This is a genomic window from Burkholderia sp. GW821-FHT14F03, from assembly GCF_058803765.1.
The window spans coordinates 1-112,546 of the sequence record NZ_JBXAPG010000022.1; the positions used below are offsets into that span (position 1 = coordinate 1).

Genomic DNA, 112,546 nt, shown 5'->3' on the forward strand with positions numbered 1-112,546 from the left:
TCGTTTTTTCGGCATCGGCATATCCATGACTTTTACCTCTCATGATATGCCCCGCCCACAAAATCCCGGACAGGTCCGCGCCGACCGGGAGACTCGCTTCTCCTTATGTATGCAGCAAGTTCTACGGTCGGTTCAATTAAAAGCCAAGTCAAGCACGCGCAACCAGCGCAAGCACCTCAGCGCCCCATTGATTGACGTGCTTGCCCGAGGCTCGCACCACGCTACCAACATCCGCATGAGCCTCCAGGCAAATTCCGCAGCATCAGTTTGCCCGGAGCGATTTTCCCGGCGTCACGCCACGCTCGGCGCTGTCGGCCAGGAAATCATCGCCCGCGACCTCGAACGCGCGCCGAAGCGCCCCCATCGTCTCGCCATGAAAGCCGATGATCGGGGTCACGCCCAGCACTCGCCCAACAAAGATATTGTCCCGATCGTCGAATTCGATGTGAGCCGTGCAGCCTTTGTATTGCATGGTATTCACGGATTCCCTCCTGCCCACTCCAAGAACTCACGGGCCGCTTCCCCCTGGTAACGGCGCGCCTCCTTGCCCGGATACGAAAAATGGCGGCGCTGACGATGCCGTCGAGGACCCGCTTCACACGCGCGCCCTCTTACTCCAACACCTCACCACCCAACGACTGCATTAGCGCGCCGATACAGGCAAGCGCCAAGTTGCCCGAAACGGGCTCCGCGAAAATCCCCCCGGCGTTTTACGATGTTTGAAACGCATGCGCAAATGACCGCGCATTCTGCCATCACGCCATGATGGAACGGCCCACCGACCGGGTACCGCGTTCCTCCCGGCTCCCCGCTTCACGTCCAACCTGAATCGAGACGCTGCTCGCGCGGCCGGATCTCCATCACAGCAATGTAGACAATTCTTTCTAGACAAATTATTCTACATCGCATCGCACCACCCGCTCCGACTCCAAGATGGCCAAGACTCCCCCACCCACCAAACCGACCGCCGCCGAACTCGATCTCCTGCGCGTGCTGTGGCCGCTCGGCCCCGCCACCGTGAAGCAGGTCCATCAGACCATGCAGGCGGAGCGCCCCGACGTCACCTACGCCACCGTCCTGCGCCAGATGCAGATCATGCATGCCAAGGGGCTACTGACGCGTGACGAAAGTGAACGCTCGCACGTATACGCACCCGCGCACAGCCAGAACGCCCTGCAAACCCGCCTCCTGAAGGAACTAATCCACAAGGCGTTCTCCGGCTCGGGCAAGGCGCTCGTGCTGGCCGCGTTGCGCGGGCACGTCACGAAGAAAGAACGCGACGAGATCCAGCAATTCCTGCACGGAGAGGATCGGTGAGCGCTGCGTCCCCGGTGTTCGTCCAGGCCGTGGGCTGGGCGCTCCTGCATTTCGTCTGGAAAGGCGCGTTGATCGGCATCGCTGCGGCGCTGTCGCTCAGGCTGCTTCGCGAAGCCGATCCGCGCGCCCGTTATGCGCTGCTGACCAGCGTCGAAGGCGAAACCAACGACTACGCGCTCGTGCGTCCGCCCGGCCGCGCGCCCCTGCTCGCCGCGGCCTATTACGACGCCCCCGGCTTCAGCTGGGAAGCCCGCGAAGCCGTGCTGCGCGAAGCGGGCGCGGCCTTCGTGACATGGGCGACGGAGGCCGCGTGAACACGAGCGCCGCGCCCCGGAATCATCGGATCGACGTGCTGCGCGGCATCTCGATCCTGCTCGTCCTGTTTCATCACTTCAACATCGCCTACCGCCTGGATGACACCACGCTCGCGCACCTGTTCGGCCGGGAGGCGGTGCGCGCGGTCGCGCGCAACGGCAACTACGGCGTGACGATGTTCTTCGTCATCTCGGGCTACCTGATCACCGCGAATACGGCGCGGCGCTGGTCCGGACTCGGCAACGTCCCGATCCGCGCGTTCTACGCCTTGCGGATCGCGCGCATCCTGCCCTGCCTGCTGTTGCTGCTGGTCGTCGTCAACGTGCTCGCCGCCGTCGGCGTCGCAATCTTCCAGAATCACGCCGAAACCGGCTCACCGGTGTCCTTCTGGCTCGTGAACCTCGCCTCGCTGACGTTCTGGATGAACGTGCTGATCGGCACACACGGCTGGATCAACTACCCGCTCGGCGTGCTGTGGTCACTGTCGGTCGAAGAGGTGTTCTACCTGTCGTTCCCGCTGCTGTGCGTCGCCTTGAGGCGCGAGTCGCGGCTCGTCGCCTTCTGGATCGCGATCATCCTCGTCGGCCCCGTGTATCGATACACGCATCAAGGCGATGCAGAGAATTTCCTCTACGCCTACTTCGCCTGCTTCGATGCGATCGCGATCGGGTGCTGCACGGCCCTGCTCGCCCGACGCGTCGCGCTGCGCGAGCAGGCCCGCGCGTGGCTGCACTGGCTCGCCGCCGCGGCGATGGTCGTCCTGTACCTGTCCTGGCCGATCAGCGAAGCCAACGTGCCCGGAATCACGGCGATGGCGCTCGGCACCGCCGCGCTGCTGCTCACCGGACAGGAAAACCCTGCCGAAGCGACGCGTCGGCGCGCACGCGCATCCGCGTGGCTCGAATGGTTCGGCCGCCTCAGCTACGAGTTGTATCTGTTCCATCTGATCGTGCTCGGCCTGCTGAAAGCACGCTTTCCCCGGCCGGACGTGACGGGCGACGACAAGCTGGCGCTGCTGGCCGTCTATCTGCTGCTGTCGGCCGCATCGAGCGCGTTGATCGCGCGGTGCTACGCGGAGCCGCTGAATCGCGGCATACGGCGACGGCTGACGCCGGGGCTGTCGTCGCCGGCGCGGCGCGGCGCGACGTCCGGCGCGCTCGATCCCGACGCCTGAACGCGACGCATGCACGACCTGAGCGCGCCGATGCGCGCGCTCAGGTCGCCGGGCATCCCGGCGCGCGCCGCGCGAAGCCGGCCGGAAACGGCACGAGCGAGACGCGGGCGAGACGTGACGGACCGAGCATCCCTCGGGTCACGCTCGCAACCTGCGCGTCGCGGCATCGCAATCGACGCGCCACCCGCCGCGCACGGCAGCGCACGGCGCGCCCGGCCGGCCGCGCTCACTCGCGCCCACCCGCCCCCGCGAGCCCGTCCACCCCGCGCGCGCCACGCGCCGCTCGCGCCAGCCAGTAGCGCGAAAACGCCCACGCCCCGAACGCGGCCAGCGTCAGCAGCACCGACGCGAGCGGCAGCCCCCACACGCCCCAGTGGTCGGCCACCCGCCCGCCGATGCTCGCGCCCAGCGAAATCCCCGCGAAGATGCCCGACGAATTGAGCGCGAGCACCATGCCGCGACAGCCCGGTTCGAGCGCCACCACGCGCCGCAGCTGCGACGGATAAAACAGGTCCTGCATCAGCGCCCACACCATCAGCAGACCCAGCGCGCCGACGAAACGCACGCTGTCGGGCAGCCCGCCCTCGAAGACGAGCAAGCCGCAGAACACCGGCAGCATCGCGCCCATCGCGATCCCGAGCAGCCGATCGGCCGACGCGCGTCGCGCCGCCCGTTGCGCGACGAGATTGCCAAGCACGCCCGTCACGCCGAACACGAGCAGCGCGAACGCGCCCGCCTCGGCGCTCGCGCCGAAGCGGGCGGTCAAGAACGGCAGGATCAGCGTGTAGGTCGCGAAGAATGCGGCGGTCTGCAACACCACCACGGCGAGCCCGGCCCCGGTCGCGGGCCGCGCAAGCAGGCGCGCGAGCCCCGCCGGGCGCATCCGTTCGCCGCGCGTCGCATCGTGCACGCGCGCCGCGATCCAGGCCGCGCTGCCCAGCGCGAGCGCGGCGAGCAGGCCGTACACCGCGCGCCAGCCCAGCATCTGCGCGACCCACGCCGCGAGCGGCGCGCTGATCACGCTCGACAGCGTCACGCCGACGAACACGATCGCGAGCGCACGCCCCTGCCGTTCGCCGGGCACGAGCCCCGCGCCGATCGCCGTCGCGACCGGGCTCACCGCCCCCGCGCCGACGCCGGCCGCGACGCGCGTCGCCATCAGCCAGCCGAAGCTCGGCGCGAACGCGCCGGCCAGCGTGCCCAGCGCCATCGTCAGCAAGCCGCCCAGCAACAGGCCGCGACGGCGCCGATGCCCCGCGACGATCTGGATCAGCGGCGCGCCCACCGCGAACGTCACCGAAAACGCCGCCATCAGCAAGGCTGCGCGCCCCGGCGCGATCCCCCAGTCCGCCGCGAGCCCCGGCAATGCGCCGACCGTCCCATACGACATGCTGCCCATCGCGAAATTGGCGCTGGCGAGCGCGAACAGTGCACGCCGTTCCTGCCGTTCCATCGTCATCGCATCCTCCCGTCCGTCATGCGCGGCCCCGACGGCCACGCCCGGCGCCAGTGTGCGCAAATCCTTGGTATATTTGAAATCGATTATAGATATGAAAGCCATCCATATGCCCGATATGTCTGCCCCGCTGCGCAGCGCCGATCTCGGCCTGCTCGTCGCGCTCGACGTGCTGCTCGACGAGGCCAACGTGACGCGCGCGGCCGCCCGGCTGCATCTGAGCCAGCCGGCCCTGTCCGCGCAGCTCGCGCGGCTGCGCGCCTTGCTCGGCGACCCGCTGCTGGTGCCCGCGCAGAACGGCCGCGGCATGACGCCGACCGCGCGGGCGCTGGCGATCCGCGCGCCGTTGCGCGCCGCGCTGCACGGGCTGCACGCGGCGCTGCGGCAAGGCGAGGCGTTCGATCCCGCCGACGCGACGCGCACTTTCCAGGTCATCGCGAGCGACAACGGCGTGGTGATGGTCGGGCTCGATCTGCTGAGACGCGTCGAAGCGGACGCGCCGGGGCTGCGCATCGGCTTTCGCAACGCGAGCGCGGACACCTACGGCGCGCTGCTCGAACGCGGCGACGCCGATCTGCTGATCGCCGCCGGTTTCGCGGTGCCGCGCGGCATGCAGGCGCAGCCGCTGCTGCGCGAGCGCTACGTGATGGCGCAGCGCAAGGGGCATCCGCGCGGGCTCGCGCCGCCCGATCTCGACGCGTACTGCGCACTGCGCCATGTGATCGTGTCGGGCGACGGCGGCGGCTTCCACGGCTTCATGGACGATCTGCTGCACGCGCGCGGCCTGACGCGCCAGGTCGCGGTATCGGTCCACCAGTACCACCTGGCGCCGCTCGTGCTGGAGGCGACCGACTGCGTATGCGCGTTGCCCGAGCGCTTCCTGATGCGCTTCGCCGACCGGCTCGACCTGCTGCCGCTGCCGCTCGACACCGAGGGCTTCACGCTGCACGCCGCATGGCACCCGCGCTGGCAGGCCGATCCCGCGCATCGGTGGCTGCGTGAGCAGTTGTATGCGCTGAGCGCGGCGCAGCAGATCGAGGCGTCGGCCTAGCCCCGGCGGGATGACGACGCGACGCGCTGCCGAAGCCGGTGCGCGCGGGTCGAGCCGCCGAGGTCGCGGCCCATCGGCCATGCCCCCGGTCGGGCAGGCTGATCGCCGCCGAACCCGCGCCCCCGCGCGATCTCCGCAAAAACCCGCCCCTGCCCACCCCGCCGTCAATCCCTTATGATGACCCGGCGTTGCCCGGCCGCTCATCCGGGCAACGCCGCCGCGCCCGCTGCAAGACCGCCCCAGGAATCGAGGATGAACCACCCGTCTCAAGCCGCCGTGCTCGAACAACACGCGCAGGCCGCCGCCCGCGCCGGACGCGCCGACGAAGCGCTCGCACACTGGCGTGACGCGCTCGCGCTCGACCCGTCGCGCCTGCCCGCCTCGCTCGACCTCACGTATCTGCTCGCCGAGTCCGGCGCGACCCGCGCGGCGATCGACTGGTGCGCGCAGTGGGCGGCGCGCGCGCCCGGCTCGCCGCTGCCCTGGCTGCAGGCCGGCATCCTGGCGTCGAACTACCTGACCGACGGCCAGGAGGCCATCGAACACTTCCACCGCGCGCTGCGCATTGCGCCGCGCGACAGCCGCGCGCACGCGGCGCTCGCCCAGCTCTACCTGTTCTCGCACGATCCCGCGCTGATGCGCTTTCACGCGGCGCGCGCGCTCGACGAGGCCGATCCGGCCGACGCCTTGCGGATCCGCTGCCGCTACCTGTCCGACTACGGTCGCGCGGCGGCGGACGGCGAGGCCTGGCTCGCCGCGCACCCGGACGACGTCGACGCGCTGCTGACCGTCGGCAAGGCGCACTACATGCAGCGCGCGTTCGACGCCGCGCGGCCGTGCTTCGAGCGTGCGGTCGCGCTCGCGCCGACCCGCATCGACGCGATCGGCGCGCTCGGCGAGCTGGAGATCCTGCTCGGCGACACGGCGGGCGGCTGGCGTCGCCTCGACGGCCTCGCGAACGCGGCGCATCTCGACGCCCGCTATCCCGGCCTCACCCCGTTCCACGATCGTCGCTGGCGCGGCGAGCCGCTCGCGGGCAAGCGCATCCTGGTCGCGTACTACGCGGGCATCGGCGACAACCTGATGATGGCGCGCTACGCGCGCGACCTGAAGGCGGCCGGCGCGCACGTGACCTTCGCCTGCCGCCCGGAACTGCTGCGGCTGATGCAGGATCTCGACGGCGCCGACGAAGTCGCCCCGACCTGGCTCATCGAGCGCTGGCCCAGCTTCGACTACTGGGTGTTCGACTACCTGCTGCCCGCCCACCTCGGCATGCCCGACGGCGCGCGGCGCGCGTATCTGCACGCGCCCGCGGCCGCGCGGCAACGCTGGGCCGCCGAACTCGCGCGCTACCCCGCGCCGCTCAAGGTCGGCCTCTGCTGGTACAGCAACCCGCACAATTTCAGCGGCATCGACCGCTTCGTGCCCCCCGCCGCGCTCGCGCCGCTCGCGCGCATTCCCGGCATCGACTGGTTCGTGCTGCAAAAGAACGGCGCGAACGACGCCCTCGCCGAACAGGCGGGCCTCATCGCGCACGATCTGTCGAACCGCTGGGCGGACTTCGCGGACACGGCCGGCTTCATCGACGCGCTCGACCTCGTGATCTCGATCGATTCGTCGCCGCTGCATCTCGCGGGCGCGCTCGGCAAGCCCGCATGGGGCCTGCTGCCCGCCGCGCCGGAATGGCGCTGGGGCCTCGCGGGCGAGCATTCGGCGTGGTATCCGTCGCTGCGGCTGTTCCGCCAGCACACGCTGCACGACTGGGACGACGTCGTCGCGCAGGTCGACGCGGCGCTGCGCGCGCGCGTGGCCGACGCGCGCACGGTGCGCTGAGTCCGGCCGGTTTTCGCGCCGCATGCGCGGGCGCGCCGCCCCCCGCCCGGCATCGACCGCGCACGGCCTTTGCGCGGCGGCCCCGCGTCACAGGTTAAACTCTCCCCTCGCGCGCCGCCCCGCCGGGCGGTCGCGGTCAATGGCAGCCGCGCCCCCGCGCGGCCTGCACCGACCCATGGAGCATGTCTTGATGCGCGGCGGCCTCTCGCGACCCATCCTTCGTTTGCCGAATCCCGTCGTCACCGCGACTCCGATCCTCCTCGCCGCGTTCGCGCTGTCGGGCTGCGCGCTGCTGCGCGCGCCGCAGGCGCCCGCGCCGATCACCGACGCGCTCGTGATGCCCGTCGAGCCGGCCAGCGAGCCGGTCGCGACGCCCGAGCCCGCGTCCGAGCCGGAGGCGTCCAGCGCCGGCCAGAAAAAGCCGCGCAGGGAGCCTCCGCACCCGCCCAGGATCGCCCGGCCCGCGCCGCCGCCGCCTCCCCCGCCGCCGCCGCCGCCCGCGCCGCTCGTGACGATGCGCGCGATCGATCGCGGCCAGGTGCACTCGTTGCTCGACAGCGAGGTGCAAAAGCGCGGCGGCAAGGTGATCGGCCGCGCGGTCGACATGGTCGCCGACGCGGCGGGCAAGCCGCGCGAGATGATCGTCAACCTGCAGGGCTTCATGGGGGTCGGCGATCGCAAGATGAGCTTCCCGTGGAGCCTGTTCCGCTTCACGCCGGGCGGCCGCAACGAGCCGATCGTGCTCGACCTGCCGGCCGGCCAGCTGTCCGCCGGCGCGCGCCCGCACATCGTGCCGCGCGACGGCCCGGTGAGCGACAGCGCCGCGGCAAGCCGCATGCCGGTGCTCGACAGCGACGTCGAACGCCCGAACGGCGCGAAGGTCGGCCGCGTGGTCGACGTGCTGATCGACCGCGCCGCGCAGCCGCAGGCCGTCGTGCTCGACGTGAGCGGCCTCGTGAGCCCGGACCGGCGCACGATTGCCGCGAACTGGTCGGCGCTGCGCTTCGCGCCGAAGGACAAGTCGCTGCGCGCGCTGCTCGATCTCAGCGAGGCGCAGATCAAGGCCTCGCCGCCGTACGCGCACGACAAGCCGATCCTCGCGGTCTCGCCCGCCGCCGCCGGCACGCCGGCCTCCGCTCCGGGTGCAAGCCGATGACGGTCCACGCGGTAAGCGCACGCAGCCTGCGCGCCCTCGACTGGCTGAATTTTTTCGTGGCGAACGTGCAAACCGGTTTCGGGCCGTTCATCGCGTCCTATCTCGCCTCGCACAAATGGACCCAGGGCGAGATCGGGATGGTGCTGTCGATCGGCACGATCAGCGCGATGGTGAGCCAGGTGCCGGGCGGCGCCGCGGTCGACGCGCTGAGGAACAAGAAAGGCGCGGCGGCCTGGGCGATCGGCGCGATCATCCTGAGCGCGGTGCTGCTCGCGTCGAGCCCGACCATCGTGCCGGTGATCGCGGCCGAGGTGTTCCACGGCTTCGCGAGCTGCATGCTGGTGCCGGCGATGGCCGCGATCTCGTTCGCGCTGGTCGGGCGCGCGAACCTCGGCGACCGGCTCGGCCGCAACGCGCGCTGGGCGTCGATCGGCAGCGCCGTCGCCGCCGGGCTGATGGGCCTGACGGGCGAGTATTTCTCCGCGCGCGCGGTGTTCTGGCTGACCGCCGCGCTCGCGCTGCCCGCGCTGGTCGCGCTCGCGATGATCCAGCCGACCCACGCGGTCGCGACGCCCGCCGCGCCGCGGCCCCGCGACGACAACGCACTCGGCGAGCGCGAGACCCTGCGCGAGCTGCTGCGCGACCGCCGCATGCTGACCTTCGCCGCCTGCGTCGTGCTGTTCCATCTGTCGAACGCGGCGATGCTGAACCTCGCCGCGGGCGAGGTGACGGCCGGCATGGGCGACAACGTGCAGCTCGTGATCGCGGCGTGCATCATCGTGCCGCAGGCGATCGTCGCGATGCTGTCGCCGTGGGTCGGGCGCTCGGCGCAGCGCTGGGGCCGGCGGCCGATCCTGCTGCTCGGCTTCTCCGCGCTGCCGATCCGCGCACTGCTGTTCGCGGGCGTGGGCAGCCCCTACCTGCTGGTGCCGGTGCAGATGCTCGACGGCCTGAGCGCCGCGGTGTTCGGCGTGATGCTGCCGCTGATCGCGGCCGATGTCGCGGGCGGCAAGGGGCGCTACAACCTCTGCATCGGGCTGTTCGGTCTCGCGGCCGGCATCGGCGCGACGCTGAGCACCGCGCTCGCCGGCTTCGCCGCCGACCATTTCGGCAATGCGGTCAGCTTCTTCGGCCTCGCCGCCGCGGGCGCGCTCGCGGTGCTGCTGGTGTGGCTCGCGATGCCCGAGACGCGCGATGCCTCGCCCCTGGACAACCCGGTGGAACCCTCCGCCGACGCGGCGCGCTGACGCGCCGACCGGAACGCCCATGGACCCTCAAACCACCTTCACCGAGGCCCGCCGCCAGATTCAGCAGTCGGTGCTGTCGCTGTTCAAGGGGCTGTCGCTGCGCGAGCGGGTGGTGCAGGGCGCGCTGATGGCGCTGCAGGCGGTGATCGGCGCGAGCCTCGCCTACGGGATCGGCCGCGCGCTGCACACCGAGCAGGCGGTGTGGGCGGCCGTCACCGCGATCGCGGTGACCCAGCACAACTACGCGGACACGATGAGCCTGTCGCGCGACCAGTTCATCGGCGCGATGGTGGGCGGGGTGCTCGGCTTCGCGGGCGCCGCGTTCGGCGGCGGCCACTACCTTGCCTATGCGATCACGATCGTGGTCGTGATCATCTGCTGCTGGTGTCTCAATGTCGGCAGCGCCGCGCGGCTCGGCGGGGTGACGGCGACCATCGTGCTGCTGTTCCCGGGCAACGGCCCGCTGTGGGACATCCCGCTCGTCCGGCTCGGCGAGGTGACGCTCGGCACGCTCTGCGCGCTCGTGGTGTGCTGGACGTTGTCGCTGTTCGAACGGCGCGTGCTCGCGAAGCGCCGGGACGCCGACGCCCCGCGCATGTGAAAAACGGGCGCTGCTGCGCCCGTTTCCGTGTCGTGCCCGATCGATTCCGCGTGCTTACGGCCCGATCCGCAGCACGACGCCCGTCGAGATCTGCACCAGCAGATAATCGCCGCCGACGCCGACCCAGTGATAGCCGCGCGGCGGCGGCGTCAGGCGATAGGCGCGCCAGTCGTCGATCACGTACTGGCGATCCCAATACTCGCGCGGCAGGCGATCGCCGCGCCGCCAGTCGCGGTGGGTTTCCTCGACGCGCGGCGGCGGGCCGTCCGGACGATGCTCGGGCGCCATCTCGTGCCGCTCCGGGCCGCCGGGACCGGAGCCGGGACCGCCGTAGCCCTGCGCATGCGCGAGCGGCGCGACCAGCGCGCCCGCCACCACTGAAGCCAGCAACACACGATGCATTCTCATCGAGGATCTCCCGTGTCGAGCCCGCCGCCCAATGCGGCGTGGCAGCAGCGAGCCTAGCATAGTCGCCCCGCGCCTTGCAGGTCGGCCGCTCAGGCCGCCTGCTGCTGGTACTGGATCCGGTGCAGGTGCGCGTAGAGCCCGTTCTGCTTCAGCAGTTCGTCGTGGCTGCCCGCTTCCGCGATCCGGCCCGACTCCAGCACGAGGATCCGGTCCGCGCGCTCGATGGTCGACAGCCGGTGCGCGATCACGAGCGTGGTGCGCCCTTCCATCAGGCGTTCCAGCGCGGCCTGCACATGGCGCTCGGACTCCGAGTCGAGCGCGGAGGTCGCCTCGTCGAGGATCAGGATCGGCGCGTTCTTGTAGATCGCGCGCGCGATCGCGAGCCGCTGCCGCTGGCCGCCCGACAGGCGCATCCCGTTGCCGCCGACCAGCGTGTCGAGGCCGTCCGGCATCGCCGCCACCGCGTCGGCCAGGTTCGCGGCCTCGAGCGCCGCCTGCACGCGCGCGCGATCGGGCGTCTGGCCGTAGGCGACGTTCGCCGCGATCGTGTCGTTGAACAGCACGACGTCCTGGCTGACCATCGCCATCTGGCCGCGCAGCGCATGCACGTCGAAGTCCTGGATCGGCACGCCGTCGACCAGGATCGTGCCGCCCGTCGGATCGAAAAAGCGCGGCAGCAGGTTGACGAGGGTCGTCTTGCCGCTGCCCGACGGCCCGGCCAGCGCGATCATCTCGCCCGGCGCGACCTTGAACGAGATGCGGTCGAGCGTCGGCCGGCCGGTCGCGCCGTAGTCGAACATCACGTCGCGGAACTCCAGCTCGCCGCGCGCGTGCGGCAAGGCCCGGCCGCCGCCCTTCGGCTCGGCCGGCTCGTCGATCAGCCCGAAGATCAGCTCGGCCGCCGTCATGCCGCGCTGCAGCGGCTGGTTGACGTCGATCAGGTGCTTGAGCGGCGAGATCACGAGCAGCATCGCGGACACGAACGCGACGAAGCCGCCGACCGTGGTCTGGTTGCTCGACGACTGCACCACCGCGATCGTGATCACGACCGCGAGCGCGATCGAGGCGAGGAACTGCGTGAGCGGCTGCGCGAGCCCGCCCGACACCGCCATCCGCATCGCATAGCCGCGCAGGCGCTTGCTCATCTCGGCGAAGCGGCTCGATTCGTACGGCTCGCCGTTGTGGACCTTCACGACCTTGTAGCCGGCCACCGTCTCCTCGACGATGTAGGACAGCTCGTTGGTGAGCGTCTGGTGCTCGCGGTTCAGGCGGCGCAGCCGGCGGTTGATCTTGCTGACGAGCCAGCCGATCCCGGGCAGGATCACCGCGACGATCAGCGTCAGGCGCCAGTTCAGGTAGAACAGGTAGCCGAGCAGGAACACCACGGTCAGCGAATCGCGCACGAGCGTGATCATCACGCCCGTCAGCACCGCGAGGATCTGGTTGACCTCGAACACGATCGCGTTGATCACCGTGCTGGCCGTCTCGCGCTGGAAGAACGACGCGCTCGTGTGGAGCATGCGCTCGAACATCTTGAGCCGCAGCTGCAGCAGGATCCGGTTCGATACGTAGTTGAGCAGGTAGCTCGACGCGTACTGCGCGACGCCGCGCACGAGCGCGAGGCCGATCACGGCCGCGGGCACGAACCACTTCGCGTTCTCGCTGCTGTGCGCGCCGAAGCCATGGTCGAGCAGCGGCTTGAGCAGCGCGGGAATCCCGGCCTCGGTCGCCGCGACCACGCCCATGGTGGTGACCGCGAGCACGATCGCGCCGAGCAGCGGCTTGATGTACGGCCACAGGCGGCGCAGCACGGACTTCGGCGAGGTGCCGTCGGCGTCCATCGGTTTGCGTAGAGTGTTCTGGGTTTCCAAGACGATCCTTCTGAGGCCGGCGTCGCGTGCGACGGGCGGTGGCACGCTTGCCGAAAAATGGCGAAACATTATAGCTGGAGCGCCCCGACCACGCGGCCCGGCGCGCCGTCGCGGGTATACTCGCGCTCTATTCCATTGCGCCCTCTTTCGACCTCATGGCAGAACCCACTCTCGGCGTCGCGCTGATCGCGCACAACGCCGGCCGCCGGCTGGCCGAGTGCCTCGACGCGCTGTCGTTCGCGGACGCGATCGTCGTCGTCGATGGCGGCAGCACCGACGACACCGTCGCGATCGCGCAGGCGCGCGGCGCGCGCGTGATCGTCGCGCCGGACTGGCCGGGCTTCGGCCCACAGAAGAACCGCGCGCTCGCCGCGCTCGACACCGACTGGATCCTGTCGATCGACACCGACGAGATCGTGACGCCCGACCTGGCCGCGTCGATTGGCGCGGCGCTGCGCGCGCCGCGGGCCGAGGTGTACGCGCTCGACCGGCTGTCGAGCTTCTGCGGCCACTGGATCCGCCACGGCGGCTGGTATCCCGACTGGCTGCCGCGGCTGTTCCGGCGCGGCGCGGCGCGCTTCTCGGACGATCTCGTGCACGAGCGCCTGGTGTTCGAGGGCCCCGCGCGGCGGCTCGACGGCAAGCTGCTCCACTATTCCTACGAGGATGTCGACGCGGTGCTGCGCAAGCTCGACGCCTATTCGAGCGCGGGCGCGCGCCAGCGCCGCGCGGCCGGCCAGCGCGGCGGCTTCGGCAAGGCGCTCGGCCGCGGCGCCTGGGCGTTCGTGCGCACCTACCTGCTGCGGCGCGGCTTCCTCGACGGCCGCGCGGGCTTCATGATCGCCGTGTTCAACGCCGAGACCGTCTACTACCGTTTCCTGAAGCTCGGCGAGCCGCGCGACGGCGCGTGACGCCCGCGACGGTACAATGCGGACCACGCGCCGCCCGGCCGGCCCCCGCCCTCCCCCAGACCCCACCCAGAGCGCCATGTTCTCCATCATCATCCCGACCTGGAACAATCTCCCGTACCTGCGGCTCGTCATCGAGAGCCTGCGCACCCATTCGCGCCACCCGCACCAGATCATCGTGCACGTGAACGACGGCTCGGACGGCACGCTGGACTGGGTGCGCAGCGAAGGCCTCGACTACACCGCGTCGCCGACCAACATCGGCATCTGCCACGCCGTGAACCTCGCCGCCGCGCGCGCCACGCAGGACTACATCGTCTACATGAACGACGACATGTACTGCTGCCCGGGCTGGGACGCCGCGCTCGCGACGCGCCTCGCGCACATGCCGGACACGCGCTTCATGCTGTCGGGCACGATGATCGAGCCGGTGGACACGGGCAACCCGTGCGTGGTGGTGCGCGACTTCGGCCGCGACGCGGACCGCTTCGACGCGGCGGGCCTCGCCGAGGCGACTGCCTCGCTCGCGCGCGGCGACTGGCTCGGCGCGACCTGGCCGCCGACCCTGGTCCACCGCGACTGGTGGCACCGGGTGGGCGGCTACAGCAGCGAGCTGAGCCCCGGCATGAGCAGCGACAACGATTTCTCGATGAAGATGTGGGACGCGGGCTGCCGGATCTTCCTCGGCGTCGGAGACAGTCTCGTCTATCACTTCCAGCAGAAAAGCACCGGCAAGGTCATCAAGAACAACGGCCGCAAGCAGTTCCTCGCCAAGTGGGGCATGACGCAGGCCACCTTCGACCGCTTCTACCTGCGGCGCGGCGAACCGGCCGGCGCGACGCTCGCGCTCGCCGATCCGCCCGTCGACGGCAGCCTCAAGCGCGCCCTGCTGCGCTCGCGCATCAAGCGCGCATTCGGCTGAACGCGCCGCGCCAAACAGGCGCGCGCGCCGATCCGCATCACGTATACTGCGCTGCTGTCCGTCGTGGCTCCGCCGCGCGCCGACGCGGCCCGAGCGCCGCGCCTTTTCACCTCTGGCCCGTTCCGATGCAATCTGTTCCAACCCCCATTTCACGGCGCCTGATCGCCGCCCGCGTCTTCGCCCTCATCGCGCTGTGCATGGTGCCCGTCTCGACGGCGCTCACCAACGTGTTCTGCGCGCTGTTCGCCGTCGCCGCGCTGAGCGCGCCGGAATTCTGGCGCAACCTCCCCTCGCTGGTGCGGCAACGCGCCTCGCTCGCCGCGCTGCTGCTGCTCGGCGCGCTCGCGCTGAGCGTCTCGTACACGGTCATGACGCCGACCTCGGTGGCCTGGGAATGGGTCGCGAAATACAACAAGCTGCTGCTGCTGCCGTTCGCGGTGCTCGTCTTCAAGGACGCGCACCCGTCGTGGGCGACGGCCACGCGCTGGAGCTGGTTCCTCACGCTGTGCGTGATCCTGCTGCTGTCGACGACCAACTACCTCGGCCTCACCCACCTGGGCCCGGCCTATCACACCGAGCTGCCGCTGTCGCGCGCCTGGGTGTTCAAGAACCACATCGCGGCAGGCATGTTCGGCGCGCTGCTGTTCTACCAGGCCTTCGACTTCGCGCTGTCCACCCGGTCGTGCCGCGCGCGGCTCGCGTTCGCCGCGGTCGGCGTGCTCGCGCTGCTGAACGTGTTCGTGATGCTGCAGGGCCGCACCGGCCAGCTGATCGCGGTGCTGCTCGCGTTCGTGGTCGCGCTGCGCTTCATCCTGATCCAGCGCCGCAAGGCGCCGCTGCGCGCCGCGCTCGCGGCGGGCCTGCTGCTCGCCGGCGTGGCGGCGCTGGTGGTGGCCGCCTGCACGATGCAGGGCGGCCGGCTGACGAAGGTCACGACGGAAATCCGCGACTACCAGCAGCACGACGCGATCACCTCGACCGGCCTGCGGCTCGAGTGGTATCGCAAGGGGTTCGACCTGTACGTGCAGCGGCCCGTGCTCGGCTATGGCGCGGGCGGTCTGCAGTATGAGTTCGCGAAGCTGGCGGAAGGCCGCACGAAGGCCGAGGGCATCCTCACCTCGAACCCGCACAACGAGTACCTGCTGATGGCGGTTCAGCTCGGCGCGGTCGGCCTGCTGCTGTTCCTCAACCTGCTCGTGCAGATCTTCCGGACGGGCTGCGCGCTCGATCCGCGCGCGCGGCAGCTGCTGTACGCGTGGCTCGCGATCTTCGCGATCGGCAGCCTCGCCAACTCGCTGCTGCTCGACTTCGCGGAAGGCCACCTGCTGGTGCTGCTCGCCGGCATCCTGCTCGGCTGCGGCCACCGCGCCGCGCCCGGCTACCGGGTCGCGCCCGCCGTCTGAGCGGCCGTCAGCCCGCGCGCGGCGGCCGCGTCAGCGCCGACACATCGATCGGCGCAACCTCTGGAGCCGCCGGCGCCTCGGCCGGCAGGCCCAGCATCTCGAGCGCCGCGCCGGTCACGCGCGCCACGCTCAGATTCACGAGGCAATCGCTGCGGCTGTCGACATGGCGCTCGCAGCCTTCGTGCCGGCACGGCACGCAGTCGCCCTCTCCCTGCATCAGATAGACATTGGCCAGGCGGCCGGAGCCGCGCAGCGGCCACGGATTGCGGTCGGCCGGCCAACCTTGCGGCCAGGGGCCCCAGCGCACCGGATCGGACGGCCCGAACAGCGCGACGGTCGGCGTGCCGGTGGCCGCCGCGACATGGGTCGCGCCGGTATCGGGGCCGATGAACAGGCGCGCGCGCCGCACCAGCTCGGCGCTCTCGGCGAAGCTCAGCTCGCCGACCAGGTTCAGCAGGTCGCCGCCCGCCCGCGCCGCGATCTCGTCCGCATACGCGCGCTCGTTCGCGGCCGGGCCGCCGCTCAGCGCCACGGCATAGCCGCGCGCGCGCAGCCAGCCGACGAGCGCGACCCAGCCGTCGGCGCGCCATTGCTTGTAGGCATACATCGGATACGGATGCAGCACGACGAGCGGCCGCCCCGCCGCGACCGCCGCCGACGCCGCGAGCCGCGCGTCGAAGCGCGCGCGCGCCGCCGGGTCCGCGCCGATGCCCGGCGCGACCACCTGCGGGACCGGCTCGATGCCGAGCGCGGACGCCAGCGCGAGCGTGCTCACCACGGTATGCGCGGACGCATGATGATTGATCGCGATACGGTTCAGCATCAGGCGGGTCCACCAGCTGACCCGTTCCGGATCGACGAGGCCGGCCCGCTGCCTGCCGCCGAACCACGCGTAGAAGCGCGGCCGGTCCGAGCTGAGCGCCGCGCACGCGAGGTCGTAGCGCCGCCACAGCGCGGCCGCGTCGCGCAGCCGTTCGCCGAACTTCGCGCGCGGCTTGACGAGGATCACCCGGCGCAGGTCGGGATTGCCCTCGAGCACGCCCTCGGTGCCGCGAAACACCAGCATGTCGATCTGCGCCTCGGGCCAGCGCGCCTTCAGCGAGCGGACGAGCGGCGTCGTCAGCAGCACGTCGCCGATGCGGCGGGTGGCGACGACGAGGATGCTGCGCGGCGGGCGCGAGTCGGAAAAGAGAGCGGCCAAGGCGGTTGCTTCCGTGGAGCGGGCTGATGAGGCTGGCAATGTACGCGATTCCCGCGCGGCGCGCCGCGCAGGGCGGCCGCGCCGGTCCGGTCAGTAGGCGATTTCGACGATGCTGCCGGCGAACGCCGCGCGCAATTCCGCGAGCAGCGTGTCGCTCGGCTTCACGCGCCACGCCTCGCCGAGCTGCATCTCGCCCTGCGCGCGCGCGTTGCGGTACGCGATCCGCACCTGGAGGCCGTTCGGCAGCGGCGGCGCCGCGCGACGGCCGCCGTCGCGGTCGCGTCCGCCGCGCGGCGCGGGCGCCTCGACGGGCGGCGCAGCGTCGGCCTTCGCCGCGTGCGCGTCGAGCACGCGGCGCAGCGCGTCCGCGTCGGCATTGCCGTTGACCGTCAGGCGCACGGCCTGCGCGTAGCGGCTGCGCGCGCGCTCGAGGTCCATCACCGCATCCGCGGTGAAGCGGATGCCGCCCGTGAACGCGTCGTTGCGCGCCTGGCCCTGCACGATCAGCAGTTCATCTTCCTTGAACAGCGTGCGGTTCGCGTCGAACTGCTCGTTGAAGATCGTGATCTCGCACTGGCCGGTGCCGTCGTCGAGCAGCGCGATCAGCATCTTGCCGCGCTGGGTCATCTGGGTGCGCAGCGACGCGATCACGCCGGCCACCAGCCGGTCGCGGCCTTCCTTCAGCTCGCCGAGCTTCTGGCGCGCGAAACGGCGCACCTCGTCGCGGTAGGAATCGAACAGGTGCCCCGACAGGTAGAAGCCGAGCGCGCCCTTCTCCTCCTGCAGCCGGCGCTTGTCGTCCCAGGCCGGTTCGTCGACCAGCTCGTGCTCGTGCGTCGATTCCCCGCCGATGTCGAACAGGCCCGCCTGCAGCGCGTTCGCGGCCGCCTGCTCGGCGGCTTCCATCGCGAGCGGCACCGACGCGAGCAGCCGCGCGCGATTCTCGTGCAGCGAATCGAACGCGCCCGCGCGGATCAGCGCCTCGACCGTGCGGCGGTTCACGATGCGCCGGTCGATCCGATCGCAGAAGTCGAACAGGTCGGTGAAGCGCTTTTCCTCGCGGGCGCGCAGGATCTCCTCGATCGCGTTCTGGCCGCTGCCCTTCACCGCGCCCAGGCCGTAGCGGATGGTGCGCGAACGCCTGCCGTCGGCCTCGGCGACCGGCTCGAAGCGATAGTGCGACTGGTTGATGTCGGGCGGCAGCACGGCGAGGTTGTTCACGGCGCAATCGTCGAACAGGATCTTCACCTTGTCGGTGTCGTCCATCGCGAGCGTCATGTTGGCCGCCATGAATTCGGCCGGATGGTGCGCCTTCAGCCACGCGGTGTAGTACGCGAGCAGCGCGTAGGCGGCCGCGTGCGACTTGTTGAAGCCGTAGCCCGCGAACTTCTCCATCAAGTCGAAGATCTCGTCGGACTTCTCGCGCGTGAGGCCGTTGGTCGCCGCGCCCTCCGCGAAGATCTCGCGGTGCTTGGCCATCTCCTCGGGCTTCTTCTTGCCCATCGCGCGGCGCAGCAAGTCGGCGCCGCCGAGCGAGTAGCCGCCGATGATCTGCGCCATCTGCATCACCTGCTCCTGATAGACCATGATGCCGTAGGTCTCTTTCAGGACGGGCTCGACGCGCGGATCCGGATAATCCACCTTCTCGCGGCCGTGCTTGCGCGCGCAGAAGCTCGGGATCAGGTCCATCGGGCCCGGGCGGTACAAGGACACGAGCGCGATGATGTCCTCGAAGCGGTCGGGCTGCGCATCCTTCAACATGCCCTGCATGCCGCGGCTTTCCAGCTGGAACACGGCGACCGTGTTGGCCTTCTTGAGGATCTGGAACGAGGTCGGATCGTCGAGCGGCACCTGCGCGAGCGACCAGTCGGCCTTCGACGGGTCGAGCCGGCGGATGTAGCGCTCGGCCCAGTCGAGGATGGTCAGCGTGGTCAGGCCCAGAAAGTCGAACTTCACGAGGCCGACCGCCTCGACGTCGTCCTTGTCGTACTGGCTCACCACGCCGCCTTCGTCGCCCTGCGTGTACAGCGGGCAGAAGTCGGTCAGCTTGCCGGGCGCGATCAGCACGCCGCCCGCGTGCATCCCGACGTTGCGGGTCAGCCCCTCGACGCGCTGCGCGAGGTCGAGCAGCTGGTGCACCTCGTCCTCGTTGTCGTAGCGCTCCTGGAGCAGCGGCTCCTCCTTCATCGCGTCCGCGATCGTCACGTGCTTGCCCGGCTTGAACGGGATCAGCTTCGCGACGCCGTCGGTGAACATGTAGCCGAGATCGAGCACGCGCCCGATGTCGCGCACCGCCGCCTTCGCGGCCATCGTGCCGAAGGTCGCGATCTGCGACACCGCGTCCGCGCCGTACTTCTCCTTCACGTACTGGATCACGCGATCGCGGCCGTGCTGGCAGAAGTCGATGTCGAAGTCGGGCATCGACACCCGCTCCGGATTCAGGAAGCGCTCGAACAGCAAGTTGTAGCGCAGCGGGTCGAGGTCGGTGATGCCGAGCGCGTAGGCGACCAGCGAACCCGCGCCCGAGCCCCGCCCCGGCCCGACCGGCACGCCGTTGTTCTTGGCCCAGTTGATGAAGTCCGCGACGATCAGGAAGTAGCCCGGAAAGCCCATCTTCGTGATCGTGCCGCACTCGAAGTCGAGGCGCTGGTAGTAGGTGTCGCGCTGGCGGTCGCGTTCCGCCGCGTCCGGGTACAGCTGCGCGAGGCGCTTTTCCAGGCCCTCCTTCGACAGCTGCACGAGGTAGTCGTCGAGCGACATGCCGTCGGGCGTCGGGAACAGCGGCAGCTTCGGCTTGCCGAGCTCGAGCGTCAGGTTGCAGCGCTTCGCGATCTCGACCGAGTTCGCGATCGCCGACGGCAGGTCGGCGAACAGCGCGAGCATTTCGTCCTGCGACATGAATCGCTGCGCGGTGGTGAAGCGCTTCTGGCGGCGCGGATTCGCGAGCATGTCGCCTTCCGAGATGCACACGCGCGCCTCGTGCGCGGTGAAATCGTCGTCGGACATGAACTGCAGCGGATGGGTGGCGACCACCGGCAGCTTCAGCTCGGCGGCGATCGTCGCGGCCTGCTGGATGTAGGCCTCGGCGCCCGGCTGCCCGTAGCGCTGCAGTTCGACGTAGAAGCCGCCCGGGAACACCTTCGACCAGCGCGCCGCGTGACGGCGGGCCGCCTCCTCGTTGCCCGCCGCGAGCGCGAGGCCGATGTCGCCCTGCTGGGCGCCCGACAGCGCGAGCAGGCCCTGCGACAGCTCGCCGTCGAGCCAGGCCGCGTCGAGCTCCGCGCGGCCGCGGTGCTGGTTCGTGAGCCACGCCTTCGACAGCAGCTCGCAGAGATTCAGGTAGCCGCGCTTGTCCTTGACGAGCAGCAAGAGGCGCGCGGGCTTGTCCCGATCATCGGGATTGGCGATCCAGACATCGCAGCCGGCGATCGGCTTGATGCCCTTGCCACGGGCTTCCGTGTAGAAACGGACGAGGCCGAATGCGTTGCCGAGGTCGGTGAGCGCGAGCGCGCCCTGGCCGTCCGCGGCGGCTGCCTTGACGATGTCGTCAATGCGCACGATGCCGTCGGCAATCGAGAATTCGGAGTGAACGCGGAGATGGACGAAGCGGGGATCTGACATGGGCGCTATTGTAGCCGCGTCGTCGCCGGGCCATGATCCGGCCCGGCCAAAAAAATCGCGGCCCGCGGGGCGGGCGGCCCGCGCGCCGCGGCAACCGGACGCGGCCGCCGCGCGCGGGCCGGGTACGCCGCGGCCCGCGTTTGCGGGATAATGGCGGTTTCCGTTTCCACCGATTCGGCCCCATCCGGCCCCGCTTCGCGCCCTGATTTCGCGAACGCGCCGGCGGCGGCCGTCGCTTCGTCGCCCGATCACCATGTCCACCGTCAATCTCGCCGCCTACCACTTCGTGTCGATCGACTCGATCGAAACCTGGCGGCCGCTCGTCCTCGCGCGCTGCCAGGCGCTCGACCTGCGCGGCACCATCCTGCTCGCCCCCGAAGGCATCAACCTGTTCATCGCCGGCTCGCGCGAGGCGACCGACGCCTTCGTCGACTACCTGCGCCACGATCCCCTGTTCGAGGGCAGGTTCCAGACCCTGCAGTTCAAGGAAAGCCTGTCCGACGCGCAGCCGTTCCGGCGCATGCTGGTGCGCCAGAAGCGCGAGATCATCACGATGAAGAAGCCGGCGATCAAGCCCGAGCTGGGCCGCGCGCCCGCCGTCGACGCCCGCACGCTGAAGGTCTGGCTCGACCGGGGCCACGACGACGCGGGCCGGCCGGTCGTGATGCTCGACACGCGCAACGCGTTCGAGGTCGACGTCGGCACCTTCGACCACGCGCTCGACTACCGGATCGACAAGTTCAGCGAATTCCCCGAGGTGATCGACGCGAACCGCGCGGACCTCGAAGGCAAGACCGTGGTGTCGTTCTGCACGGGCGGGATCCGCTGCGAGAAGGCGGCGATCCACATGAAGGAAATCGGCATCGACCACGTCTACCAGCTCGAAGGCGGCATCCTCAAGTACTTCGAGGAAGTCGGCGGCGCGCACTATCACGGCGACTGCTTCGTGTTCGACTACCGCACCGCGCTGAATCCGCAGCTGGCGCCCACCGCGGACGCCACCTGCTTCGCGTGCCGCGCGGTGGTGCCGGCCGCCGACCAGCAATCGCCGCTGTACGTGCATGGGGCATCCTGCCCCGCCTGCCACCCGGCTTCGCGCGCGAACGACGCGGCGGCCTGACGCGCCGGCGCGCATGAGCGGCTATCGCGGACGCTTCGCGCCCTCGCCGACCGGGCCGCTGCACTTCGGCTCGCTGGTCGGCGCGCTCGCGAGCTGGCTCGACGCGCGCGCGCACGACGGCGCGTGGCTCGTGCGGATCGAGGACATCGACGGTCCGCGCACGGTGCCCGGCGCCGCCGACGCGATCCTCGCGACACTCGCGCGCTTCGGGCTCGCCGCAGACGAACCGGTCGTCCGGCAAAGCACGCGCGGCGCGTCCTACACGGCCGCGCTCGAGCGGCTGCTCGCGGCCGGCCGCGCGTATCCGTGCGGCTGCACCCGCAAGGAAATCACCGATTCGCTGCGCAACGCGCACGCGCGCCACACCACCCTCGCCTATCCCGGCACCTGCCGCGACGGCCTGCACGGCCGGCCCGCGCGCGCCTGGCGGCTGCGGGTGCCCGACGGCGCCGCCGCGCGCGTCGGCTATGACGATCGTTGGCAAGGCCCGCAATCGCAGGATCTCGCGACCGAGGTCGGCGACTTCGTGCTGAAACGCGCGGACGGCCTGTGGGCCTACCAGCTCGCGGTCGTCGTCGACGACGGCGACGCGCGCATCACGCACGTGGTGCGCGGCGCCGACCTGCTCGACTCCACGCCGCGCCAGATCTACCTGCAGCAGTGCCTCGACCTGCCCGTGCCGGCCTACCTGCACGTGCCGGTGGTGGTCGACGCGCACGGCGACAAGCTCAGCAAGCAGACCGGCGCGGCGGCGCTCGACGACGGCCCGCCGCTGCCCGCGCTCGCGGCCGCGGCCGCGCACCTCGGCCTCGCGCCCTCGGTCGCGCCCGACGCCGCGCTCGACAGCTGGCTCGCCGCCGCGACGGCCGCCTGGGCCGCGCGCTTCGGCCCGGACGCACGCTGACGCCGCGCCTTCATCCCGCCCCGAAATGAACACGGCCCGGCCGGCTTGCGCCGGTCGGGCCGTGGCAGGGACGGTCGCGCGACCGTCGCCGCTCAGGACGACGAGGTCTTGCGCGGCATGCCGAAGCCGCCGAGCAGCGCCGCGAGGGGCTGCTTCGAGGCCTTCTTCTCAGGCTGCGATGCGTCCGGCTCGTCCGCCGGACGGCTGGCCGCCTGCGACGGCTCGTACGGCTTCAGGAAGAATTCGTCGACGGGCGCCTCGCGGCGCGCGTGGTACGAGCGCTCGCCGCCGGCGCGGCGCACGCCCGGGCCGCGATGCTCGTCGCGCTCGCGGCGGCCGCCGCGTTCGCTCCGCTCCCCACGCTCACCACGCTCGCTCCGCTCGTCGCGGCGATGCCGCGCGGGCGCCTCGATCGCGAGCGTTTCGAGCGGCAGCGTGCGCTTGATCAGCTTCTCGATGTCCGCGAGCTGCTTGCGTTCGTTGGGACTGCACAGCGACAGCGCGTCGCCCGACGCGCCCGCGCGGCCGGTACGGCCGATCCGGTGCACGTAGTCTTCCGCGTTGAACGGCAGGTCGAAGTTGATCACGGCCGGCAGCTCGGCGATGTCGAGGCCGCGCGCGGCGACGTCGGTCGCGACGAGCGCCTCGATCTCGCCGCGCTTGAACGCGTCGAGCGCCTGCATCCGCTCGCTCTGCGAACGGTCGCCGTGGATCGCGGTGGCCACCACGCCGTCGCGCTCGAGCAGGCGCGACAGGCGGCTCGCGCCGATCTTGCTGTTGCAGAACACGATCACCTGCTTGAGCGCGCGCTCGCGGATCAGCTTGACCACGGCCGCCTGCTTGTCGCCCTCGGCGACGTCGTAGACGATCTGCGTGACATTGGTCGCCGTCGCATTGCTGCGCGCGACTTCGATCGTCTGCGGATCGCGCAGGTAGGTCGACGCGAGCTTCTTGATTTCGGGCGAGAAGGTCGCCGAGAACAGCAGCGTCTGGCGTTCCTTCGGCAGCAGGTTCAGGATCCGCTGCAGGTCGGGCAGGAAGCCCATGTCGAGCATGCGGTCGGCTTCGTCGAGCACGAGGATCTGGACCTGGCCGAGATTCGCGGTTTTCTGCTGCACGTGGTCGAGCAGCCGCCCCGGGGTCGCGATCAGGATCTCGACGCCGCGCCGCAGCTCGGCCATCTGCGGGTTCATGTCGACACCGCCGAACACCACCGCGCTGCGCAGCGGCGTGTGCTTGCCGTAGGCATGCACGTTCGCGGCGACCTGATCGGCCAGCTCGCGGGTCGGCGTGAGGATCAGCGCGCGCACCGGGTGGCGCGCGGGCGATGCGCTGGTGTTGGCCTGCGGCAACAGCCGCTGGAGGATCGGCAGCGAGAAGCTCGCGGTCTTGCCGGTGCCGGTTTGCGCGGCGCCCATCACGTCGCGGCCGGACAGCACGACCGGAATCGCCTTGGCCTGGATCGGCGTCGGCGTCGTATAGCCCTGCTCCACGATGGCTTTCAGGATATCGGCGGCAAGACCGAACTGGTCGAAAGTCGCGTCGACAGGCTTGGCAACAGAATCGGACATGGTGGCGTTTCGCTCAAAAGGCGCGGCGGGACATCAAGCGCGCGGCAGCACCGGACGTCGGGCTGCCTGCGACACAAACATCGGAATAAAGACGGAGCCGCGGCGCGCCGCGCGGCGCCGCCGGGCGCCACGACCCCGTGGGCCGCGCGCGAAGCTCGGTCCGGCGGACGTGCCGGCAGAAAGGGCAGCATTGTAGCATTGCCTCGTACCGGGCCGATGACAGCCCGGTGAAGCATGCGCCGGGCGGCGTGTCAGCCGCGCCTGCGCTTCTTCTGGATCTCGCTGCAATCGGCGAGCAGCGGGCGCGCCTGATCGCCCGCGATGTCATCGTACAGGTTCGCATCGCGCCCCTTGGTCCACCAGGTGTAGCGGCCCGCCTGGTACTTCGCGCCGGACGCCGACACCGTGTCGACGAACAGCAGCCGCTGCCCGTTCACCGGCACGAGCGCGAAGCCCTGGCCGTTGCCCGCGTGCCAGTACGAAACGCGCACCGGCTGCTTCTGGTCCGCGCACTGGTACGCGACGGTCTGGCGCGCGTCCGCGTCGATTTCCTCGACGGTCAGTTGCGCGGCGCGCGCGGCGCCCGCCGCGAAAAGGCCGGCGGCCAACGCCAGCGCGAGGGAGGCTTGCAGGTTCATGCGGGTCCTCGTCACATCGTCACAAACAATCGGCGGCCGATCCGCCTGAATTCAGGGGTCGATCACGGTCGCGCAGGCATCGGTCGGCGCAGCCGCCACGTGCCCGATGACCGGCACGATCTTGAGCCCGGCCGAGGCGACCCGGCACGGCGCGGCGGCCAGCCCGCACCCCGTCGCCGCGCTGCTCAGCGCGGCGATCAACAGCCATTTCATGAGCCTTGCCATTCACCACTCCTCTTGGCGCCGCATCGCGACGCGTCAGTCCGCGGCCACCGGCCGCACCGCGGCGGCGGCCTGCGCGGCGCGCGCGCGGGCCTCGTCGACGGTCGCGCCGGTCGCGAGCGCGACACCCATGCGCCGCTTCGCGAAGCTCTCGGGCTTGCCGAACAGGCGCAGGTCCGAGCCCGGCACCGCGAGCGCGTCGCGCACGCCCTCGAACGCGATGCCCGCGGCATCGAGGCCGCCGTAGATGACCGCCGACGCGGCGGGCGTCGACAAGGCCGGATCGACCGGCAGCCCGAGGATCGCGCGCGCATGCAGCTCGAATTCCGACTGCCGCTGCGACGCGAGCGTGACGAGCCCGGTGTCGTGCGGGCGCGGGCTGACTTCCGAGAACCACACCTCGTCGCCGCGCACGAACAGCTCGACACCGAACAGCCCGCGGCCGCCGAGCGCCATGGTGACCTGATGCGCGATCTCGCGCGCGCGCTCGAGCGCCGCCGCGCTCATCGGCTGCGGCTGCCACGATTCGACGTAGTCGCCGGCCACTTGCAGGTGGCCGACCGGCTCGCAGAAATAGGTGCGCGTCTCGCCGCTGGCCGGATCGAGCGCGCGCACGGTGAGCTGGGTGATCTCGTAGTCGAAACGCACGAAGCCCTCGACGATCACCTTGCCGTGATTCACGCGGCCGCCCGCGAGCGCATGCTGCCACGCGGCCTCGACGTCGGCCTCGCCCTTCACGACCGACTGGCCCTTGCCCGACGACGACATCACCGGCTTCACGACGCAGGGATAGCCGATCCGCGCGACCGCCGCGCGGAATTCGTCGAACGATTGCGCGAACGCATACGGCGAGGTGGCGAGCCCGAGCGTCTCGGCGGCCAGCCGGCGGATGCCTTCGCGGTTCATCGTGAGCTGGGTCGCGCGCGCGGTCGGAATCACCTCCGCGACGCCGTCGGCCTCGAGCGCGGCGAGCGCGTCGGTCGCGATCGCCTCGATCTCCGGGACGATCAGGTGCGGCCGCTCCGCTTCGACGAGCGCGCGCAGCGCCGCCGGGTCCGTCATGTCGATCACGTGCGCGCGATGCGCGACCTGGTGGCCCGGCGCGTTCGGATAGCGGTCGACGGCGATCACTTCGACGCCGAGCCGCTGCAACGCGATGATGACTTCCTTGCCCAGTTCGCCCGCGCCGAGCAGCATGACGCGCGTGGCGGACGGAGAAAGCGGCGTACCGAGCCGCTGGCCGATCTGCATGAGAATTCCCGCTGGATGGTGGATGGCGAAAGCGAGTCGCGATGTTAACACGCGGCCCCCCTGCGCCGAATCGCGTTTTTGCCGCGCGCGGCGGGCCGCGAACGATTCCGCGCGGCAATGGTCCGCTCGCCTCCGACAAGCCGAGTGCGTTACCCTTACGGCTTCGCCAGCCCCATGAAAGAGGAACGAGGCCATGTTCGATTTTCCCGCGGCCGCGCGCGCCTGCCTTCGCGTCGCCCGTCCGCTGCGCGCGCCGCTCGGCGCGCTGACCGTCGCCACGCTTCTCGCCGCCTGCGCCATGCCCACCCACCCCGATTCCGGCGCGCCCGCGCCCGATCCGTTCAACCCGGCCGCGGTCCAGCTGCTTGACGATACGCGCTGGGAGCTGGTCGCCTGGCAGAACGCGGACGGCTCGTCGCGCCAGATTCCGCACGGCGACAACGGCGAGCCGATCAAGCTCGCGCTGTCGACCGAGACCGGCGTGCGGCGCGTCTCGGGCTTTTCGGGCTGCAACCGCTACGTGGGCACCTACGACGTGAAGAACGGCGTGCTCGGCTTCAGCCCGCTCGCCGGCACCCGGATGGCCTGCGCCGGCTCGCTCGGCGGCAAGCTCGAGCGCGACTATCTCGACGCGCTCGCCCATCTCGCGAAAACCGGCGTACAGATGCGCGAGCCGCAGGAGCTGCTGCTCGTCACCGACGACGGCACGACGCTGCGCTTCGCGCGGCGCGGCAAGTAAGTGATCGCGTGGCGCGCCGCGCCGCGCGTCGGCCCGCCTGCCGACACGGCGTCGCGGGCCGGTTAAACTCGACGGGTCGCGCTCGGCGCCCCTCGTCCTCTTTGTGTTTCCAAGCATGCATACGGTAGTTCTAGGCTGGTTCGGCTTCTCGGCCGTCTGGTTCATCCCTCTTTTCTGGCGTCTCGTCAAATCCATGCTGCCGGGCGGCGGCGGTCTGGCGGGCTCCGGTTCGATCCGGCTGTGGCTGGGTTTCTTCGCGGTGATGATCGCGAGTTGCACGCTCGGCACCGCGCTGCCGGGCGGCGACGCCGCCAGCAACGCGCTCGGCCAGCTGCTCGCGGGCGGCTTCGAGCGCGTGCTCGGCCACGTCGGCACGCCGCTCGCGATGGTCGTGCTGCTGTTCCTCGGCCTGCCCTGGCTGCTCGGGATCGGCTGGCGACAGCTGAATACCTGGCTCGACGCATCGTTCGGCGTCAGCCTGCCGCAGCGCGGCGACGACGAACCGCGCGGCGTGGCCGACCTGCCGCGCGCCTCGCTGCATCGCGACGACGACCGGCGCGTGCGCCGCGCGGGCGACGTGCAGCCGACGAGCGCGCATACCGTGAATTCGATGGCGCCGAAACAGAATGGCCGCTACGCGCGGCCGACCCTGTGGCGTCCCACGCAGGCGTCGCGCGACGAACGGCGCGGCCGCCAGGGCGCCGGCGCGCCGCCCGTGCAGGCAAAACGCAACGAGCCGGTGGCGCCGGCCGGCTGGCTGAAGCCGGGTGTGTCGACGCGGGCGGCGACGCCGGTCGGTCCGGCGCGCGCGTCGACGGCGGGCGGGCCGGCGGCGGGCATCTCGACTTCGGGTGCACCGGCGGCCGGCGCGGTGACGCCGCGCGGCCCGGCCGTCACGCCGGCGCGGCCGGCCATGCGGCCCGCGACCCCGCTCGCGCCGGCTGTCGGCGAACGCGCGCGCCCTGCGACGGACGTCGCGCCGGTTCGGCGCGCGCCGCCCGCAGCCCCCGCGGCACCGGTGTCGAACGCCGGCGCCGCGACCCTGCAGCAGCGCCCGCTGCAACCGGCCGCGCTGCGTTCGGTCGCCGCCGCGAATCCGCCGATCCGCAAGGCCGCCGCCGCGCAGCCGGTGCTCCCGATGCGCACGCCCCCACCCGTCACGGCAGCCGCGTCCGATGCGGCGCGCAAGCGCCCCGCGCTCACGCCGGCGCGCGCGCCGCTCTACGCGTGGGCGGAAAAGCCCGCGCAGAAGATTGCGCCGGCGCCGAGCGTGCACGAAACGCTGCGCTCGATCGAGGCAAGCACCGCGCAATGGGCCGCGCTCGCGGGCGCGGCCGGCGCAGCGTCGGGCGCGGCGGGCGGCCTCGCGGCCACGACAGCGGCCGCTCCGGCGACGGCAATCGCCACGGGCCCGCACGCGGCAGGCGCGGTAAGCCTCGATCCGTTCGAGCACGGCGCGACGGGCTCGGGTGAAGCGCTTGCGTCCGCTACCGATGCACATGCCGATGCGCAGACGATCGACCACGCCGCCGGAGACGCAGCCGCCGCGAGCCTGGAGGCTGGCGCGGCGAACGTCGCATCCGGCTGGCTCCACGCAGATGCAGCGGCCGGCACGGCCGAGGCCGGGTCGGCGACGGATGGCGGCCACGCCGCAACCGTCGGCGCCGTCGACGGCACGACCCATTCCCTCATCGGCACGACCGATGATCATGCGTCGACAAGCGTCGACTCCGCCGCACCGGATCTCGCTCCCGATACGGTCGAGGCCGGCCCCGGCGCGACCGATCTGCCCGATGCATCCGAGGTCATCGACCTCTCGTTCGTGTTCGATCAACCGGCGCCCGGGGTTTCGCCCCTGGTCAATGCCGACGCCGTTCGGGCCACGCCGCCGTCAAACGACGTGTCGGGCATCTCCCACGGACAGGAACGCGGGACGCCGATCGACGCAGACGGCCACGCTCCGGCAGCGCCCGTGACGACCGGCAGCGACGAAGGCCGGGTCGGGACGACCGGCCACGCCGACGCCCACGCGCCACACCACGCAGCGCCCGCCGATGCTGTGAAGACCGACGCGGAGACCGCCGATGCCACGCCAGCCGTCCGGGCGATCCAGTCGCCGCTCGCCTCGCGGGAGGCGTCTCGCGCGAGCGATGCGCTGACGCACGCGGACCAGATCGAGCCCGTTTCGGCCCCGGCCCCGCTCGCTCCCTGGGAAGACGAGCCCAATGGGAATGCGCCCCTCAAGTCCGATCAGACGCTCAGCACCTCGACCCCGAGCCGGAGCGAAACGCGGCCATCGTCCTCGGTGACGGGACAGGCTGCTGCGCCGACGGGGCGCATGGACAGCGTCAGAGCCACCGGTTCGGTCGCGCCCCCGCCCGCCGCGCAGGCCGCGCCGTCGCCGGACGCGAACCCCGCGCCTCGGTACCTCGCCAGCGGCGCGCCTGACGCGAAGCCGGTGAGCGCTTCCGCGACCGCCGGGCCCGCGATGACTGCGTTCGGTGTCGCCGCGGCCCTGCCCGCCGCCGCGCTCCACGCAAGCGGCGCCGTGCCGACAGCGCAACCCGGCGCTTCGCCCGCACCGGCCGCGGGCTCCGTGGCCGCGCAGCCTGCGCCCGCCGCCTCCGGCGCGCCGAGGTTTGCAAGCGACAGCACGCGGCAACCCGACCCGGCAACGCAATCGGCGTCGAGCACGCCTTCGGTCAGCGGTTCATCGTCTTTCGCCGCGGCCTCCGCCACGGCGGCAGCCGATGCTCGTCCGCCGGCGCACGCACCACTGACTTCGTCCGCCCCGCTCCGCGCCGACGCAGCGCTGCCTGTCGCATCGGCATCGCCTGCCGCGCACGCGGCCACGCAAGCGACTGCTCACATCGCGCCGCCTGTTGCATCGCCTGTTGCATCGCCTGTTGCATCGCCTGTTGCATCGCCTGTTGCATCGCCTGTTGCATCGCCTGTTGCATCGCCCGCCGCAGCCGCGCCGGCTACCCGCATGCCAGTTACCTCGACATATGCGGGAACCGGCGCAGAGCCCGCCGCGATCGGTGTCGCGGCGGCCCTGGGATCGTCGTCGAATCCTGTTGCGCACGGCATGGCGGGCACGCACGCGCCAGCAACGTCGCCGACCGGTGCGCCGTTCCCTTCGCCGTCGGGAGCCGCGACAGCGTCCACGCCCGCCGCATCCCCGGCCACGCCCCTCGCGCCTGCGCCTGGCCTCGCCGCGTCGCCTGCCGCAACCAGCGCCGCCTCGGCATCCGCGCCGGCCCATCAACCGACGCCTGCGTCCGTCACGGCGCCCGCGAGCGGCTCCGGCCTGCCGTCGTACGCCGCGCCGAACCCGTCGGCAGCGGGCTACGTGACACCCCCGCCGGCGGGCGCAGCCGGCGCCCCAGCGCCGGCTGCTGTCGCTCAGACGGTGATCGCACCTGCCGCAACCGCGCCTTCCGGCCACCTCAGCCTGCCGGTGCATACGCCGTTGGGCGCACCGCCGGCCACGACGGCGGGCGCATCGTACGCCGCGGCCTCGCTCTCGAACGCGCCCGGCATGGCCGCGCCCGCCCCGCATCAGGCAGGCGCGCCGACACCGACCGCGTCGGCCCCCCCCGGACTGCCGGCCCAAGCCGCACCGACCGCCCAGCCGGCGATCGCGGGCACGCCACCCGCGGCGGCCCCGTTCGCGGGCGCGCTCGCTGCAATCGCACCCGCCCCTTATCTGGCGACCGCGACCGCCAACGCCCACAGCACCCCAATCCAGGCGCCCCCGCCGGCCCCGTTCGCGCCGGCCGCGGCCGCCCCGCTCCCGGACGCCGCCGCGCCCCCCGCCGCCGACGCCCCGCCCGCGCGCCCGCCGGGCCCGAACGCGTTCGAATTCCGCGCGCCCGCCGCCTCGCTGGTCGAACTGCCGACGATCGACCTGCTCGAACCCGCCTCCGACGACGTCGAGACGATTTCCGAGGAAGCCCTCGCGCAGACCGGCCAGGTGATCGAGCAGCGACTGCAGGAATTCAAGGTGCCGGTGACGGTGGTCGGCGCGTCGGCCGGCCCCGTGATCACGCGCTTCGAGATCGAGCCCGCGCTCGGCGTGCGCGGCAGCCAGATCGTCGGCCTGATGAAGGACCTGTCGCGCGGTCTCGGCCTCACCTCGATCCGCGTGGTCGAGACCATCCCCGGCAAGACCTGCATGGGCCTCGAACTGCCGAACGCCAAGCGCCAGACGATCCGCCTGTCGGAAATCCTCGCATCGCGCCAGTACGAGCACTCGGCGTCGCAGCTCACGCTCGCGATGGGCAAGGACATCGTCGGCAACCCGGTCGTCACCGACCTCGCCAAGGCCCCGCACATGCTGGTGGCCGGCACCACCGGCTCGGGCAAGTCGGTCGCGATCAACGCGATGATCGTGTCGCTGCTCTACAAGGCGACGCCCGAGGACGTGCGGCTCATCATGATCGACCCGAAGATGCTCGAACTGTCGGTCTACGAAGGCATTCCGCATCTGCTCGCGCCGGTCGTCACCGACATGAAGCTCGCCGCGAACGCGCTCAACTGGTGCGTCGGCGAGATGGAGAAGCGCTATCGGCTGATGTCGGCCGTCGGCGTGCGCAATCTCGCGGGTTTCAACCAGAAGATCCGCGACGCCGAGGCCAAGGAAAAGAAGATCGGCAACCCGTTCTCGCTGACGCCCGACGCGCCCGAGCCCCTGTCGACGCTGCCCCTGATCGTGGTCGTGATCGACGAGCTGGCCGACCTGATGATGGTCGCCGGCAAGAAGATCGAGGAGCTGATCGCCCGCCTCGCGCAGAAGGCGCGCGCGGCCGGCATCCACCTGATCCTCGCCACCCAGCGCCCGTCGGTCGACGTGATCACGGGCCTCATCAAGGCGAACATCCCGACGCGGGTCGCGTTCCAGGTCTCGTCGAAGATCGACTCGCGCACGATTCTCGATCAGATGGGCGCCGAGTCGCTGCTCGGCCAGGGCGACATGCTGTTCCTGCCGCCCGGCACCGGCTACCCGCAGCGCGTGCACGGCGCGTTCGTCGCCGACGAGGAAGTGCACCGGATCGTCGAGTACCTGAAGCAGTTCGGCGAGCCGCAGTACGAGGAAGGCATCCTCGACGGCCCGGCCTCCGAGGGCGCCGCCCAGGACCTGTTCGGCGAGGCCCCGGACGCGGAGGCCGACCCGCTCTACGACGAAGCCGTCGCGTTCGTGGTGCGCACGCGACGCGCCTCGATCTCGTCGGTGCAGCGCCAGCTGCGCATCGGCTACAACCGCGCGGCCCGCCTCGTCGAGCAGATGGAGGCGGCCGGCCTGGTGTCGCCGATGGGCATCAACGGCAGCCGCGAGGTGCTCGCGCCGCCGCTGCCGGACTGACCCCCGCCCGGCCCCAAAGAAAAAGCGACGCCTCGGCGTCGCTTTTTTTATCGCCGGCCCGGTTTTACGACGCCGGCACCAGCGTGAAGTCGACCGGCTTGCCGACCGCGAGGCGGCGCGCATCGGGGTCGAGCCGCCCGGTCGCCGGGTCGCGCCGGAACACGAACACGCTGTCGCTGTCCTGGTTGCCGACGATCAGCCACTTGCCGGTCGGATCGATCGCGAACTCGCGCGGGGTCTTGCCGAGGCTCGACTGGCGGCCGACCAGCTTGAGCCGGCCGTTGGCCGCGTCGACCGCGTAGGTCACGATCTCGTTCGCGTCGCCGCGATTGCTCGCGTACAGGAAGCGGCCGTCAGGCGACAGATGCACCGCCGAGCCGCCGACCCGGCCCTTGAAGCCGGGCTCGCTCATGCGCACCGTCTCGAGCCGTTCGAGCCGGCCGTCGTGATACGCATAGACGTCGACCGTCGCGTCCAGCTCGCTGGTCACGTAGGCATAGCGGCCGTTCGCCGCGAACACCATGTGGCGCGGGCCGGAGCCGGGCCGCCCGAGCGTGTAGCGGCCGTCGGTCGGGCCGAGCAGCCCGCGGCTGCCGTCCGGCGCGTAGCGGTAGCCGAAGATCTTGTCCGCGCCGAGGTCCTGCACGAACAGGTAGCGGCCGTCGGGCGAGAACACCGTCGAATGCACGTGCGCGCCGTCCTGGCGGCCCTTCACCGGCCCCGTGCCCTCGTGGTGCACGTTCAGCACCGCGCTGCCGACCGAACCGTTGCCGTCGAGCGGAAACACCGAGAAGCTGCCGCCCGGATCCGACGCCACCGAATAATTCGCAGTCACGAGATACCTGCCATCCGGCGACAGGCTCAGGTAGCACGGATCGTTCCCTTCCGACGACACCCGGTTCACGAACGTGAGCACACCCGTCCTCGCGTCGAAGTCGAACGCGCTGATGCCGCCGCGCTGGTTCGCGGGACCGTTGTCGCCGGGCAGCTCGTTGACCGCGTACACGTGGCGGCCGTCGCGGCTCGCGATCAGGAACGACGGGTTCACGGTCTTCGCGGACGACACCGGCGTCACGTCGCCCGTGCGGGTATCGAAGCGATACACGTAGATGCCGTCGCTGCCGCCGTCGGTGTAGGTGCCGACGAGGAGGTTGTAGAGGCCGTCGACGGGCGCGGCGCCGGCGTCCTGCGCGAACGCGGGCGCGGCGGACAGGGACAGCGCGAGCGCGAAACCTTTCATCCAGTGCGAGAAATTGAACGGGAAAACGCGCATGAGCGGCGCGCGGGAACAGTCGGACATGGAACCTCCTTGCATCGAACTGTCTCTAGTGTTGTGATGTGACGACGCGCGGGCCGCTCCGGGGCCGTCCGCGGCGCGCCGTCCGAGTATAGGGGCTCGCGCCGGCACACGTACAGTCGTCCGCCTGCCTGCCCAGATCGTGAACGACCAGAACAGGGAGATTCGCCGCCCATGCCCGCCCTCATCGAAGATTACGCGCTCGTCGGCGACGGCCACACCGCCGCGCTGATCGCCCGAGACGGTTCCGTCGACTGGCTCTGCTGGCCCCGTTTCGATTCCGGCGCCTGCTTCGCCGCGCTGGTCGGCACGCCCGAGCACGGCCGCTGGCGGCTCGCGCCCGCCGACGACGCGCAGGTCACCGCCAGCACGCGCCGCTATCGCGGCGACACGCTGATCCTCGAAACCGACTACGAAAGCGCCGACGGCGCGGTCACCGTGATCGACTTCATGCCGCCCGGCAACGGCTGGTCGGAACTGGTGCGGATCGTGGTCGGCCGGCACGGCGCGCTGAAGATGCACATGGAACTGGTGCTGCGCTTCGACTACGGGTTCTCGATCCCGTGGGTCACGCAGCTGTCGCGCGAGGCCGGCATGAAGGCGATCGCGGGGCCCGACACCGTGGTGCTGCGCACGCCGGTGCCGCTCACGGGCGAGAACCTGCGCACCGTCGCCGATTTCACCGTGTACGCGGGCGAGCGCGTGCCGTTCTCGCTGGCTTACGCGCCGTCGCACCTGCGGCTGCCGCCCGCGCGCGAACCGCTGTCGATGCTCGCGCGCACCGAGAACTACTGGCTCGAATGGTCGGGGCGCTGCGAGGTGCAGGGCCGCTACGCGGCCGCCGTGCGGCGCTCGCTGATCACGCTGAAGGCGCTCGCCTACGAGCCGACGGGCGGCATCGTCGCCGCGCCCACCACCTCGCTGCCCGAGCAGCTCGGCGGCTCGCGCAACTGGGACTACCGCTACTGCTGGCTGCGCGACGCGACGATCACGCTGCTCGCGCTGATGCGCGGCGGCTATTTCGACGAGGCGCGCGCGTGGCGCGCCTGGCTCGGCCGCGTGATGGCGGGCTCGCCGGAACAGATCCAGATCATGTACGGGATCGCCGGCGAACGGCGCCTGCCGGAGCTCGAACTCGGCTGGCTGCCCGGCTACCAGGATTCGAAACCGGTGCGGATCGGCAACAATGCCGCCAACCAGCTGCAACTCGACGTGTTCGGCGAGGTCATGGCGGCGCTGCATCTCGCGCGCGTCGGCGGCCTGCAGGCGGACGACACCGTCTGGTCGGTGCAATGCGCGCTGCTCGAGCACCTCGAACAGATCTGGCGCGAGCCCGACGAGGGCATCTGGGAAACGCGCGGCGGCCGCCGTCATTTCACGTTCTCGAAAGTGATGGCCTGGGTCGCGTTCGACCGCGCGATCAAGTCGGCGGAAATGTTCCGGCTGCCCGCGCCGCTCGATCACTGGCGCGCGCTGCGCGACGCGATCCATGCCGACGTCTGCGAACACGCATGGGACGCCGCGCAGCAAGCCTTCACGCAGAGCTACGGCAGCCCCGAGCTGGACGCGAGCGTGCTGATGCTGCCGCTCGTCGGCTTCCTGCCGCCGACCGATCCGCGCGTCACCGGCACGGTCGCCGCGATCGAAAACGGCCTGATGCACGACGGCCTCGTGCTGCGCTATCACACGTCCGAATACGACGACGGCCTGCCGCCCGGCGAAGGCACCTTCCTCGCGTGCAGCTTCTGGCTCGTCGACAACCTCGCGCTGCTCGGCCGGATCGACGACGCGCACCGGCTGTTCAGCCGCCTGCTGTCCCTGTCGAACGACCTCGGGCTGCTCGCCGAGGAATACGACCCGGTCGCCCGGCGGCTGGTCGGGAATTTCCCGCAGGCGTTCTCGCACGTCGCGCTCGTCCATACCGCGCTGAACCTGATGCATCACGAGGACGAAATGGCGCGCGCGGCCGGCCAGCCCGCCCCGATCGAGGCCGCGGGCCGCTGAGCGCGGCGGCGCACCAAGCCGTTTTTCGCAACACGTTAGCCACATGTTGACGACAAATGTAAGACAAGTTCAGATCCAGGCCCCACGCGGGTATATCCGGGTGATGCTGCATTGCGGCAAGATACAGAGTTCGATATGATCAGAATCGACTGATCGTCCGTTCGTATCTGACCGGCTCGATTGCTGATCCACACGGCAAGCGTTCGCGCACCGTCTCCCCCCGGGAGCCTGCATGCTCTACCAACTGCATGAATTCCAGCGGGCCATGTTGAGCCCGCTCACCGCCTGGGCCCAGGCCGCCTCCAAGTCATTCGCCAATCCGTTGAGCCCGCTGTCGCTGGTGCCCGGCGCGACGCGGCTGTCGGCGGCATACGAGCTGATGTACCGGCTCGGCAAGGACTACGAGAAGCCGGAATTCGGGCTCCACCAGATCGTCAAGGACGGGCACAACATCCCGATCGTCGAGCAGACGATCCTGGAGAAGCCGTTTTGCCGGCTGCTGCGTTTCAAGCGCTTCGCCGACGACAGCGAGGCGGTCGAGCAGTTGAAGGACGAGCCGGTGGTGCTCGTGTGCGCGCCGCTGTCCGGCCACCACGCCACCCTGCTGCGCGACACCGTGCGCACGCTGCTGCAGGACCACAAGGTCTACATCACCGACTGGATCGACGCGCGCATGGTGCCGGTCGAGACCGGCCCGTTCCACCTGGACGACTACGTCGACTACATCCAGGACTTCATCCGCCACATCGGCGCGCGCAACCTGCACGTGATCTCGGTATGCCAGCCCACGGTGCCGGTGCTCGCGGCGATCTCGCTGCTGGCGAGCCGCGGCGAGGACACCCCGCTCACGATGACGATGATGGGCGGCCCGATCGACGCGCGCAAGAGCCCGACCTCGGTGAACTCGCTCGCGACCAACCGCTCGCACTCGTGGTTCGAGAACAACGTGATCCACACGGTGCCCGCGAACTACCCGGGCGAAGGCCGCAAGGTGTATCCGGGCTTCCTGCAGCACACGGGCTTCGTCGCGATGAATCCGGAGCGCCACGCGCAATCGCACTGGGATTTCTATCAGAGCCTGCTGCGCGGCGACGAGGACGACGCCGACGCGCACCGCCGCTTCTACGACGAGTACAACGCCGTGCTCGACATGGCGGCCGAATACTATCTGGACACGATCCGCGTGGTGTTCCAGGAGTTCCGGCTGGCCGAGGGCACCTGGGACGTGAACGGCGAGCGCGTGAACCCGCAGGACATCCGCGACACCGCGCTGATGACGATCGAGGGCGAACTCGACGACATCTCGGGCAGCGGCCAGACCCACGTCGCGCACGAGCTGTGCACGGGCATTCCGGAGGCGCACCGGCGCAGCCTGACCGCCGAGAAATGCGGACACTACGGGATTTTCTCCGGGCGCCGCTGGCGCACCATCATCTATCCGCAGCTGCGCGAATTCATCCGCGAACATGCGCCGGAACCGACGGACGCCACCCGTCCGTCGCCGGCCGCACGCGCCGCCGCCGCCGAGGCAGGGCGCGCAGCCGCGAAAGCGGCCGGCTCCTCCCGGCTGCCCGCCGCGAAACGCGCGGCCGCCGGCACGAAGGCGGCGCGCCCCCGCAAGGCCGCCGCCTGAGCGGCGCGCGCTGAGCCGCCGCGCGCCGCGCCGGGCTCAGCGCCGCAACAGATACGCGAGCAGGACCTCGGTGTTGAGCTTGACCATCTCGGCACGCTCGTCGGGCGTGCTGAAGTCGCGGCCGAGCGTCGCGGCCAGCGTGAAGCGGTTCGACACGATGTAGTAGCCGAGGCCCGACAGCGTGACGTAGAAGCGCAGCGGATCGATGTCCGTGCGAAACAAGCCCGCCTTCTGGCCGCGCGTGAGCACGCCGCCGAGCATCGCGACGATCGGCGACATCATTTCGCGAATGCGCGTGGATTTCTGCATGTAGCGCGCCTCGTGCAGGTTCTCGTTGTTGAGGAGGCGCAGCAGCTCGGGGTGGTCGCGGTAGTAGTCCCACACGAAATGCGCGAGCCGCGTGACCGCTTCGACCGGCGCGACGCCGTCGAGATCGAGTACGCGCTCGGCTTCGGTCAGCGCGGAAAACGCATGCTCGAGCACGGCGGTGAACAGTTGCTCCTTGCTGCCGAAGTAGTAATAGAGCATGCGCTCGTTGGTCTCGGCGCGCCGTGCGATCTGGTCGACCCGCGCGCCAAACAGCCCCCCGCTTGCGAACTCGTCGGCGGCCGCGAGCAGGATGCGACGCCGTGTTCCTTCAGGATCTCTTTTGATTTTTGGCTGATTCATGGTGGCGTTTTGCTGTGTGAGCCGCGTAATCCGGATGGCGCTGCCGGCGCTTCGTCAGCCACCGACAGCGAGGACGGGCGCACCGCGCTTGAGGCGCGCCCTGCTGCGGTCATGCAAAAAAGCGCTTCGATTATGGCACATGCGTTGTCAAGCGCAATGCGGGAAATCGGCGATAATCCCGGTTTGACGAACCCTACCGACTCGCCCGTCCGCACGCGGCGCAAGCGAGCCCGCCCCACGTTGTCATCGTGACCGATTCCAAGACCCTCGCGGATCGCATCGAAGATCTGCTGCCCCAGACGCAATGCACGAAGTGCGGCTACGACGGCTGCCGTCCGTACGCCGAAGCGATTGCCGCCGGCACGGCCGGCTACAACCAGTGTCCGCCCGGCGGCGCCGAAGGCGTCGCGCGCCTCGCGGCGCTGCTCGGCAAGCCCGTGATTCCGCTCAATCCCGTCAACGGCGACGAACGCCCCCGGCCGCTCGCCGTGATCGACGAACAGCTGTGCATCGGCTGTACGTTGTGCATGCAAGCGTGCCCCGTCGATGCGATCGTCGGCGCACCGAAACAAATGCATACCGTGTTGAGCGCGCTGTGCACGGGCTGCGATCTGTGCGTGCCGCCCTGCCCGGTCGACTGCATCGCGATGGTGCCCGTCACCGGCGCGCAGACCGGCTGGGACGCGTGGACTCAGCCGCAGGCCGACGCCGCGCGCGCGCGCCACGACGCGCGTCTCGCGCGCCAGCAGCGCGAACGCGAGGCAGCCGAGGCCCGCGCGGCCGCGCGGCGCTCGCACGCGGGGGCCGCAACCGCCTCCCCCACCGCGCCCGCGCCGGGCGCGATCCCGGCGACGTCGGGCGGCGTCGCCACGCCGGGCGTCGCCGACGATCCGGAAGCGAAGAAACGCGCGATCATCGCCGCCGCGCTCGAACGCGCGCGCAAGAAGAAGGAAGAACTCGCCGCGCGGGGCGACGCGCCGAAGAACACCGAGGGCGTGAGCGCCGCCGTGCAGGCGCAGATCGACGCGGCCGAAGCACGCCGCCGGCGTCTCGCCGAGGCGGCCGACGCCAAGCCCGAGCCAGCCGATCCCACCAAACCGTCCGGCCAGTCCTGAGCGCATGAACGCATCCAAACGGCGCGCGATCTACGAGACGCTGCGCAGCCTCAACCCGAACCCGACCACCGAACTCGAATACACCACGCCGTTCGAGCTGCTGATCGCCGTGCTGCTGTCGGCGCAGGCGACCGACGTCTCGGTCAACAAGGCGATGCGCAAGATGTTCCCGGTCGCGAACACGCCGCGGCAAATTGCCGCGCTCGGCGAGGAAGGCGTGGCCGAGTACATCAAGACGATCGGCCTGTACCGGACCAAGGCGAAAAACGTGATCGCGACCTGCCGGATCCTGCTCGACCGGTTCGGCGGCGAGGTGCCCGCCGACCGCGAGGCGCTGGAGAGCCTGCCCGGCGTCGGCCGCAAGACCGCCAACGTGGTGCTCAACACCGCGTTCGGCCACCCGACCGTCGCGGTCGACACGCACATCTTCCGGGTGGCGAACCGCACGGGCCTCGCGCCCGGCAAGGACGTGCGCGCGGTCGAGGCCGCGCTCGAGAAATTCACGCCGGCCGAGTTCCTCCAGGACGCGCACCACTGGCTGATCCTGCACGGCCGCTACGTGTGCAAGGCGCGCCGCCCCGAGTGCTGGCACTGCGCGATCGAGCCGCTGTGCGAGTTCCGCCCGAAGACGCCCGCGCCCGCCGAGTGAGCGCGCGGCCCGCGCCGGCAAAGCGGCCCCGGGCGGCGTAGAATGCGCGTTCGCGCGGCACCCCGCCGCGCCCACGCATCGCCACCCCACATCATGTTCAATCCGAGCCGCGACGAAGTCCGTCGCTTCTTCATCGACGCCTGGCACAAGCAGCGCACGGGCGGCATCCTCACGCCGCTGGAAACGATGGCCGCCGACTGGATCGGCGCGCACCCCGAATACCACGCCGACCTGGCCGCCGACGGCCCCGCCGCGCAACACGACTACGCGCCCGAGGAAGGCCGCACGAATCCGTTCCTGCACCTGTCGATGCATCTCGCGATCAGCGAGCAATTGTCGATCGACCAGCCGCCCGGGATCCGCGCCGCGCACGACCGGCTCGCGGCGCGGCTCGGCTCCGCGCACGACGCCCATCACGCGATCATGGAATGTCTCGGCGAGACGATCTGGGAAGCGCAGCGCACCGGCACGCCGCCCGACACCGACGCCTACCTGCAGCGGATCCTGCAGCGCGCGTCGCGCGACTGAAGCGCGCCCGCCGCGCGGGCAAAAAAATACCCCGCGCGCGGCGGGGTCGATGGCGTGCCCTGTAGAGGGCGCGCAGCGGCGCGGCCGGCGTGGGCCGCGCGCGTTATTTCTTGAAGGTCAGGCTGCCCTGCAGCGACTCGATGTAGGCCGCGATGTCCTTCATGTCGCTGATCGACAGGCTCTGCACCTGCGCCTGCATGATCGCGTTGTTGCGGCCGAGCAGCGGGTTCGACAGGCCCATCTGGTACTGGCGCATCGCCCAGACCATGTAGTCCGCGTGCTGATTGGCGAGGCGCGGGTATTCCGCGTTGATCGGGCTGTCGAGCTTGGCGCCGTGGCAGGCCGCGCAGTTGTGCGACTCGACGAGTTCCTTGCCCTTCGTGACATCGGCCGCGTGCGCGCCGCCGATCGCGAAGCCGGCCGCGAACACGAACGCCGCCGCCGTCTTGAATGCCGTGTGAGGCTTCTTCATGAATGCTCCTATCCCGCTGATCAGATAAGCAAGCGCGAGCTTACTTGTAGGGATTGTTCTTCGAATCGGGCTTCTGCGCCGCGTAATAGGCCGCGAGATCGGCGATGTCCTGATCCGTCAGCGATGCGGCGATCGCGTTCATCGACGGGAAATGGCGATCCTTCTTCCGGTAGGCCTTCAGCGCGTTTTCCAGGTATTGCTGGTTCTGGCCGCCGAGGATGGGCACCCGGTAGACCTCCGGGTAAGCCGTGCGGTACCCGGCGATGCCGTGGCAGCCGATGCACATCGCGGCCTTGCCTGCCCCGTCCTTCGGGTTGCCGACCACACCGGCCGCCTGCGCACTGGCTGCGAGCGCCGCAAGCGCTGCGACAACGACATGTTTGCCGACGAATTTGTTCATAGCTTGTAACCTAGCTTGAGGGGAAACTGGCGCCCAAAACGGCAACGGCCCGCGCCGTTTTGCTTGTAGGGATGCCACGCAGGCCAAAAAAAACGGGCAGATTGTACCGCGTCGGCGGGGAACGCGTCCACAACGCGGCCCCGGTGCGGCCCGCCCGGGCTTCCGGGCTCGCCGACGCCGTCCGCCACGATAGCAAGCCGCGCGGGAACCCGACAACCCTTCCTGACTTATACTGGGATTTTTTTGCAGGAAGCACGCCGCCATGCGCTTCGAAGGCTCCCCGCACTACGTCGCCACCGACGATCTCAAGCTCGCGGTGAACGCCGCGCTGACGCTGCAGCGCCCGCTCCTGATCAAGGGCGAGCCCGGCACCGGCAAGACCATGCTGGCCGAGGAGGTCGCGGCCGCGCTCGGCATGCCGCTCCTGCAATGGCACATCAAGTCGACCACCAAGGCGCAGCAGGGCCTCTACGAATACGACGCGGTGTCGCGCCTGCGCGATTCCCAGCTCGGCGACGCGCGCGTGCAGGACATCGCCAACTACATCGTCAAGGGCGTGCTGTGGCAGGCCTTCGAGGCCGAAGCGCCGAGCGTCCTGCTGATCGACGAGATCGACAAGGCCGACATCGAGTTTCCGAACGACCTGCTGCGCGAGCTCGACCGCATGGAGTTCCACGTGTACGAGACCCGCGAGCTGGTGCGCGCGAAGCATCGTCCGCTCGTGATCATCACGTCGAACAACGAGAAGGAGCTGCCCGACGCGTTCCTGCGCCGCTGCTTCTTCCACTACATCCAGTTCCCCGACGCCTCGACCATGCAGCGCATCGTCGACGTGCACTACCCTGGCATCAAGCAGGAGTTGCTGCGCGCCGCGCTCGAGAGCTTCTACGAACTGCGCGGCGTCGCCGGGCTCAAGAAGAAGCCGTCGACCTCCGAGCTGCTCGACTGGCTCAAGCTGCTGCTCGCCGAGGACATCCCGCCCGACGCGCTGCGCTCGAAGGACCACAAGCAGATCGTGCCGCCGCTCGCGGGCGCGCTGCTGAAGAACGAACAGGACGTCGCGCTGTTCGAGCGGCTCGTCTACATGAACCGCCACAACCGCTAGCGCGCCGAGGCCTCCGATGCGCCGCCCGCCCGTTTCCGCCCCGCCGCCGCGCCCCGTCGCGCGGGCGCAGGCGCGCCCCGCCGAGGTCCGTCCATGCTGATCGATTTCTTCTATTCGCTGCGCGCCGCCAAGCTGCCGGTGTCGGTCAAGGAATACCTGACCCTGCTCGAAGCGCTGAAGGCGCAGGTGATCCCGCCGTCGCTCGACGCGTTCTACTATCTCTCGCGCTTGACCCTCGTCAAGGACGAGCAATATTTCGACAAGTTCGACCAGGCGTTCGGCGCGTATTTCCAGGGCGTGTCGGCGCTGCCGTCCGACGCCTTCGAGATTCCGCTCGACTGGCTGGAAAAGCGCCTGCAGCGCGAGCTGACGCCCGAGGAGAAGGCCCAGATCGAGGCGCTCGGCGGCCTCGACAAGCTGATGGACCGCCTCAAGGAACTGTTCGACGAGCAGAAGGAGCGCCACGAGGGCGGCAACAAGTGGATCGGCACGGGCGGCACCTCGCCGTTCGGGCACGGCGGCTACAACCCGGAAGGCATCCGCATCGGCGGCCCGTCGGCGGGCAACCGCACCGCGGTCAAGGTCTGGGAGGCGCGCGCCTATCGCGACTACGACGACGCCGTGGAGCTGGGCACCCGCAACATCAAGGTCGCGCTGCGCCGCCTGCGGCGCTTCGCGCGCGAAGGCGCGGCGGAAGAACTCGACCTGCCCGGCACGATCCGCAGCACCGCGGCCAACGCGGGCTGGCTCGACATCAGGATGGTGCCCGAGCGGCACAACAACGTGAAAGTGCTGATGCTGCTCGACGTGGGCGGCTCGATGGACGATCACATCAAGCGCACCGAAGAGCTGTTCTCGGCCGCCAAGGCCGAATTCAAGCACCTCGAGTTCTACTACTTCCACAACTGCGTGTACGACCACCTGTGGAAGCACAACCGCCGCCGCCACACCGAGCGCACGCCGACCTGGGACGTGCTCCACAAGTTCACGCCCGACTACAAGCTGATCTTCGTCGGCGATGCGACCATGAGCCCCTACGAGGTGCTGCAGCCGGGCGGCTCCGTCGAGTACAACAATCCCGAGGCGGGCGCCGTCTGGCTGCGCCGGCTCGCCGACCAATTCCCGCATTTCGCGTGGCTCAATCCCGAGCCCGAGCGGCTGTGGGAGTACCGGCAATCGATCGCGGTCATCCGCGAGGTGCTCGGCCAGCGCATGTATCCGCTCACGCTCGCCGGCCTCGAAACCGCGATGCGCGTCCTCAGCAAATAAACGCCGCGCCCTCGCACGACGACGACACCCGCCGCACCGGAGACACCCGCATGACCCGACCGCCCGCCCCCGACCTGTCGCCGGCCGCCGCCGCACGCCCCGCGCCGCCGCGCTTTTTCGCGGACACGTCGCTGTCGGCGCTCGTCGCGGGCTTCGTCGCGATGATGACGGGCTATACCAGTTCGCTCGTGCTGATGTTCCAGGCGGGCCGCGCCGCGCACCTGAGCGACGCGCAGATCTCGTCGTGGATCTGGGCGCTGTCGATCGGCATGGCGCTGACGACGATCGGCCTGTCGCTGCGGTTTCGCGCGCCCATCGTGGTCGCGTGGTCGACCCCGGGCGCGGCGCTCCTCGTCGCATCGCTGCCGGGCGTGCCGTATGCGGAGGCGATCGGCGCGTTCATCGTCTGCGCGCTGCTGCTGACCGCGGTCGGCGTGAGCGGGCTGTTCGACACGCTGATGCGCCGGATTCCGGCCGGCATCGCCGCCGCGCTGCTCGCCGGGATCCTGTTCGAGATCGGCATCGAGATCTTTCGCGCCGCGCAGTTCCAGACCGCGCTCGTGCTCGTGATGTTCTTCGTCTACCTGCTCGTGAAGCGCGCGGCGCCGCGCTACGCGATCGTCACGACCCTGCTCGCCGGCTGTATCGCGGCGGGCGCGCTCGGCCTGCTCGACTTCAGCCATTTCCATATCGCGCTCGCGCAACCGGTATTCACGATGCCGTCGTTCTCGCTCTCGGCCGTCGTCAGCATCGGCATCCCGCTGTTCGTGGTCGCGATGGCCTCGCAGAACGTGCCCGGCATCGCGGTGCTGCGCGCGGACGGCTACGCCACGCCGTCGTCCCCGTTGATCGCGACCACCGGCCTCGCGTCGCTCGCGCTCGCGCCGTTCGGCTCGCACGGCGTCAATCTCGCGGCCATCACGGCGGCGATCTGCACCGGCCCGGAAGCGCATGAGGCGCGCGACAAGCGCTACACGGCCGCGGTCTGGTGCGGCCTGTTCTATCTTGTCGCCGGCGTGTTCGGCGCCACCATCGCGGCGCTGTTCGCCGCGCTGCCGAAAGCCCTCGTCGTGTCGGTCGCGGCGCTCGCGCTGTTCGGCTCGATCATGAGCGGCCTCACGAACGCGATGCAGGAGCCGCGCCAGCGCGAAGCGGCGCTCGTCACCTTCATGGTGACCGCGTCCGGCCTCACGCTGCTGTCGATCGGCTCCGCGTTCTGGGGGCTCGTCGCGGGCGTGCTCACGCAGGTGCTCCTGAACGCGCGCCGGCCGGCCTGAGCCGCGCGCGCGCCGCGGCCGGCAATCCGGCCTAGAATAGAGGCTCCGGCGGCCGCGCCCCGCGCGCCGCCCTGCTTCGCCGCCGCACGCCGCGGCGCCTTCGTCGAACCCGGCGCGCCGCGCCTTCATCACGATTCGCCATGACTACCGCACTCGACCAGCTCAAGCAGTACACGACCGTCGTCGCCGACACCGGTGATTTCCAGCAGCTCGCGCAATACCAGCCGCGGGACGCGACCACCAATCCGTCGCTGATCCTGAAAGCGGTCCAGAAGGACGCCTACCGGCCGATCCTCGAAAAAGCCGTGCGCGACCACGCGGACAAGCCGAGCGATTTCATCATCGACCGCCTGCTGATCGCATTCGGCAGCGAGATCCTGAAGCTGATCCCGGGCCGCGTCTCGACCGAAGTCGACGCGCGCCTGTCGTTCGACGCCGAGCGCTCGATCGCGAAGGGCCGCGAGATCATCAAGCTGTACGAAGCAGCGGGCATCGGCCGCGAGCGCGTGCTGATCAAGCTCGCGTCGACCTGGGAAGGCATCCGCGCGGCCGAGGTCCTGCAGAAGGACGGCATCAAGTGCAACATGACGCTGCTGTTCTCGCTGGTGCAGGCCGCCGCCTGCGCGGAAGCGGGCGCGCAGCTGATCTCGCCGTTCGTCGGCCGCATCTACGACTGGTACAAGAAAAGCGCGGGCGCCGAGTGGGACGAGGTGAAGAACGGCGGCGCGAACGATCCGGGCGTGCAGTCGGTGCGCCGCATCTACACGTACTACAAAACCTTCGGCTACTCGACCGAGGTGATGGGCGCGAGCTTCCGCACGGTCAGCCAGATCACCGAGCTGGCGGGCTGCGACCTGCTCACCATCAGCCCCGACCTGCTGCAGAAGCTGCAGGACAGCAACGACACGGTCACCCGCAAGCTGTCGCCGGACGCGCGCCTCGACGGCCAGGCCGAACGCGTCGCGATCGACGAATCGTCGTTCCGCTTCCAGCTGAACGACGACGCGATGGCCACCGAGAAGCTCGCGGAAGGCATCCGCCTGTTCTCGGCCGACGCGGTCAAGCTCGAGAAGATGATCGACGCGCTGCGCTGAGCGCGAGGTCGAGCCGCCGGGCCGGCGATCCGACACCCAAAAGCCGCGGGTCGGACCCGCGGCTTTTTTTCGTCCGCGTCACCGCGCCGACATCGTTTTCGCAGGCCGTACGCACTAGAATCCTCGGCACGGGCGCAACCGGCCGAGGCCGCGCCCGCCCATATCAAGGAGACAATGATGCAAGTCCAACCGTACCTGATCTTCAACGGACGCAGCGACGAAGCGCTCGCCTTCTACACGCAGGCGCTCGGCGCGAAAGTGCATCTGCTGATGCGCTTCAAGGATGCCCCGCCCGATCCCGCCCGGCCGGCCGACCCCGCGCTCGCCGACAAGGTCATGCATGCGAGCTTCCAGATCGGCGACTCGGTCCTGATGTGTTCGGACGGCGACTGCAACGCCGCCGGGCGTGGACACGACGGCTATTCGCTCTCGCTCAACCCCGCCACCGTCGAGGAAGGCCAGAAGCTGTTCGACGCACTCCTCGCGAACGGCGGCGAAGTCGGCATGCCGTTCCAGAAAACCTTCTGGGCGCTCGGGTTCGGCATGCTCAAGGATCGCTTCGGCGTGCACTGGATGATCAACGTCGAGGATCCCGCCATGCGCGGCTAGATGTTCGCTTCGCCAGGGCGGCGCAGGCGCGCCGCCCGCCCTCACTTGCGCAGCGCCTCGGCAAGCGCCTGTTCGAGCGCGCCGTTCGAGCGGCACGCGACGCGCGACGCCTTGAGCCTGCCCGCGGACTCCACCCGCGCGCTGCCCGTCACGTCGAGCGCGACCGCGACGCCCTGCCCGGCATCGTCGAGCCGGGTCACCACCTTCAGCGTATAGGTGACGTTCGAGGTCTGGCGCAGATCCGCGCACGCGACGAAATTGCCCGCATTCGGATAATCGGCGTACGCCGCGGCGACGAGCCCCGCCTCGCGATCGCTGACGCGTGCCGCGAACCGGTGGTCCGCATAGAACCGGCCCACCTTGTCCCATGCTTCGTCGTACTTGCGGTTTGCAATCACGAAGCGGCCGGCCGGGTCCGCCGCGCCGCCCTCGCCCGCCTGGGTCGCCGCGCCCGCGTGCCCGCGCGACCCCGGCCCCGCGCCCGGGCCGTATACCTGCACGCACCCCGCCATGCTCGCGAGCGCGACCGCGAACCCCAGCGCGCGCCGCGCACGCGTCCCGCTCATCGGTAGTACAGGTTCACGCAACCGGACAACAGCAGCGCGACGAGCGGCAACCACATCAGCAGCTTCCTCATGCGCGCGCCTCACCGGTAGTACGCCGCGACACAGCCGCCCAGCGGCACGCAGCACACGCCCAACCACAGAATCCAGATCCTCATCGCCCCTCTCCCTTCGTTTCGTTCGACTCAATAAGGCCAGCCTCGGCTGGAAGGGACGCATTATTCAATGGAATGCTGCGGCGCACCCAATCGGTCTTTCACCGATTTCCGGGCCGCGAAGGCCGCCATAGAATCACTTGAAGGATCGCGTGGACGCGTGAGGACGCGCGGCGCGACACGCCGGCCGCACCTCGCCGGCCGTAAAAAACGCCCGCCACGCAACGTGGCGGACGGGTCCGCGACGGCCGCGCGGATCAGCCTTCGACCACGTCGAGATAGTCCTCGGGACGGGTGCGGTCCTCCGCGTGCCGCATGCCGAGCACGCGCACCAGCACGCTGACCGCGATCGACACCACGAGATTCACGATCAGCGACCAGATCGCCGCGTAGCCCGGAATCGCATAACCGAACAGATGGATCGTGAAGATCGAACCGGCGAGCTTCAGCGAGATCGCCATCCAGGTGCCGCACACGATGCCCGCCGCCCAGCCGGCGAGCAGCCCGCGATAGTCGAGCGCGCGCGTATAGAGGCCGAGCACGATCGCGGGCAGCGTCTGGATGATCCAGATCCCGCCCAGCAGCTGCAGCTGGATCGCATAGGTGAGCGGCAGCCCGAGGATGAACACGACCGCGCCGACCTTCACGATCAGCGACACCAGTTTCGCGACCTGGGTTTCCTGCTCGTGCGTCATGTTGCGATTGATGAACTCGCGGTGGATGTTGCGCGTGTACAGGTTCGCGGCGGCGATCGACATGATCGCCGCCGGCACCAGCGCGCCGATCCCGATCGCCGCGAACGCGACGCCGACGAACCACGACGGGAAGAAATGCAGGAACAGCGCGGGCACCGCGAAATTCGCGCCGTAGGCCTGGAAGTACGGCGCGAACTCCGGCATGTCCTTGACCCCGGACGCGAGCGCCATGTAGCCGAGCAGCGCCAGCAGCCCGAGCACGAACGAGTACGCGGGCAGCATCGCCATGTTGCGGCGGATCGTGTTGCCCGACGACGACGACAGGATCGCCGTCACCGAGTGCGGGTACAGGAACAGCGCGAGCGCCGAGCCGATCGCGAGCGTCGCGTAGGCGCTGTAGCCGTTCAGGCTCGCCGCGTCGGGCGCCTTGAGCAGCAGCTTGGCGGGCGGCACCGCGCCGAAGATGTGGCCGAAGCCGCCGAGCTGCGCGGGAATCACGATGATCGCGGCCGCGATCGTGATGTAGATCAGGATGTCCTTGACGATCGCGATCATCGCCGGCGCGCGCAGGCCCGAGGTATAGGTGTAGGCGGCCAGGATCGCGAACGCGATGATGAGCGGCAGATCGCCCGCGAAGCCGCGCGTATCGAAGCCGAGGCCGCCGATCACGACCTCGATGCCCACCAGTTGCAGCGCGATGTACGGCATCGTCGCGACGATGCCCGTCACCGCGACCGCGAGCGCCAGCGCGCGGCTGCCGTAGCGGGCGCTGACGAAGTCCGCCGAGGTCACGTAGCCGTGGCGTTTCGCGATGCTCCACAGCTTCGGGAACACCATGAACGCGAACGGATAGATGAGGATCGTGTAGGGCAGCGCGAAGAAGCCCATCGCGCCGGCGCCGAACACGAGCGCGGGCACCGCGACGAAGGTATAGGCGGTATAGAGATCGCCGCCGAGCAGGAACCAGGTGACGACCGTGCCGAAGCGGCGGCCGCCGAGCCCCCATTCGTCGAGATGCGCGAGATCGCCGCGCCGCCAGTGCGCGGCCAGGAAGCCCATGATCGTCACGCCGACGAACAGCAGCACGAATACGCAGGTCGCGGCGAGGTTCATGAGCGGCCTCCCGGCGTACCGCCCGCCTTCCAGCAGTTCTTGGTCTTGAAGTAGACGAGCGCGGTGATGACCGCGCTAATGAACACCCACGACAGCTGGTACCAGTAGAAGAACGGAAAACCGAACCATTGCGGTTCGATCCGGCTGTACGACGGCACCCAGACCATCGCGATCAACGGCAGGACCAGCAGCCAGAGCCAGCGCTTGGCGGCCCGATTGGCGTCGGCATCGTGAGCCATGACGTCTCCTCATCATTCCCGGTTCTTGATGTTGTGGACGGGTGCGGTGATGCGCGGGGAGACACGGCACGGAGCGTGCGGCAGCCCCCCGGCGCCTTTTTCAGTATAAGAGCCGGGGGGAAGCGGTCAAACAGGGGCGAACCCGAAGCGGGCGTCGTCAGATCGTGAAGACGTCCGCGCGGGTGTCGAGCGAGGCTTTCAATGCTTTCACCCAGCGGCGCGCGGGCAGCTTCAGCTCGGCCTCGATCAGCGTGGCGCGCGCGTCAAGCTGCGCGAAGCTCACCTCGAGCGCCGGGCCCGAGAACGCGAGCGCGATGCGGTTGCCGTCGTGCACCTCGGGCAGCGCGATCACGCGGCCGTCGAACGCCGCGTTCAGGTGCTTCATGTTGCGCACGAAGCTCGGGTGGTCGCCGAACAGGTTGATGGTGGCCATGCCCGCCTCGGCGAGGCAGCCTCGCACCGCGCGGTAGAACGCGACGCTGTCGAGCACCGGGCCGCGCGCGGTCGCGTCGTACAGGTCGATCTGCAGCGCGCCGATCGTGCCGCGCTGGGCGGGATCGTTGACGAAGTCCCACGCATCGGCTTCGCGCACCGTGAGGCGCGCGTCGTCGGGCGGCAATTCGAACATGGTGTGCGCGGCGACGATCACGGCCGGATTCAGCTCGACCGCCTCGACCTTCGCGCGCGGCAGGAAGCGATGCGCGAACTTGGTCAGCGCACCGGTGCCGAGCCCGAGCTGGACCACGCGTTCGGGCGTTTCGAGGAACAGCAGCCACGCCATCATCTGCTGCGCGTATTCAAGCTCGATGTGGAGCGGCTTCGAGATCCGCATCGCCCCCTGCACCCACTCGGTGCCGAAGTGCAGGTAGCGCACGCCGCGTTCCTCGGAGAACGTGACGGGCGCGAAGCGCGGCTTGCGCGGCGCGTCGAGCACCGGATGGTCGTCCTGCTCGTCGTGGTCGGCGCGGCGCTTCGCGCGCGACGGCTGGAGTTTCACGGAGCCGTTGTAGGCGGACGGCTTGCCGCGTTTGAATGCGCGCGCCTCGGCGGAGGCGCGCTTGATCAGTCGGGTCATGAGGCAATCTTGCGCCGGCGGCGCGGTAGTGGGTTTTGAATCGGACGAGAGGATAGCATCCGGACGGGATGGCAGGGCCGGGACCGCTTGCGCCGGCACGTCCGCGCCCCGACGCCGCGCGTGTCGATGATTCGGCAATCGACCGGGCAGATCTCGTCGCACGCGCTGCCATTGCGGTTATCGGGACAGGCGGCATTCCCACGGTATCGGGAGCATGGTTTTCACTTCCGGGCCAAAGCGCGTTCAAATCGCGCCTCGCCCGCTTAATCCGGCGGACCATCCCGGAGAGTCATCACGCGTTTCCCGGCAATGCGACGCGCATCATTCGAATGGATCGTGATTCGCGCCGATTCGACATCCGGGCTGATTCGCCTCAGAAAAGCCGCCCAGCCAACAATCCAAGCCATTGTTTACACGCGATTCAAGATTCGTCCTTTCACGCCGATATCCCTGAGCAGGGTCAAATCCTTCAGACAGAAAGATATTTGAAAGACGCATGCGCGTATTCCACTGATCGCGCACCGGGCGGCCTGGCCGTCCGGACCTCCCTGTCCGCAGACTTCAACAGTCACGAGGTAAAACAACGATGCCCAGCGTCATTCGCGCAGTCGGCCTGCTTGCGCCGATCGTGTTCCTGAGCGCCTGTTCCATGGTCGCTCCGCCCTACTCCCCCGCAGTCGACAACATTCAATCGCTCAAGAACGCCACGGGCGCGCAGGCGAAAGTCGGCGCATTCGAATCGCATGCGGATACCAGGAATCCCTATCCGGTGCCGTTGCGCGCGAACCTGATGCAGTCGCCGATCGGCGATTCATTCGGCGCCTATCTCGCCGATGCGATGACGAAGGAATTGCAGATGGCCGGCAAGCTTTCGCCGCAGAGCGATGTCGAGATCAAGGCGACTCTGTTGGAAAACGACATCGACGTCGGTCTCGCCAACGGCGCCGCGAGATTGTCGGCATGTTTCATCGTGATGCGATCGGGCGCGGTGCGCTACGACCAAATCAAGTCCGCGCGCACGAAATGGGATTCGTCGTTCGCGGCCATGATCGCCGTGCCCAAGGCGCGTGAAGAATATCCGCTCGCCGTGCAAAAGCTGCTCGGCGAACTTTATGCCGATCCGGCCTTCCTCGAGGCGATTCAATAAATCGCCCGTTCCACCCAGCATCAAACCACCACACTCAACGAGACCTGAAAACAATGACATTGATTCGAATCGTCGCGGCCGCGAGCATGGTCGCGGCACTGGCCGGCTGCGCGCATGAAATTTCGCTGACCGGCGACACGAGCAAGATTCCGGCGCTGTCGACCCAGCCGCTCGACAAGACCATCGGGCTCGTCATCACCGATGAGCAGCTGGCGATGGAAGCGATCACGCCGGGCGGCGGCGGCGACAAGGTCAGCTATCACCCCTACCACGACCTCGAATTGCCGCTGTACGTCGGTCTCGGCCACGTGTTCAAGAATGTGACCAAGCTCAAGAGCGCGCCGGACGCGGCCACGATTCAGGCCAAGCATCTGGATTACGTGATCACGCCGACGATCAAGACGTCGTCGTCGTCACCGAGCCTCGTGACCTGGCCGCCGACGGATTTCTCGGTCACGCTCGCCTGCACGGTCGCTGACCCGGGCGGTCAGACCGTGGTCAGCCAGGACGTGACGGGCACCGGCCACGCGGAGTTCAGCGAATTCAAGCACAACCTCGGCCTGGCCGGGCAGCTCGCGACGGCCGATGCGGTTGCCAAGCTCCAGACAGCGCTGGCAAAAGCGCCCGAGTTGCAGAAATAAGCCGGCGCGGCGCGGCTGAAGCGACGGCTCGGTCGCGCCGCATGGCCTGCGTCGGGCACGCGCCGACGCGGCATGCGGGCAGGAGGGGCGGTCGGCCGTGCGCCATGACGACCGCGCCGATCGCGCGATCGCCCTTGCCCAGCGATCAGCGCGAGACCGCGCCGGCCCTGAGGGCGGGCGCGGCGCAAACCCGGTCGCTCCACCGGCGATCGGCTCGCCGCGGGGGTATCAACGCCCCGCGTAGCGCTGCAGCGCGCGCCACGCGTCGAGCTTCGCCGCATAGGAAACCGACGCATGCGCGGGGCTGCTCGACGGCAGGCCAAGCAGTTGATAGCGCTGCGCCGCCTCGCCGAGCGTCTTCGTGCCGACCTTGGCCGCGGTGCCGCCGTTGAAGGCGATCGCCGCCAGATCGGGCAGGGTTCCGATCAGCGCGATCAGATCGTTGCTGGCGAGATCGCGCAGGTTGCTGTCGAGGCTGCCGGCGCGCCGCGCTTCCGCCACGACGTCCCACAGCCCGATCCGGTGTTCGCGCAGCGCATCGAGCCGCGCGGGGTAGGCCAGCGCGACCAGATCGCAGCCGATCACCGCGCCGACCAGCAGCCAGAATTTGTTCTGCGGATGCGCGTAGTACTGGCCGTGGGCCAGGGAGCGCTCGCCCGGCAGGCTGCCGAGGATCAGCACGCGCGTGCGCGCATCGACCACCGGGGAAAAGCAGCGCTTGAACGTCATCGGCATCCTCTTGCGCCCGGCACGGCACCGTCCGCGCGCGGCGCGCCGGCCTCGCGCGCGGCCAGATGCCGCCACAGTGCCGGCAGCATGCACTCCGTCACCATCAACGGTTCCCCATGCCGCTCGAACACCGAGCGGCGCGCGACCAGCGCATGCGGCGCGGCCTCGCGCGGCGCGAGCGCATGCAGCGCCAGCGCATGAAGCGGATGCCCGGCGATCACGCGCCGGCTCACGAGCGCGGAGCGCGTGACCTGCGGATCGCTGTACAGCAGTTCGGCGAGCGGCCGCGTGCGCAAACGCCGCATCGCCTGCCACACGCCCTTGCTCGCGGCGAGCGGCGCGAGACTGTGCGCGGCGACGAACGGCACGCCGTCCACCGCCAGCACGACCTCGCGCACCCACATCGGCACGCGCGGCCCGCGCGCGAGCGCCGCATGCTCGTCGGCCCACGGCACGCCGACGATCTCGCGCGTCACACGCACCGTCACCGGGCCGAGCCCCGCGAGATGCGCGGTCAGCGAACCGCCGCGCGTCAGCCAGTCCTTCTGCGCGGCCGAGCAACCGGGACGCGGCGTCGCGCGCCAGCCGGCGCCGGCCGCGTCGAACCGCGTCACGATCACGCCGCGCGCGACAGCAGCAGCGTGTTGGTCCGCTTCACGAAGCTCGCCGGATCTTCGAGCGCACCACCTTCCGCGAGCAGCGCCTGGTCGAACAGCAGATGGCACCAGTCGCCGAACTCGGGGCTGTCCGCCTGCAGCTGCTTGACGAGCGGATGCTCGGGGTTGACCTCGAGGATCGGCTGCATCGCCGGCCCGCTCTGGCCCGCCGCCTTCAGCATGCGCTGCAGGTAGCCGCTCATGTCGTGGTCGTCGGCGACGAGGCACGACGGCGAATCGGTCAGCCGGAACGTGACGCGCACGTCCTTCGCCTTGTCGCCCAGCGCTTCCTTCATCTTCTCGACGAGCGGCTTGAACGCCTCGCCCGTCTCTTCCTGCGCCTTCTTCTCCGCGTCGTCGAGCGCGCCGAGATCGAGGTCGCCGCGCGCGACGCTCGCGAGCGGCTTGCCGTCGAATTCCTGCAGGTAGGACAGCATCCACTCGTCGACGCGGTCGGTCAGCAGCAGCACCTCGACGCCCTTCTTGCGGAACACCTCGAGGTGCGGGCTGTGCGTCGCGGCCTGCCAGGTGTCGGCGGTCACGTAGTAGATCCGGGTCTGCTCGGGCTTCATGCGCGCGACGTAGTCGGCGAGCGACACGTCCTGCGCATCGGTCCCGCCGTGCGTCGAGGCGAAGCGCACGAGCTTCGCGACGCGCTCGCGGTTCGCTTGATCCTCGCCCACGCCTTCCTTCAGCACCTGGCCGAACGCGCTCCAGAACGTGCGGTATTGTTCCTTGCCCGCATCGTCCTCGGCGTTCGCCAGTTCTTCCAGCATCGACAGCGCGCGCTTCGTCACGCCTTCGCGGATCGCCTTCACGTCGCGGCTTTCCTGCAGGATCTCGCGCGACACGTTGAGCGGCAGGTCGGCGGAATCGACCACGCCCTTCACGAACCGCAGGTATTGCGGCAGCAGCTGCTCGGCGTCGTCCATGATGAACACGCGTTTCACGTACAGCTTGAGGCCGCCGCGATAATCGCGGTTCCACAGGTCGAACGGCGCATGCGACGGCACGTACAGCAGCTGCGTGTACTCGCTGCGGCCCTCGACGCGGTTGTGGGTCCACGCGAGCGGATTCTGGTGGTCGTGCGCGAGGTGCTGGTAGAACTGCTGATACTGCTCGTCAGTGATCTCGCTCTTCGCGCGGGTCCACAGCGCGCTCGCCTGGTTGACGGTCTCGTCTTCGTCCTTCGCGACCATCTCGCCCTTCTCGGCGTCCCACGCTTCCTGCTGCATCAGGATCGGCAGCGCGACGTGATCGGAGTACTTGCGCACGATCGACTTGAGGCGATGCGCGGACAGCAGCTCGTCCTCGCCTTCGCGCAGGTGCAGCGTGATGGTGGTGCCGCGCGCGGCGCGCTCGATCGCGTCGATCGAGAAGTCGCCCTCGCCGCCACTTTCCCAGCGCACGCCTTCCGAGGCCGGCAGGCCCGCGCGGCGGGTCTCGACCGTGATGCGGTCGGCGACGATGAAGCCCGAGTAGAAGCCGACGCCGAACTGGCCGATCAGGGCCGCGTCCTTCTGCTGGTCGCCCGACAGCTTCGAGAAGAATTCCTTGGTGCCCGAGCGGGCGATCGTGCCGAGATTCGCGATCGCTTCGTCGCGGCTCATGCCGATGCCGTTGTCGTCGATCGTAAGGGTGCGGGCGGCGGGATCGAAGCCGATGCGGATGCGCAGGTTCGGATCGTTCTCGTACAGCGCGCCGTTCTCGAGCGCCTCGAAGCGCAGCTTGTCGGCTGCGTCGGACGCATTCGACACGAGTTCGCGCAGGAAGATTTCCTTGTTGCTGTACAGCGAATGAATCATCAGGTGGAGGAGCTGCTTGACCTCGGCCTGAAAGCTCATGGTTTGCTGAGTCATCTGTCTATCCTTCGATTGCGATCATTTCAAAAACCGGCGGCGTGTCGAGCGGCGGGCCCGGACACGCGATGCACGACCGCGCCCCAGATGAGGATGCGCGCGCCGTTTTCAAGAGGCTGAGTTTGCGAATGATCTCATGTTCCGGCGGCGGGCTTGCGGTGTAATGGCCGGTCCTGCCCGCTTCCATCAATACTCGCCATGCGCCACCGCCATTTGGAACGCGACGGGCGCTCCTCGAACCGACCGGCAGATGGCCGGCACGGCACGGTAACGGTCCGATGAAGCGTCTCGCCAGGTCAGGTCTCGCGCACTGTGGCAGATCTTCGCCACGCTGGCGGTCGCGTACTGGTGGGGCCGCCATCCCATCGCCATCCCGCCGCCGCCCGTCGAATTCTCACTGTGGCTGGACGACCTGTTCGACGCGCATTGCTGCGAAGCCTCCGCGCGGGTCGACGTCTATTACCTGCTGGGCTGCTCGTTCATCGCCGCGGCGCCGGGGACGTTCATCGGCCTCCGGATCTGGAAGCGCGCCCGCACGCTGCGCGACAGGCGTCCGCCGCCCTCAGGCTGAACCCGCCTCCACCACGCGCCGCGCCACCGAGTCGAGATAACGCGCGAGGAACGTCGCGAGCGCCGGATCCCCGCAGTTGGCCACGTTGAAGCGCGTCCACGTCGACGGCGACTGCTGCGGCGAGAACAGGCTGCCCGGCGTGAGCAGGAAGCCCGCCTCGTGCGCGGCCGCCGCGAGCGCGTCGGAGTCGACGCCCGTGTCCGCCCACAGGAACATCCCCGCGGCCGGCATCGTGAAGAGCCGCATCCCGCTGCGTTCGAGCATCCGCGCGGTCTTGTCGCGCACGCCGTCGAGCCGCGCGCGCAGCCGCTCGACGTGCCGCCGGTAATGCCCTTCCGTCAGCACCTTGTACAGCACCCGCTCGTTGAGTTCGGGCGTGGTCATGCCGACCAGCATCTTCTGGTCGGTGAGCGCCCGCGCGATCTCGGGCGCGCACGCCGCGTAGCCGACCCGCAGGTTCGCGGCGAGCGTCTTCGAGAAACTGCCCAGGTAGATCACCCGCTTGAGCTGGTCGAGGCTCGCGAGCCGCGTGGCCGGATAGCTCGGCGGGCACAGGTCGCCGTAGACGTCGTCCTCGACGACAAGGAAATCGTAGGCCTCCGCGAGCTTCAGGATGCGGAACGCCTGCGCGGCCGACAGCGACGTGCCGGTCGGGTTCTGCAGCACCGAATTGATGACCAGCATCTTCGGCCGCCACATCTGCACGAGCGTTTCCAGGGCGTCGAGATCGGGGCCGTCCGGCGTGTAGGGCACGCCCACCAGCTGCGCGCCCTGCGACGCGAAGCGGCCGAACATCTGGAACCACGCCGGATCGCCGACGATCACGGCGTCGCCCGGCCGCACGAACACCCGCGCGATCAGGTCGATCGCCTGCGTGATCCCCGACACCAGCACGAGCTGATCCGGCGTCGCGCCGATCTCCAGTTCCGCGAGGCGGGTCTGCAGTTGCTGGCGCAGCGGCAGGAAGCCCTGCGCGGTGCCGAAGCCGAGCATCTGCGCGCCCGCCTGCCGGCCCAGCGCGCGCAATGCGCTCGTGATCAGCTCGCCGTCGAGCCAGCGACCCGGCAGGTAGCCGAGCCCCGGCCCCTTCTCGGGGCTCGCCGTGTGCAGCATGTTGCGCAGCAGCCAAACCACGTCGATCGTGTTGTGCACGCCGCCCGCCTCGCTCGGGCCGCGCGCCGCCAGCCCGCCCGGCTGCGCGCCCGCGCGCTCGCGCACGTAGAAGCCGGAGCCGCGCCGCGAATCGAGATAGCCCTGCGCGACCAGCCGCTCGTAGGCCTCGACCACAGTGAAGCGCGACACGCTCTTGTCGATCGCGAGCTTGCGGATCGAGGGCATCCGCATCCCCGGCCGGAACACCCGCTCGTCGATCCGGCGGCGCGCCCACTGGACCAGCTGATCGACCAGCGTCAGCGTCGACGTGTCATGCGGAACGGGAATCTGGTCGAGCGGAACCGTGGACATCGTGCACCCCAAACTGAACTGTACCGAAGAGTATCGCGCCGATTGTACCGTTACTGTGCAGGTGCGCGCGATTACAGTTTTTCCATCCCGGCGCGTCCCGCCGCGCCGTCTCTCCGGGCCGCCTCCGGCGGCTTCGCCCGTTCAAACCCCGTTTTCTTGTCATGGCCGTCCATTCGCTGAAACTCGATCACCTCGTCGTCGCGGCCCGCACGCTGGACGAGGGCGTCGCGCACGTCGCCGACGCGCTCGGGCTGGAACCGTCCGGCGGCGGCGCGCATCCGCTGATGCGCACCCACAACCGGCTGTTCGGGCTCTGGGGCGGCGCCTACCTGGAAGTGATCGCGATCGACCCGCAGGCCCCCGCCGGCGAGTCGCGCCCGCGCTGGTTCACGCTCGACGCGCCCACCACCCGGGCCCGGCTCGAACAGGGCCCGTATCTCGCGCACTGGGTCGCGCAGGTCGAGCGGCCGCGCCGGCTTGCGGTCTGGCAACGCCAATATCCGGAACGGATCCCGCCCGTCGTGGCGCTCGCGCGCGGCGACTACGGATGGGGCCTGACCGTGCCCGCCGACGGCGGCTGGCCCGCCTGGCGCGAGGCGGGCGACGGCGTCCTGCCGTCGCTGATCCAGTGGGACAGCCCCCGCCACCCGTCCGCCGCGCTGCGCGACGACGGCGTCGCGTTGCGCGCGCTGCGGGCGGTCCATCCGGAACCGGAAACGGTGCGCGAGCAGTTGCGCTGGCTCGACGCCGGCCACCTGCTCGATCTTGCCGCCGCGCCGGGCGCCGCGGCGCTCGTCGCCGAGTTCGACACGCCGCACGGCCCGCGCACGCTGCGCTGACGCCATCCATCCACGCTTCCCCTCACCGGAGACCCTGCCGTCATGAATTCACGCGAAACCCGGGGCATGCTGCTCGGCCTGCTCGGCGTGATGATCTTCAGCCTCACGCTGCCGATGACGCGCGTCGTCGTCGAGACCTTCCATCCGCTGCTGAACGGCCTCGGCCGCGCCCTCTTCGCCGCCGTCCCGGCCGCCGCGCTGCTCGCCTGGCGGCGCGAGCCGCTGCCGAACCGCGCGCAGCTGAAAAGCCTCGCGGTCGTCGCGGCGGGCGTGGTGATCGCCTATCCGGTGTTCTCGGCCTGGGCGATGCGCAGCGTTCCCGCCGCGCACGGCGCGGTCGTCAACGGCCTGCAGCCGCTGTTCGTCGCGCTGTACGCGGCGTGGTTGTCGCGCGAGCGGCCGTCGAAGGCCTTCTGGGTGAGCGCCCTCACCGGCAGCGCGCTCGTGATCGCGTTCGCGCTGCGCGACGGCGGCGGCGCGCTGCAGCCCGGCGACCTGCTGATGCTGGTCGCGGTCGGCATCGGCGCGCTCGGCTATGCGGAAGGCGCGCGCCTCGCGCGCCAGATCGGCGGCTGGCAGGTGATCTGCTGGGCGCTCGTGGTGTCCGCGCCGGTGCTCGTGCTGCCGGTCGGCTGGCTCGGCTGGACCCACTTCAGCACGCACCCCGGCCCGGTGCCGCTGCGCATCTGGTTCGCGTTCGGCTACGTGACCCTGTTCTCGCAGTTCATCGGCTTCTTCGCCTGGTACGCCGGGCTCGCGATCGGCGGCACGGCCCGCGTCGGCCAGGTGCAGCTGCTGCAGATCTTCTTCACGATCGCCTTCTCGGCGCTGCTGTTCGGCGAGCGCGTCGCGCCGTCGACCTGGCTGTTCGCCGCGGCCGTGATCGCCACCGTGATGCTCGGCCGCCGCGCGGCCGTCGGCACCGCGCCCGTCCCATCCGCCCCGCCCGCCTCGCAGCAAGCCGCTCGCGCGAGCTGAACCGGCAAGCGATAATGACGGCTTCGACCTGACCGACCCTGATGACGAAGACAGAGGAGACTATGAAACCGAATGACCTGCAGCCGTCCAACTGGCCGCTTTCCCAGCGCGCGCGCAAGCTGACCAGCTCCGCGATCCGCGAGATCCTGAAGGTGACGGAACGTCCCGAGGTGATCTCGTTCGCGGGCGGCCTGCCCTCGCCCGCGACCTTCCCGGCCGAACGGATGCGCGAGGCCGCCGATCGGGTGCTGCGCGACGCGCCGGGCGCGGCGCTCCAGTACAGCGCGACGGAAGGTTTCCTGCCGCTGCGCGAATGGATCGCCGAGCGCTACCGGGTGCGGGTGTCGCAGGTGCTGATCACGACCGGCTCGCAGCAGGCGCTCGACCTGCTCGGCAAGGTGCTGATCGATCCGGACAGCCCGGTGTTGGTGGAAACCCCCACCTACCTCGGCGCGCTGCAATCGTTCTCGCTGTACGAGCCGCGCTATGTGCAGCTGCCAACCGACGACGCCGGCCTGCTGCCCGACCAGTTCACGCCCGAGCTGACGCGCGGCGCGCGCCTGTTGTACGCGCAACCGAATTTCCAGAACCCGACCGGCCGCCGCACGCCCGTCGAGCGCCGCCGGGCGCTGGCCGCGTTCGCGCAGTCGAGCCCGTTCCCGGTGCTGGAGGACGATCCGTACGGCGCGCTCAACTACGCGGGCGAGCCGCTGCCGAGCATGCTGTCGATGGCGCCCGACCACATCGTCCACCTCGGCACGTTCTCGAAGGTGCTCGCGCCCGGCCTGCGGATCGGCTACATCATCGCGCCCGAGGAACTGCACTTCAAGCTCGTGCAGGCGAAGCAGGCGACCGACCTGCACACGCCGTCGCTCACGCAGCGGATCGCGTACGAAGTGATCCGCGACGGCTTCCTCGACACCCACATCCCGACCATCCGCCAGCTCTACAGCGCGCAATGCGAGGCCATGCTCGCGTCGCTCGCGCGCCACATGCCGGAAGGCGTGAGCTGGAACCGCCCCGAAGGCGGCATGTTCATCTGGGTCAAGCTGCCCGCCGGGCTCGACAGCATGCAGCTGCTCGACGCCTCGATCGCCCGCAACGTCGCGTTCGTGCCGGGCGCGCCGTTCTTCGCGGACGACGCCCAGGCCAACACGCTGCGCCTGTCGTTCGTCACGGTGCCGCCCGAGAAGATCGAGGCCGGCATCGCCCAGCTCGGCGCGCTGATCCGCGAACGCCTGTGATACCGCGCCGCGCGCGCCCCGTCGGCGCGCGCGGCGCCCTCCGCCCGCCGGCTCGCGCCGCGGGCATCCCTTCCCCCTGTCCTGCGAGGATTTCCCCCGATGGCAAACGTCTACGACACCCTCAAGACCCTCGGCATCGAGCTGCCCACCGCGGCCGCGCCCGCCGCCGCGTACGTGATGAGCGCCCAGACCGGCAACACCGTGTTCCTGTCCGGCCACATCGCGAAGAAGGACGGCAAGGTATGGGCCGGCAAGCTCGGCGCGACGCTCGGCACCGAGGAAGGCAAGGCCGCCGCGCGCAGCGTCGCGATCGACCTGCTCGCCACGCTGCACGCGCACACGGGCGACCTCAACAAGGTCACGCGCATCGTCAAGGTGATGAGCCTCGTCAATTCGACGCCCGAGTTCACCGAGCAGCACCTCGTCACCAACGGCGCGTCGGAGCTGATCGCGGACGTGTTCGGCGCGGCGGGCAAGCATGCGCGCTCGGCGTTCGGCGTCGCGCAGATCCCGCTCGGCGCGTGCGTCGAGATCGAACTGATCGCCGAGGTCGCGTGAGCGATTCCCTCCGCGACGGGATGGTCCGCTTCAAGCAGGTCGACGTGTTCACGTCGACGCCGTTCAAGGGCAATCCGCTCGCCGTCGTCTTCGACGCGGATGCGCTGGGCGACGCCGACATGCGCGCGATCGCGCACTGGACCAACCTGTCGGAAACGACGTTCCTGTGCGCGCCGACCGATCCCGCCGCCGATTACCGCGTGCGGATCTTCACGACGGGCGGCGAGCTGCCGTTCGCCGGCCATCCGACGCTCGGCAGCGCGCACGCGTTTCTCGACGCCGGCGGCGCGCCGCGCACGCCGGGCCGGCTGGTCCAGCAGTGCGGCGCGGGGCTCGTCGAGCTGGCCGAGGACGACGCGGGCGGCTGGGCGTTCGCCGCGCCGCCCGCGCGCCTGACGCCCCTGCCCGAGCGCGACTACCCGGCGCTCGCGGCCGCGCTGCGCACCGGCGCGATCGAATTCGACGCCACGCCGCACGGCGTCGACAACGGCGCGCCGTGGCTCGTGGTGCGGCTCGCGCGCGCGGCGGACTGTCTCGCGCTGCAGCCGGACTTCGACGCGCTCAAGCGCCTCGCCGCCTCGGTCGGCGCAGCCGGGCTCGCCGCCTACGCGCCGCATCCGGCCGACGGCCCCGCCACCTTCGAGGTGCGCTGCCTGATGACGGGCGACGCATTCGGGATCGGCGAGGATCCCGTCACCGGCAGCGCCAACGCAGCCATCGCGGGCCTGCTCGACCGCCAGGGGCGGCGTCCCGGCCCCGCCTACACCGCCCGCCAGGGCACCGCGATCGGCCGCGACGGCCGCATCGCGGTCCGCTACGACGACGCCTCCGGGAAAATCTGGATCGGCGGCCCGGCCGTCACCGTGATCGACGGCCGGATCCGGCTCCGGTAAGGCTCCCCGGGAGTCCGCCGCGGCGGACTCCCGCTTCCCGCGCCCCCCTTGATCAAGCTGATATCTCAGACCAGCTATCTTAATTTCGGACCATTCAGTAATATCGGGCCTAATCCGCTGCCAGCGCGGCCCATCATTGAATTCGGCTTCCTGCGGGACGCCTCTGCGCGCAAGGATTCTGACCGTCCGATGAGTGCCTCTCGGCCCCCGGCCCCGCATATCGTGCGGCCGCCGCGCGTGCCGCGCAAACCGCGGCGACGCGCCCTGTTCGCCATCCCGGTGCTCGGGATCCTGGCGCTCGTGCTGTTGTGGGCGGTGATCGTCGCGCGCCTCTCGGTCGAGAAGGACAGCGCATACCGGGAAGCCACCGCGTCGGCCGCGATCCTGTCGACCGCGCTCGAGCAGCACACCATCAAGGCGATCCATCAGGTCGACCAGATCACCCGTTTCGTGAAGTACGAGTTCGAGAAGTCACCGGACCACTTCAACCTGTCGGCCACGGTCGAGAAAGGCGTGGTGCCGAGCGACACGCTGGTCCAGGTCTCGATCGTCAACGCGCGCGGCGAGCTGATCGCCAACACCTCCGACCCCAATCCGCGCCCGATCGACCTGTCGGACCGCGAGCACTTCAAGGTGCACCAGCACAACAGCGCCGACCTGCTGTACATCAGCAAGCCGGTGCTCGGCCGCGTGTCCGGCCACTGGACGCTGCAGATCACGCGCCGCCTCAACCATCCCGACGGCTCGTTCGCGGGCATCGTGGTGGTGTCGGAGGACCCGAGCTATTTCACGAGCGACTTCTACAACAACGCGGCGATCGGGCGGGACGGCGTGATCGCCGTGGTGTCCGACACGGGCGCGGTGCTCGCGCGCCGCACCGGCTCGCTGGACAACGCGCCGGGCGCGTTTTCCGCATCCGGCGTGTACCCGGTCGCGGAACGCGCGTCGGGCACCTATGTCGATCCGATCGACAACGTCGCGCGCATCGTGTCGTACCGCCACCTCGATGGCTATCCGCTCGGCGTGATGGTCGGGCTGTCGCAGACCGAGGAGTTCTCGGACTACCATCACACGCGCAACATCTACCTGCTGATGACGACCTTCATCACGCTCGCGATGCTGGCCTTCTTCGGCGTCGCGACGGGCCTGATCGGCAAGCTGCTCGGCCGCGAGCGCGAGATGACCCAGCTCGCGGAATACGACCTGCTGACGGGCCTCGCGAACCGCTACGCGACGCTGCGCGGGCTGCGCAACGACGTCGCGCTGCCGTCGAGTCTCGCGCGGCTCGCGCTGCTGTTCATCGACCTCGACAACTTCAAGACCGTCAACGACACGCTCGGCCACAACGCGGGCGACGTGGTGCTGCAGATGACCGCGGCGCGGCTCGCGGGCGCGGTCCGCGACGAAGGCGCGCTCGCGCGGATCGGCGGCGACGAGTTCGTGGTGGTGGTCAAGGGCGACGACGTCGAGCGGCACGCGGTGCGCCTGTCGGAAACCATCATCAAGATGTTCGGCGAACCGTTCGAAGTGCGCGGCAGCGCGTTCGTGCTGCATGCGAGCATCGGCATCGCGCTGCACTCGGTCGCCAACGAGAGCGAGATCGATCTGCTCAAGAAGGCCGACCTCGCGATGTACAGCGCGAAGGACGCCGGCAAGAACTGCTACCAGTTCTACGCCCCGCACCTGTCGCATCGCGCCGATCACCTGATGCGCTGGGAGCAGCAGCTGCGCGTCGCGCTCGCCGAAGGCCAGCTGTTCCTCGCCTACCAGCCGAAGATCGACCTGACGCTGCGCTGCATCACCGGCTTCGAGGCGCTCGCGCGCTGGAACCATCCGGAGCACGGCGTGATCTCCGCGAACGAATTCATCTCGATCGCCGAATCGACCGGCCTGATCGTGCCGATCGGCGACTTCGTGATCCGCACCGCGTGCGAGCAGCTCGCGCTCTGGCAGCGCGACGGCCACGCGACGCTGACGCTCGCCGTCAACATCTCGCCCGTCCAGTTCTGGCGCGGCGACCTGATCGACACGATCTCGAGCACGCTGCGCGAAACCGGCGTCGAGGCGAGCCGGCTCGAACTGGAAATCACCGAGACGGCGATGATGGAGTATCCGGAACTGGTGTCCGAGAAGATCACCGCGCTCAAGCAGCTCGGCCTGCGGATCGCGCTCGACGACTTCGGCACCGGCTACTCGTCGCTGTCCTACCTGCACCGCTTCCCGGTCGACACGCTGAAAGTCGACCGCTCGTTCGTGCAGGCGATCCCGGGCGACCGCAGCGTCTGCGTGATGGTGGCGTCGATCGTCCATCTCGCGCGCTCGCTCGGCCTGACCGTGGTGGTCGAGGGCACCGAGACCGACGAGCAGATCGCCTGGCTCGCCGCGCTCGGCCAGATCGAGGCGCAGGGCTTCCTGTTCTCGCGGCCGGTGCCCGCCGACGGCATCCCCGCCCTGCTCGCGCGCTTCGGCGTGCGCGGCGCGGACGGCGCGCGCCTGGGCGAACGCCGCCACGCGGCCGATGTGACCCGCGATCCCTCCGACGCGAACTGATCCGCCGCCCGCCGCTTTCCTCTGATCAAACGGGGAAACGCCATAGTGTTTCCGCTCATATCCGCCGCCTGACGCGCGTCGCACAATTTCCCGATCGGCGCACGCGGGCCGCGCACGCCGTCGAGAGAGCCAGAACGCCATCATGCTCAGCCTGGATGCCGTCGAAACCAGCGAACGCGAGTCGCTGTGGGAACTGTTCAAGGTCATGGCCGGCATCTCCGCGCTGTCGTGGGGCGGCCTCGCGATGATGGCGCAGCTCCAGCGCCATTACGTCGACCACGAACGCCGCATCGGTCCCCACGCGTTCGCCGATCTGGTCGCGCTGGCCTGGATGGTGCCCGGGCCGGTCGGCTGCAACGTCGCGATCCAGCTCGGCCAGACGCTGCGCGGCCGCGCCGGCGCCTGGACCGCCGGCGTCGCGAGCGTGCTGCCGTTCTTCGTGCTGATGACGCTGTTCGCGATCTTCTACCAGACCCCGCTCATCCGCACGCTCGCCGGGCCGGTCATGCTGCGCCACTTCAGCATGGTGCTCGCCGCGCTGATCGGCGTGACCTGGTTCCGGCAGGTGCGCACGCTCGTGCGCGCGCCGCTCGAACGCGGCGTCGCCGTCTGCGCGACCCTCCTGCTCGCGCTCGCGCACAGCCCCGCCGCCTTCGTCGTGATCCTCGCCGCGGCCTTCGCGGCCGGCTGGCTCACCTGCGCCGAGCCCGGCAAGCGGCTGCACGTCGCGCTGCGCGCGCGCGAGCGCCGGCTGCTCGTCGCGCTCGCGCTCCTCGTCGCGGTGTTCGCGCTGCCGATGCCGGGCGACTACGCGGCGCGCCTGCTGTGGCCGCGCCTCGCCGGCGCCGGCATGACCCTGTTCGGCGGCGGCTTCTCCGCGCTGCCGGTGCTCAAGACGCTGTTCGTCACGCCCGGCACCGGCATCAGCGAGCACGATTTCACGCTCGCCTTCGCGCTGTCGCCGGTCTCGCCCGGCCCGCTGCTCAACGTGGTGCCGTTCCTCGGCTATCTGACCGACGGCTGGAGCGGCGCGCTGCTCGCCACCGTCGCGCTGTTCGTGCCGTCCGGCTGCCTCGTCGTGTTCGCGCAGCGTCACGTGCGCCGGCTGCAGCACGATCCGCGCTTCGCGCACGGCATGCGGCTGCTGCGCACGTCCACCACCGCGTTCCTGCTGGTCGCGGTGCTGCGGATCGTCGTGAAGGTGCCGGCCGAGCCCGTGTACTGGATGACGGGCGCCTTCGCGACGCTGTGCTTCGCGCGCTTCAGGCTGCCCGTCTACGCGGTGTACGGCGCGGTCGCGCTCGCGTGCGGCGCCTGGCTGCTGTTCGTCTCACACTGACGCGGCCGGCGCCGCGCGCCATCAGCGCCGCGCGGCGCCGAACCCCTCGAAGAACGCGCGCGCGTTGGCCTCCAGGCTGTCGAGGTGGTAGCCGCCCTCCTGCACGATCACGGTCGGCGCGCCGAGCGCGCCGATCAGGCCGCCCAGCCGGCCGAAGCCGTCCGTCGTCACCGCGACCTGCGACTGCGGGTCTTCGTGATAGATGTCGAAGCCCAGCGACAGCACGAGCGCGTCCGGCTCGAAACGCTTGAGTTCGCGCAGCGCGTCGTCGACGCGCGCGAAGAACACCGCCTCGCTCGAACCGTGCGGCATCGGCAGGTTCACGTTGTAGCCCGCGCCCGCGCCGCTGCCGCGCTCGTCGTCGAAGCCCGCGACGGCCGGATAGAAGTTGGTCGGATCGCCGTGGATCGACACGTACAGCACGTCGCGCCGCGCATAGAAGATTTCCTGGATCCCCTGCCCGTGATGCATGTCGGTGTCGAGGATCGCGACCCGTTCGACGTCCGCGCGCAGCGCCTGCGCCGCGATCGCCGCGTTGTTCAGGTAGCAGAAGCCGCCCGCCGCGTCCGCGCGCGCATGGTGGCCCGGCGGCCGGCACAGCGCATAGGCGTCGCGCGCGCCCGCGCGCACCGCCGCCGCCGCCGCGAGCGCGCTCTGCGCCGACCAGTAGGCGGCGCGCCAGGTCGCCGCGCCCACCGGACAGCTGCCGTCGGCCAGATAGCGGCCCGCCTGCGCGAGCACGCCGCGCAGCGCGTTCGGCTCGCGCACGAAGATGTTCGACATCACCTCGTCGCCCCAGTCCTCGGGCAATCGGGTCCAGTCGCGATGCGCGGTTTCGAGGAAGCGCAGGTAGTTCATGTCGTGCACCGCCGCGAGCGGCGCGACCCCGAAGTCGCCCGGCGCGCGCACCTCGAAGCCGAGCGCGTGCGCGGCCGCGACGAGCCGCTCGGCGCGCGCCGGCACCTCCTGCGGCGTGCGCATGCGGCCGCGCGAATAGTAGTTGCGCGGATGATGCAGGGTCTGGTCAGGATGAAAGAATGTCAGCATGGGTCGGTTCCTTCTGTCTGGGGCGCGCTCGCGCGCGCACGGTCAAGCGGGAGCGGCATTCAGGCGGCGACGCCCGCGCGCGCGAGCACGGCCGCCGCCAGCACCTGCGCGCCGCGGGTCGCGTCGGCGGGCAGCACGTCTTCCGCCGCATTGTGCGACAGGCCGCCGACGCACGGGATGAACACCATCGCGGTCGGGCAATGGCGCGCCAGATGGATCGCGTCGTGCCCGGCGCCGCTCGCGATGCGCTCGTGCACGCAGCCGAGCGCATCGGCCGCCGCCGCGACGCCGGCGACGCAGGCCGGATCGAACGGCGTCGCGGCGCTGGTCCAGTGCGTCGCCACCTCGGCCCGCACGCCGCGCGCGGCCGCGACCCGCGCGCACAGTTCGCGCACGGCCTCGGTCATGCGGTCGAGCTGCGCATCGTCGGGATGGCGCAGATCGACGCTGAAGCGGACCTCGCCCGCGATCGTGTTGCGCGACCCATCCGGAATCGCGACGCAGCCGATCGTCACGAGGCCGCGCGGCGCATAGGCGTCGAGCGCCCGCTCGATGCCGGCCGCAAGGTCCGCGAACGCGAACAGCGCGTCGCGCCGGTAGCCCATCGGCGCCGTGCCCGCGTGCGCGCGCTGGCCGACGAGCGTCACGTCGAGCCAGCGGATCGCCTGCCCGCCCGTGACGACGCCGATCTCCGCGCCGCTCGCCTCCAGCACCGGCCCCTGCTCGATATGCGCCTCGAAATACGCGTCGACGCGCTGCCCGGTCGCGGCGCGCGCGCCGCGATAGCCGATCCGGTCGAGCGCGTCGCCGAGCGTGATCGCCTCGGCGTCGCGCACCGCGAGCGCCGCGTCGAGCGCCAGCGCGCCCGTGAACACCGCCGAGCCGAGCATCGCGGGCGCGAAGCGCGCGCCCTCCTCGTTGGTCCAGACGACCAGCTCGATCGGCTTGCGCGTGCGGATGCCCGCGTCGTTCAGGCCGCGCACCAGTTCGAGCGCGGCCAGCACGCCGTAGACCCCGTCGAAGCGGCCGCCCTCGGGCTGCGTGTCGAGATGGCTGCCGACCAGCACCGGCGGCGCGCCGGCCTCCGTGCCCGCGCGCCGCGCGAACAGGTTGCCGATCGCATCGACGCTGACCGCGAGGCCCGCGTCGCGGCACCACTGCGCGAACAGGTCGCGGCCGCGCCGATCCTCTTCGCTCAGCGCGAGACGGCGCACGCCGCCCTTCGAGGTGCCGCCGATCTGCGCCATCGCGGTCAGCGCGCGCCACAGCCGCGCGCCGTCGACGGCCGGCAGATCATCGAGTGCGAGCGTCATGTCAGCGGGCCTCCAGCGTGTCGGCCGGGCGCGTCCGGTTCGCGCGGCGCGCATCGAGCGCGACGATGCTCGCGAACGACACGCCCGCGAGCGCGGTGTAGAACAGCGCGAGCGGCAGCCACTCGCCCGCGTAGCGATGCGCGAGCCAGGTGCCGGCGAGCGGCGTGAGGCCGCCCGCGAGCGCCCCGCACACCTGGTAGGACAGCGAAATGGCCGAGTAGCGGATAGGCGTCGCGAAGATCCCGGACACGAAGCCCGCGATCACCGAGTAGAAGCCCGCCATGCACACCACCGCGAGCGCGATGCCGATCACGATCGACGCCGGCTCGCCGCTGCGCACGAGCACGAACATCGGATACGGCGACGCCATCGCCGCGAGCGCCGCGAGCTTCAGGAAGCGCGCGCCGCCGAGCCGCTCGGCGAGCCAGGCGGCAAGCGGCTGCGCGCAGAACTGGATCAGCGCGACCGCGAACAGGCAGTCGAGGATCGTCGACTTGCCGATGCCGAGATGCTGCGTGGTGTACGCGATCATGAAGGTATTGGTGAAATACACGCCGGCGATGCCGATCGTGTTCGCGCCGATGCACAGCAGCACGAGGCCGGACGCCGACCGGAACACCTCGGCGATCGGCAGCCTCGCGGTGCGGCGCGCGCGCCGCACCTGCTCGAATTCGGGCGACTCGCCGACGCCGTGCCGGATCAGGATCCCGATCACGAGCAGCACCGCGCTCGCGAGGAACGGCAGCCGCCAGCCCCAGGCGAGGAAGTCGGCCTTGTCGAGCGCGGTCACCGCGCGGAACGCGACGAGCGACAGGATCAGCCCGGCCGGGCTGCCGAGCTGCGCGAACGAGGCGAAGAAGGTGCGCCGGCCTTCGGGCGCATGCTCGCCCGCCATCAGCACCGCGCCGCCCCACTCGCCGCCCACCGCGATGCCCTGCACGACGCGCAGCAGCACGAGCAGCAGCGGCGCGAACACGCCGATCGACGCATGGTCGGGCAGCAGGCCGATGCAGACGGTGGCGGCGCCCATCATCATCAGCGTCGTCATCAGCGCCTTCTTGCGGCCGATCCGGTCGCCGAGATGGCCGAAGATCACGCCGCCGAGCGGCCGCGCGAAAAAGCCGACCGCGAACGTGCCGAACGACGCCATCGTGCTCAGGAACGGGTCGCCCGATGGAAAGTACAGCTCGCCGAACACGAGCGCGGCCGCGGTCGCGTAGATGTAGAAGTCGTACCACTCGATCATCGTGCCGATGAACGCGGCGCTGGCGGCGCGCACCGGCTGGCGCGCGGCGGGAACGGAGACGGTCATGATGCGAAGCTCCTCTGATGCGCGTCTTCGCCGGCCGGCACGGCGGGCGGACGCGTTTTATTGTCGTGGCGGACGGATCGTGGGCACGCCCGGCGCGCGCATCGGGCACGCACCTGGGGTTTATCGCCGCCCATTAATTATTAGTCAAATTTCAGTTTATTATTCAATGCATAAATTCAACTAATACCTGTAATCCGGAGCCGCCATGCGCGTCGATGCCGCCCGCTTCCTCAACGACCGCCTCGACTGGAACCTGCTGCGCACCTTCCTCGTGATCATGCAGGAGCGCAGCGTGAGCCGCGCGGCCGCGCGCCTGCACGTCACGCAGCCGGCCGTGAGCCAGGCGCTCAAGCGTCTCGAAGACACGCTCGGCCACACGCTGATCCGGCGCCGCGGCCCGCATTTCGAGCCGACCCAGGCGGGCAGCGAGGTCTACCGGATCGCGAGCGACATCTACGGCACCATCTCGCGCCTCGACACCGAACTCGACGACCGCGCCGACCTGACCGGCACGATCCGGCTCCTGACCGTGAGCCGGATCGAGTCCGGCGCATACGATCTGTTCCTCGCCGAGTTCCATCGCCAGCATCCGCGCGTCGACCTGCAGATCGACGTGATGCGCGCGTCCGACGTGATCTCGTCGCTGCTGCGGAAAACCGCGACGGCGGGCCTGAGCCTGTGCCGCAGCCCGGTCGACAAGCTCGCGCGCGCGCCGTTCCTGCGCCAGCGCTACGCGATCTTCTGCGGCCGCCATCACCGGCTGTTCGGCCAGTCGCAGCTGACCATGAACGACCTGCTCGCGGAAAACTTCGTGTCGTTCACGAGCGACCAGATCGGCGACAGTCTCTCGCCGCTCACCGTGTTCCGCGACCAGAAAGGCTTCACCGGGCGGATCGTCGCGTCCTCGCCGAGCCTCGACGAGGTGCGCCGGCTGATCTTCGCCGGCTACGGCATCGGCTGCCTGCCCGAGCACACGGTGCGCGACGACCTGTTGCAGCAGCGCCTCTGGCGCCTGCCGCCCGACGACGGGCTGGTGGACGTCGAGATCTTTCTGCTGTGGCACCGCGACCGCAAGATGAACGCCGCCGAGCGCGCGTTCGTCGACGGCTTCCAGCGCACCATGCAGCGTTATTCGTTCGAGGAGCGGCTCGCGCCGCGCACCTGACACGCGACGAAGCCGGCGCGCGGCCGGCTTCGTCGGGATGGATGGGAGGGTCGGACGGCGCCGCGCGCCGGGGCCGCCTCAGGCCAGCGCGCGCGGCGCGGACAGACGGGCGCGGAGCCGGTCGTAGCCGAGGTTGAACAGGAACGTGTACGGCAGGAAGAACAGCAGGATGCCGAGATCGAGCACCAGCGCCTCGAACAGGCTGATGCCCAGCCACCACGCCGCGATCGGCACCACCATCACCACCAGGCCCAGCTCGAACGCGATCGCGTGAATGACGCGGAGCGCCAGGTTGCGGGTCAGGCCGAAACGACGCTCGAAGCGGTCGAACAAGGCGTTGAACGCGATATTCCAGGCCATCGCGACGAGCGAGACCAGGGCCGTGAGCGCGCCGACGTGAACCAGCGACAGCCCGAGCACCCAGCTGAGCAGCGGCGCGCACAGGGCGATGGCGACCAGTTCGAACGTCAGCGCGTGAACAAGCCGCTCGGTCAGGGATTTCTTGAGGGTTTGCATGAAACACTCCGTTGAACAATGCGATGTCGCCATTTTCATCGGATTTACCGGTGTAAACCAGTTTGTTAATATCGGTTTTTCCGATCTATTGCCGGAGCCCCGCATGCGCCACTCTCCCGAAGCCCTGCTCGCCTTTGCCGAAGCCGCGGCGCTCGGCTCGTTCTCGGCCGCCGCGCGCAAGCTCGGCAAACGGCAGTCGACGATCAGCGAGGCGATCGCCAATCTCGAGATCGACCTCGGCCTCACGCTGTTCGACCGCTCGACGCGCCAGCCGACCCTGACCGAGGCCGCGCGCGCACTGTTGCCCGAAGTGCTGCGCGTGCTGGAGGCGGGCGAGGCGATCGACCAGCTCGCCGCGCGGCTCGCGGGCGGCGAGGAGGCGCGGCTCACGCTCGCCGTGTCGGACACCTATCAGTCGGCGCGCTACGACGCGACGCTCGCGGCGCTCGACCGGCGTTTCCCGACCCTGGAATTCGAATGCCTGATCGCCGAGCACGACGACGTGCTCGACCTGATCCAGCAGGACCGCGCCCAGCTCGGCCTGATGGCCGCGCGCAGCACCTACCCGCCGGACATCGGCGCGGCGATGGTCGCGGAACACTCGGAGATCGGCCTGTTCGTCGGCCTGACGCATCCGTTCGCCGCCTACGGCGCGACCGAGGTGCCGCTCGCCGCGCTGCACGAGGCGCGCGAGCTGCGCCTGAACACCTATGTCGCGCCGCGCGGCGCGCCGGTCGAGACGGGCCTCGTCGCGGGGCGACGCTCCTGGTCGGCGCCGAGCTATCTGATGCTGCTGGAAATGGCGGTCGCGGGCTTCGGCTGGGCGGAGCTGCCGCGCTGGATGGTCGAGCACTTCGCGAACGCGCGGCTCGTCGAGCTGAACGCGCGCGGCTGGCCGCGGCGGGTACCGGTCGACGCCGTCTGGTCGCGCGGCCGGCCGCTCGGGCCGGCCGGCTCCTGGCTGCTGGAGCAGATGCTGGCCGCGTAGGCGGCCCGGATCAGAAGCCGCGCGACAGCACGGCCACCCCGATCGTCACCACGCCGAGCACGAGGTTCACGATCACCAGGAGGCGCATCGCGCCGACCGCGCGCGCGCCGTCCGGCCAGTTCTGCGCCTGCACCGCGCGACGGATGCGCGGGAACAGCGCGAAACGGATGTGACCGAAGATCAGCATCATCACGACGCCCAGCCCCGCCATCGCGTGCAGCGGCCAGGTCGCGTGCGCGCCGCCGAAGCTCACGAGCAGGAAGCCGCCCGTCAGGAGGATCGCGATGACCGCGGCGGCGACCCAGTTGAAGAAGCGGCCGAACACCGCCTCGATCAGCGGCAGCCGCAGCTGCGGCGAAAGATCCGACAACGCGGGACGCAGACAGAAATGCGCGAACACCATCCCGCCCACCCAGACGGCGACCCCGAGCAGGTGAAGGAACAAGGCGAGGGCAACGGCGTGGGACATGTCGGGCGATCCTGATGAAGGGTGAATTGAGGGGAACGGTAGCCGCGCGTCATGGCGCGCGATCATCACGCGCATTCGACAGCCGCCGCGCGCGCCGGTTCAGCGCGCGGGTCGGCCGACGCGTCGATCGCGCGCACTTGTCGCGCGACCGGTGGTCCAGACAACACAAAGCCGCGCGCCCGCGACAGCAGGCACGCGGCTTCGAGGGCCCCGCGAGATCAGCCGAGGTTCGGACGCAAGCCGAGCAGCTTGAGGCGGCCGTCCGGCGCGCGGCCCTTGCGCGCGCGCTTGCCGACGTGCGATTCGAGCGCGGCGCCGGTCAGCCGGTCCTCCTGCGCCTTGCCGCCCCGGCCCGTGCCCATCAGCACGACGCCCGTCGGCCCGACCGCGAGCGCCTGCGCGAGGGTTTCCCTCGGTTCGAGCGCCATCAGGATCACGCCGCGACCGCCGCCCGACAGCGACTTCATCTCGTCCATGCCGAACACCAGGAGACGGCCGCCGCTCGACAGACACGCGACCTGCACGGCATCGGCCGGCACCGGCATCGGCGCGAGCGGCGCTGCGCCTTCGTCGATCGTCATGAACGCCTTGCCGGCCTTCACGCGGCTCACCATGTCGCCGATCTTCGCGACGAACCCGTAGCCGTTGTTCGACGCGAGCAGCAGCGGCTGATCGGCAGGCGCCGCATAGTAATGCAGCAGGTGCGAGCCCGATTCGAGTTCGATCAGCGAGGTCACCGGCACGCCGTCGCCGCGGCCGCCCGGCAGCAGCTGCACGGCCACCGAGTACACGCGGCCGCTGCTGCCCCACGCGATCAGCGTATCGGGCGTGCGGCACTGGAACGCCGCGTAGAGACCGTCGCCGGCCTTGAACGAGAAGCTCGCCGGATCGAGGCCATGCCCCTTGAGCGCGCGCACCCAGCCCTTCTGCGACACCACCACCGTCACCGGCTCGTCGACCACGCGGGCCTCGAAGGTCGCGCGCTTCTCCTGCTGGATCAGCGTGCGGCGCTCGTCGCCGTACTGCTTCGCGTCGCCCTCGATCTCCTTGATCATGAGGCGCTTCATCGCGCTCTCGTTAGCAAGCAGCTCTTCGAGCTTCGCCTTCTCCGCGCGCAGCTCCTCGAGTTCCTTCTCGATCTTGAACTTCTCGAGCCGCGCGAGCTGGCGCAGGCGGATGTCGAGAATGTCGTCGGCCTGCCGCTCGGTCAGGCCGAACGCGCTCATCAGCGCGCTCTTCGGCTCGTCCGACTCGCGGATGATGCGGATCACCTCGTCGATGTTCAGGAAGACGATCATCCGCCCTTCGAGGATGTGGATCCGGTCGTTCACCTTGTCGAGCCGGTGGCGGCAGCGCCGCGTCACGGTCAGCTGGCGGAACGCCACCCACTCGCCGAGGATGTCGGACAAGCCCTTCTGGCCCGGCCGGCCGTCCGCGCCGATCATCACGAGGTTCAGCGTCGCGTTCGATTCGAGGCTCGTGTGCGCGAGCAACGAATGGACGAACTCGGTCTGGTCGATCGCGCGCGACTTCGGCTCGAACACGAGCCGCACCGGCGCATCCTTGCCGGACTCGTCGCGCACCGCGTCGAGCAGGTCGAGCATCGTCTTCTTGGTATTGACCTGTTCCTGCGACAGGGCCTTCTTGCCGAGCTTCAGCTTCGGATTGGTCAGTTCCTCGATTTCCTCGAGCACCTTCTGCCCCGAGGTGTTCGGCGGTAGTTCGGTCACCACCAACTGCCACTGGCCGCGCGCCAGTTCCTCGATCTTCCAGCACGCGCGCACCTTGAGGCTGCCGCGCCCGGCTTTATAGGCGGCCGAGATTTCCGCGTCGCTCGAGATGATCTGCCCGCCGCCCGGGAAGTCGGGGCCGGGCACGAGCTGCATCAGCGCGTCGTGCGACAGCGTCGGATTGCGGATCAGCGCGACCGCGGCGGCCGCGACCTCGCGCAGGTTGTGCGACGGAATCTCGGTCGCGAGCCCGACCGCGATCCCCGACGCGCCGTTCAGCAGCACGAACGGCAGCCGGCCCGGCAGCAGCTTCGGCTCCTCGAACGAACCGTCGTAGTTCGGCATGAAGCCGACCGTGCCCTGGTCGATCTCGTCGAGCAGCAGCTGCGCGATCGGCGTGAGGCGCGCTTCCGTGTAACGCATCGCCGCCGCGCCGTCGCCGTCGCGCGAACCGAAGTTGCCCTGGCCGTCGATCAGCGGATAGCGCATCGAGAAGTCCTGCGCGAGACGCACGAGCGCGTCATAGGCGGACTGGTCGCCGTGCGGGTGGTACTTGCCGAGCACGTCGCCGACGACGCGCGCGGACTTGACGGGCTTCGCGTTGTTGCCCAGCCCCATCTCGTTCATCGCATAGAGGATGCGGCGTTGGACCGGCTTCTGGCCGTCGCAGACGTCGGGCAGCGCGCGCCCCTTGACGACGCTGACCGCGTAGCCGAGATACGCCTGCTCGGCGTAGTGGCCGAGCGTGAGGAACTCGCCTTCCGGCGCGGCCGGCTCGGCGAAAAGATCGGGAGTGATGTCGTCCATCTTGAATCCGTGTTCTGTATGTGGCGCGAGTGCGAGCGGGCGGGGCCCGCCGCACTCAGATATCCGCTTCGACTTCGTTGCCCTTTTCCTCGAGCCAGCTGCGGCGCGCGGCGGCTTCGCCCTTGCCCATCAACATCGTCATCCGCGCGACGGTGCGCTCGTAGTCGAGGTCGCCGAGCCGCACCGGCATCAGGCGGCGGGTGTCGGGATTCATCGTCGTGTCCCACAGCTGCTCGGCGCTCATTTCGCCGAGACCCTTGAAGCGGCTCACGCTCAGCTGGCTCTCGCGCACCCCTTCCTTCGCGAGCTTGTCGAAGATCGCGACGCGCTCGCCCTCGTCGAGCGCGTAGAGCTTCTGCGCGGGCTTCTTGCCGCGCGCGGGCGCATCGACCCGGAACAGGGGCGGACGCGCGACGAACACGTGACCGCGCTCGATCAGCTGCGGGAAGTGCTTGAAGAACAGCGTGAGCAGCAGCACCTGGATGTGCGAACCGTCGACGTCCGCATCCGACAGGATGCAGATCTTGCCGTAGCGCAGGTTCGACAGGTCGACGCTGTCGTCGGGGCTGTGCGGATCGACGCCGATCGCGACCGAGATGTCGTGCACCTCGTTGTTCGCGAACAGGCGGTCGCGCTCGGTTTCCCAGGTGTTGAGCACCTTGCCGCGCAGCGGCAGGATCGCCTGGTATTCCTTGTCGCGGCCCATCTTGGCCGAGCCGCCCGCCGAATCGCCCTCGACCAGGAACAGCTCGTTGCGCGCGATGTCCTCGGTCTCGCAGTCGGTCAGCTTGCCCGGCAGCACCGCGACGCCCGAGCTCTTGCGCTTCTCGACCTTCTGGCCCGCACGGGTGCGCGCCTGCGCCTGCTTGATCACGAGCTCCGCGAGCTTCTTGCCGTGCTCGACGTGCTGGTTCAGCCACAGTTCGAGCGCCGGACGCGCGAACGACGACACGAGCTTGACCGCGTCGCGGCTGTTCAGCCGCTCCTTGATCTGCCCTTGGAACTGCGGATCGAGCACCTTCGCGGACAGCACGAAGGACACCCGCGCGAACACGTCCTCGGCGAGCAGCTTCACGCCCTTGGGCTGAAGGTTGTGCAGCTCGACGAAGCTCTTCACCGCCTGGTAGAGGCCGTCGCGCAGGCCCGACTCATGGGTGCCGCCCGCGGGCGTCGGGATCAGGTTCACGTAGGACTCGCGCACGAGCGAGCCTTCCTCGCTCCAGGCGACCACCCACGACGCGCCCTCGCCCTCGGCGAACGAATCGTCGCCCGAACGGCCGTCCGCGAAGCGCTCGCCCTCGAACAGCGGGATCAGCAGCTCGCTGTCGTTCATCCCTTCGAGCAGGTAGCCGCGCAGGCCGTCCTCGTACTTCCAGCTCTGGCGCTCGCCCGTCTTCTCGTTGATGAACGCCACCTCGACGCCCGGCAGCAGCACCGCCTTGGAGCGCAGCAGGCGCTGCAGCTCGCCGAGCGGCAGGTTCGGCGAATCGAAGTACGTCGGATTCGGCCAGACCGTCACGCGGGTGCCGGTCTTCTTCTCGCCGCGCCCCGCCGACTGGATCGCCAGCTGCCGCACCACGTCGCCTTCCGCGAAACCGAGCGTGGCGACCTTGCCGTCGCGCCACACCGTCACGTCGAGACGCGTCGCGAGCGCGTTGGTGACCGACACGCCGACGCCGTGCAGGCCGCCCGAGAACGTGTACGCGCCGCCCGCGGCCTTGTCGAACTTGCCGCCCGCATGCAGGCGCGTGTAGACGATCTCGACCACCGGCACGCCTTCCTCCGGATGCAGGCCGAACGGAATGCCGCGCCCGTCGTCCTCCACCGATACCGATTGATCCGCGTGCAGCGTGACCGTGATCTGCTTGCCGTAACCGCCCAACGCCTCGTCGGACGCGTTGTCGATGACTTCCTGGATGATGTGCAGCGGATTCTCGGTCCGGGTGTACATACCGGGCCGCTGCTTGACGGGCTCGAGGCCCTTCAGCACCTTGATCGATGCTTCGCTATACGCCGCGCTGGGCTTTTTCGTGGACATAGGCGCTTGGGTTCGTCATTCCTCGTGAAGTTATCCACAGCTACTGTGGATAACGTCGTGGACAAAACGTTGAATTCGATAAAAAAGCGAATCGAAACAATGGCGAGCTTAGATTGCTTCGAAAGCGGGCGGCGGCCACTGTGCAAAACGCAGTGGCGGGCCGCCCGGAGCGCCGTCGCTCCGGGCGCGCCGCGCCGAACGGGCCGTATTCTACTGGTTCCGTCGGCGCGCCTTCATGAACGGAGGCTTACACAGGCTTGCGCTTGGCCTCGAGCAGCTCCCAGCGCTCGAGCGCGGCGAGGAGTTCGTCGTCGAGCGCGGCGAAGCGCTCGGTCAGGCGGGCGCCCTCCTGGGCGTCGCGCGCGAAGATCGCGCCGTCCTCGAGCTGGGCGCCGATCGCCTTCTGCTCGGCCTCCAGCGCCGCGATCCGGTCGGGCAGCCCGTCCAGCTCGCGCTGCTCGTTGAACGACAGCTTCACCGTGCGCTGGGCATTGCGGCCGGGCGCGCCCTTCGCGTCGTCGCGCACGGGGGCCGGCTCCTTGGGCGCGCGCTTCGCGGCCTCCTGCTGGGCCAGCTGCGCCGCGCGCCCGCGCTGCACCTGCCAGTCGGAGAAGCCGCCGACGTACTCGCGCCACAGGCCGTCGCCTTCCGCCGCGATCACCGAGGTCGCGACGTTGTCGAGGAACGCGCGGTCGTGGCTGACGAGCAGTACGGTGCCGTCGTAGTCGGTCAGCAGCTCCTCGAGGAGTTCGAGCGTCGGGATGTCGAGATCGTTGGTCGGCTCGTCGAGCACCAGCACGTTGGCGGGCCGCGCGAACAGGCGCGCGAGCAGCAGGCGGTTGCGTTCGCCGCCCGACAGCGACTTGACGGGCGAACGCGCGCGCTCGGGCGCGAACAGGAAATCGCCGAGATAGCTCATCACGTGCTTCTTCTCGCCGCCGATCTCGACCCACTCGCTGCCGGGGCTGATCGTGTCCGCGAGGCTCTTCTCGGCATCGAGCTGCGCGCGCATCTGGTCGAAGTACGCGACCTGGAGGTTGGTGCCGGTGCGCACCGTGCCTTCGTCGGGCTGGATCTCGCCGAGGATCAGCTTGAGCAGCGTGGTCTTGCCGGCGCCGTTCGCGCCGATGAAGCCGATCTTGTCGCCGCGCATCACCGTCGCCGAGAAGCGCTCGACCACCGCGCGCGCGCCGTAGCGCTTCGTCACGTCGGTCAGCTCCGCGACGATCTTGCCCGAGCGCTCGCCCTGGGCGACGTCGAGCTTGACGTTGCCCTGCACGTTGCGGCGCTCCGCGCGCTCGTTGCGCATCTGTTCGAGGCGCGCGACGCGCCCGACGCTGCGGGTGCGGCGCGCCTCGACGCCCTTGCGGATCCACACCTCTTCCTGGGCGAGGAACTTGTCGAACTTCTCGTTCTCGACGCGCTCCACCTCCAGCTGCTGGGCCTTGCGGACCTGGTACGCCGAGAAATTCCCGGGATAGGACAGCAGGCGGCCGCGATCGAGCTCGACGATGCGGGTCGCCACCCGGTCGAGGAACGCGCGGTCGTGGGTGATGAACAACAGGCCCGCGCGCTGCGACACGAGCAGATCCTCGAGCCAGCGGATGCCGTCGAAATCGAGGTGGTTGGTCGGTTCGTCGAGCAGCAGCACGTCGGGCTGGACGACGAGCGCGCGCGCGAGCGCGACGCGCTTTTGCATGCCGCCCGACAGCGCGTCGACCTGCGCCTCGCCGTCGAGGCCGATCTGCGCGAGCGTGGTGGCGACGCGGGTGCGCCAGTTCCAGGCGTCGGTCGCGTCGAGCGACGACTGCAGCGCATTCATGCGGGCCAGCAGCGTGTCGTGCTCCGCGCCCTCGGGCGTGTCGGCGAGACGATGCGCGATCGCATCGTATTCGTCGTGCAGCTCGCGGGCGTGCGTGAGGCCCGACGCGACCGCATCGAACACCGACAGCCCGGCGTCGAACTCGGGCTCCTGCGGCACGTACACCGTCACGAGATCCTGCTGGCGCGTGACGAGGCCGTCGTCGGGCCGCGCGAGTTCCGCGACGATCTTCAGGAGCGACGACTTGCCTGCGCCGTTGCGGCCGATCAGACCGACGCGTTCGCCGGCCTCGAGCGAGAAATCCGCGTGATCGAGCAACGCGACGTGGCCGAACGCGAGTTGGGCGCCGGTGATGGAATAAAGCGACATGGAGGAAACGGCGAAGAGGAATCGGAAGCGCCCATTGTACCGGGCGCGGCGCGCGGCGCCGCACTGGCCTGATGGCCGAGGCGGCGAACGGCAAAACCCGCGAACGCGGGCGGGGCAGACTCAGTGGTCGACGTTGACTGAAATCGTCTGGCTTATTTCGGGACCATACGAGCGGTGGGCGCCGTCGCCGAACTGCAGGGTCAGCGTGTGCCGGCCGGGCGGCAAGACGATATCGGTCTCGGTCTGGCCCTTGCCGTAGTGCAGCGACCGATCGGAGGCGGGAATCACGTCGCCTTTCGGAACCGGCCGGCCGTCGATCAGCAGGTGATGATGGCCCGTGTTCGGCGTCATGTCGCCGGCCGGCCGGATCTCCATGCCTTCGAGGCCGAACTTCACGTGTATCGGGTTCGACACGGTCGCGCCGTCATCCGGCGCGACGAAATACACCCGCGCCTCGGCGCGGGCAGCGGCGGACGCGACGAGCGCGGCCGCACAGAACAATCCGGCGATCCATTTCGTGTTGCGCATCGATTTCCTCCTTCTGACGTGAAAGGCCCTCGCAGCATACACCGCTGTTGCGCGGCACGGCGCTGGGGTTCCGGGGCGGGCGCGTTTGAAACGGGCGCGGGCGAGGCGGCGCGCGAATTCCGGTACCATTGCGCGTTTTCCGCCGGCTGCGAACGTGCGCCGGCGCATCGGATCAACGCATCATTGGGAACGCAACACATGAGCGAAGTCATCGAATACAAGAGCTGGGTCTGCCTGATCTGCGGCTGGATCTACAACGAAGCGGATGGGCTGCCGGATGAAGGCATCGCGCCCGGTACGCTGTTCGCCGACATCCCGAACGACTGGCGCTGCCCGCTGTGCGACGTGGGCAAGGAAGATTTCGTCACGGTCGAGTTTTGAGTCTGATCCGGGGGAGTGGCACGGGTCGCGTCAATCACCTGCCCGGGCTCACCGCCTGAGCGTCGGTTTCTCGACTGACGATCCCGCCAATCCAGCGTCACCTCCCAGAATACGTAGGTTACTCCGCGCATTGCCCCGATTTAGCATGGATGAACCCGGCGACCCGACAAGGGGTGCGCCGCGGTTGGCGTCTGTCGACAGCTTGCGCTCGCGGCATGGTCGATACGGCGCCACCATTTACAAACCGGATGACATCCTGGAGAAAAAAATGGCCACTCCTCGCATTTCCTGGGGCTCCGTCAATGCGAACGGGCAAATCATCAGCGGCAGCAACGACTTCACCGTCACGAATACCAGCAGCGGACGGTACACCATTGCGTTCAATCAGGGATTCTCGACGACGCCCGCCGTGGTCGGATCGCAGAACAATTACGACAACGCCAATCAGAGCAACCTGGATGGCGTAGCCTTCCCGTTCGTCAACACGAACTCCTTCCAGATCAATACCGGCGACGGCACCGGCAAGGCGGCGAATCGCAGCTTCGCCTTCATTGCAATCGGCGCCTGACGATCCGGCAAGGTCCGCTGTAACGCGCCCTCGTCGACAGGCAGGGCGCGTTTTGCTTCATGCACAGTCCGCTGGGCAGACGATTTCCTCGTATGGCATGTCGATGCTTCACACATAGATCCGAGCGCACGAGGCGGGAGCCGCACACGGTGCGCGGGCGTAAATGTGGGCGGGAGCCGCGCCGCCGCGTTCGGTCACCATCGTCGCTCGCGGTCGTCATGACCTTGTCTAGTCCCAGACCAGATTGTCGAACGGGGTAAACCACCCGCAGTATTTGCCGTCGTGTTTCACGCGACCGCCGTACACGCCAAAGCAGATCTCGGTGCCCTCGCCGACCACCGGCGCGCCGCTGTCCCCATCCTGGGTCTGGATCCCGTTGTCAAACTCCACGAGGACCACGTTCCGGGCCACTTCGTTGGTTTCCGGGACGGTGATATCGACGTCCGGTTCGAGCACCGTGCCGGTCAAGGTGCCGCTTGCCATGCCTTCCAGCCAGACTCGCGAACCCCGTCCAGGCAGCACGCTCGCGCCGAACTGCACGGTCCGGGTTCCCTGATTCGTCCAGATCTGGTTGAGCGCGGCCTCGACGCCCGGCGCGATGCTGACCAGCGCGATGTCCTGGGGCGTGTCGGCGTGCAGGAAGTTCTCGCGCAGCTCGCCGACCACGTGCGCATCGTCGGGCTGCCCCACTTTCTTGTCCTTGGCGCCGAACACATGGCCCGCCGTCACGAAGCATTTGTCGCCCTCGTACATCACGACGAGACCCAGGGTGCCGATCTTGCTGTGGGTGACGATTCGAATGCCGCCGACGAGCGGGCGCACCTTGAGATGGTTCTCGGGCATGGCTGGCTCCTGTTGCGGTGAATGGACGCGGCTGGAATGTCGGTCCCGATTCAGGGACGTGCGGGGCGGGTGGGTGTGAAGGGCGGGGGGTACGGGATTGGATGGGTGTGTTTGTCTGCGTCGATGCGTGTTATTTGCAAGGTCTTTGATATACTCTGCGCTCGCCGGCGGGGGCGTCATGCTCCGGCTCCGGTGTTGTGCAGGCATATCGATTTCAATAGCGATATGCCCGGGCCGGTTGGTTGACGCATTCAACCCGGCCAGACTATCCGCTCCCCGTAGTTCAATGGATAGAACAAGCGCCTCCTAAGCGCTAGATACAGGTTCGATTCCTGTCGGGGGGACCATCTAAGTTCCCAACACTTCCCAAGTTTACCCAAAAAATCGCGCACAGCCTTGTGTCGCCTAGGCTTTTTCTGCCATCATTGCCCAAGGTTGCCAAGTACAAGCCAAGTACTTTGGGGGTATCAGTGGGGATATACCCCAAAGTACACGGCTCCGATACCCCCATCATCAAATGCCGAAGCGAACTGATCCGCTAACTGAACTGCAGGTGCGCCGTGCCAAGGCCGCCGAACAGCCTTACCGCTTAGCTGACGGCAAGGGGCTCTATTTGCAGGTCATGCCGAACGGCTCTCGGTACTGGCGCATGAAGTATCGATTTGACGGAAAGGAAAAGCTTGCGTCATTCGGCGTCTATCCCGAAGTGACACTGGCCGAGGCTCGGCAAGCCTGCCTCAATGCACGAAAGCAACTCGCCGCCGGCACCGATCCGACCGAACAGAAGCGGGAAGTCAAACGCACTCGGGCGATCGCAGCAGCGTCGACGTTTGAGGCTGTCGCGCGCGAGTGGTTTACGACCCAGAAGGATGGCTGGACCGAAGTGTATGCGGGCAAGGTGATCAACTCGCTGGAGGTCGATGTTTTCCCCCGAATCGGCCATCGCCCGATACGAGATATCGAGGCGCCCGACATGCTGGAGATCCTGAGGGCTGTCGAATCCCGCGGCGTGCGCGAGACAGCAAAGCGCATCCTCCAGCGCTCACGGGCGGTGTTCCAGTACGGAATCATGACCGGGAAATGCCCCCGCAATCCGGCCGCGGACATCGATGCCGAGACAGTTCTCAAGAAAGGGGCCGGCGTCCAACACATGGCGCGGGTCAAGCCCGTCGAAATTCCGCAGCTCATGCGAGACATATCCGCATACCAAGGCGATCTCGTCACGCGGCTGGCGCTTCGCTTCATGGCTCTGACGTTCACTCGGACAACCGAGATGATCAACGCCGAATGGGATGAGTTCGACGAACGCGCCGCCGAATGGCGGATTCCGCCCGAGCGGATGAAGATGCGCGATCCGCATATCGTCCCGCTGTCGCGCCAGGCGCTCGACACATTGGCCGCGTTGCGTGAGCTGAACGGCACCCATCGGCATGTCTTTTACAGCGTTCAAGGCCGGAGCCACATCTCTAACAACACGATGCTCTACGCGCTCTACCGCATGGGCTACAAGTCTCGGATGACCGGCCACGGGTTTCGGGGGCTGGCTGCAACCGTGCTTCGCGAACTCGGTTATAGCCGCGATGTCGTCGACCGCCAGCTCGCCCACGCGGAACGCAACCAGGTCACTGCAGCGTACGTGCACGCCGAGTTTTTGCCCGAGCGCCGGAAGATGATGCAGCACTGGGCAGATCACCTCGACGCACTGGAGACAGGTGCCGCGGTCATCCCGATCAACGTCGGGCGATAGGGACTTGGTCGGCGTGGAGCCTGACGAGCAATCTAGAAAACCGTGTTGCCCGTGGCGCTGTTTCGCACCTTCGCGTATAGGAAATGCTGGTGCACCTTCGCCTCCCGCCCCTTCATATGCGCAACAGGCTACACGCGGCTAGTAGCTATATGAACGAGGAATTGCGCAAATGCCGGGACAGTTGCAATCCAACTCATTCAAGTTACTTGCGATGAACGAAGTAACTTGCCTGACATCGGCTGCTGGAGGAACACCGTATCTTCTCGCTAGCGATTCTGCACGGGCATGTATCGCATCAACCCTTCTATTGTGACAACTCACCATCGCCTTCACGTCATCAAGGGTCTGCTGCAAGTGCTTATGGGCTACGGTACCTGGTTGGAGAGGAAGCGCAGCGTTCATGCTCAGACGCTCGCAGAATGGCCACGGCCACGATGACGAATCACGTGCCCCAAGACATCCTCTGCCTCATCTGTGCCAAGTATGGTCGGGAGGTAATCGTTATCCCAATCTTTCCCTGCATTCTTGACTGCGGCGAGAGCGGCTTCCCGAGTCTCAGGCGGCGAAGAACTGAGCGCTAACTCAACAGCCTGGAGAGCTGCCAACTCCCGACTTTTAAGTAATTGGCGAACATTCATGATCTTCTTCCTCCGGAAGATGAACAACTCGAGCACCACAACGACGGCGGCAAATACTGACCCCAAATTCAACATTGTCCGCAATGCAAGAAAAAAACTAAACAGCCAAGGCTTCGAATCGCACAATGCCGCCGGTTGATCTGGCCATGTTGCGCCGTTCATCAACTCCATCCACCGACGAATTCCTTGCATCTCACTGCAACCCGTTAATCCGAAACAAGCTGTAAGGACAACAAGCAACAACCCCATGCCGCCATAGACCACGACACGCCAAATTTTCGGGTTTATACCTTGGCTCTCATCGGCTGCTGCCGAACCAGTCATATATACCCATCCCCCGTTAGTGGTCCCGTTGAGGGAGCGAGGCGATTGTAACGAGCATCCCATCTATAGGATTCGTTATATTGTCTCCGATCAAAAAAACAACCAGTAGTTGCCCGTCTAGATACATTTGCCAGTGTCAAGCGGTACATTGCGCTTGCCTTCTCTGTAGGTCAGTCATACCACCCCCTGATCTCCGTCGAGTACCCATCTCATGAGGGTGCCCGTTGTGGAACGAGTCCAGGCTACGATCCGGAAAGTAAAAGTGTCAGAATCTACAGACAAAGCCACACATCCCAGCGAAGAATAATTGGAGGGTGAATGAACCTTGACCGCACCTACCAGCGAGAGCTACTGGAAGAACTTGCTCACGTCTATCCCAATTACGTTGATAACCGGACGCTCCTGCAGCCTGAAGGGGCCGAGGCGACCCGCCGATACATCGCAAACATCGCCTACCTGGATCAACATGGGCTGGTCGACTGCCCCGCCCATTCATTTGGCCCCGGAGAGACAAAGGCTTGGGGGCTCCCGAGTATCACGGCTCGCGGGATGGACTTCCTCGCCGACGACGGTGGCTTGTCCGAAATCTTGGGTGTCATGACCGTCAAGCTCCGCGAGGACACGCTGAAGGAACTGATCGGCCAACGGATCGCTGAGTCCGACTTGCTCGAACCCGATAAGTCTCAGCTCCTCGATCAGCTCAAGTCACTTCCGGGTGAAGCAATCAAGCACCTCACCCTGAAGCTAGTGGACGCTGGGCTCTCGAACTGGCCGGTGGCATTGCAAGCTATCCAAGCATTCGCGCATCGAGCCGCCTGACAGCGTCACGGGATCGTCAATGTCATCAGCGTCAGAATTTTGGCAGGAACACGAGCGGAAGGTTAAGGCGACATGGCGCTCCGTCGCATGCCTGCTTGGATTCGCAGCCCTCCTGCTGATCGCGCTACCGTGTACCGATCTTCTACGCCCGGCGAGTGACTCGATGGCTCAATGGTTCCAACGAGCCGGTGCGCCAGTCACGATATTTGCCTTCTTGGCGCAGAACAAAGCGAGTCACCTAGGTGATCTGATCACCCCTGGGACATTCAGTACCCCGGAGATTATGGCGCTGAGATCTCGGTATCTTCCAAGACAGGAGTGGGGTCTATGGCTTTCCACCTGCCTCACGATTATTGGAACCATCGTTTGGGCCTACGGCGACATCCTGTTAAATAACGTTGCGCGCTTGGTTTCAACGGCCGCATAAATTCCCCATGCTCCGATGATTCAGATCATCCTCGATTCAAACATCTACGATCTCCTCGAGCAGGATACGGCGAGCCTGAAGTTGTTACGCGGCCTGATTGAGCAGCAAGCGACTGCGGTTCTGATGCCGCGCCAAATAGCGGAAGAACTGCATAAGCGCTCGGCCGGATTTCCAGATCTGTTTCCCGTCGAGATCATCGGCCACGCGGTTGCACGGGCTGACATCATGCGCGCCGGAGACTATTTAGGTTCGGGCAAAATCTATGACGCTCATCGCGGCACATCCAATAGCGAAGCAGATGCGTTCATCGTCGATGTTGCTGCGATGGTTGCCGACTGGTTCGTCTCAGAGGACCGACGCAGTCTACGGCGCTTTCCCAATGGAGTTCGCTGTACTCCCATGCGCTACAACGACTTCTGCGAGAAACTCCGGAATCTCGGAAACACATCGGACACTCACTCCAATCTTCCGTAATTCATCTCTCGATGGCAGTTCGGACAGACAACCCCGCCAGCACAATGACGCCAGTCACTTCATGTCGTCATGGGTGACGGTGCCGGGTGAGACCGCGAATTGCGTGATCGTCTGGGTTTGGGATGATGCGTCTTTCGTCATCCCAAAGTAGAACCCAAGAGCCGTCTTCAGCTCATTGAACATATAGCCGATCACGATACCCAACGTCCCGGCCGCAGTGGGGTCTTTCATCACTTGCAACGCTCGACCGTCGAGCATCACGAAAACGACTGCTAGGCACCCGAGGAGAAGGGCCATCGTCACCGCAGGGCGAATCCAGTCATTGGGTTGCTGAGCCGCGAGCTTACGCGCGCTATCGCGGTCTGCCGCTTCTGCGCTGTAGATGTCCTTCTCATACGTAAGTTGTGCCTGGATTGATTGCGTGTTGATCTGGGCAAGTTGAACCTGTTGCTCGAGCACAGCTTTCTGAAATTGAAGCGCAAGGTTTGGGTCGGCTTGGATTGCCGCGAGTGCAGCATCGGGCGCAGATTGTCCAGTAACGGCTTGGGCGACGCCGACCACTTTTGAGGCGACGTCTTCGGCTTTCGATCCGCCGAGCCAGCCGGCTATCATCGGCGCAAACTGGGCGAGCGCCATCGCGATAGGAATCAGCGGCATTATTCAGCCCCTTTCATGAGATTGTTGGCGACGCGCAGCACCCATCCTTTGCCGAAGGTGAGCCACGTCTTGAGGGAAGTGAAATAGCGGATGCGCAGCGCGTTCCAGCGCATCATGAAGCGCAGCGGGTCAACGGCTTGCACTGCGGCGATCGTACGCGGGCCGATTAGGCCATCGACCGACACGCCGGCAGCAGCCTGCATCCAGATCACCGGGTGGCCGCCGTTGTAGTTCGCATCGAAGATTTGGAACGCCACACGCGCATCGAACTGATCGAGATGCAGCGGATCCCAGTACAGTCGCTTCGCGATCGCCTTCGCGGTGTCGCGCGGCATCTCGCGCATCGCGCCGGTGTATCCAGAAGCACGCGCCACGCGCGCCGTGACACCCCACATCGTTTCGCCACCCGGGTCACGCGGGTTGTTCGAATAGCCCCCCTCGTTCCCGATCAACGCATCGAACGCATCATCGAAGCTGCTCATGCCCTTCTCCAGCGATCTTGGCTGCCACCGGATCATCCTCGCCATACAGGTAGACCGTGCAAGCCCGGTGGTATCCGTCCGCGATCAGCAGCCTATCGGCCGTCCGCACGAGCAGGATCGGCGAAAGTTTCTTGCCATCCTGAATCTTGCGGAGGTTACGCTCGACGTGGCTGTTGTGCTTGCCGAGCACCTCGAGACCCGACGCGCGAATGATGTCCTTCGCAGCCCACTGGCAAACCGGCGCAGCGCGCAGCTCATGCACCAGGTCGGCCGCGCATTCCACCGAGAAGTGCAACGATAGGAACGAGAGCGCTGCGGTGTAGTCGTGCTGTTCGGGCTCGTCGAGCCAATGGATATTTTGATCATCATTCATCGCATGCTTCCTTTCCGCGGGAAAAGCCGATCTCGGATCTGCAGCAGCAGCACGATGATCGTTAGCACTCCGACCCACCATGAAATGTCGTGGCCGTTCAGCCATGTCCAGAGCGCCACCATGCCGCCGGCGGGTGTCGCAATCGGCGACGTGGCGTTCGTGACTGCGCTAGCAGCGTTTGAAATCAATTCGTTTTTCATCGACCATTCCTCCTTTAATGGCCCTTGGCGATGTAGTTGATGGTGATGGTCCCGGTAGTTGCCCCTTCTACCGAAATGCCGAATCCGCTTGCGCTAACGGAAGAATTCACCACGCTCACCACTGCATTTCCAAAAGATCCCGCGGGATTCCCGTTGATTGCTATAACGGAATCGCAACCATTCTTGAAGGGCTGCGGGAATGTAACTGACCCAGAACCACCGGTGAGGGGCACCGCGGCATTCGCCGCCCACTTTTCCTCAATTCCGAAGTTGTCGCGCCGCGACCCCGGACTGCCGGCTGTTCCGAACGCGAAAATATTGTTGGTCTGCCCGCTGGAATCGGATATCGGCGTCGCCACCGAATCCATTACATTCGCGTCGGTGAAGGTGATGTTGTTGTTGCCGGTGAACAGGACGAGGCCATATTCGAGATTCGCGAACGAGTTTGCATCGATAAGCGTCTGCGTGATGAGACCGTTTGGATCATTCTGAAACGCGATTCCATAACGCGTCGTGGCATGCGTTGTGGTAAGCCCCGACATTACGTTGTTGCAAATCCGGTTTGACGACCAAAGACCGTGGTTGATGTCGTTCATCGTGAAGTTGATCGCCGTCCAGCTCGTCTGCGTCAGTCCATTGTCGTAGGCGTAAAGGAGGTTCTCCTGGATGTCGACCCACATCATGTTCTGTACCGCTATATCGATGGCGATACAGTTGATATTGCAGGAACCGACACGCACGAACAGATGCTCAACGCTCGACACCACGTTGACGCCGATGTTGTTCGCGACGAGCAGGCACTGCTGAACGTTAAGCCCTTCGAAACCCTGTCCTGTCCCCTGCCCGTTGCAATTAATCGCGCTGTCGCAGAAATAGATATTCGTCTGCTCGATGTACCAGTCACCCGCTTGGGAATCAGTGTCAACCTTGATCCCGAAGCTGCCCGTCGTGTAGCCAACCGCTGGCGCGTTCGAATTCGCGATTCGAACGCGGCAGACCTTCAGAGAAGTCGCGTTGTATAGGCGAATCCCGCCGTTGAACCCGTTCGCCAGTGTGGCGCCGCACACCTCGACATCCTCGATCGTGACGGCGCGCACAGTTGAACCGTTACTGCCGCTACTGTATGAAATGTTCAGGATTGCCGTACTGGTGTTGAGCGTATCACCCGACTGTAGCGATACCTCACGCAAGTTGAATTGATTCGTCGGATAGGTTAGTAGCGTCCCGCCCGTGTGCGTCCAGTTCGAGTTGTTGAAAAATCGGATCGGCGTATTTGACATGCCGCTCCCGCGAACCGTGATAGCCCCCCCACTTGAGATGCCGGTCGTGATTTTGTAGAACGATGCGGGTTGAGGGATGTCAAGACGCACTCGAGCCGATGCGCACCACGCCAGCGCGTTATTGAACGGCGTGTCATCTGACGTCGATCCATCGCCTTTCGCACCGAACTGATAGGGCGTCACGCCGCCGAATATCTGAAGCTTCCACCGACCACCATCCGTCGCGACGATGATCGTGCCGCCATTGTCCGTGCTCGTCGTATCAGTCGGATCGTACTGATACGCCCCGCCACCCCCATCGTGCGGCGCATAGTAGCCCGTGACAAAAGCGCGCGAGTAGATGAGGTGTAAAAGCGCACGCAGCGCCGCGATCGAATCGACGACGCGATTAAGACGCAGTTCCAGTATCTGGTCGAGCGTCGTTCCGTCGAAGCCGATATAGGATGCGCCGGAGGGGGTGCCGGTGGCCGCTAGCGCGGCGCTTCCGACCGCGCCTGAAACCTGATCCTGCGTCCAGATCAGATTGCCGAAGCCGTCGTTGAGAACGAATTTGTACGCCTGCCCCGGCGTCAGCCAGACAGAGGCCTCGCCGCGGGCGTTGATTGGCACCGGATTCGGATTCGGCGTCGTCCCCGTACTATCCGTGTACGTCGCCTGCGGCGTGGTCGTCCCCGCCGCATAGGTCCAGAGTTGCCCCGCAGCCAACGGGTTGCCATTGTTGTCGCAGAACCGCTGGAAGGCCAACGGCGCAAGCTGTACGGTCATTGCCGATCCCCAAAAAGAAAAAACCGCCTCGAGGACGGCTTCGGTACCCGTGTGGTAGCTGGCCTATCGGTTGCCCGATTGCGCGTTGCGGCGCATCTCGTTGACGACGTTCGTGTATTGCTTCTGCGCACGCCGCCCTTCCGCGAGGTCGGACAGCTTCCGGCCGGCGCGCTCGCCGGCGAGTGAACCGAGCCAGCGCGCGCCAGGGATGCCCATCGCCGCACCTAAGGCGTGACCGGCGTTCACGCCAACGCTCGGCGCATACTTCTCGACGAATCCCGGTTTCGCGAGGCGCGATAGCTGGTTGCCCGCGCCCTCGTACGAATGCACGCCCGGCATGATCTGGCCGCCATAATTGAGCGTGTGGAAGGCCTGCGCTTCCTCGGGCGAGAAGTTACGCATGATCTTCTGTCCGACCGACGAATTCAGCACCTTATTGACGGCGTTCTGGTTCCAGACGCCGGCTTTCGCCGCGCCGGCCTCGTACACCGAACGCGCGAGCGCACCGTTCATCTCATCGCGCGCGGCGGCCGCGCTCTGCATGACCTCGTCGGGAACGGGGGGCATGCCATCCGGCGCGCCACGGATCTGCCCGCGTGACAGCTCGTCGAGCGTGTCGTGGATGTGCTGCCACTGATCGAGCGGCAGCGTATTGAGTTTCTGCGGGATGCTCTCGAGCGACGGGCCTGTTTTGATGCCGTTCGCGTCATATTCCCCGAGCGCCGAGCCGATGCCCTTTGAATCGAGCAACGTCTGCTCGGCCTGGTGAATGCGATCGCCGAGTTTGTAGAGCTCCTGGCCACCGGCCGCCGCGATGTCGCGGTCGATCGCTCCGTTGATCTGGCGCACCACATTGCGGTTCGCCGGGCTCCATTCGCTGTTGATCGATTTGCGCACCGCATCCCACGCTGCCACGCTGTTCGGCGCGTACATGTCGCCCGAAACGGGATCGCGAAAGCCGGTCGTGCGCGCTAGATTGATCAGGTCGGCTGCGCCGCCCACGGTGCCTTCGTTGCCGCTCAGGCGCACGCCAGCCTGAAACTGCGGATCACCTAGCAGCGCATCGACGTGCGAGGTTTCGATTGCGTTGTCGCCCGCCGTCGCGCGTGCCTCGTCATAGATGTGGCGCTTCGCATTGCGCAGGTAAGACGTCAGGCTATCGTCGGGACCGTAGAGCGCGTCGTTGATGACGCGGCCGCGCTCCTCGTTGCTCAGGATATTCGGGCTCGCACCGGTCGCATCGACGCGCTGCTGCGCGTAGTCAGCGAGCGCCTGCTGTTCGTTCGCGATCTGCGCCTTCATCGCCTGCGACGCCGGTGTCTGGATCGGTGACTTCGCGGCGGCGTACTCGTCGCGTAGCGTGTTCTCGTTGCCCGTGATCACGCCGGTGCGCACGCTTCCAGCGTTGTCGCCCATGATCTGATTGACGATGCCCGCACGCACCGACTGCTCCTGCGGCGTCACGTCCTGCGAAATCTTCGAGAGCTTGACCTGCGGGAACGCGCCGCGCGATACGTCCTCGCCCGTCAGAACGGGGTACGGATTAAGGTTGGTCGACGCCGCGCCGCCGCCCACTACGGGGCGCGGCTGCATCTCAGGGCCGGTCGGATGAGGCGCAGCTGCCAGGCGTGCGTTCACGTCCTCGGCAGCAGTCGCCAGCGCGGCATCGCGCGCGACCGGCGCCACGGCCTTGACCGCACCCGGCGCGAGCATCGAGAGCGAGCCGGCCATGTTCGTTACGTCCTGCTGCGGCAATCCGGTTGCGTTAGCGACGGCAGTCGCGCCCTTGTTAAGCGCGCCGCCCGCGAGCTGCGCAAGCTGCTGTGAACCTTCGTTCTGATAGCCCGCCGTGTTCGTAACACCGAACAAGTTGCCGACCGGATGGATCGAACCGCCGAAGTCGCCGGCCGCACCTTGCTCGGCCTGCTGCGGCGTCTGTTGGAGCGCGCGGCGTACGGCGTAATCGCCGGCCTGCATCGCCGCGCCCGGCGCGCTCAGTACCGTATCGGCAAGGCCAGCGAGCCCATGCCCGAACGTGCTGAGCGCGCTGGCTTCCTGCTGAGGCTGCGCTTGCGGCGGCAGCGCTGGCGCTTTCGCAGCTTGCTGCGGCGTGTCGATGGCCGATTGCAGCGTGCTCACCAGGTCCGACGTCGGGCCGCTATAGCCGGATGGCTGTTGGCCGACGCTCGACTGACCGGGCGTCGTGGCCGCCGGCACGCTGCTCTGGAACCCCGGCACGCCGTTCATCACATGGTCGATGTACTGCGTCGGATCTGCGTGCACGAAGCCGCCATAGGCCTTGAGCGCACCCTGGTACGTGCCGCCGTTCTGCTGCTTCAACTTCTGGATGTACCAGTCGGCAGCCGCGCGCGATTGCTGCGGGTCGAACGGATCGAACTTGATGCCTTGATTGCGCAGCGTCGCGAGCGTGGACGGCAGGAACTGATACGGACCCATCGCACCCGTCGTCGGGTTCACGAGATTCTTGCCCCCGCTGCTCTCCTGGTTCTGGAGGTTGTCCAGCATCTGCGCGGGCGTGCCGTAATTCTTCGCCGGGTCGAATGCCGACACCCCGCCCCGAGGCGACTGTACCGGCGGGGCACCCGTCGCCTGCTCGAGCGTCGCGAGCAGATCGTCCATTATTCGAGGCTCCCGCCGTTGCTCAGCTGCGTGAGGTTTGCGGCCTTCTTCATCAGCGACTTGAACTGCGCCGAATTCTTGCCGCCCAGGCCGCTGACGATCGAATTTACGGTCGCGGTGTCACCGCCCTTCGCAGCGTTGTACATCTCGAAGATACGCGGATCAAAGTTCGCGCCCCATGCCTGGTCAAACTGACGCTTCGCGAAAACCCCCGCCGACGGATTCGCCGCGATCGCGCGCTCGAGACCCGGCTGGTACGCCTGCGTACCGGACGTGATGGCGTCGTTCAGGCGCGTAACCTGCTTGATCGCCTCGGGCGTGTACGATAGCGAGCCATTCGCCTTGATCTGCGCCTCAAGGCCGGCGTTCGTCTGCGGCCCCATCGACTGCGCGGCCTGCAGCGCGGAGCGCTCAAGCCCCTTGCCGACCAGATCGTACGCCGTCGCGGAATCCTTGGCGTCGCCCGCGTTGAACCCGAATGCACTTGCGATGTTGCGGAACGCCTGCCCGGCGGCCCCGGTCGCGCCGACGTTATCGATATTGTCGAGCACAATCTGGTTGTTCGTATGCTGCAGCCCTGCATTCGCGAACTGCACGCGCGCGGCGTCGCGCTCGTTCTGCAGGACAGGCAGCGCCTGAGCATCGCCCGGTTGCGGCACATAAACGCCCTGCGTCGGCGCATTCGTGATGCTGGTGACGTTGCCGTTCGCATCGCGGCTGATCACGGTGGGGCCGCCCGTAAGCTGGTTCGTACCGACCTGCTGGCGTTCGCCCGGGCCGAGCTGGTTATTGACGCCAACGCCAGTCACGGTGCCCGGCGCAGCGCCGAAGTCGCTCGTATTCGCGACTGGCATCGTCGTGGCGCCGTTGTTGATGAACGAGGTAGCGCTTTGCCGCGCAGCGGCCTGGGTCGCTGCGGGCGTGCCGATTCTGGAGATCGAGCCAAGAAGCATCTGCATCCCCGCGGGGTTGTTCTGCACGTTGTGCAGGCCCTGCATCGCCATATTCCACGTCGCCTGACCGCCATCCGATGCGAGCTGGCCGCGCAGCGTATTGAAAGCATTCCCAATTTGCTCGGGCGTGCCTACAACGCCGTTCGGCCCCATGAACGCGCTGGCCGTCGACGCGATGCGCGCGCGGTCTTGGTCGCTGGTATTCGCTACGTTCGTGCGCCATTGGTTGACCGTGTTCATGTGGCTCACGAGCGCATCACCGAACTGCGCACCGGTCAGCGGCATGTTATTCATCTGCCACTGCTGCGCCTTCTGCGTGTCCAGCAACCCCGTATTCGGGTCGTGGATCAGGTGATCGGGATCGTTCTTCAGGAGATCCGCGTACGCCTTCCACTCGACGTTTTGCTGGGTCGTCTGGTCGGCCTGGTTGTTTAGGTTCGTCGTCTCGGCCTGCATCAGCTGATTCTGCTGCCGAATGTTCTGCAGCTGCGCAAGGCCGGACAGTGCCTGCGTGGCCTGCCCCATCGACTGGAACGGATTGAACTGCTGCGCCTGCAGCGGGATTGAGGTATCGAGCGTAGCCATTACGTAAGCCCCCATGCAGAAGCGCCGGTGGCCGTCGCGGGCGTCCACATGCCGCCTGATGCCGCCGACGGATTGGCGAGCGAGTTCAGCATGTAGTAGCCCATGCCGTTATTCACTGCGCCCGTGATCGCGTTGTTCATCCCCATCGTGCCGGCCGCCTGCGCATTGCCAGCAGCCATCGTCGTATTCGCCACGTTCGCACCGGTTTGCGTGGCCGCCTGCCCCACGTTCGCCGCCGCGTTTTCTCCGAGGTTCGCGAGATTCGACAGCCGGTTGTAGATGTTCTGATTCTGCGTCTGGTACTGGTTGAACTGGTTGCCGTACTGCGTCTGGTAGTCGTTGAACGCGTTCTGGAACGCGGTCCCCGCCATGTTCTGGTTGTAATTGACCAGGCTCTTCAGCGCGGCGCCGGATAGTACACCGTCCTGCGCCGCCTGGCTGTTCTGCAACGCCTGCTGGCCCTGCTGCAACTGGAAGTTGTACGCAGGCGACATGTACTGCTGCCAGTTTGTATTGTTGATCGACGGCTGGATCGCCATCGGCGTGTTCAACGACGGCAATTGCCCGGTCAAGGTGGACAGCGCATTGCTGCCGGCGCTCATGTACGGCTGCAGGTTCTGTTGCGTCGTGTTGAACATGCCCAATTGGGCATTCGTCGCGTTGTTCGCAGCGTCGGCCTGCGTGTTCGCGGCGGACTGCGACGACACGGCTCCGATACCGGCCGACGCTACGGCACCTCCGGCAATTGCTGCTGCAACGCACATGGCTATTCCTTCGGAAGATCTTTGAGCTTGAGTTCCATCACCACGTCATCGGCGATGTAGCCGCGTCGCTGGAGAATCTCGTATAGCTTCCCATCCCTTGTAACCGGCCATCCAACGATACTGACGCCTCGATCGTGGAGCTCGTCTTCGATATGCGACATAAAACGCCACATGGAAAGCCGATGATCTGGCTGCACATAGAACGTATCGACGTTCCCACACAATTCGGTTCTCAGGTGCAGGCTCTTGTAGAGGATGAGCAATGCGTACCCGCGCAAGACGCCGGCGGCGTCGCGCAAAGTCATTGTTACTAGCGACTGATGGTCCTGAAGGTAGAGAAACTGATCAATGTCGGGATCAATCGCGAGTCCGCGCTGCCCGTGGTAAGCACAGGTGTCTCTTTTAATCTCCGAACACTCATCCCAACTTTGCTGACCAAGCGGGATAATCTCTTCTGCGAGTTCGCGCGTGAAAGTTTCGATGGCGATATTCAAGGATCTCTCCGCTTTACGAGAAGAGGCCGCCGGCCATCGCATGGACCGTGATCGCATTGGCGACACCAGCGAGGCCCTGCAAAATATCGCCGGCCGCCATGATTGGCAGATCGATGTCGATCCAGCCGTTGGCCGGGACCGTATAGTTGGTCGGTACCAGTTGGTTCCCCGCTCCGGCCGTACCGCCGGCGGGCACCGCATTCAACTGCGCCGACACCGCAGAGCCCGTCGTATTCGTCAACCGCACACGGCCGCCGCGCAGCAACACACCAACGGGCTGCGATGGCGCCGTGTAGATTGTCGCCAGGGCGGTACCAAGTTGAACCGGTTGAAAAAATTTCTGATACGTGATTGCCATGATTTACCCGAAATTGAGAAATCGGATCATTGCGCAGCCCTGAGCGTTACGCTATCCATCGACATCCAGGTATTGCTTCCGACGAATGCGACGATATTTCCAGTGCCGTCAATCCGAAGTTCACCAAACGCATCGGCAGATGCGACGGAAATTGCTTCCGTGTTCGCCGGGCGATACCCTTTTGGGAGCGTGAAAATTGCTTGGCCAACCGTCCCGGATTTCACCAGACCTCTCAGATGAACGACGCCAAATGGATCTTTCCAATACCCAGCCGGATTGAATGCGCCGCCATAATTAACCCAGGAATTGAGCAAGGCCGGCGCATTCCATTGCTCGAGCATCGGCGCGGTTGTCGTTTTCGGCTCGACCAGCTGCGACTCGACTTCCCCGATGCGCTGCAGAACCGCGGAAAAATCAGAGGTCAGCTGAAGTGCTGTCTCGAGCATATCCAGCCGCGTCAACACGGCAGACAGATTCACTGTCGGCGGGGGCGATAGCTCATGCCAAAGCTGCTCTACCCCATATAGAGCATCCTGCGTAGCCTGCGTGGTCGACGGCACGCCCTGAGAGATATCGTCGGCTTGCTGCAGTGTATTGATGTCGATCGGTGAACCCGCGCCACCGGTCCGATTAAAAATCGCGACGAGGAACATCCACCATTCACGCGTCCATCGGCCATCAGGACCGATCGGCGGAATCGCATGATTCGGCAGATCGCCGGTGGTGAAGACGGTATCGTTCATGCGTCAACCAAACTCGCGCCCACTACGTCTCGCGGCACTGGGTCAGAAAATTTCACGTCATAGACGCGATCGCGAGCCGTGCCGAGCCGCCGCCAGATGGCGCGATTCTTCGTCTGCCCCGCGAGGCCGATCGAGCGCCAATGCTCATTGCCCCACGTCTGACCGCCATCATCCGACCAGCTCAAGACCGCCTGCGAATTGTTGCCCTGCCCCGTCTGCAATCCCACGCCGGGCGCGAATTCGATCTGCAGCTGCGAATGGAAAACGCGCTCGCGATTGCTCTTGTCCCAAATGTGCGGCGTGCGGCGCCAGGCAACGAGCGGCGCGCCGGCATCCGTGTACGCCTTGCGGGATAGCTGGAACAGCGCGCCGCTTGAACTATCGCCGACCACGGTCATGTTCTGGAAGTTCATGTGGCAATTGCTGCGGTGCCGATGGAACAGCCCGGCCACCGGGTCGTAGCTGGCGCGCTCGTGCCACATACTGGTCTGCGCATCGAACACCCACGTGTGGTCTGCCGTCGGGAACGTCAGCACGTAGAACAGGTGGCCGTCCTCGAGATAGGCATACGCGATCGCGTCATTCGTGATCGAATACCCGGCGATCGCATGATTGACGCCGATGGTGGAAAAATTCTCGATCTGATAGCCGACTGTCCGCTTTACGACGTTCTGCCCCTGCTCGTTCTTGCCGAGCCATACCAGCGAATCGCCCACGCGCGCGATGCTATGCGGAGCTGCGCAGCCATGCTGCGGCGTCACGCCTTGCAGACGCGAGAACGGGAAAAACCCGCCGCCGGCGTCGAACCATACCTCTGACGTGCGCTCTCCGACCAGCCAGAGCTCGCGCATGTTCTCGAGCATCGTCACCAGCCTATCGGTGCTGGAATCCTTCAGTGCGAAGTACGTCGGGTCCATCAGATCCGTGCCGTTCCAATACAGCGGCGACGTGTAGAACGTCTGCGAGCCCGGCTTATTGAAGATCAGCCAGCCATCGATGAAAGCGATACGTGCCGCGCCCATCCATGCCGGGTCGCCGATCTGCTTGACGGTCTGCCCCGCGATGTTCACGACATAGCCGTTCGGGCCGTCTGAGATCACCGCGATACCGCCGGCGGCATTGTCCCGAATGACGCAGGGGCCGGTCGTCGACTGTAGCGTGCCGATCTGAGTCGCGACGAACGCCGACGAAACCATGAAAACCGCGTTGCCCGAGACCACGATCGCCTGCAGACCGCCGGGCAGTACCCAGCAGCCGCGCACCGGGCCCGAGCCGCATACAACTAGTTGCACGAGCCCCGGCGCGCCGAGCAGCGCGACAGGCGTCTTTGAATCGCTGTTCTGGCTGACTTCTGGATACCAGTTGACGCACTTCTCTGCATCTTGCAGGAGCATCGGCGCCTCGTAGGCCTGCCCTACGAACGGAAACTGGCTCACTGAAAGCCCCCATGCAAGATCCAACCGGCATCGCTGCGCGCGCCGCCCGCAATCGCGCGGTCGTACGTCGCGATACTCTGCGCCTGCGTGTTCAGCGCCTTCACGGCGGTCTTCGCCTGAATGTATTGGCCGACGAGCAGCGGCGACGGCTGCTTGCCGTATTCCGGTGCCAGTTCGAGCGCAAGCGCGAGTTTCAGGAACCGCACGTAGCCCTGCGGCAGGCTCACCTGCGTGGTAAGCGTCAGGAAGTCTGTGAACAGGTTGTCGGTCCAGAGATGCAACTCACCGCCCTGCGACGGATTCGGAAAGAAATACATCGTCCCGAGCGGAAACGCGGCATCGTAATAGACGACCTTCGGCCACGGACCGGGCTGGTTCTTTAGGCCAATTGCCGACCACTGATCGACCGAGATGATCTCGATCGGGTAATCGACCTGCGAGATGCCGCTCGTCGTCAGGCGCGTAAAACCGTTGACGACGCGCAACGGCCGCTGCACCGCGAAGTCGCCGGGCGTCGTGAAAGTAATCTGCTCAAGCTGCGCGAACGTGGCCGTTGCCGCCGCAGACATCGTGATCGTGTTCGCGCCGATTGCCGATACCGTCGCGCCGGTCGGGATGCCAGCGCCCGTCAGCGCCCCGCCGAGCTGGATGTTCGACGGCATCGCGATCACGCCCGAAATCACGTTGGTGCCCTGCACGGTCGTGCCGAGCAGCGTGCCGCCAACCGGGTTGCCGATCGTGTAGATGTTCTTGCCCGACTGCAGCTGCAGGATGTTCTCGACGCGCTGGTAGCATGCGAGATGCTCGTTCGACAGGCTATCAAGCAAGTCGTTGAGCACAACGAGCGCATCCTGCGCATCTGCGTTGTCCAGCACTTCGCCCGGTGCGTACGCGTTGATGCGCTTCAGCGCACCTTGAATCACATCGAGCGCGGTAGCCATCAGATCAGATCGTCAGCAGCCGACTTCGCGACCAGCGAGGCCAGATCGGCCGTAAAGCCGGTTGCGGCCTTTTCTTCGCGCACCGAGTTCACGATGCGCGTCTGCACTTCGCCCGAGGCCAGTGCGGCCTTAAGCGCTTCTTGATCGGCAACGGGCGCCGCTGCCTTGTAGATCATCTTCGGGTATTCCATCGCGGAACCTCAGTGGAAACGGGGCGCCTCGGCGCCCCAGGTCGATTACGACGGGATGCTGGTCGGCAGGCTCGTCGACGCCTGCGCAGCAAGCGGACGCTCGACCGACAGCAGATAGGAATCTGCTGCCTGAAGCGCAATCGGCGCCGCTGTCGAGTTCACCATCTGGATCGCCAGCGTGTTGGCGCCCGAGACCCGCGCATTGCCGACGGACAGACCGGCAATGTGGTTCATCTTGTTGACCTCGACGAAGTCGTTCAGCGCGAGGCCCTGAACCGTCACGGAGATTTCAGCGGACGAAGCCGCGGGAATCGACGTGGTGAGGCCGGGAACGAGCGAGAGCACCCACTCGTTGGCGAGGTTGCCGGTGGCGGCGACGGAGGTATTGCTCGAGGTGACCGCCGGGCCCGGATTGGTGTTCGGCATTTCCTTCTCCTAGAAAGGGAAAAGCCCCGCGCGAGGCGGGGCAATCTGGGTTACGCAGCGATGCGCACGGCCATTTCGCGATACAACGACGCCCATCCGTAGAGCACGTCGAGACGCGTCGGGATGGCATCGTTGTTGATCGTGTACTGGCGCACCACGCGGATCGAAAGGCCGGTCTGCTTGTCGGCCGCGCGACCGGCGAAGTGCACGCCATCCGGCAATTCGAGATCGGCCGATGCAAGCGTGAAGGCATCGCGGTGGAAGGCCAGCGATTGCGGCGACAGCGTGTTGGCGGCGCCGAACACTGTGATCGCGGCGCTATTGGCCGGCGCCGCGATCACGTTCTGGAACTGGCCCGCGCTGATGATCGCCGGCGCGATCGTGAGTTGCAGCACACCGCTGCCGTCCGACGTGTACGAACCGCCCACCACCTGGCCGAAGCTGTTGGTGATCGGCGTGAACGTGCCGTTCGACGGCGTCCCGACCGCCGGGCGCACCACGAACTGGCGCAACGTCTGCGTGCCCCAGGCGGCGCGGTTCTGCGGGTTGACCGCATACACGCCAGCGATCGTGATGATGTCGCCCACGTTCAGGACGTTGGTCGACGCCGTCCAGCCGGTCGTGTACAGCGTGCCGTTGTCCTGCCAGCCGGACGTGATCAGCGCCGACGAGATGCCCGCGGTCGAGAACACCGGCGTGCCGCCCTGGGCACCGACCTTGTACGAGACCACGTTCTGATCCTGGTACCAGTCGAAACCGCAGGTGTCGCGGCCCATGAGGCCTTTCTTGTACTGCTCGCCGATCTGCGCCTGCGGGTTGAAGAGACCCTTCAGGACGTTCACGGTGTTGGCCATCGTGAACGGGTCGAGGCAGATGTAACGCTCGCCGTCGCGCGGCACGCCTTCCGAATCAAGCGTGGCGCCCGCGTTCAGGAACGGGAGCAGGTCCGTCGGCTTCGTGCCCGGCGTGCCGAGCGCGTTGGCGGTGTTCTGGTACGCGAACGTGGTACCGTCGAAGTCGATCTTGTTGGCGATTGCCGCAACGGCCGGCTTGATCAGGCGCCGCGAGAAATCGTCCATGGACAACAGCAGATCGGCCATCGTGAACTGCGTATCGACGTGGAACTGCGTGCTCAGCGTGACCGGCACGCTCGATTCGACGAAGTCTTCGACGTTCAGCGCCGGGCCGACGGTGCCCTTGAAGCGCGCCGGCTTGCGGACGTTGACCGTATAACCGATCTTCGCGCCGGGAATCGCAAACTTGTCGTCGTATTCCTTGTTGACCTTGTCGGTAAAGGTCAGCTCGTTTTCGAGAACCATCAGCGCTTCGTTCGTGATATCGCTGATGGTAAGCTGGTTGTTGCTCATTTCAAGCTCCAGAAATGCAAAAACCCGCCGAAGCGGGTTTTACGGATTGGTCTGGGCGTTACCGTCGGCGAGCGGCCTGCTGGGCGGCGCGGTGCGCCTTGTATTCCTGGAACGTCATCTGCGACGTCGGTTTCTCGACGGGCGTGGATGCGTCCCGCAGCGGGTCGATCGGCGGGGGCGCCTTCGAAACTTCGGGGGTTTTCTGCGCGCTTGCGGCCGCAGCAGGAGCCGGATCTTTCTTCTCGGGGGACATTATCGCCGTGGCTTGTTCAGCTAACAGACGGTCCTCGAGTTTGCCGAGCGTGCGCAGCGCTGCCGTCGGGCTCATGCCCTTCAACAGCCGCGCTTCGTCGGGATTTTTCGCGAAGTAGTACGCCAGCTGCGGGCCGACATCGCTCTCGACGATCGCAAAATACAGGTGATTCGGCATGTCGATTTCGGACTTGCCGACCACTTCGTCGAAGTCGGCCAGATCGGCCTTCGCCAGATCGAGCCGGCGCTGCCAGTCATCGATCAACTGTTCCTGCACAGCGGCCGCGCGAGCTTGCTGCGCTTCCTGCTGTCGTTCTTCCAACTTCCTGTCGGCCGTCCATTCCGCGAGCGCTTCCATGAAGTCAGAATCGCTAACGAACTGGGCGCGCTCCGGCTTCGGATCAAGGTCTTTCGGCGCGGGCTGCGCCTGCGAGGCATGCAACTGCTGCTTCAGCTCGACCAATTCGGCTTCCAGGCGCGCGGCGCGCGCGGATGCTTCTTCGGCCTCGCCGCGCGCAGCATTGCGCTCATGGCGCGTGCGCACGAGTTCCTCGACCAATGGCTTTTTCTTCGGTTGCTGCTGAGCATCCGCCGCGGCGACAGCGCCCGCGCCATCGTCGCCCGCATGATCGGGCATCTTGACTTCGGGGGCCGGGGGCGCGCCGGTCAGTTGCTGCATCAGCGTTTCGGAAGTGACAACAGTGCGAGTTTCGGACATGGATCTACTCCACGAATCCCCAAATGAAAACGCCCGCTCGGCCTTGGGGAAGCCGTGCGAGCGAGGATGAAGCTGTTCTCAATGCGTTGCGTCGTTCTTCGCCGCTGCCTCGACAGCGCGTATTTCGCGCTTGCCTTCCATGTGCGCAAGCAGAAGTGCGACGTGGCCCTTGATCTCTTCGATGTCGCGTGCCGTCGCGTCGCGACTCTCGACGTCGTGCCGCTTCGTGTCGTCCTGCATCTGCGCGCGCTGCATCTCGCCCTGCTGCCGGGTCTGTTCGACGGTCAGCTTGTACTTCAGGTCGGTCTGCAGCTGCTGCACCAGGCCGGTGGCCTGCTTGAGCTGGGTCTGCAGCTGCGCGATCATGGCCTTGGCCTCGTCCGGCACGTTATCCGGCAGTTGCTGCTCAGCTTGCGCGATCGGGTTCGCCGCCGCCATGCGGTCGGCGATCTGGTCGGCGCCCGGCCAATCGAACTGCCGCAGGATCACGTCGTCGGCGAGCATAGCGACCTTCTGGCCGAGCGGTGTGGCCAGCAACTGGAGCATGTGCTCGGCCGCTTCCTCGCGCTTCGTCTGATAGCCCGGGCCCGTATCGATCACGACGTCGTACTCGCCGATCGTCACGTCGTTGAGCACCTGCTGCACCGCCTGCGTCTGCGGATCGACCTGCTTCTGGTTGATCGTCACGCTATCGGGGACGCCGTCCTCGCCAATGATGCGTACCGTGCGCTCGACATCGTAGTAATGCGGGATGAGGTCGAGCAGGATCTTGCCGGTATGGCGGATCGAGCGGCAGAGGTTGTCGTAGAAATGAAAGTTGGAGCGATCCGACTGCTGCTGCCGGCGCTGCACCATCACCCCCGACGTCTCCTGCCCCTCGGCGCCAAGCGCCGGGTCGAACATGCCGGCCACGGCCTTCATGTCCTCGCTCGCGCCCATCGCCGCATTGACCTGCGCTTCCGGCATGCCCTGCGGTTGCTGCCGCAGAGGTGGCGGAACGGGTTGGCCATCGAGCGACTGCGGCTTGTACTGCAGGTACGCGAAACTGCGCTGGTTCGCCTGGTTCCAGACGTTTTCCTGCCCTTCAATCTGCCCTTCCGCGATAAGCCACGGTGCCTTCGGCGCGAGCGCGACGAGCTCGGCTTCGGCGGTGCGCCAGAAGTTGTACATTCGCTGCGGATCCTGGAGCATGCGCACCATGCCGTAGCGGATGACCTTGCCTTCGAGCTCGTACTCGGCGCCGTAGGCCGGCACGACCGGGATCCACTTCCCGGGCCACTCGCGCTCCTCGAGGATCTCCAGCGCGGTCAGCTTGTACCACTTCACCGAGCGGCGCACCGTGTCGCGCTCGCGCACGACAGTCAGGCCGTTGCCGGCCGCTCGGTCGAGATCGTCCTGCGTGATCTGGCTGCGGTAATGCGTCTCGCCATTCGAGAACATCAGCAGCGTGTCCCGCACGTGCTCGACCTTCCAGTATTCGGCGACGCGGATCTCGTCCTTCGTCGCCCACTGGTGCAGATCGTCGCCCGCGCCGAGCGCACGCAGGTCGACCCAGCGCGCTTTCGGCCATTTGCGCTCGAATTTCTTGCGCGTCATCAGGTCCGTGATCACGCACCAGTTCGCGTCCGACCCGTCCGGCAGCGTATGTGACGGGTCCATGTAGACCGTGAACGGGTTGCGCACGCGGTCAATGTACAGTTCCTGATCGAAGCTGTCGGACCGCGTGTAGCGCGCCGCAACGCGCCAGTAGCCCCATCCCATACGCACCTGAAAATCGGCCGCGGTGTCGTAAGCAACGTCCGCATTGCTCGCGACCTGAATGTGACGCATAAGACCTGCGATCACGTCCGCCTTCTGCTTGTCCGCGCCGTCTGCGACGGCATGCACCTGGATGCGCGGACGTTGCTCGCGCATGTTGTTGACCGTCTGGCGCACGAAGCTGTCGGTCTTGTTGACCGTCAGGCACGGTCGGTGCTCCAGCTGGCGCTGCGTCTGGATCATGCTGGGCCACTGGTCGCCGGCCGCGAATTTCAGGTCCCTCAGCGCTTCCGAGCGGTTCTGCGTTTCGGCCTCGATCGCGATCTTGAGGCACTCCTGCGCTTCCTTGATGACCGCATTCATGCCTGCACCCGAGTCGCTGCTGGTGACGCGGCGCGTACGAGTCGAAGTGCTGGCCATGATCAGCCCCCCATCCAGCTACCGGGGAACGCGGGCATCACGGGCTGTACCGGCTGGACCGCAACGACGCGCTTGACGGCGCGCCGCGCGCCCTCGCACGCATAGCGAAGCGCATCAATCACGTGGTTGTCCTTGTCCTCAAGAATGGGAAGCACCTGATCCGTGAGCGGATCGCTCTTGTAGCGGTACAGCGTGAGTTCGTCGATCAGGTGCTTGCAGCGCGGGTGCACGATAATGTCGAACGACTGCAGAAACTGGACACCTTCGGCGATGCTGCCTGCGCCTTTCACCGCCGACTGGATGCGCGGGAAACCGTGCGATCGCATGTAGCTGATCGTTTCGGGCCGTGCCGAGTCGGCTGTGATCGGCCACTTCTCGGCATCTGGCACGCCCATGAACAGCTCGGGCAGATTCACGATCTCGCAGCCGATCTGATACGCCTCGTAGTCGACGTACAGCGCATTGCCGTCGATCGAGCAGCGCACCAGCGCGCTCGGATCGACCGAGAAGCCCCAATCCGCGCCCAGGCGGAAGATCGTGCCCGCCGGCCGCTCGAATTCTTCGATGCGCCAGTTGCGGAACACACGGGCTTCGCTGCTCTGCTGGTACGCGCCGAGCCAGATATGCGAATACTTGTCCGGATCGCGCGCCCGGTCATACTCCATCTCGGCGCGCAGCACATCCGGAAACCATGGGTTGTCGGCGTAATTCGCCTGCACGACTGCCGCGTCGGGCGGCGGGTTGTCGTCGCGCAGCAGCGCATCGACCGGGTCGGTCGCGTGGCGCGGATTCCACGAGAACCAGAGCTCGCTGCCCGGCTTGCGGATCGTCGGGCGCAGCATGTCGAGCGACTTCTGCGACAGCGTCTGCGCTTCCTCGACCCACGCGATGTCGTAGCCTTCCAGCGACTTGATCGACTCGGCCGTGTGATTCGCCATCCCTTCGAAGATTATCCGGCCGCCGAGGCGACTCTTGATCACGGCGTCGAGCACGTCGAAGTAATAGCCCGCGTTCAGGCTCTCAATCTTCGATTCGAGCAGCTTCTTCACCGACTGCTGCAGCGACTTTTGCCGCTCGCGCACGCAGACGATGTCCGTCTTCTCGAGCACCGAGCGCTCGATGATCATCTCGCCGAAGAAATGCGACTTTCCGGAGCCGCGCCCGCCGTGCGCACCCTTATAGCGAGCGGGCGTGAGCAGCGGCAGGAACACCCGCGGCGTCTCGATCACCAGGTCGGCGGTCATACCAGGTCGGCAACGCTTTCAGGATCTTCGTCATCCCGCTTCTGGTCGACGATACGACGCGTGATCGTCTTGATCTCGCCCTTCACATCTATTTCGGAATCGACCTTGTCGCCGTACTTCTTGCGGTTCATGCGCGCGAGCACCCATTTGCGCGCGTCGACGCGCAGACGCGAGCGCGAGATCCACTCGCTATTCGGCTGTTCGCCGTGGTCGGTGACGGTCGTGTCGTGCGTCGTGTCATCCGCGATTTCGAGGATTTCCTCGAAGATCACATCTTCGCGCGCGCGGCATGCATCGTCGTATCTCGCTTTCAATGCAGGATCGCGCTCGCACCAACGCTCGAAAGTCCGGCGGTTCGGCGTGCCCGGTTGTCGGCACACTTCGAGCAGGCTCTTGCCTGTCGCAATCTCGTCGCAAATGCGATCGAAGATCTCGGGCGAGAACTCGATGCGCATCACTGCACCGCCGTCAGGAATCGCCGGTCGATCGAGCCGACGATACCCGTGTCGAGCAGCTCGACCTCGACGAACCCTTGCTCGTACGCATCAGTGCGCGGGTTGTAGCCGTGCTCGGAAACGATACGCACGTGCTTCCCGTCGTTCGGACTCGTCGGGCAGCAGATCACGTGCGTGGCTTCCGGTTTCACTCGATGACCCCGCACACGTCGGCTTCCTGCATGATCAAGTAGCACTTACCGTCCTCGTGGTATTCGCGGTGCTGGAACTCGCCGAACACGATGCGCTGGCTCGGCTCGACGACGAGCGGCATACGCAGGCCATCACGGCCGCGCTTGCCGGGGCCTACGGCCACGATGGTGCCGGTGCCGCCCAGGTGACGCTGGCTTTCGATGTTCTGACGCACCGCAACCACGATGCCCGCGCTCGTGACGTCGTCGCGCAGCTCGTCCGGCAGTACGACGATGCGATCGTCCGTCGGCTGGATCATCGTGCGCCCTTCTTGCTGAAGGCGCGGCGCGCGGCCGCGGCGATCTTCTTGCGTTCACCTGACGTGGCGTAGCGCTCGTACGATTCCGCCGCGCGGATGTGCGCCTTGTCCTCGAGCGGAAAATTGCGGTCCTTAGGATCCGCGAAGTCCTTCGGTGACAGGCGCTTGCGCGCCAACGTGCTGAGCTTGGCCACGAACCGGCTCCAGAAAAAGAAAAGGCCCGAGCGGAACCGGGCCAAACGTCGCTCTCATCAGCGGGCGGAGAAATGCAAAAAGCCCGCACTAGGCGGGCTTTACGTTTCGTCAGGGCGCAACTTGCCCCACGAAGTGCATTCAAACAGAAAAACAGAGGTCAGTCAACTAAGGCGTATGTCACCAGAGCGACGAACAGGATGATGGCGATCGTATGGAGCATGGTTAGCGAGAAATCTGCAGGTCGTAAAGCTGCCCGCCGTCGGTGAGGCACTCGCCCGCACCTTGCTGCGACCAGCCACTGAACGAAAACACGCAACGCAGGTTGTGGCCGTCGGCTGCCGACGCAAGCATGTTGCCATTGCCGACCGCGCTCACGCCCAATGCTGTCGTCGTGGTGCCACCCATCGTGGCGAGCGAATAAGCGCCGCCCTGCACGTAAGCGTAGCGACCGTGATACGTCTCACTGCCGATCGTGATGGCCACCGACTTGTCGATCTGATGGGCTTCGCCGTGCGCCATGGCGCCGGCTCCGCGCGGCATCAGGTCGAGTTGGTAGGTCGCGCATCCCGCCAAGCAGGCGGTCAGCAGCAAGACAAGTCGCTTCATGGGTTATCCAGTAGCCCCGCGGCGCGCAGCTTCGGCTCGATCTGCGTCTTCGCGCGATTGTAGTCCTCTTCCTGCGTCTCTGGCCAGCGGGGGTTGCGCCAGACGATGGCGCCCGCCTGCTGGTTACGCATTGCCACGTTCACGGCGACGCGCTCGCGCAGGCCGAGCTCGCCGACGAGGGGCTCGACGGCGGCGCCAATTAACGCGCGCATCGTAGCGTCGACCTCGTCGCCTAGCTCGTCGAGCGTCATCCACTGCCGGGTCGAGCGAAAACTGCGGCAGGCTGGATCGCATGACCCGTACCCGAGCTTTGGCGTGTAGTCGTTCGTCCAGGCGTACCACGTCAACAGCACTTCGTCGATGCGATCCATGCTCAGTCCCCCTCTTAAAGCGCGCGCTCGATGGCTGCGAGCTCGGCCTGAATCACCGCGGCGACCGAGTCCTCGGTGCCGTGCAGGACGGACTTGATGTTGCGCAGGCGCGTGCGGATCTCGGCCGCCATAGCGGTCAGGGAAGGGATCAGCGGCGCGTGAGCAGCGACATCGTCCGTCGGCGACGCGGGCGACGCGGCGTTCGCGTCGCTTGACGCCGGCGGCGTGGGCGTTCCCACTGCCAAAGCATCAGACGGCGTAGCCACGGCGGCGACAGAGGACGAGTCCGCCGATGCGGCGCCCGCGTCCGTGGCACCAGTTGCCGTCGGCTCTCCCAGCACGGCGCTGCCAGCCTCCTGCGTTGTTTGCGTATTCGTACCCATCGCGATCGCCGCCAGTTGCGTGGCATTCGGTTCCCATGCGGGCTCGGTGCTGCTGGGCACCGCATCCGTCGGATGGATCAGGTGATCGACCTTCTGCTCGAGGTTGTGCAGCCCTTCGACGATCTCGCCGACGATGCTCTGCGGTTGCTGGGTTTGGTTTTCAGTCATGGTTTGCTCCGATGTTTGCGACCTTGCGCGCGCTTGCGCGTAGTCGCGGTCTTGGCGTAGCCAACCACCTCGAGGAACTCGCCGCCGCCGCGCCCAGTGCAGTGCCCGTGCAGGCATTTGAAATGCCCGCGGTCGTAACCGCTCGTGCCGGCCGGGAACCAGACCGTCGAGCCGTCGTCCGGCTCGCCCGTGGTGTGCTCGTGCTGCCACGGGCAGGCGATCCGCAGCGCGCCCTCGCGGTCCTCGCCGAGCACCAGCCCCTCGCCACGCAGACAGTCGGCCACCGCATCCGGCGCCACAACGCGGGGTCCGCGCTGGCGCGGCGACAGTGCGTCGCCCTGCTGCGCCGGCTCGACCGCGAACTGCTTGGCGAGCTCGAGCCCCGACGCCTTTTGCACCTCTCCGACGCTCACGCCCGTCCACATGGAGGCGAATCGGGAACCGTAGAAGGGCGCCATCTTCGAAAAAAGCGCCTCGACCCAATGCTGCGTAAGCGCCCCAAGAGACCATTCCGGGCGCTTAAAGGTCGACGGTTCGGTCATCTGGGTCATGGCTTCGGCTCCTGCCGGTGAGATCTGCGATGGTTTCGGCGTTGCGGCTGTAGGGTAGATAGGTGTAGGGACGGCGACTCTCGCTCGGCCCGAACTGCATGCACTCTCGGTTGAAGAACAGCGCGAGCGACCTGCGTTGCGTTTCGCCGTTCCGAGCTTTCAGCAGCGTCAGAAACGCGTCCGGCTCGTCGACACTCTCGTCGTCCTGGTCCTTTTGCGCCGACCAGACAGAAAACACGTTGTCTGCGGCGTCAGTGATCTTCCCGCTGCCGCCGACGTCCATCTTTCCCGGGATGCGCTTTTCGTCCTGGCCTTTGCGGGGATGGGCGACGAGATGAACATGAACGTTGTACTGACGAGCGAAGTTGGCAAGTATCCGCATCGCTTCCTTCTGAGCCGTCATGGCGCCCGGACCGTCTTCGGGGACGTCGGTCATCATCAGGCTGTCGATCACGAAATGGCGGATCCCATAGCGCTTGAAGCCGTAGGTGAAGACGGTCACCAAGCGTTCGATCGCAGCAACGCCGACGAGATCGAAGACCCACATCCGATCGTGCAACCATGTACCCATATGGTCGAGGTATTCCGGGGTAGGACGGTCGAGACCGCCCAGTTGCTTGGCGATACGCTTGCCCTGCATCTCCGGTTTCATCTCGCCCGAAAAAACACACGCGCGTTCCCCTTGGCACATCAGACCGAGCAGCACTTGGCCGAGCAGCAATGACTTCCCATGTCCGTTGATACCCGTCCAGACCGTGACCTCGCCCGGGCGGAATTCGAACCAGAGTTCATTGCGGCCACAGAACGACAGATACGGCCAGTTCGCGTCCTCGTGTGCCGGATAGAACATCGATTTGACATTCGACCAGAAGCGCTCGATCGACTTGAGCTCATCCGGGTCGAAGCCCGCTGCCTGATCGCAACAACGACGGAAATCCGCGGCCGTAGCACCCGACAACAGGTATTCATTGGCATCCTTTGATTCATCGAAGAACACGACTCGGCAACGTTCGATACCGAGTCGGTTTGCGACCTCCTGCGCGCCTTTCCGGCCGGCCTCGTCGTTGTCGTAGCAGAGCAAGATCTCACTGAAACGTTCGAGCCGTTCCCAGTCGCTATCGATCCACTGGTGATTACCAGCGCCGGCGTTCACCGACAGAGCTGGGATTCCGATCTGGTGCAGCGTCATGGCGTCGATCTCGCCCTCTGCGATAGTAACGACACGCGCCGCCGGGTCGATCAGGTTCCAGCCGAACAGGCACGGCTCGGCGCCGGCCTCTTGCCGCATGTCCTTCTTGTCTGCGATGTTCCGGTACTTGGCATTGATCAGTTCACCACCGCGGAGATACGGGAAGACGATGTGCGTCTTCGAGCCGTGCGTCTGTTCGGCGATCTGGAATGCCTTGACGGTTTCATTCGTGATTCCCCGGCTACCGAACCACTCGTCCAACAGGCTTGTCGGGCGAGTAGCCTTCGGCCGCACCGGACGCTGATATGCCGGTGCCTGCCGCTTCGGCATGTCGTCCCTGATGCCGAGGAACTGCTTCGCCTCGCGCATGGCGTCGGCCACCGACAACGATCGGCAGGCGCGCCAAAGGTCCAGAAGATCTCCTGCCTCTCCGCTGGCGAAGTCCTTCCAAACGCCCCGCTTCGCGCCGGCCAGGCACACCGACAGGCTCTGCCCCTTCTCGCCAGCCGTGCTGCCGGTTTTCCATTCCTTGCCCGCCTTTCGGCCATTCGGCAAGAGGTGCTCGGCGATGGCCTGCGAGTTTTCCGCCATCCGTTCGACGAGTTCTCGGGCGTTCATGCTCGCAGCTCCCGACGAACGCCATCCGCCCAAAGGTACGACGATCGCTCGCTACAGCCCGCATTGGTCGCCTGCCACTGGTACGCGAATCCCGCAGCCTTCCACCACGGCATCTCCCGGCCCGGGCCATCGAAAAGATCGCTCCTCGAGGCGCTCGGCTTGGCGTATTCCTCGAAATGCCGATCGCTGCCGAAGAACGTCGACGCCTGCTTGACGTACGGCGTGCCGATGTTGCCTGCAACTTTCATCGCCACCGCGTAGGCGGCCACTGCCGCAACCAGCACCTCGGGATCGATGCCTTCGCGGATTCGAGCGCTCCACGCCCGCTGCGCAGCCTGCTTCGAATTCGAGCCTTCACGCTTCGGATACTGCCCCCACGCTTCCTCGAATTTCGGATCGTTGCCCGATTGCAAATCTTTGCCTGCACGCACATCGGCGTCAGCCGAAAGGGTTTTAGGTTTACTTCCTGGTTTAACTTCCTGTTTTGTGGTGCTGTCAGCACCTACCCCTCCCTGCTGTGAGCACCTACCCCAGGTGCTGTCAGCACCTACCGTAGATGCTGACAGCACATACCCGTCGGTGCTCTCAGCACCTACTACCCCCACGGATGCCCCCACCCTCAGGACGTACTGGTTCGGGAGATTTACGCCGTTCTGGAGCTGCCTCTGGATCTCGATCAAACCTCGTCTTTCCAACTCGGCGATCGCCCGCCGCACGGAATCACGGCTCATGCCGCATTCTTTGGCCAGCCGTTCATGCGAGGGATCGCAGCGCCCGGTGTGCGAGTTGGTACAGTTCGCCAGCATCAGCAAAACGAGCTTCTGCAGTGCCGGCAGATCCTGCTCGACAGCCCATGTCATCGCTTGGAAGCTCATCGCATGGACTCCTGGATCGCCAGTTCCATGACGAGTCTTTGATCGGCGCTACGTGCACGGATCTCGCCGTACATCGCGTGCTTGCACACGCGCCGCCATAGCGGCGTAGCGACTGGCGACTCCAGTAAGACGCCGAGCTGGGAGATGCGAGCCTCACGCTCGCAGTCGTGTCGGCGCTGCCCTGTCACCTCGATGTGCTCGACCTGGTTGATCGACCAACTGACGAAATTCGGAACGCTGAATCGTCTCAGGCAGCGCGGCGCCGAATACGACTGACACGGCGGGTCCGCAACGATCACATCACTTTCAATGGCGGCTTTCATGCTTACCATCCTTGCCAAAAATCCACTAAGGATTACTAAATGGCTATAAAAAATCCCCGCGCCTCTGGGGAGTGCCGATGGTCAGTCGGATCGGTTTGCCGGAGAGGTTCGGCTCGCCTCACTCCCCACAAACGCGGGGCGCCTCTCTTGCTCGTCGATGACCAATCGACGTGCTTAAGCTATACCGGTTTCCCGTATATTTCTCGCGGCGAAGGGCCGTTCAAATGGGAAACGACCACTTTCTCAGCCTGCAGATCCGGGAGAACCGCGCTAGACGTGGGTTTGCCGACCAGCACGTCGCCAGCAATATCGTTGACGAACTCACCGAAAACCACTCCTAATGGTTCTGGCATGCCGCCTCCCCATCGTTCGGGCGGGAATCCGCACCGGCAGTAGAATCGTGATCACCACAATCGACGCGACCACCATCCGGGGGATTCCCATGGACTTTTCGGATATCAGTAGCGCTGTCACATCCTTGAACGCCGCTGTTGCACTCGGTAGAGCCGCACTCGGACTTCGAGATTTCAACCAGTCGGCAGCGAAGCTCAGCGAGTTGAACGAGGCGCTGATCAAGGCCCAACAAGGACTGCTCGCGCACAACACCGCCCTCCTGACGTTCCAGGAGGAGTATCTCAAGACCACAAAGGAATTGGCCGAAGCCAAAGAAGCTCTCGCGGAGAAGGGCTCCTACGTGCTGTTCGAACTCGTTCCGGGCAGCTTCGCTTATCGCGCAGATGCCCGGCCAGTTGGCACCGCACCCGGTAATCCATCCGCGGCGGAGCCTGAGCACTACATCTGTCAGCCCTGCTTCGACGGCCCCGAGCGGCGCAAGGCCGTCCTGCGCCTCCACCCGACGACCCAGTACACCATCGGATGGTGGCACTGCCCCGTCTGCAACACCGATATCAAGCTTCCCGGCCAGGCCCAGCCCATCAATGCACGACGAGGTGGTGGCGGGCCCAACAGTTGGATGGGGTCCTGACTTCACGCCGCCTCCTGCTCTTCCTGAGCCGGCACGACGTAACCAAGCGGATCCGCCAGCCAGCGATGCACCTCGGCGTTGCTGTATACCGAGTGCGTCCGACTCATCCGGATCGGCTGGGGAGCCTTGCCGGCGAGACCCAGCTTTCGCCAGCTCTCGCGGCACATCGGGATAAAGGGCGCGATCTGGGCCCATTTGGAGAGGCCGACCCACGGAAGGGTCGGCTCGATCGGACGGCCGGA

General features: G+C 67.4%; 106 protein-coding genes and 1 tRNA gene (1 of these 107 cut by a window edge). 43 read left to right on the forward strand and 64 right to left on the reverse strand.

What is annotated here, in order from left to right; translation table 11 throughout:
* Positions 1-262: 262 nt before the first annotated feature.
* Complete coding sequence (locus AC1RQF_RS16510) at positions 263-481, reverse strand: type II toxin-antitoxin system HicB family antitoxin (RefSeq protein ID WP_274004217.1); 219 nt, start codon at positions 479-481, stop codon at positions 263-265.
* Positions 482-933: 452 nt separating this feature from the next.
* Between AC1RQF_RS16510 and AC1RQF_RS16515 the strand changes: the two genes are divergently transcribed.
* From AC1RQF_RS16515 to AC1RQF_RS16525, 3 genes are read left to right on the forward strand one after another with little or no spacing between them, the layout of a single operon-like run.
* Positions 934-1,317: a BlaI/MecI/CopY family transcriptional regulator gene (locus AC1RQF_RS16515; protein ID WP_274004218.1), complete on the forward strand. Its 384-nt coding sequence runs from the start codon at positions 934-936 to the stop codon at positions 1,315-1,317.
* Complete coding sequence (locus AC1RQF_RS16520) at positions 1,314-1,631, forward strand: hypothetical protein (protein WP_274004220.1); 318 nt, start codon at positions 1,314-1,316, stop codon at positions 1,629-1,631. Before AC1RQF_RS16515 ends, AC1RQF_RS16520 begins: the two co-directional genes overlap by 4 nt.
* Positions 1,628-2,806: an acyltransferase family protein gene (locus AC1RQF_RS16525; RefSeq protein ID WP_492872490.1), complete on the forward strand. Its 1,179-nt coding sequence runs from the start codon at positions 1,628-1,630 to the stop codon at positions 2,804-2,806. The genes AC1RQF_RS16520 and AC1RQF_RS16525 overlap by 4 nt, the downstream gene beginning before the upstream one ends.
* 226 nt (positions 2,807-3,032) lie before the next feature.
* Here AC1RQF_RS16525 and AC1RQF_RS16530 read toward each other — a convergent pair whose 3' ends face one another.
* Entirely contained in the window at positions 3,033-4,265 is a 1,233-nt protein-coding gene (locus AC1RQF_RS16530; protein ID WP_492872491.1) for an MFS transporter, read from the reverse strand.
* A 91-nt stretch (positions 4,266-4,356) separates the two neighbouring features.
* On the opposite strand from AC1RQF_RS16530, the gene AC1RQF_RS16535 reads away from it, so the two are divergent.
* The 5 genes from AC1RQF_RS16535 to AC1RQF_RS16555 all read left to right on the forward strand — a co-directional run bounded on the left by AC1RQF_RS16535 (position 4,357) and on the right by AC1RQF_RS16555 (position 10,150).
* Positions 4,357-5,313 (forward strand): LysR family transcriptional regulator, encoded by a 957-nt coding sequence (locus AC1RQF_RS16535; RefSeq protein WP_492872492.1) that lies wholly within the window; start codon positions 4,357-4,359, stop codon positions 5,311-5,313.
* 252 nt (positions 5,314-5,565) lie between these two features.
* On the forward strand, positions 5,566-7,146 hold the full coding sequence (locus tag AC1RQF_RS16540) for a tetratricopeptide repeat protein (protein ID WP_274004227.1): 1,581 nt from the start codon (positions 5,566-5,568) through the stop codon (positions 7,144-7,146).
* Positions 7,147-7,336: 190 nt separating this feature from the next.
* Complete coding sequence (locus AC1RQF_RS16545; protein WP_492872559.1) at positions 7,337-8,302, forward strand: PRC-barrel domain-containing protein; 966 nt, start codon at positions 7,337-7,339, stop codon at positions 8,300-8,302.
* Positions 8,299-9,549, forward strand: a complete 1,251-nt coding sequence (locus AC1RQF_RS16550) for an MFS transporter (protein WP_492872493.1) — start codon at positions 8,299-8,301, stop codon at positions 9,547-9,549. The genes AC1RQF_RS16545 and AC1RQF_RS16550 overlap by 4 nt, the downstream gene beginning before the upstream one ends.
* A 19-nt stretch (positions 9,550-9,568) precedes the next feature.
* On the forward strand, positions 9,569-10,150 hold the full coding sequence (locus tag AC1RQF_RS16555; protein ID WP_274004229.1) for an FUSC family protein: 582 nt from the start codon (positions 9,569-9,571) through the stop codon (positions 10,148-10,150).
* Between the two features lie 54 nt (positions 10,151-10,204).
* Here the strand turns inward: AC1RQF_RS16555 and AC1RQF_RS16560 are convergent, their stop codons facing one another.
* Together AC1RQF_RS16560 and msbA are read right to left on the reverse strand one after the other, a co-directional pair.
* Positions 10,205-10,558, reverse strand: a complete 354-nt coding sequence (locus AC1RQF_RS16560; RefSeq protein WP_274004231.1) for an RcnB family protein — start codon at positions 10,556-10,558, stop codon at positions 10,205-10,207.
* 89 nt (positions 10,559-10,647) lie between these two features.
* Positions 10,648-12,399: a lipid A export permease/ATP-binding protein MsbA gene (msbA, locus tag AC1RQF_RS16565; RefSeq protein WP_337995326.1), complete on the reverse strand. Its 1,752-nt coding sequence runs from the start codon at positions 12,397-12,399 to the stop codon at positions 10,648-10,650.
* Positions 12,400-12,584: 185 nt separating this feature from the next.
* On the opposite strand from msbA, the gene AC1RQF_RS16570 reads away from it, so the two are divergent.
* The 3 genes from AC1RQF_RS16570 (at position 12,585) to AC1RQF_RS16580 (ending at position 15,662) form a co-directional block, all read left to right on the forward strand.
* Positions 12,585-13,340 carry a glycosyltransferase family 2 protein gene (locus AC1RQF_RS16570; RefSeq protein ID WP_492872494.1) on the forward strand — a complete coding sequence of 252 codons (756 nt, stop codon included), beginning with the start codon at positions 12,585-12,587 and terminating at the stop codon, positions 13,338-13,340.
* Positions 13,341-13,416: 76 nt separating this feature from the next.
* Positions 13,417-14,259, forward strand: a complete 843-nt coding sequence (locus AC1RQF_RS16575) for a glycosyltransferase family 2 protein (RefSeq protein WP_492872495.1) — start codon at positions 13,417-13,419, stop codon at positions 14,257-14,259.
* A gap of 125 nt (positions 14,260-14,384) precedes the next feature.
* The gene (locus AC1RQF_RS16580; protein WP_492872496.1) at positions 14,385-15,662 is read left to right on the forward strand and encodes an O-antigen ligase family protein; all 1,278 of its coding nucleotides are present in this window, start codon (positions 14,385-14,387) and stop codon (positions 15,660-15,662) included.
* Between the two features lie 7 nt (positions 15,663-15,669).
* Here the strand turns inward: AC1RQF_RS16580 and AC1RQF_RS16585 are convergent, their stop codons facing one another.
* Positions 15,670-16,863, reverse strand: a complete 1,194-nt coding sequence (locus AC1RQF_RS16585) for a glycosyltransferase family 9 protein (RefSeq protein WP_492872497.1) — start codon at positions 16,861-16,863, stop codon at positions 15,670-15,672.
* Positions 16,864-16,953: 90 nt separating this feature from the next.
* Positions 16,954-20,484, reverse strand: coding sequence for a DNA polymerase III subunit alpha (gene dnaE, locus AC1RQF_RS16590; RefSeq protein ID WP_274004238.1), 3,531 nt, complete (start codon positions 20,482-20,484; stop codon positions 16,954-16,956).
* Positions 20,485-20,737: 253 nt separating this feature from the next.
* Here dnaE and AC1RQF_RS16595 point away from each other — a divergent pair, with 253 nt between their 5' ends.
* Positions 20,738-21,604, forward strand: a complete 867-nt coding sequence (locus AC1RQF_RS16595; protein WP_273998467.1) for a sulfurtransferase — start codon at positions 20,738-20,740, stop codon at positions 21,602-21,604.
* Between the two features lie 13 nt (positions 21,605-21,617).
* Positions 21,618-22,508 carry a tRNA glutamyl-Q(34) synthetase GluQRS gene (gluQRS, locus tag AC1RQF_RS16600; RefSeq protein ID WP_273998468.1) on the forward strand — a complete coding sequence of 297 codons (891 nt, stop codon included), beginning with the start codon at positions 21,618-21,620 and terminating at the stop codon, positions 22,506-22,508.
* Between the two features lie 92 nt (positions 22,509-22,600).
* Here the strand turns inward: gluQRS and AC1RQF_RS16605 are convergent, their stop codons facing one another.
* From AC1RQF_RS16605 to purT, 4 genes are all read right to left on the reverse strand, one after another.
* A complete protein-coding gene (locus AC1RQF_RS16605) occupies positions 22,601-24,079 on the reverse strand; it encodes a DEAD/DEAH box helicase (RefSeq protein WP_492872498.1) in 1,479 nt (492 codons plus the stop codon).
* 251 nt (positions 24,080-24,330) lie between these two features.
* A complete protein-coding gene (locus tag AC1RQF_RS16610) occupies positions 24,331-24,717 on the reverse strand; it encodes an MliC family protein (RefSeq protein WP_273998471.1) in 387 nt (128 codons plus the stop codon).
* Between the two features lie 51 nt (positions 24,718-24,768).
* Positions 24,769-24,930, reverse strand: coding sequence for a DUF6726 family protein (locus tag AC1RQF_RS16615; protein WP_337995327.1), 162 nt, complete (start codon positions 24,928-24,930; stop codon positions 24,769-24,771).
* Positions 24,931-24,975: 45 nt separating this feature from the next.
* Positions 24,976-26,190, reverse strand: coding sequence for a formate-dependent phosphoribosylglycinamide formyltransferase (gene purT / locus AC1RQF_RS16620; protein WP_492872499.1), 1,215 nt, complete (start codon positions 26,188-26,190; stop codon positions 24,976-24,978).
* A 193-nt stretch (positions 26,191-26,383) separates the two neighbouring features.
* On the opposite strand from purT, the gene AC1RQF_RS16625 reads away from it, so the two are divergent.
* Both AC1RQF_RS16625 and AC1RQF_RS16630 read left to right on the forward strand, forming a co-directional pair.
* On the forward strand, positions 26,384-26,929 hold the full coding sequence (locus tag AC1RQF_RS16625) for an META domain-containing protein (RefSeq protein ID WP_273998474.1): 546 nt from the start codon (positions 26,384-26,386) through the stop codon (positions 26,927-26,929).
* A 115-nt stretch (positions 26,930-27,044) separates the two neighbouring features.
* Positions 27,045-32,294 (forward strand): FtsK/SpoIIIE family DNA translocase, encoded by a 5,250-nt coding sequence (locus AC1RQF_RS16630; protein ID WP_492872500.1) that lies wholly within the window; start codon positions 27,045-27,047, stop codon positions 32,292-32,294.
* Positions 32,295-32,358: 64 nt separating this feature from the next.
* Here AC1RQF_RS16630 and AC1RQF_RS16635 read toward each other — a convergent pair whose 3' ends face one another.
* Positions 32,359-33,534 carry a lactonase family protein gene (locus tag AC1RQF_RS16635; RefSeq protein ID WP_492872560.1) on the reverse strand — a complete coding sequence of 392 codons (1,176 nt, stop codon included), beginning with the start codon at positions 33,532-33,534 and terminating at the stop codon, positions 32,359-32,361.
* Between the two features lie 231 nt (positions 33,535-33,765).
* On the opposite strand from AC1RQF_RS16635, the gene AC1RQF_RS16640 reads away from it, so the two are divergent.
* Positions 33,766-35,595: a glycoside hydrolase family 15 protein gene (locus AC1RQF_RS16640; RefSeq protein ID WP_273998475.1), complete on the forward strand. Its 1,830-nt coding sequence runs from the start codon at positions 33,766-33,768 to the stop codon at positions 35,593-35,595.
* 232 nt (positions 35,596-35,827) lie between these two features.
* Positions 35,828-37,228 (forward strand): polyhydroxyalkanoate depolymerase, encoded by a 1,401-nt coding sequence (locus AC1RQF_RS16645; RefSeq protein ID WP_273998477.1) that lies wholly within the window; start codon positions 35,828-35,830, stop codon positions 37,226-37,228.
* Positions 37,229-37,264: 36 nt separating this feature from the next.
* Here AC1RQF_RS16645 and AC1RQF_RS16650 read toward each other — a convergent pair whose 3' ends face one another.
* Complete coding sequence (locus AC1RQF_RS16650; RefSeq protein WP_252984145.1) at positions 37,265-37,897, reverse strand: TetR family transcriptional regulator; 633 nt, start codon at positions 37,895-37,897, stop codon at positions 37,265-37,267.
* A gap of 248 nt (positions 37,898-38,145) precedes the next feature.
* Between AC1RQF_RS16650 and rsxB the strand changes: the two genes are divergently transcribed.
* The 3 genes from rsxB to AC1RQF_RS16665 all read left to right on the forward strand — a co-directional run bounded on the left by rsxB (position 38,146) and on the right by AC1RQF_RS16665 (position 40,189).
* Complete coding sequence (rsxB, locus tag AC1RQF_RS16655) at positions 38,146-39,012, forward strand: electron transport complex subunit RsxB (RefSeq protein ID WP_492872501.1); 867 nt, start codon at positions 38,146-38,148, stop codon at positions 39,010-39,012.
* Between the two features lie 4 nt (positions 39,013-39,016).
* The gene (gene nth / locus AC1RQF_RS16660) at positions 39,017-39,661 is read left to right on the forward strand and encodes an endonuclease III (protein WP_273998480.1); all 645 of its coding nucleotides are present in this window, start codon (positions 39,017-39,019) and stop codon (positions 39,659-39,661) included.
* Between the two features lie 93 nt (positions 39,662-39,754).
* Entirely contained in the window at positions 39,755-40,189 is a 435-nt protein-coding gene (locus AC1RQF_RS16665; RefSeq protein ID WP_273998481.1) for a DUF1841 family protein, read from the forward strand.
* A 103-nt stretch (positions 40,190-40,292) separates the two neighbouring features.
* On the opposite strand, the gene AC1RQF_RS16670 is transcribed toward AC1RQF_RS16665, so the two are convergent.
* Both AC1RQF_RS16670 and AC1RQF_RS16675 read right to left on the reverse strand, forming a co-directional pair.
* On the reverse strand, positions 40,293-40,661 hold the full coding sequence (locus tag AC1RQF_RS16670) for a c-type cytochrome (RefSeq protein ID WP_273998483.1): 369 nt from the start codon (positions 40,659-40,661) through the stop codon (positions 40,293-40,295).
* A 40-nt stretch (positions 40,662-40,701) separates the two neighbouring features.
* The gene (locus AC1RQF_RS16675; protein WP_273998484.1) at positions 40,702-41,061 is read right to left on the reverse strand and encodes a c-type cytochrome; all 360 of its coding nucleotides are present in this window, start codon (positions 41,059-41,061) and stop codon (positions 40,702-40,704) included.
* Positions 41,062-41,323: 262 nt separating this feature from the next.
* On the opposite strand from AC1RQF_RS16675, the gene AC1RQF_RS16680 reads away from it, so the two are divergent.
* The 5 genes from AC1RQF_RS16680 (at position 41,324) to AC1RQF_RS16700 (ending at position 46,415) form a co-directional block, all read left to right on the forward strand.
* Positions 41,324-42,166 carry an AAA family ATPase gene (locus tag AC1RQF_RS16680; RefSeq protein ID WP_273998485.1) on the forward strand — a complete coding sequence of 281 codons (843 nt, stop codon included), beginning with the start codon at positions 41,324-41,326 and terminating at the stop codon, positions 42,164-42,166.
* Between the two features lie 93 nt (positions 42,167-42,259).
* Positions 42,260-43,435, forward strand: a complete 1,176-nt coding sequence (locus AC1RQF_RS16685; RefSeq protein WP_492872502.1) for a vWA domain-containing protein — start codon at positions 42,260-42,262, stop codon at positions 43,433-43,435.
* A 50-nt stretch (positions 43,436-43,485) separates the two neighbouring features.
* Positions 43,486-44,712 (forward strand): benzoate/H(+) symporter BenE family transporter, encoded by a 1,227-nt coding sequence (locus AC1RQF_RS16690; protein WP_273998488.1) that lies wholly within the window; start codon positions 43,486-43,488, stop codon positions 44,710-44,712.
* 140 nt (positions 44,713-44,852) lie between these two features.
* Entirely contained in the window at positions 44,853-45,806 is a 954-nt protein-coding gene (tal, locus tag AC1RQF_RS16695) for a transaldolase (RefSeq protein ID WP_273998491.1), read from the forward strand.
* A gap of 177 nt (positions 45,807-45,983) precedes the next feature.
* On the forward strand, positions 45,984-46,415 hold the full coding sequence (locus AC1RQF_RS16700) for a VOC family protein (RefSeq protein ID WP_273998492.1): 432 nt from the start codon (positions 45,984-45,986) through the stop codon (positions 46,413-46,415).
* Between the two features lie 41 nt (positions 46,416-46,456).
* On the opposite strand, the gene AC1RQF_RS16705 is transcribed toward AC1RQF_RS16700, so the two are convergent.
* From AC1RQF_RS16705 to AC1RQF_RS16720, 4 genes are all read right to left on the reverse strand, one after another.
* On the reverse strand, positions 46,457-46,981 hold the full coding sequence (locus AC1RQF_RS16705) for a hypothetical protein (protein WP_492872503.1): 525 nt from the start codon (positions 46,979-46,981) through the stop codon (positions 46,457-46,459).
* 409 nt (positions 46,982-47,390) lie between these two features.
* Positions 47,391-48,941, reverse strand: coding sequence for a monocarboxylate uptake permease MctP (mctP, locus tag AC1RQF_RS16710; protein ID WP_273998494.1), 1,551 nt, complete (start codon positions 48,939-48,941; stop codon positions 47,391-47,393).
* Positions 48,938-49,180: a DUF3311 domain-containing protein gene (locus AC1RQF_RS16715; RefSeq protein ID WP_492872504.1), complete on the reverse strand. Its 243-nt coding sequence runs from the start codon at positions 49,178-49,180 to the stop codon at positions 48,938-48,940. Before AC1RQF_RS16715 ends, mctP begins: the two co-directional genes overlap by 4 nt.
* Positions 49,181-49,337: 157 nt before the next feature.
* Complete coding sequence (locus tag AC1RQF_RS16720; RefSeq protein WP_492872505.1) at positions 49,338-50,255, reverse strand: class I SAM-dependent methyltransferase; 918 nt, start codon at positions 50,253-50,255, stop codon at positions 49,338-49,340.
* 790 nt (positions 50,256-51,045) lie between these two features.
* On the opposite strand from AC1RQF_RS16720, the gene AC1RQF_RS16725 reads away from it, so the two are divergent.
* Both AC1RQF_RS16725 and AC1RQF_RS16730 read left to right on the forward strand, forming a co-directional pair.
* Positions 51,046-51,402, forward strand: coding sequence for a hypothetical protein (locus AC1RQF_RS16725; RefSeq protein ID WP_492872506.1), 357 nt, complete (start codon positions 51,046-51,048; stop codon positions 51,400-51,402).
* A gap of 53 nt (positions 51,403-51,455) precedes the next feature.
* On the forward strand, positions 51,456-52,043 hold the full coding sequence (locus tag AC1RQF_RS16730) for a hypothetical protein (protein ID WP_273998499.1): 588 nt from the start codon (positions 51,456-51,458) through the stop codon (positions 52,041-52,043).
* A gap of 228 nt (positions 52,044-52,271) precedes the next feature.
* On the opposite strand, the gene AC1RQF_RS16735 is transcribed toward AC1RQF_RS16730, so the two are convergent.
* From AC1RQF_RS16735 to AC1RQF_RS16750, 4 genes are all read right to left on the reverse strand, one after another.
* On the reverse strand, positions 52,272-52,772 hold the full coding sequence (locus AC1RQF_RS16735; RefSeq protein WP_492872507.1) for a DNA-deoxyinosine glycosylase: 501 nt from the start codon (positions 52,770-52,772) through the stop codon (positions 52,272-52,274).
* A complete protein-coding gene (locus tag AC1RQF_RS16740) occupies positions 52,769-53,386 on the reverse strand; it encodes a chorismate--pyruvate lyase family protein (RefSeq protein WP_492872508.1) in 618 nt (205 codons plus the stop codon). The genes AC1RQF_RS16735 and AC1RQF_RS16740 overlap by 4 nt, the downstream gene beginning before the upstream one ends.
* A gap of 2 nt (positions 53,387-53,388) precedes the next feature.
* Positions 53,389-55,287 carry a molecular chaperone HtpG gene (htpG, locus tag AC1RQF_RS16745; protein WP_492872509.1) on the reverse strand — a complete coding sequence of 633 codons (1,899 nt, stop codon included), beginning with the start codon at positions 55,285-55,287 and terminating at the stop codon, positions 53,389-53,391.
* A 562-nt stretch (positions 55,288-55,849) separates the two neighbouring features.
* Positions 55,850-57,322 carry an aminotransferase-like domain-containing protein gene (locus AC1RQF_RS16750; protein ID WP_273998504.1) on the reverse strand — a complete coding sequence of 491 codons (1,473 nt, stop codon included), beginning with the start codon at positions 57,320-57,322 and terminating at the stop codon, positions 55,850-55,852.
* Positions 57,323-57,483: 161 nt separating this feature from the next.
* On the opposite strand from AC1RQF_RS16750, the gene AC1RQF_RS16755 reads away from it, so the two are divergent.
* From AC1RQF_RS16755 to AC1RQF_RS16785, 7 genes are all read left to right on the forward strand, one after another.
* The gene (locus tag AC1RQF_RS16755; protein WP_492872510.1) at positions 57,484-58,161 is read left to right on the forward strand and encodes a VOC family protein; all 678 of its coding nucleotides are present in this window, start codon (positions 57,484-57,486) and stop codon (positions 58,159-58,161) included.
* 42 nt (positions 58,162-58,203) lie between these two features.
* Positions 58,204-59,139, forward strand: coding sequence for a DMT family transporter (locus AC1RQF_RS16760; RefSeq protein ID WP_273998506.1), 936 nt, complete (start codon positions 58,204-58,206; stop codon positions 59,137-59,139).
* A gap of 62 nt (positions 59,140-59,201) precedes the next feature.
* Entirely contained in the window at positions 59,202-60,383 is a 1,182-nt protein-coding gene (locus AC1RQF_RS16765) for an aminotransferase-like domain-containing protein (protein ID WP_273998507.1), read from the forward strand.
* A 99-nt stretch (positions 60,384-60,482) separates the two neighbouring features.
* The gene (locus tag AC1RQF_RS16770; protein WP_273998508.1) at positions 60,483-60,941 is read left to right on the forward strand and encodes a RidA family protein; all 459 of its coding nucleotides are present in this window, start codon (positions 60,483-60,485) and stop codon (positions 60,939-60,941) included.
* A 20-nt stretch (positions 60,942-60,961) separates the two neighbouring features.
* Complete coding sequence (locus tag AC1RQF_RS16775; protein WP_492872561.1) at positions 60,962-61,834, forward strand: PhzF family phenazine biosynthesis protein; 873 nt, start codon at positions 60,962-60,964, stop codon at positions 61,832-61,834.
* 189 nt (positions 61,835-62,023) lie between these two features.
* Complete coding sequence (locus AC1RQF_RS16780) at positions 62,024-64,384, forward strand: bifunctional diguanylate cyclase/phosphodiesterase (protein ID WP_273998509.1); 2,361 nt, start codon at positions 62,024-62,026, stop codon at positions 64,382-64,384.
* A 142-nt stretch (positions 64,385-64,526) separates the two neighbouring features.
* A complete protein-coding gene (locus tag AC1RQF_RS16785; RefSeq protein ID WP_273998511.1) occupies positions 64,527-65,723 on the forward strand; it encodes a chromate transporter in 1,197 nt (398 codons plus the stop codon).
* Between the two features lie 21 nt (positions 65,724-65,744).
* On the opposite strand, the gene AC1RQF_RS16790 is transcribed toward AC1RQF_RS16785, so the two are convergent.
* The 3 genes from AC1RQF_RS16790 to AC1RQF_RS16800 are packed head-to-tail and all read right to left on the reverse strand — an operon-like array spanning position 65,745 to position 69,395.
* Positions 65,745-66,770: a histone deacetylase family protein gene (locus tag AC1RQF_RS16790; RefSeq protein ID WP_273998513.1), complete on the reverse strand. Its 1,026-nt coding sequence runs from the start codon at positions 66,768-66,770 to the stop codon at positions 65,745-65,747.
* A 59-nt stretch (positions 66,771-66,829) separates the two neighbouring features.
* On the reverse strand, positions 66,830-68,083 hold the full coding sequence (locus tag AC1RQF_RS16795) for a Zn-dependent hydrolase (protein ID WP_492872511.1): 1,254 nt from the start codon (positions 68,081-68,083) through the stop codon (positions 66,830-66,832).
* Position 68,084: 1 nt separating this feature from the next.
* The gene (locus AC1RQF_RS16800; RefSeq protein ID WP_492872512.1) at positions 68,085-69,395 is read right to left on the reverse strand and encodes an MFS transporter; all 1,311 of its coding nucleotides are present in this window, start codon (positions 69,393-69,395) and stop codon (positions 68,085-68,087) included.
* A gap of 205 nt (positions 69,396-69,600) precedes the next feature.
* On the opposite strand from AC1RQF_RS16800, the gene AC1RQF_RS16805 reads away from it, so the two are divergent.
* On the forward strand, positions 69,601-70,560 hold the full coding sequence (locus AC1RQF_RS16805; protein ID WP_492872513.1) for a LysR family transcriptional regulator: 960 nt from the start codon (positions 69,601-69,603) through the stop codon (positions 70,558-70,560).
* A gap of 78 nt (positions 70,561-70,638) precedes the next feature.
* On the opposite strand, the gene AC1RQF_RS16810 is transcribed toward AC1RQF_RS16805, so the two are convergent.
* Complete coding sequence (locus tag AC1RQF_RS16810) at positions 70,639-71,076, reverse strand: multidrug/biocide efflux PACE transporter (RefSeq protein ID WP_492872514.1); 438 nt, start codon at positions 71,074-71,076, stop codon at positions 70,639-70,641.
* A gap of 103 nt (positions 71,077-71,179) precedes the next feature.
* Between AC1RQF_RS16810 and AC1RQF_RS16815 the strand changes: the two genes are divergently transcribed.
* Complete coding sequence (locus tag AC1RQF_RS16815; protein ID WP_273998520.1) at positions 71,180-72,064, forward strand: LysR family transcriptional regulator; 885 nt, start codon at positions 71,180-71,182, stop codon at positions 72,062-72,064.
* A gap of 10 nt (positions 72,065-72,074) precedes the next feature.
* Here the strand turns inward: AC1RQF_RS16815 and AC1RQF_RS16820 are convergent, their stop codons facing one another.
* From AC1RQF_RS16820 to AC1RQF_RS16840, 5 genes are all read right to left on the reverse strand, one after another.
* Positions 72,075-72,533 carry a CopD family protein gene (locus AC1RQF_RS16820; RefSeq protein WP_273998522.1) on the reverse strand — a complete coding sequence of 153 codons (459 nt, stop codon included), beginning with the start codon at positions 72,531-72,533 and terminating at the stop codon, positions 72,075-72,077.
* Between the two features lie 218 nt (positions 72,534-72,751).
* Positions 72,752-75,070 (reverse strand): DNA topoisomerase IV subunit A, encoded by a 2,319-nt coding sequence (gene parC / locus AC1RQF_RS16825; protein WP_492872515.1) that lies wholly within the window; start codon positions 75,068-75,070, stop codon positions 72,752-72,754.
* A 55-nt stretch (positions 75,071-75,125) separates the two neighbouring features.
* Positions 75,126-77,108 carry a DNA topoisomerase IV subunit B gene (parE, locus tag AC1RQF_RS16830; protein WP_273998526.1) on the reverse strand — a complete coding sequence of 661 codons (1,983 nt, stop codon included), beginning with the start codon at positions 77,106-77,108 and terminating at the stop codon, positions 75,126-75,128.
* Positions 77,109-77,355: 247 nt separating this feature from the next.
* The gene (locus tag AC1RQF_RS16835; RefSeq protein WP_273998527.1) at positions 77,356-79,299 is read right to left on the reverse strand and encodes an ATP-binding cassette domain-containing protein; all 1,944 of its coding nucleotides are present in this window, start codon (positions 79,297-79,299) and stop codon (positions 77,356-77,358) included.
* A 120-nt stretch (positions 79,300-79,419) separates the two neighbouring features.
* Entirely contained in the window at positions 79,420-79,827 is a 408-nt protein-coding gene (locus AC1RQF_RS16840) for a DUF4399 domain-containing protein (protein WP_273998528.1), read from the reverse strand.
* 198 nt (positions 79,828-80,025) lie between these two features.
* Between AC1RQF_RS16840 and AC1RQF_RS16845 the strand changes: the two genes are divergently transcribed.
* Both AC1RQF_RS16845 and AC1RQF_RS16850 read left to right on the forward strand, forming a co-directional pair.
* The gene (locus AC1RQF_RS16845) at positions 80,026-80,208 is read left to right on the forward strand and encodes a rubredoxin (RefSeq protein WP_273998530.1); all 183 of its coding nucleotides are present in this window, start codon (positions 80,026-80,028) and stop codon (positions 80,206-80,208) included.
* A gap of 145 nt (positions 80,209-80,353) precedes the next feature.
* Positions 80,354-80,776 carry a hypothetical protein gene (locus AC1RQF_RS16850; RefSeq protein ID WP_273998531.1) on the forward strand — a complete coding sequence of 141 codons (423 nt, stop codon included), beginning with the start codon at positions 80,354-80,356 and terminating at the stop codon, positions 80,774-80,776.
* Positions 80,777-81,004: 228 nt separating this feature from the next.
* On the opposite strand, the gene AC1RQF_RS16855 is transcribed toward AC1RQF_RS16850, so the two are convergent.
* Positions 81,005-81,619, reverse strand: a complete 615-nt coding sequence (locus AC1RQF_RS16855; protein WP_273998533.1) for a trypsin-like serine protease — start codon at positions 81,617-81,619, stop codon at positions 81,005-81,007.
* Between the two features lie 272 nt (positions 81,620-81,891).
* Here AC1RQF_RS16855 and AC1RQF_RS16860 point away from each other — a divergent pair.
* Positions 81,892-81,966 (forward strand) — tRNA-Arg (locus AC1RQF_RS16860).
* Between the two features lie 170 nt (positions 81,967-82,136).
* Positions 82,137-83,366, forward strand: coding sequence for a tyrosine-type recombinase/integrase (locus AC1RQF_RS16865; RefSeq protein ID WP_492872516.1), 1,230 nt, complete (start codon positions 82,137-82,139; stop codon positions 83,364-83,366).
* A 404-nt stretch (positions 83,367-83,770) separates the two neighbouring features.
* On the opposite strand, the gene AC1RQF_RS16870 is transcribed toward AC1RQF_RS16865, so the two are convergent.
* Complete coding sequence (locus AC1RQF_RS16870) at positions 83,771-84,328, reverse strand: hypothetical protein (RefSeq protein WP_492872517.1); 558 nt, start codon at positions 84,326-84,328, stop codon at positions 83,771-83,773.
* 318 nt (positions 84,329-84,646) lie between these two features.
* Here AC1RQF_RS16870 and AC1RQF_RS16875 point away from each other — a divergent pair, with 318 nt between their 5' ends.
* Complete coding sequence (locus AC1RQF_RS16875) at positions 84,647-85,147, forward strand: hypothetical protein (RefSeq protein ID WP_492872518.1); 501 nt, start codon at positions 84,647-84,649, stop codon at positions 85,145-85,147.
* A gap of 442 nt (positions 85,148-85,589) precedes the next feature.
* Positions 85,590-86,048: a hypothetical protein gene (locus AC1RQF_RS16880; protein WP_492872519.1), complete on the forward strand. Its 459-nt coding sequence runs from the start codon at positions 85,590-85,592 to the stop codon at positions 86,046-86,048.
* A 54-nt stretch (positions 86,049-86,102) separates the two neighbouring features.
* Here AC1RQF_RS16880 and AC1RQF_RS16885 read toward each other — a convergent pair whose 3' ends face one another.
* From AC1RQF_RS16885 to AC1RQF_RS17030, 30 genes are all read right to left on the reverse strand, one after another.
* A complete protein-coding gene (locus AC1RQF_RS16885) occupies positions 86,103-86,705 on the reverse strand; it encodes a hypothetical protein (RefSeq protein ID WP_492872520.1) in 603 nt (200 codons plus the stop codon).
* The gene (locus AC1RQF_RS16890) at positions 86,705-87,187 is read right to left on the reverse strand and encodes a glycoside hydrolase family 108 protein (RefSeq protein ID WP_492872521.1); all 483 of its coding nucleotides are present in this window, start codon (positions 87,185-87,187) and stop codon (positions 86,705-86,707) included. Before AC1RQF_RS16890 ends, AC1RQF_RS16885 begins: the two co-directional genes overlap by 1 nt.
* The gene (locus AC1RQF_RS16895) at positions 87,171-87,560 is read right to left on the reverse strand and encodes a hypothetical protein (RefSeq protein ID WP_492872522.1); all 390 of its coding nucleotides are present in this window, start codon (positions 87,558-87,560) and stop codon (positions 87,171-87,173) included. The genes AC1RQF_RS16890 and AC1RQF_RS16895 overlap by 17 nt, the downstream gene beginning before the upstream one ends.
* Entirely contained in the window at positions 87,557-87,760 is a 204-nt protein-coding gene (locus AC1RQF_RS16900; RefSeq protein WP_492872523.1) for a hypothetical protein, read from the reverse strand. Before AC1RQF_RS16900 ends, AC1RQF_RS16895 begins: the two co-directional genes overlap by 4 nt.
* 14 nt (positions 87,761-87,774) lie before the next feature.
* Positions 87,775-89,805: a putative phage tail protein gene (locus AC1RQF_RS16905; protein WP_492872524.1), complete on the reverse strand. Its 2,031-nt coding sequence runs from the start codon at positions 89,803-89,805 to the stop codon at positions 87,775-87,777.
* 63 nt (positions 89,806-89,868) lie between these two features.
* Positions 89,869-92,445, reverse strand: coding sequence for a lytic transglycosylase domain-containing protein (locus AC1RQF_RS16910; RefSeq protein ID WP_492872525.1), 2,577 nt, complete (start codon positions 92,443-92,445; stop codon positions 89,869-89,871).
* Positions 92,445-93,983 carry a hypothetical protein gene (locus AC1RQF_RS16915; RefSeq protein ID WP_492872526.1) on the reverse strand — a complete coding sequence of 513 codons (1,539 nt, stop codon included), beginning with the start codon at positions 93,981-93,983 and terminating at the stop codon, positions 92,445-92,447. The genes AC1RQF_RS16910 and AC1RQF_RS16915 overlap by 1 nt, the downstream gene beginning before the upstream one ends.
* Complete coding sequence (locus AC1RQF_RS16920) at positions 93,983-94,690, reverse strand: hypothetical protein (protein ID WP_492872527.1); 708 nt, start codon at positions 94,688-94,690, stop codon at positions 93,983-93,985. Before AC1RQF_RS16920 ends, AC1RQF_RS16915 begins: the two co-directional genes overlap by 1 nt.
* A 59-nt stretch (positions 94,691-94,749) precedes the next feature.
* Complete coding sequence (locus tag AC1RQF_RS16925; RefSeq protein WP_492872528.1) at positions 94,750-95,241, reverse strand: hypothetical protein; 492 nt, start codon at positions 95,239-95,241, stop codon at positions 94,750-94,752.
* A 13-nt stretch (positions 95,242-95,254) separates the two neighbouring features.
* Positions 95,255-95,599, reverse strand: coding sequence for a hypothetical protein (locus AC1RQF_RS16930; RefSeq protein WP_492872529.1), 345 nt, complete (start codon positions 95,597-95,599; stop codon positions 95,255-95,257).
* A gap of 26 nt (positions 95,600-95,625) precedes the next feature.
* Positions 95,626-96,342 carry a hypothetical protein gene (locus AC1RQF_RS16935; RefSeq protein WP_492872530.1) on the reverse strand — a complete coding sequence of 239 codons (717 nt, stop codon included), beginning with the start codon at positions 96,340-96,342 and terminating at the stop codon, positions 95,626-95,628.
* Positions 96,339-97,778 carry a packaged DNA stabilization protein gene (locus AC1RQF_RS16940; RefSeq protein ID WP_492872531.1) on the reverse strand — a complete coding sequence of 480 codons (1,440 nt, stop codon included), beginning with the start codon at positions 97,776-97,778 and terminating at the stop codon, positions 96,339-96,341. The genes AC1RQF_RS16935 and AC1RQF_RS16940 overlap by 4 nt, the downstream gene beginning before the upstream one ends.
* Positions 97,775-98,719, reverse strand: coding sequence for a hypothetical protein (locus AC1RQF_RS16945; RefSeq protein WP_492872532.1), 945 nt, complete (start codon positions 98,717-98,719; stop codon positions 97,775-97,777). Before AC1RQF_RS16945 ends, AC1RQF_RS16940 begins: the two co-directional genes overlap by 4 nt.
* On the reverse strand, positions 98,719-98,910 hold the full coding sequence (locus tag AC1RQF_RS16950) for a hypothetical protein (RefSeq protein ID WP_492872533.1): 192 nt from the start codon (positions 98,908-98,910) through the stop codon (positions 98,719-98,721). The genes AC1RQF_RS16945 and AC1RQF_RS16950 overlap by 1 nt, the downstream gene beginning before the upstream one ends.
* Before the next feature lie 45 nt (positions 98,911-98,955).
* The gene (locus AC1RQF_RS16955; protein ID WP_492872534.1) at positions 98,956-99,336 is read right to left on the reverse strand and encodes a hypothetical protein; all 381 of its coding nucleotides are present in this window, start codon (positions 99,334-99,336) and stop codon (positions 98,956-98,958) included.
* Between the two features lie 50 nt (positions 99,337-99,386).
* Entirely contained in the window at positions 99,387-100,703 is a 1,317-nt protein-coding gene (locus AC1RQF_RS16960) for a P22 phage major capsid protein family protein (protein WP_492872535.1), read from the reverse strand.
* Positions 100,704-100,761: 58 nt separating this feature from the next.
* On the reverse strand, positions 100,762-101,673 hold the full coding sequence (locus AC1RQF_RS16965) for a hypothetical protein (protein WP_492872536.1): 912 nt from the start codon (positions 101,671-101,673) through the stop codon (positions 100,762-100,764).
* Positions 101,674-101,751: 78 nt separating this feature from the next.
* The gene (locus AC1RQF_RS16970; RefSeq protein WP_492872537.1) at positions 101,752-103,851 is read right to left on the reverse strand and encodes a portal protein; all 2,100 of its coding nucleotides are present in this window, start codon (positions 103,849-103,851) and stop codon (positions 101,752-101,754) included.
* Positions 103,852-103,853: 2 nt separating this feature from the next.
* Positions 103,854-105,095, reverse strand: a complete 1,242-nt coding sequence (locus tag AC1RQF_RS16975; RefSeq protein ID WP_492872538.1) for a PBSX family phage terminase large subunit — start codon at positions 105,093-105,095, stop codon at positions 103,854-103,856.
* A complete protein-coding gene (locus AC1RQF_RS16980; protein WP_492872539.1) occupies positions 105,092-105,550 on the reverse strand; it encodes a terminase small subunit-like protein in 459 nt (152 codons plus the stop codon). The genes AC1RQF_RS16975 and AC1RQF_RS16980 overlap by 4 nt, the downstream gene beginning before the upstream one ends.
* Positions 105,550-105,681: a hypothetical protein gene (locus AC1RQF_RS16985; protein ID WP_492872540.1), complete on the reverse strand. Its 132-nt coding sequence runs from the start codon at positions 105,679-105,681 to the stop codon at positions 105,550-105,552. Before AC1RQF_RS16985 ends, AC1RQF_RS16980 begins: the two co-directional genes overlap by 1 nt.
* Positions 105,682-105,737: 56 nt before the next feature.
* Complete coding sequence (locus AC1RQF_RS16990) at positions 105,738-106,040, reverse strand: co-chaperone GroES (RefSeq protein WP_492872541.1); 303 nt, start codon at positions 106,038-106,040, stop codon at positions 105,738-105,740.
* On the reverse strand, positions 106,037-106,234 hold the full coding sequence (locus AC1RQF_RS16995) for a hypothetical protein (RefSeq protein ID WP_492872542.1): 198 nt from the start codon (positions 106,232-106,234) through the stop codon (positions 106,037-106,039). Before AC1RQF_RS16995 ends, AC1RQF_RS16990 begins: the two co-directional genes overlap by 4 nt.
* A gap of 223 nt (positions 106,235-106,457) precedes the next feature.
* Entirely contained in the window at positions 106,458-106,841 is a 384-nt protein-coding gene (locus tag AC1RQF_RS17000) for a hypothetical protein (protein ID WP_492872543.1), read from the reverse strand.
* Entirely contained in the window at positions 106,838-107,212 is a 375-nt protein-coding gene (locus tag AC1RQF_RS17005) for a hypothetical protein (RefSeq protein WP_492872544.1), read from the reverse strand. The genes AC1RQF_RS17000 and AC1RQF_RS17005 overlap by 4 nt, the downstream gene beginning before the upstream one ends.
* A gap of 14 nt (positions 107,213-107,226) precedes the next feature.
* On the reverse strand, positions 107,227-107,763 hold the full coding sequence (locus tag AC1RQF_RS17010; RefSeq protein ID WP_492872545.1) for a hypothetical protein: 537 nt from the start codon (positions 107,761-107,763) through the stop codon (positions 107,227-107,229).
* Positions 107,760-108,314, reverse strand: coding sequence for a hypothetical protein (locus AC1RQF_RS17015; RefSeq protein ID WP_492872546.1), 555 nt, complete (start codon positions 108,312-108,314; stop codon positions 107,760-107,762). The genes AC1RQF_RS17010 and AC1RQF_RS17015 overlap by 4 nt, the downstream gene beginning before the upstream one ends.
* On the reverse strand, positions 108,283-110,121 hold the full coding sequence (locus tag AC1RQF_RS17020) for a toprim domain-containing protein (protein ID WP_492872547.1): 1,839 nt from the start codon (positions 110,119-110,121) through the stop codon (positions 108,283-108,285). Before AC1RQF_RS17020 ends, AC1RQF_RS17015 begins: the two co-directional genes overlap by 32 nt.
* Positions 110,118-110,996: a helix-turn-helix domain-containing protein gene (locus AC1RQF_RS17025; protein ID WP_492872548.1), complete on the reverse strand. Its 879-nt coding sequence runs from the start codon at positions 110,994-110,996 to the stop codon at positions 110,118-110,120. The genes AC1RQF_RS17020 and AC1RQF_RS17025 overlap by 4 nt, the downstream gene beginning before the upstream one ends.
* Entirely contained in the window at positions 110,993-111,319 is a 327-nt protein-coding gene (locus tag AC1RQF_RS17030) for a hypothetical protein (protein WP_492872549.1), read from the reverse strand. The genes AC1RQF_RS17025 and AC1RQF_RS17030 overlap by 4 nt, the downstream gene beginning before the upstream one ends.
* Before the next feature lie 400 nt (positions 111,320-111,719).
* Between AC1RQF_RS17030 and AC1RQF_RS17035 the strand changes: the two genes are divergently transcribed.
* A complete protein-coding gene (locus tag AC1RQF_RS17035; protein WP_492872550.1) occupies positions 111,720-112,304 on the forward strand; it encodes a hypothetical protein in 585 nt (194 codons plus the stop codon).
* A gap of 2 nt (positions 112,305-112,306) precedes the next feature.
* On the opposite strand, the gene AC1RQF_RS17040 is transcribed toward AC1RQF_RS17035, so the two are convergent.
* A protein-coding gene (locus AC1RQF_RS17040; RefSeq protein WP_492872551.1) for a helix-turn-helix transcriptional regulator crosses the window boundary here: on the reverse strand, positions 112,307-112,546 show its 3' portion. It continues 27 nt past the right edge of the window; 240 of the gene's 267 nt are visible here — the last part of the coding sequence; the start codon falls outside the window, past its right edge; it ends in the stop codon at positions 112,307-112,309.

Coding starts and splice junctions, on each gene's coding strand:
- AC1RQF_RS16610 (WP_273998471.1), bottom strand. CDS start 24,717: ATGAACCTGCAAGCCTCCCTCGCGCTGGCGTTGGCCGCCGGCCTTTTC.
- gluQRS (WP_273998468.1), top strand. CDS start 21,618: ATGAGCGGCTATCGCGGACGCTTCGCGCCCTCGCCGACCGGGCCGCTG.
- AC1RQF_RS16755 (WP_492872510.1), top strand. CDS start 57,484: ATGGCCGTCCATTCGCTGAAACTCGATCACCTCGTCGTCGCGGCCCGC.
- AC1RQF_RS16630 (WP_492872500.1), top strand. CDS start 27,045: ATGCATACGGTAGTTCTAGGCTGGTTCGGCTTCTCGGCCGTCTGGTTC.
- AC1RQF_RS16865 (WP_492872516.1), top strand. CDS start 82,137: ATGCCGAAGCGAACTGATCCGCTAACTGAACTGCAGGTGCGCCGTGCC.
- AC1RQF_RS16535 (WP_492872492.1), top strand. CDS start 4,357: ATGAAAGCCATCCATATGCCCGATATGTCTGCCCCGCTGCGCAGCGCC.
- AC1RQF_RS16635 (WP_492872560.1), bottom strand. CDS start 33,534: ATGAAAGGTTTCGCGCTCGCGCTGTCCCTGTCCGCCGCGCCCGCGTTC.
- AC1RQF_RS17005 (WP_492872544.1), bottom strand. CDS start 107,212: ATGGATCGCATCGACGAAGTGCTGTTGACGTGGTACGCCTGGACGAAC.
- AC1RQF_RS16970 (WP_492872537.1), bottom strand. CDS start 103,851: ATGGCCAGCACTTCGACTCGTACGCGCCGCGTCACCAGCAGCGACTCG.
- AC1RQF_RS16800 (WP_492872512.1), bottom strand. CDS start 69,395: ATGACCGTCTCCGTTCCCGCCGCGCGCCAGCCGGTGCGCGCCGCCAGC.
- AC1RQF_RS16945 (WP_492872532.1), bottom strand. CDS start 98,719: ATGGCTACCGCGCTCGATGTGATTCAAGGTGCGCTGAAGCGCATCAAC.
- AC1RQF_RS16820 (WP_273998522.1), bottom strand. CDS start 72,533: ATGTCCCACGCCGTTGCCCTCGCCTTGTTCCTTCACCTGCTCGGGGTC.
- msbA (WP_337995326.1), bottom strand. CDS start 12,399: ATGGACGCCGACGGCACCTCGCCGAAGTCCGTGCTGCGCCGCCTGTGG.
- AC1RQF_RS16515 (WP_274004218.1), top strand. CDS start 934: ATGGCCAAGACTCCCCCACCCACCAAACCGACCGCCGCCGAACTCGAT.
- AC1RQF_RS16615 (WP_337995327.1), bottom strand. CDS start 24,930: ATGAAATGGCTGTTGATCGCCGCGCTGAGCAGCGCGGCGACGGGGTGC.
- AC1RQF_RS16760 (WP_273998506.1), top strand. CDS start 58,204: ATGAATTCACGCGAAACCCGGGGCATGCTGCTCGGCCTGCTCGGCGTG.
- AC1RQF_RS16980 (WP_492872539.1), bottom strand. CDS start 105,550: ATGCGCATCGAGTTCTCGCCCGAGATCTTCGATCGCATTTGCGACGAG.
- AC1RQF_RS17020 (WP_492872547.1), bottom strand. CDS start 110,121: ATGAACGCCCGAGAACTCGTCGAACGGATGGCGGAAAACTCGCAGGCC.
- AC1RQF_RS16625 (WP_273998474.1), top strand. CDS start 26,384: ATGTTCGATTTTCCCGCGGCCGCGCGCGCCTGCCTTCGCGTCGCCCGT.
- AC1RQF_RS16665 (WP_273998481.1), top strand. CDS start 39,755: ATGTTCAATCCGAGCCGCGACGAAGTCCGTCGCTTCTTCATCGACGCC.
- AC1RQF_RS16690 (WP_273998488.1), top strand. CDS start 43,486: ATGACCCGACCGCCCGCCCCCGACCTGTCGCCGGCCGCCGCCGCACGC.
- AC1RQF_RS16775 (WP_492872561.1), top strand. CDS start 60,962: ATGGTCCGCTTCAAGCAGGTCGACGTGTTCACGTCGACGCCGTTCAAG.
- AC1RQF_RS16810 (WP_492872514.1), bottom strand. CDS start 71,076: ATGCAAACCCTCAAGAAATCCCTGACCGAGCGGCTTGTTCACGCGCTG.
- AC1RQF_RS16845 (WP_273998530.1), top strand. CDS start 80,026: ATGAGCGAAGTCATCGAATACAAGAGCTGGGTCTGCCTGATCTGCGGC.
- purT (WP_492872499.1), bottom strand. CDS start 26,190: ATGCAGATCGGCCAGCGGCTCGGTACGCCGCTTTCTCCGTCCGCCACG.
- AC1RQF_RS16840 (WP_273998528.1), bottom strand. CDS start 79,827: ATGCGCAACACGAAATGGATCGCCGGATTGTTCTGTGCGGCCGCGCTC.
- AC1RQF_RS16790 (WP_273998513.1), bottom strand. CDS start 66,770: ATGCTGACATTCTTTCATCCTGACCAGACCCTGCATCATCCGCGCAAC.
- AC1RQF_RS16705 (WP_492872503.1), bottom strand. CDS start 46,981: ATGAGCGGGACGCGTGCGCGGCGCGCGCTGGGGTTCGCGGTCGCGCTC.
- AC1RQF_RS16990 (WP_492872541.1), bottom strand. CDS start 106,040: ATGATCCAGCCGACGGACGATCGCATCGTCGTACTGCCGGACGAGCTG.
- AC1RQF_RS17010 (WP_492872545.1), bottom strand. CDS start 107,763: ATGACTGAAAACCAAACCCAGCAACCGCAGAGCATCGTCGGCGAGATC.
- AC1RQF_RS17030 (WP_492872549.1), bottom strand. CDS start 111,319: ATGAAAGCCGCCATTGAAAGTGATGTGATCGTTGCGGACCCGCCGTGT.
- AC1RQF_RS16555 (WP_274004229.1), top strand. CDS start 9,569: ATGGACCCTCAAACCACCTTCACCGAGGCCCGCCGCCAGATTCAGCAG.
- AC1RQF_RS16805 (WP_492872513.1), top strand. CDS start 69,601: ATGCGCGTCGATGCCGCCCGCTTCCTCAACGACCGCCTCGACTGGAAC.
- AC1RQF_RS16905 (WP_492872524.1), bottom strand. CDS start 89,805: ATGACCGTACAGCTTGCGCCGTTGGCCTTCCAGCGGTTCTGCGACAAC.
- AC1RQF_RS16530 (WP_492872491.1), bottom strand. CDS start 4,265: ATGACGATGGAACGGCAGGAACGGCGTGCACTGTTCGCGCTCGCCAGC.
- AC1RQF_RS16640 (WP_273998475.1), top strand. CDS start 33,766: ATGCCCGCCCTCATCGAAGATTACGCGCTCGTCGGCGACGGCCACACC.
- nth (WP_273998480.1), top strand. CDS start 39,017: ATGAACGCATCCAAACGGCGCGCGATCTACGAGACGCTGCGCAGCCTC.
- AC1RQF_RS17015 (WP_492872546.1), bottom strand. CDS start 108,314: ATGACCCAGATGACCGAACCGTCGACCTTTAAGCGCCCGGAATGGTCT.
- AC1RQF_RS16580 (WP_492872496.1), top strand. CDS start 14,385: ATGCAATCTGTTCCAACCCCCATTTCACGGCGCCTGATCGCCGCCCGC.
- parC (WP_492872515.1), bottom strand. CDS start 75,070: ATGGACGACATCACTCCCGATCTTTTCGCCGAGCCGGCCGCGCCGGAA.
- AC1RQF_RS16885 (WP_492872520.1), bottom strand. CDS start 86,705: ATGCCGCTGATTCCTATCGCGATGGCGCTCGCCCAGTTTGCGCCGATG.
- AC1RQF_RS16595 (WP_273998467.1), top strand. CDS start 20,738: ATGTCCACCGTCAATCTCGCCGCCTACCACTTCGTGTCGATCGACTCG.
- AC1RQF_RS16730 (WP_273998499.1), top strand. CDS start 51,456: ATGACATTGATTCGAATCGTCGCGGCCGCGAGCATGGTCGCGGCACTG.
- AC1RQF_RS16570 (WP_492872494.1), top strand. CDS start 12,585: ATGGCAGAACCCACTCTCGGCGTCGCGCTGATCGCGCACAACGCCGGC.
- AC1RQF_RS16725 (WP_492872506.1), top strand. CDS start 51,046: ATGCAGTCGCCGATCGGCGATTCATTCGGCGCCTATCTCGCCGATGCG.
- AC1RQF_RS16765 (WP_273998507.1), top strand. CDS start 59,202: ATGAAACCGAATGACCTGCAGCCGTCCAACTGGCCGCTTTCCCAGCGC.
- htpG (WP_492872509.1), bottom strand. CDS start 55,287: ATGACTCAGCAAACCATGAGCTTTCAGGCCGAGGTCAAGCAGCTCCTC.
- AC1RQF_RS16935 (WP_492872530.1), bottom strand. CDS start 96,342: ATGAACGATACCGTCTTCACCACCGGCGATCTGCCGAATCATGCGATT.
- AC1RQF_RS17000 (WP_492872543.1), bottom strand. CDS start 106,841: ATGAAGCGACTTGTCTTGCTGCTGACCGCCTGCTTGGCGGGATGCGCG.
- AC1RQF_RS16895 (WP_492872522.1), bottom strand. CDS start 87,560: ATGAATGATGATCAAAATATCCATTGGCTCGACGAGCCCGAACAGCAC.
- AC1RQF_RS16650 (WP_252984145.1), bottom strand. CDS start 37,897: ATGAATCAGCCAAAAATCAAAAGAGATCCTGAAGGAACACGGCGTCGC.
- AC1RQF_RS16900 (WP_492872523.1), bottom strand. CDS start 87,760: ATGAAAAACGAATTGATTTCAAACGCTGCTAGCGCAGTCACGAACGCC.
- dnaE (WP_274004238.1), bottom strand. CDS start 20,484: ATGTCAGATCCCCGCTTCGTCCATCTCCGCGTTCACTCCGAATTCTCG.
- AC1RQF_RS16960 (WP_492872535.1), bottom strand. CDS start 100,703: ATGAGCAACAACCAGCTTACCATCAGCGATATCACGAACGAAGCGCTG.
- AC1RQF_RS16835 (WP_273998527.1), bottom strand. CDS start 79,299: ATGTCGCTTTATTCCATCACCGGCGCCCAACTCGCGTTCGGCCACGTC.
- AC1RQF_RS16605 (WP_492872498.1), bottom strand. CDS start 24,079: ATGTCCGATTCTGTTGCCAAGCCTGTCGACGCGACTTTCGACCAGTTC.
- AC1RQF_RS16680 (WP_273998485.1), top strand. CDS start 41,324: ATGCGCTTCGAAGGCTCCCCGCACTACGTCGCCACCGACGATCTCAAG.
- AC1RQF_RS16890 (WP_492872521.1), bottom strand. CDS start 87,187: ATGAGCAGCTTCGATGATGCGTTCGATGCGTTGATCGGGAACGAGGGG.
- AC1RQF_RS16930 (WP_492872529.1), bottom strand. CDS start 95,599: ATGGCAATCACGTATCAGAAATTTTTTCAACCGGTTCAACTTGGTACC.
- AC1RQF_RS16735 (WP_492872507.1), bottom strand. CDS start 52,772: ATGACGTTCAAGCGCTGCTTTTCCCCGGTGGTCGATGCGCGCACGCGC.
- AC1RQF_RS16795 (WP_492872511.1), bottom strand. CDS start 68,083: ATGACGCTCGCACTCGATGATCTGCCGGCCGTCGACGGCGCGCGGCTG.
- AC1RQF_RS16545 (WP_492872559.1), top strand. CDS start 7,337: ATGCGCGGCGGCCTCTCGCGACCCATCCTTCGTTTGCCGAATCCCGTC.
- AC1RQF_RS16915 (WP_492872526.1), bottom strand. CDS start 93,983: ATGGCTACGCTCGATACCTCAATCCCGCTGCAGGCGCAGCAGTTCAAT.
- AC1RQF_RS16715 (WP_492872504.1), bottom strand. CDS start 49,180: ATGGCTCACGATGCCGACGCCAATCGGGCCGCCAAGCGCTGGCTCTGG.
- AC1RQF_RS16720 (WP_492872505.1), bottom strand. CDS start 50,255: ATGACCCGACTGATCAAGCGCGCCTCCGCCGAGGCGCGCGCATTCAAA.
- AC1RQF_RS16770 (WP_273998508.1), top strand. CDS start 60,483: ATGGCAAACGTCTACGACACCCTCAAGACCCTCGGCATCGAGCTGCCC.
- AC1RQF_RS16975 (WP_492872538.1), bottom strand. CDS start 105,095: ATGACCGCCGACCTGGTGATCGAGACGCCGCGGGTGTTCCTGCCGCTG.
- AC1RQF_RS16855 (WP_273998533.1), bottom strand. CDS start 81,619: ATGCCCGAGAACCATCTCAAGGTGCGCCCGCTCGTCGGCGGCATTCGA.
- AC1RQF_RS16910 (WP_492872525.1), bottom strand. CDS start 92,445: ATGGACGATCTGCTCGCGACGCTCGAGCAGGCGACGGGTGCCCCGCCG.
- mctP (WP_273998494.1), bottom strand. CDS start 48,941: ATGAACCTCGCCGCGACCTGCGTATTCGTGCTGCTGTTCGTCGGCGTG.
- tal (WP_273998491.1), top strand. CDS start 44,853: ATGACTACCGCACTCGACCAGCTCAAGCAGTACACGACCGTCGTCGCC.
- AC1RQF_RS16870 (WP_492872517.1), bottom strand. CDS start 84,328: ATGACTGGTTCGGCAGCAGCCGATGAGAGCCAAGGTATAAACCCGAAA.
- AC1RQF_RS16955 (WP_492872534.1), bottom strand. CDS start 99,336: ATGCCGAACACCAATCCGGGCCCGGCGGTCACCTCGAGCAATACCTCC.
- AC1RQF_RS16675 (WP_273998484.1), bottom strand. CDS start 41,061: ATGAACAAATTCGTCGGCAAACATGTCGTTGTCGCAGCGCTTGCGGCG.
- AC1RQF_RS16750 (WP_273998504.1), bottom strand. CDS start 57,322: ATGTCCACGGTTCCGCTCGACCAGATTCCCGTTCCGCATGACACGTCG.
- AC1RQF_RS16700 (WP_273998492.1), top strand. CDS start 45,984: ATGCAAGTCCAACCGTACCTGATCTTCAACGGACGCAGCGACGAAGCG.
- AC1RQF_RS16815 (WP_273998520.1), top strand. CDS start 71,180: ATGCGCCACTCTCCCGAAGCCCTGCTCGCCTTTGCCGAAGCCGCGGCG.
- AC1RQF_RS16560 (WP_274004231.1), bottom strand. CDS start 10,558: ATGAGAATGCATCGTGTGTTGCTGGCTTCAGTGGTGGCGGGCGCGCTG.
- AC1RQF_RS16785 (WP_273998511.1), top strand. CDS start 64,527: ATGCTCAGCCTGGATGCCGTCGAAACCAGCGAACGCGAGTCGCTGTGG.
- AC1RQF_RS16850 (WP_273998531.1), top strand. CDS start 80,354: ATGGATGAACCCGGCGACCCGACAAGGGGTGCGCCGCGGTTGGCGTCT.
- AC1RQF_RS16540 (WP_274004227.1), top strand. CDS start 5,566: ATGAACCACCCGTCTCAAGCCGCCGTGCTCGAACAACACGCGCAGGCC.
- AC1RQF_RS16550 (WP_492872493.1), top strand. CDS start 8,299: ATGACGGTCCACGCGGTAAGCGCACGCAGCCTGCGCGCCCTCGACTGG.
- AC1RQF_RS16950 (WP_492872533.1), bottom strand. CDS start 98,910: ATGGAATACCCGAAGATGATCTACAAGGCAGCGGCGCCCGTTGCCGAT.
- AC1RQF_RS16780 (WP_273998509.1), top strand. CDS start 62,024: ATGAGTGCCTCTCGGCCCCCGGCCCCGCATATCGTGCGGCCGCCGCGC.
- parE (WP_273998526.1), bottom strand. CDS start 77,108: ATGTCCACGAAAAAGCCCAGCGCGGCGTATAGCGAAGCATCGATCAAG.
- AC1RQF_RS16875 (WP_492872518.1), top strand. CDS start 84,647: ATGAACCTTGACCGCACCTACCAGCGAGAGCTACTGGAAGAACTTGCT.
- AC1RQF_RS16880 (WP_492872519.1), top strand. CDS start 85,590: ATGATTCAGATCATCCTCGATTCAAACATCTACGATCTCCTCGAGCAG.
- AC1RQF_RS16685 (WP_492872502.1), top strand. CDS start 42,260: ATGCTGATCGATTTCTTCTATTCGCTGCGCGCCGCCAAGCTGCCGGTG.
- AC1RQF_RS16965 (WP_492872536.1), bottom strand. CDS start 101,673: ATGTCCGAAACTCGCACTGTTGTCACTTCCGAAACGCTGATGCAGCAA.
- AC1RQF_RS16645 (WP_273998477.1), top strand. CDS start 35,828: ATGCTCTACCAACTGCATGAATTCCAGCGGGCCATGTTGAGCCCGCTC.
- AC1RQF_RS16575 (WP_492872495.1), top strand. CDS start 13,417: ATGTTCTCCATCATCATCCCGACCTGGAACAATCTCCCGTACCTGCGG.
- AC1RQF_RS17025 (WP_492872548.1), bottom strand. CDS start 110,996: ATGAGCTTCCAAGCGATGACATGGGCTGTCGAGCAGGATCTGCCGGCA.
- AC1RQF_RS16670 (WP_273998483.1), bottom strand. CDS start 40,661: ATGAAGAAGCCTCACACGGCATTCAAGACGGCGGCGGCGTTCGTGTTC.